Origin of the sequence: Tamlana sp. I1 (assembly GCF_015355625.1) — a bacterium.
Taxonomy (GTDB): domain Bacteria; phylum Bacteroidota; class Bacteroidia; order Flavobacteriales; family Flavobacteriaceae; genus Pseudotamlana.
Window position 1 is genome coordinate 1 of sequence record NZ_JACLAF010000004.1, and the last position, 115,343, is coordinate 115,343.

At 34.3% G+C, this 115,343-nt stretch carries 106 protein-coding genes, 2 tRNA genes, 2 other RNA genes and 1 pseudogene (1 of these 111 running past the window's edge); 78 read left to right on the forward strand and 33 right to left on the reverse strand.

Annotation, left to right across the window (positions count from 1 at the left end):
• The first annotated feature begins 461 nt into the window (after positions 1-461).
• Together H6X70_RS04175 and H6X70_RS04180 are read left to right on the forward strand one after the other, a co-directional pair.
• The gene (locus tag H6X70_RS04175) at positions 462-14,636 is read left to right on the forward strand and encodes a T9SS type B sorting domain-containing protein (RefSeq protein ID WP_194766423.1); all 14,175 of its coding nucleotides are present in this window, start codon (positions 462-464) and stop codon (positions 14,634-14,636) included.
• A 37-nt stretch (positions 14,637-14,673) separates the two neighbouring features.
• Positions 14,674-15,651, forward strand: a complete 978-nt coding sequence (locus tag H6X70_RS04180) for a type IX secretion system membrane protein PorP/SprF (RefSeq protein ID WP_194766424.1) — start codon at positions 14,674-14,676, stop codon at positions 15,649-15,651.
• A 1,684-nt stretch (positions 15,652-17,335) separates the two neighbouring features.
• Here the strand turns inward: H6X70_RS04180 and H6X70_RS04185 are convergent.
• From H6X70_RS04185 to H6X70_RS04195, 3 genes are all read right to left on the reverse strand, one after another.
• The gene (locus H6X70_RS04185) at positions 17,336-18,355 is read right to left on the reverse strand and encodes a cytochrome d ubiquinol oxidase subunit II (protein WP_194766425.1); all 1,020 of its coding nucleotides are present in this window, start codon (positions 18,353-18,355) and stop codon (positions 17,336-17,338) included.
• Between the two features lies 1 nt (position 18,356).
• Complete coding sequence (locus tag H6X70_RS04190; protein ID WP_194766426.1) at positions 18,357-19,661, reverse strand: cytochrome ubiquinol oxidase subunit I; 1,305 nt, start codon at positions 19,659-19,661, stop codon at positions 18,357-18,359.
• A 96-nt stretch (positions 19,662-19,757) separates the two neighbouring features.
• On the reverse strand, positions 19,758-20,792 hold the full coding sequence (locus H6X70_RS04195; protein ID WP_194766427.1) for a glutaminyl-peptide cyclotransferase: 1,035 nt from the start codon (positions 20,790-20,792) through the stop codon (positions 19,758-19,760).
• An 88-nt stretch (positions 20,793-20,880) separates the two neighbouring features.
• Here H6X70_RS04195 and ffs point away from each other — a divergent pair.
• Both ffs and H6X70_RS04205 read left to right on the forward strand, forming a co-directional pair.
• Positions 20,881-20,979, forward strand: an RNA gene (ffs, locus tag H6X70_RS04200) — signal recognition particle sRNA small type.
• A gap of 203 nt (positions 20,980-21,182) precedes the next feature.
• On the forward strand, positions 21,183-21,986 hold the full coding sequence (locus tag H6X70_RS04205) for an SDR family oxidoreductase (protein ID WP_194766428.1): 804 nt from the start codon (positions 21,183-21,185) through the stop codon (positions 21,984-21,986).
• A 1-nt stretch (position 21,987) separates the two neighbouring features.
• On the opposite strand, the gene H6X70_RS04210 is transcribed toward H6X70_RS04205, so the two are convergent.
• Positions 21,988-23,409: a TlpA family protein disulfide reductase gene (locus tag H6X70_RS04210; protein WP_194766429.1), complete on the reverse strand. Its 1,422-nt coding sequence runs from the start codon at positions 23,407-23,409 to the stop codon at positions 21,988-21,990.
• 194 nt (positions 23,410-23,603) lie between these two features.
• Here H6X70_RS04210 and H6X70_RS04215 point away from each other — a divergent pair, with 194 nt between their 5' ends.
• Positions 23,604-25,223 (forward strand): ABC-F family ATP-binding cassette domain-containing protein, encoded by a 1,620-nt coding sequence (locus H6X70_RS04215; RefSeq protein WP_194766430.1) that lies wholly within the window; start codon positions 23,604-23,606, stop codon positions 25,221-25,223.
• A gap of 368 nt (positions 25,224-25,591) precedes the next feature.
• Here H6X70_RS04215 and H6X70_RS04220 read toward each other — a convergent pair whose 3' ends face one another.
• From H6X70_RS04220 to rlmD, 4 genes are all read right to left on the reverse strand, one after another.
• Positions 25,592-25,828, reverse strand: a complete 237-nt coding sequence (locus tag H6X70_RS04220) for a DUF2007 domain-containing protein (RefSeq protein WP_194766431.1) — start codon at positions 25,826-25,828, stop codon at positions 25,592-25,594.
• An 840-nt stretch (positions 25,829-26,668) separates the two neighbouring features.
• Positions 26,669-27,394: a DUF6048 family protein gene (locus H6X70_RS04225; protein WP_194766432.1), complete on the reverse strand. Its 726-nt coding sequence runs from the start codon at positions 27,392-27,394 to the stop codon at positions 26,669-26,671.
• The gene (locus H6X70_RS04230) at positions 27,360-27,908 is read right to left on the reverse strand and encodes a DUF6452 family protein (protein ID WP_194766433.1); all 549 of its coding nucleotides are present in this window, start codon (positions 27,906-27,908) and stop codon (positions 27,360-27,362) included. The genes H6X70_RS04225 and H6X70_RS04230 overlap by 35 nt, the downstream gene beginning before the upstream one ends.
• Positions 27,909-27,934: 26 nt before the next feature.
• Positions 27,935-29,347 (reverse strand): 23S rRNA (uracil(1939)-C(5))-methyltransferase RlmD, encoded by a 1,413-nt coding sequence (gene rlmD / locus H6X70_RS04235; protein WP_194766434.1) that lies wholly within the window; start codon positions 29,345-29,347, stop codon positions 27,935-27,937.
• Between the two features lie 262 nt (positions 29,348-29,609).
• Between rlmD and rocD the strand changes: the two genes are divergently transcribed.
• Positions 29,610-30,854 (forward strand): ornithine--oxo-acid transaminase, encoded by a 1,245-nt coding sequence (rocD, locus tag H6X70_RS04240; protein WP_194766435.1) that lies wholly within the window; start codon positions 29,610-29,612, stop codon positions 30,852-30,854.
• A gap of 183 nt (positions 30,855-31,037) precedes the next feature.
• Here the strand turns inward: rocD and H6X70_RS04245 are convergent, their stop codons facing one another.
• Positions 31,038-31,370, reverse strand: a complete 333-nt coding sequence (locus H6X70_RS04245; protein ID WP_194766436.1) for a CCC motif membrane protein — start codon at positions 31,368-31,370, stop codon at positions 31,038-31,040.
• Between the two features lie 10 nt (positions 31,371-31,380).
• Positions 31,381-31,722, reverse strand: a complete 342-nt coding sequence (locus H6X70_RS04250) for a DUF2752 domain-containing protein (RefSeq protein ID WP_228530254.1) — start codon at positions 31,720-31,722, stop codon at positions 31,381-31,383.
• A gap of 102 nt (positions 31,723-31,824) precedes the next feature.
• Between H6X70_RS04250 and H6X70_RS04255 the strand changes: the two genes are divergently transcribed.
• A complete protein-coding gene (locus H6X70_RS04255; RefSeq protein WP_194766437.1) occupies positions 31,825-32,016 on the forward strand; it encodes a hypothetical protein in 192 nt (63 codons plus the stop codon).
• Complete coding sequence (locus H6X70_RS04260; RefSeq protein ID WP_194766438.1) at positions 32,016-32,579, forward strand: Smr/MutS family protein; 564 nt, start codon at positions 32,016-32,018, stop codon at positions 32,577-32,579. Before H6X70_RS04255 ends, H6X70_RS04260 begins: the two co-directional genes overlap by 1 nt.
• Here H6X70_RS04260 and H6X70_RS04265 read toward each other — a convergent pair.
• A complete protein-coding gene (locus H6X70_RS04265; RefSeq protein ID WP_194766439.1) occupies positions 32,576-33,493 on the reverse strand; it encodes a hypothetical protein in 918 nt (305 codons plus the stop codon). The two genes, H6X70_RS04260 and H6X70_RS04265, sit on opposite strands and share 4 nt — an antisense overlap.
• 108 nt (positions 33,494-33,601) lie before the next feature.
• On the opposite strand from H6X70_RS04265, the gene H6X70_RS04270 reads away from it, so the two are divergent.
• The 3 genes from H6X70_RS04270 (at position 33,602) to H6X70_RS04280 (ending at position 37,386) form a co-directional block, all read left to right on the forward strand.
• A complete protein-coding gene (locus H6X70_RS04270; protein WP_194766440.1) occupies positions 33,602-34,741 on the forward strand; it encodes a cysteine desulfurase family protein in 1,140 nt (379 codons plus the stop codon).
• Between the two features lie 336 nt (positions 34,742-35,077).
• Complete coding sequence (locus H6X70_RS04275; protein ID WP_194766441.1) at positions 35,078-36,232, forward strand: N(5)-(carboxyethyl)ornithine synthase; 1,155 nt, start codon at positions 35,078-35,080, stop codon at positions 36,230-36,232.
• A gap of 71 nt (positions 36,233-36,303) precedes the next feature.
• Positions 36,304-37,386: a methyltransferase gene (locus tag H6X70_RS04280; RefSeq protein WP_317171445.1), complete on the forward strand. Its 1,083-nt coding sequence runs from the start codon at positions 36,304-36,306 to the stop codon at positions 37,384-37,386.
• 16 nt (positions 37,387-37,402) lie between these two features.
• Here H6X70_RS04280 and H6X70_RS04285 read toward each other — a convergent pair whose 3' ends face one another.
• Complete coding sequence (locus H6X70_RS04285) at positions 37,403-39,922, reverse strand: TonB-dependent receptor plug domain-containing protein (RefSeq protein WP_194766442.1); 2,520 nt, start codon at positions 39,920-39,922, stop codon at positions 37,403-37,405.
• Positions 39,876-41,561: a M23 family metallopeptidase gene (locus tag H6X70_RS04290; RefSeq protein WP_194766443.1), complete on the reverse strand. Its 1,686-nt coding sequence runs from the start codon at positions 41,559-41,561 to the stop codon at positions 39,876-39,878. The genes H6X70_RS04285 and H6X70_RS04290 overlap by 47 nt, the downstream gene beginning before the upstream one ends.
• A 177-nt stretch (positions 41,562-41,738) precedes the next feature.
• Here H6X70_RS04290 and H6X70_RS04295 point away from each other — a divergent pair, with 177 nt between their 5' ends.
• The 4 genes from H6X70_RS04295 to rny all read left to right on the forward strand — a co-directional run bounded on the left by H6X70_RS04295 (position 41,739) and on the right by rny (position 44,158).
• Positions 41,739-42,029: a hypothetical protein gene (locus H6X70_RS04295; RefSeq protein WP_194766444.1), complete on the forward strand. Its 291-nt coding sequence runs from the start codon at positions 41,739-41,741 to the stop codon at positions 42,027-42,029.
• Between the two features lie 15 nt (positions 42,030-42,044).
• Positions 42,045-42,332 (forward strand): cell division protein ZapA, encoded by a 288-nt coding sequence (locus tag H6X70_RS04300; RefSeq protein ID WP_194766445.1) that lies wholly within the window; start codon positions 42,045-42,047, stop codon positions 42,330-42,332.
• A gap of 65 nt (positions 42,333-42,397) precedes the next feature.
• A non-coding RNA gene (gene ssrS / locus H6X70_RS04305) (6S RNA) lies at positions 42,398-42,524 on the forward strand.
• Between the two features lie 59 nt (positions 42,525-42,583).
• Positions 42,584-44,158: a ribonuclease Y gene (gene rny, locus H6X70_RS04310; RefSeq protein ID WP_194766446.1), complete on the forward strand. Its 1,575-nt coding sequence runs from the start codon at positions 42,584-42,586 to the stop codon at positions 44,156-44,158.
• Between the two features lie 76 nt (positions 44,159-44,234).
• On the opposite strand, the gene xerD is transcribed toward rny, so the two are convergent.
• Positions 44,235-45,131, reverse strand: a complete 897-nt coding sequence (gene xerD, locus H6X70_RS04315; RefSeq protein ID WP_194766447.1) for a site-specific tyrosine recombinase XerD — start codon at positions 45,129-45,131, stop codon at positions 44,235-44,237.
• Positions 45,132-45,324: 193 nt separating this feature from the next.
• Here xerD and H6X70_RS04320 point away from each other — a divergent pair, with 193 nt between their 5' ends.
• The 5 genes from H6X70_RS04320 to H6X70_RS04340 all read left to right on the forward strand — a co-directional run bounded on the left by H6X70_RS04320 (position 45,325) and on the right by H6X70_RS04340 (position 48,321).
• A complete protein-coding gene (locus H6X70_RS04320; RefSeq protein WP_194766448.1) occupies positions 45,325-45,819 on the forward strand; it encodes a hypothetical protein in 495 nt (164 codons plus the stop codon).
• A 250-nt stretch (positions 45,820-46,069) separates the two neighbouring features.
• Complete coding sequence (locus tag H6X70_RS04325) at positions 46,070-46,693, forward strand: porin family protein (RefSeq protein WP_194766449.1); 624 nt, start codon at positions 46,070-46,072, stop codon at positions 46,691-46,693.
• Positions 46,694-46,784: 91 nt separating this feature from the next.
• On the forward strand, positions 46,785-47,201 hold the full coding sequence (gene aroQ / locus H6X70_RS04330; protein ID WP_194766450.1) for a type II 3-dehydroquinate dehydratase: 417 nt from the start codon (positions 46,785-46,787) through the stop codon (positions 47,199-47,201).
• Between the two features lie 134 nt (positions 47,202-47,335).
• Complete coding sequence (locus H6X70_RS04335; protein ID WP_194766451.1) at positions 47,336-47,872, forward strand: hypothetical protein; 537 nt, start codon at positions 47,336-47,338, stop codon at positions 47,870-47,872.
• Complete coding sequence (locus H6X70_RS04340) at positions 47,869-48,321, forward strand: hypothetical protein (protein WP_194766452.1); 453 nt, start codon at positions 47,869-47,871, stop codon at positions 48,319-48,321. The genes H6X70_RS04335 and H6X70_RS04340 overlap by 4 nt, the downstream gene beginning before the upstream one ends.
• Before the next feature lie 208 nt (positions 48,322-48,529).
• Here the strand turns inward: H6X70_RS04340 and lpdA are convergent, their stop codons facing one another.
• A complete protein-coding gene (lpdA, locus tag H6X70_RS04345) occupies positions 48,530-49,921 on the reverse strand; it encodes a dihydrolipoyl dehydrogenase (RefSeq protein WP_194766453.1) in 1,392 nt (463 codons plus the stop codon).
• A gap of 106 nt (positions 49,922-50,027) precedes the next feature.
• On the opposite strand from lpdA, the gene H6X70_RS04350 reads away from it, so the two are divergent.
• Entirely contained in the window at positions 50,028-51,314 is a 1,287-nt protein-coding gene (locus H6X70_RS04350) for an NAD(P)/FAD-dependent oxidoreductase (protein ID WP_194766454.1), read from the forward strand.
• A 26-nt stretch (positions 51,315-51,340) separates the two neighbouring features.
• On the opposite strand, the gene H6X70_RS04355 is transcribed toward H6X70_RS04350, so the two are convergent.
• Positions 51,341-51,892 carry a DUF1572 family protein gene (locus tag H6X70_RS04355; RefSeq protein ID WP_194766455.1) on the reverse strand — a complete coding sequence of 184 codons (552 nt, stop codon included), beginning with the start codon at positions 51,890-51,892 and terminating at the stop codon, positions 51,341-51,343.
• 15 nt (positions 51,893-51,907) lie between these two features.
• Positions 51,908-52,387, reverse strand: coding sequence for a peptide-methionine (R)-S-oxide reductase MsrB (gene msrB / locus H6X70_RS04360; protein ID WP_194766456.1), 480 nt, complete (start codon positions 52,385-52,387; stop codon positions 51,908-51,910).
• Positions 52,388-52,570: 183 nt separating this feature from the next.
• On the opposite strand from msrB, the gene H6X70_RS04365 reads away from it, so the two are divergent.
• Together H6X70_RS04365 and H6X70_RS04370 are read left to right on the forward strand one after the other, a co-directional pair.
• Positions 52,571-53,392 carry a M48 family metallopeptidase gene (locus tag H6X70_RS04365; RefSeq protein ID WP_194766457.1) on the forward strand — a complete coding sequence of 274 codons (822 nt, stop codon included), beginning with the start codon at positions 52,571-52,573 and terminating at the stop codon, positions 53,390-53,392.
• A gap of 68 nt (positions 53,393-53,460) precedes the next feature.
• The gene (locus H6X70_RS04370) at positions 53,461-54,771 is read left to right on the forward strand and encodes an MFS transporter (RefSeq protein ID WP_194766458.1); all 1,311 of its coding nucleotides are present in this window, start codon (positions 53,461-53,463) and stop codon (positions 54,769-54,771) included.
• Positions 54,772-54,832: 61 nt separating this feature from the next.
• Here the strand turns inward: H6X70_RS04370 and metE are convergent, their stop codons facing one another.
• On the reverse strand, positions 54,833-57,136 hold the full coding sequence (gene metE / locus H6X70_RS04375) for a 5-methyltetrahydropteroyltriglutamate--homocysteine S-methyltransferase (RefSeq protein ID WP_194766459.1): 2,304 nt from the start codon (positions 57,134-57,136) through the stop codon (positions 54,833-54,835).
• 166 nt (positions 57,137-57,302) lie between these two features.
• Here metE and H6X70_RS04380 point away from each other — a divergent pair, with 166 nt between their 5' ends.
• Positions 57,303-57,758 carry an Lrp/AsnC family transcriptional regulator gene (locus H6X70_RS04380; protein ID WP_194766460.1) on the forward strand — a complete coding sequence of 152 codons (456 nt, stop codon included), beginning with the start codon at positions 57,303-57,305 and terminating at the stop codon, positions 57,756-57,758.
• 105 nt (positions 57,759-57,863) lie between these two features.
• Here H6X70_RS04380 and H6X70_RS04385 read toward each other — a convergent pair whose 3' ends face one another.
• The gene (locus H6X70_RS04385) at positions 57,864-60,413 is read right to left on the reverse strand and encodes an ATP-dependent Clp protease ATP-binding subunit (RefSeq protein ID WP_194766461.1); all 2,550 of its coding nucleotides are present in this window, start codon (positions 60,411-60,413) and stop codon (positions 57,864-57,866) included.
• Between the two features lie 258 nt (positions 60,414-60,671).
• Here H6X70_RS04385 and gyrA point away from each other — a divergent pair, with 258 nt between their 5' ends.
• The gene (gene gyrA / locus H6X70_RS04390) at positions 60,672-63,233 is read left to right on the forward strand and encodes a DNA gyrase subunit A (protein WP_194766462.1); all 2,562 of its coding nucleotides are present in this window, start codon (positions 60,672-60,674) and stop codon (positions 63,231-63,233) included.
• A gap of 38 nt (positions 63,234-63,271) precedes the next feature.
• The gene (locus H6X70_RS04395) at positions 63,272-64,519 is read left to right on the forward strand and encodes a tetratricopeptide repeat protein (protein ID WP_194766463.1); all 1,248 of its coding nucleotides are present in this window, start codon (positions 63,272-63,274) and stop codon (positions 64,517-64,519) included.
• Positions 64,520-64,571: 52 nt separating this feature from the next.
• Here H6X70_RS04395 and H6X70_RS04400 read toward each other — a convergent pair whose 3' ends face one another.
• A complete protein-coding gene (locus tag H6X70_RS04400) occupies positions 64,572-65,321 on the reverse strand; it encodes a C40 family peptidase (RefSeq protein ID WP_194766464.1) in 750 nt (249 codons plus the stop codon).
• A gap of 128 nt (positions 65,322-65,449) precedes the next feature.
• Positions 65,450-66,628: an acetyl-CoA C-acyltransferase gene (locus H6X70_RS04405; RefSeq protein WP_194766465.1), complete on the reverse strand. Its 1,179-nt coding sequence runs from the start codon at positions 66,626-66,628 to the stop codon at positions 65,450-65,452.
• Between the two features lie 270 nt (positions 66,629-66,898).
• On the opposite strand from H6X70_RS04405, the gene H6X70_RS04410 reads away from it, so the two are divergent.
• The 34 genes and pseudogenes from H6X70_RS04410 (at position 66,899) to H6X70_RS04575 (ending at position 87,748) form a co-directional block, all read left to right on the forward strand.
• Entirely contained in the window at positions 66,899-68,638 is a 1,740-nt protein-coding gene (locus H6X70_RS04410) for an HD family phosphohydrolase (RefSeq protein WP_194766466.1), read from the forward strand.
• Positions 68,635-69,243 (forward strand): annotated as a pseudogene (locus H6X70_RS04415) (HDIG domain-containing metalloprotein); the annotation flags it as partial. The gene H6X70_RS04410 and the pseudogene H6X70_RS04415, both read left to right, overlap by 4 nt.
• A gap of 89 nt (positions 69,244-69,332) precedes the next feature.
• Positions 69,333-69,421, forward strand: a tRNA-Ser gene (locus H6X70_RS04420).
• Between the two features lie 23 nt (positions 69,422-69,444).
• Positions 69,445-69,519, forward strand: a tRNA-Pro gene (locus H6X70_RS04425).
• A 215-nt stretch (positions 69,520-69,734) separates the two neighbouring features.
• A complete protein-coding gene (locus H6X70_RS04430) occupies positions 69,735-71,021 on the forward strand; it encodes a site-specific integrase (protein WP_194766467.1) in 1,287 nt (428 codons plus the stop codon).
• A gap of 73 nt (positions 71,022-71,094) precedes the next feature.
• Positions 71,095-71,271, forward strand: coding sequence for a histone H1 (locus H6X70_RS04435; RefSeq protein ID WP_067150168.1), 177 nt, complete (start codon positions 71,095-71,097; stop codon positions 71,269-71,271).
• 899 nt (positions 71,272-72,170) lie between these two features.
• The gene (locus tag H6X70_RS04440; RefSeq protein WP_067151944.1) at positions 72,171-72,503 is read left to right on the forward strand and encodes a single-stranded DNA-binding protein; all 333 of its coding nucleotides are present in this window, start codon (positions 72,171-72,173) and stop codon (positions 72,501-72,503) included.
• A 75-nt stretch (positions 72,504-72,578) separates the two neighbouring features.
• Positions 72,579-73,022, forward strand: coding sequence for a RadC family protein (locus tag H6X70_RS04445; protein WP_194766468.1), 444 nt, complete (start codon positions 72,579-72,581; stop codon positions 73,020-73,022).
• A gap of 10 nt (positions 73,023-73,032) precedes the next feature.
• Positions 73,033-73,230, forward strand: coding sequence for a hypothetical protein (locus tag H6X70_RS04450; protein ID WP_194766469.1), 198 nt, complete (start codon positions 73,033-73,035; stop codon positions 73,228-73,230).
• A 424-nt stretch (positions 73,231-73,654) separates the two neighbouring features.
• A complete protein-coding gene (locus H6X70_RS04455; protein ID WP_194766470.1) occupies positions 73,655-74,224 on the forward strand; it encodes a BfmA/BtgA family mobilization protein in 570 nt (189 codons plus the stop codon).
• Positions 74,193-75,227 (forward strand): MobB family relaxase, encoded by a 1,035-nt coding sequence (gene mobB / locus H6X70_RS04460; protein ID WP_194766471.1) that lies wholly within the window; start codon positions 74,193-74,195, stop codon positions 75,225-75,227. Before H6X70_RS04455 ends, mobB begins: the two co-directional genes overlap by 32 nt.
• Positions 75,224-76,681 carry a type IV secretory system conjugative DNA transfer family protein gene (locus H6X70_RS04465; protein ID WP_194766472.1) on the forward strand — a complete coding sequence of 486 codons (1,458 nt, stop codon included), beginning with the start codon at positions 75,224-75,226 and terminating at the stop codon, positions 76,679-76,681. Before mobB ends, H6X70_RS04465 begins: the two co-directional genes overlap by 4 nt.
• A 115-nt stretch (positions 76,682-76,796) precedes the next feature.
• Positions 76,797-77,129, forward strand: coding sequence for a metalloregulator ArsR/SmtB family transcription factor (locus H6X70_RS04470; RefSeq protein WP_194766473.1), 333 nt, complete (start codon positions 76,797-76,799; stop codon positions 77,127-77,129).
• The gene (locus H6X70_RS04475) at positions 77,119-77,628 is read left to right on the forward strand and encodes an SRPBCC domain-containing protein (RefSeq protein ID WP_194766474.1); all 510 of its coding nucleotides are present in this window, start codon (positions 77,119-77,121) and stop codon (positions 77,626-77,628) included. Before H6X70_RS04470 ends, H6X70_RS04475 begins: the two co-directional genes overlap by 11 nt.
• Positions 77,625-78,125, forward strand: coding sequence for an SRPBCC domain-containing protein (locus tag H6X70_RS04480; RefSeq protein ID WP_194766475.1), 501 nt, complete (start codon positions 77,625-77,627; stop codon positions 78,123-78,125). Before H6X70_RS04475 ends, H6X70_RS04480 begins: the two co-directional genes overlap by 4 nt.
• Entirely contained in the window at positions 78,122-78,505 is a 384-nt protein-coding gene (locus tag H6X70_RS04485; RefSeq protein ID WP_067151411.1) for a DoxX family protein, read from the forward strand. Before H6X70_RS04480 ends, H6X70_RS04485 begins: the two co-directional genes overlap by 4 nt.
• A 2-nt stretch (positions 78,506-78,507) precedes the next feature.
• A complete protein-coding gene (locus H6X70_RS04490; protein WP_194766476.1) occupies positions 78,508-78,720 on the forward strand; it encodes a DUF4287 domain-containing protein in 213 nt (70 codons plus the stop codon).
• Between the two features lie 26 nt (positions 78,721-78,746).
• Positions 78,747-79,382 carry a DUF998 domain-containing protein gene (locus tag H6X70_RS04495; protein ID WP_194766477.1) on the forward strand — a complete coding sequence of 212 codons (636 nt, stop codon included), beginning with the start codon at positions 78,747-78,749 and terminating at the stop codon, positions 79,380-79,382.
• Positions 79,383-79,387: 5 nt separating this feature from the next.
• Positions 79,388-79,750 carry a DUF1801 domain-containing protein gene (locus H6X70_RS04500; protein ID WP_194766478.1) on the forward strand — a complete coding sequence of 121 codons (363 nt, stop codon included), beginning with the start codon at positions 79,388-79,390 and terminating at the stop codon, positions 79,748-79,750.
• Between the two features lie 25 nt (positions 79,751-79,775).
• Entirely contained in the window at positions 79,776-80,369 is a 594-nt protein-coding gene (locus tag H6X70_RS04505) for a Crp/Fnr family transcriptional regulator (protein WP_194766479.1), read from the forward strand.
• Positions 80,370-80,433: 64 nt separating this feature from the next.
• Positions 80,434-80,817 carry a VOC family protein gene (locus H6X70_RS04510; protein ID WP_194766480.1) on the forward strand — a complete coding sequence of 128 codons (384 nt, stop codon included), beginning with the start codon at positions 80,434-80,436 and terminating at the stop codon, positions 80,815-80,817.
• A 13-nt stretch (positions 80,818-80,830) separates the two neighbouring features.
• Positions 80,831-81,226 (forward strand): SRPBCC family protein, encoded by a 396-nt coding sequence (locus H6X70_RS04515; RefSeq protein WP_194766481.1) that lies wholly within the window; start codon positions 80,831-80,833, stop codon positions 81,224-81,226.
• 10 nt (positions 81,227-81,236) lie between these two features.
• Positions 81,237-81,653: a VOC family protein gene (locus H6X70_RS04520; RefSeq protein WP_194766482.1), complete on the forward strand. Its 417-nt coding sequence runs from the start codon at positions 81,237-81,239 to the stop codon at positions 81,651-81,653.
• A gap of 17 nt (positions 81,654-81,670) precedes the next feature.
• Positions 81,671-82,048, forward strand: coding sequence for a nuclear transport factor 2 family protein (locus tag H6X70_RS04525; protein ID WP_194766483.1), 378 nt, complete (start codon positions 81,671-81,673; stop codon positions 82,046-82,048).
• 2 nt (positions 82,049-82,050) lie between these two features.
• Positions 82,051-82,506, forward strand: a complete 456-nt coding sequence (locus tag H6X70_RS04530) for a DUF1569 domain-containing protein (RefSeq protein ID WP_194766484.1) — start codon at positions 82,051-82,053, stop codon at positions 82,504-82,506.
• 40 nt (positions 82,507-82,546) lie between these two features.
• Positions 82,547-82,795 (forward strand): hypothetical protein, encoded by a 249-nt coding sequence (locus tag H6X70_RS04535; RefSeq protein WP_194766485.1) that lies wholly within the window; start codon positions 82,547-82,549, stop codon positions 82,793-82,795.
• A 142-nt stretch (positions 82,796-82,937) separates the two neighbouring features.
• Positions 82,938-83,264: an ArsR/SmtB family transcription factor gene (locus H6X70_RS04540; protein ID WP_067151495.1), complete on the forward strand. Its 327-nt coding sequence runs from the start codon at positions 82,938-82,940 to the stop codon at positions 83,262-83,264.
• A 4-nt stretch (positions 83,265-83,268) separates the two neighbouring features.
• Positions 83,269-83,733, forward strand: a complete 465-nt coding sequence (locus H6X70_RS04545) for an SRPBCC domain-containing protein (protein WP_194766486.1) — start codon at positions 83,269-83,271, stop codon at positions 83,731-83,733.
• 4 nt (positions 83,734-83,737) lie between these two features.
• On the forward strand, positions 83,738-84,271 hold the full coding sequence (locus H6X70_RS04550; RefSeq protein ID WP_194766487.1) for a dihydrofolate reductase family protein: 534 nt from the start codon (positions 83,738-83,740) through the stop codon (positions 84,269-84,271).
• A 1-nt stretch (position 84,272) separates the two neighbouring features.
• Entirely contained in the window at positions 84,273-84,650 is a 378-nt protein-coding gene (locus H6X70_RS04555) for a DoxX family protein (protein ID WP_194766488.1), read from the forward strand.
• 2 nt (positions 84,651-84,652) lie between these two features.
• The gene (locus tag H6X70_RS04560; RefSeq protein ID WP_194766489.1) at positions 84,653-85,009 is read left to right on the forward strand and encodes an iron chaperone; all 357 of its coding nucleotides are present in this window, start codon (positions 84,653-84,655) and stop codon (positions 85,007-85,009) included.
• Complete coding sequence (locus H6X70_RS04565) at positions 85,010-85,588, forward strand: YdeI/OmpD-associated family protein (protein ID WP_194766490.1); 579 nt, start codon at positions 85,010-85,012, stop codon at positions 85,586-85,588. It abuts the gene before it with no gap.
• 341 nt (positions 85,589-85,929) lie between these two features.
• Positions 85,930-86,937, forward strand: a complete 1,008-nt coding sequence (locus H6X70_RS04570) for a type IV toxin-antitoxin system AbiEi family antitoxin (protein ID WP_194766491.1) — start codon at positions 85,930-85,932, stop codon at positions 86,935-86,937.
• A complete protein-coding gene (locus H6X70_RS04575) occupies positions 86,912-87,748 on the forward strand; it encodes a nucleotidyl transferase AbiEii/AbiGii toxin family protein (RefSeq protein WP_194766492.1) in 837 nt (278 codons plus the stop codon). Before H6X70_RS04570 ends, H6X70_RS04575 begins: the two co-directional genes overlap by 26 nt.
• Before the next feature lie 77 nt (positions 87,749-87,825).
• Here H6X70_RS04575 and H6X70_RS04580 read toward each other — a convergent pair whose 3' ends face one another.
• The 5 genes from H6X70_RS04580 to H6X70_RS04600 are packed head-to-tail and all read right to left on the reverse strand — an operon-like array spanning position 87,826 to position 90,566.
• Positions 87,826-88,488: a hypothetical protein gene (locus H6X70_RS04580; protein WP_194766493.1), complete on the reverse strand. Its 663-nt coding sequence runs from the start codon at positions 88,486-88,488 to the stop codon at positions 87,826-87,828.
• Complete coding sequence (locus H6X70_RS04585; protein ID WP_194766494.1) at positions 88,485-89,468, reverse strand: adenylate/guanylate cyclase domain-containing protein; 984 nt, start codon at positions 89,466-89,468, stop codon at positions 88,485-88,487. The genes H6X70_RS04580 and H6X70_RS04585 overlap by 4 nt, the downstream gene beginning before the upstream one ends.
• A gap of 13 nt (positions 89,469-89,481) precedes the next feature.
• Entirely contained in the window at positions 89,482-89,967 is a 486-nt protein-coding gene (locus H6X70_RS04590) for a Pycsar system effector family protein (protein WP_194766495.1), read from the reverse strand.
• Positions 89,954-90,442, reverse strand: coding sequence for a lecithin retinol acyltransferase family protein (locus tag H6X70_RS04595; RefSeq protein ID WP_194766496.1), 489 nt, complete (start codon positions 90,440-90,442; stop codon positions 89,954-89,956). Before H6X70_RS04595 ends, H6X70_RS04590 begins: the two co-directional genes overlap by 14 nt.
• Positions 90,390-90,566 (reverse strand): hypothetical protein, encoded by a 177-nt coding sequence (locus H6X70_RS04600; RefSeq protein WP_194766497.1) that lies wholly within the window; start codon positions 90,564-90,566, stop codon positions 90,390-90,392. Before H6X70_RS04600 ends, H6X70_RS04595 begins: the two co-directional genes overlap by 53 nt.
• A gap of 125 nt (positions 90,567-90,691) precedes the next feature.
• Here H6X70_RS04600 and H6X70_RS04605 point away from each other — a divergent pair, with 125 nt between their 5' ends.
• From H6X70_RS04605 to H6X70_RS04615, 3 genes are read left to right on the forward strand one after another with little or no spacing between them, the layout of a single operon-like run.
• Positions 90,692-91,333, forward strand: a complete 642-nt coding sequence (locus H6X70_RS04605) for an RNA polymerase sigma factor (protein WP_194766498.1) — start codon at positions 90,692-90,694, stop codon at positions 91,331-91,333.
• Positions 91,334-91,337: 4 nt separating this feature from the next.
• Positions 91,338-91,646 (forward strand): hypothetical protein, encoded by a 309-nt coding sequence (locus H6X70_RS04610; RefSeq protein WP_194766499.1) that lies wholly within the window; start codon positions 91,338-91,340, stop codon positions 91,644-91,646.
• The gene (locus tag H6X70_RS04615; protein WP_194766500.1) at positions 91,633-92,442 is read left to right on the forward strand and encodes an ImmA/IrrE family metallo-endopeptidase; all 810 of its coding nucleotides are present in this window, start codon (positions 91,633-91,635) and stop codon (positions 92,440-92,442) included. Before H6X70_RS04610 ends, H6X70_RS04615 begins: the two co-directional genes overlap by 14 nt.
• A 274-nt stretch (positions 92,443-92,716) precedes the next feature.
• On the opposite strand, the gene H6X70_RS04620 is transcribed toward H6X70_RS04615, so the two are convergent.
• On the reverse strand, positions 92,717-92,971 hold the full coding sequence (locus H6X70_RS04620; RefSeq protein WP_194766501.1) for a helix-turn-helix domain-containing protein: 255 nt from the start codon (positions 92,969-92,971) through the stop codon (positions 92,717-92,719).
• Between the two features lie 348 nt (positions 92,972-93,319).
• Here H6X70_RS04620 and H6X70_RS04625 point away from each other — a divergent pair, with 348 nt between their 5' ends.
• From H6X70_RS04625 to H6X70_RS04645, 5 genes are all read left to right on the forward strand, one after another.
• On the forward strand, positions 93,320-93,862 hold the full coding sequence (locus tag H6X70_RS04625) for an RNA polymerase sigma-70 factor (RefSeq protein WP_194766502.1): 543 nt from the start codon (positions 93,320-93,322) through the stop codon (positions 93,860-93,862).
• A 58-nt stretch (positions 93,863-93,920) separates the two neighbouring features.
• Positions 93,921-95,072, forward strand: a complete 1,152-nt coding sequence (locus tag H6X70_RS04630) for a FecR family protein (protein ID WP_194766503.1) — start codon at positions 93,921-93,923, stop codon at positions 95,070-95,072.
• Positions 95,073-95,161: 89 nt separating this feature from the next.
• Complete coding sequence (locus H6X70_RS04635) at positions 95,162-98,446, forward strand: SusC/RagA family TonB-linked outer membrane protein (protein ID WP_228530257.1); 3,285 nt, start codon at positions 95,162-95,164, stop codon at positions 98,444-98,446.
• Between the two features lie 11 nt (positions 98,447-98,457).
• On the forward strand, positions 98,458-99,858 hold the full coding sequence (locus H6X70_RS04640) for a RagB/SusD family nutrient uptake outer membrane protein (protein ID WP_228530258.1): 1,401 nt from the start codon (positions 98,458-98,460) through the stop codon (positions 99,856-99,858).
• 21 nt (positions 99,859-99,879) lie between these two features.
• On the forward strand, positions 99,880-101,292 hold the full coding sequence (locus H6X70_RS04645) for a TlpA family protein disulfide reductase (RefSeq protein WP_194766504.1): 1,413 nt from the start codon (positions 99,880-99,882) through the stop codon (positions 101,290-101,292).
• Between the two features lie 70 nt (positions 101,293-101,362).
• Here the strand turns inward: H6X70_RS04645 and H6X70_RS04650 are convergent, their stop codons facing one another.
• The 5 genes from H6X70_RS04650 to H6X70_RS04670 all read right to left on the reverse strand — a co-directional run bounded on the left by H6X70_RS04650 (position 101,363) and on the right by H6X70_RS04670 (position 104,689).
• Positions 101,363-101,614, reverse strand: a complete 252-nt coding sequence (locus H6X70_RS04650; protein WP_228530259.1) for a DUF6520 family protein — start codon at positions 101,612-101,614, stop codon at positions 101,363-101,365.
• A gap of 30 nt (positions 101,615-101,644) precedes the next feature.
• Positions 101,645-102,793, reverse strand: a complete 1,149-nt coding sequence (locus tag H6X70_RS04655; RefSeq protein ID WP_194766506.1) for a hypothetical protein — start codon at positions 102,791-102,793, stop codon at positions 101,645-101,647.
• Positions 102,790-103,221, reverse strand: a complete 432-nt coding sequence (locus H6X70_RS04660; RefSeq protein WP_194766507.1) for a MauE/DoxX family redox-associated membrane protein — start codon at positions 103,219-103,221, stop codon at positions 102,790-102,792. The genes H6X70_RS04655 and H6X70_RS04660 overlap by 4 nt, the downstream gene beginning before the upstream one ends.
• A 105-nt stretch (positions 103,222-103,326) precedes the next feature.
• The gene (locus H6X70_RS04665) at positions 103,327-104,307 is read right to left on the reverse strand and encodes a helix-turn-helix transcriptional regulator (RefSeq protein WP_194766508.1); all 981 of its coding nucleotides are present in this window, start codon (positions 104,305-104,307) and stop codon (positions 103,327-103,329) included.
• A gap of 4 nt (positions 104,308-104,311) precedes the next feature.
• Entirely contained in the window at positions 104,312-104,689 is a 378-nt protein-coding gene (locus tag H6X70_RS04670; RefSeq protein ID WP_194766509.1) for a hypothetical protein, read from the reverse strand.
• 201 nt (positions 104,690-104,890) lie between these two features.
• Here H6X70_RS04670 and H6X70_RS04675 point away from each other — a divergent pair, with 201 nt between their 5' ends.
• The 5 genes from H6X70_RS04675 to H6X70_RS04695 all read left to right on the forward strand — a co-directional run bounded on the left by H6X70_RS04675 (position 104,891) and on the right by H6X70_RS04695 (position 109,922).
• Complete coding sequence (locus H6X70_RS04675; RefSeq protein ID WP_194766510.1) at positions 104,891-107,293, forward strand: aminotransferase class I/II-fold pyridoxal phosphate-dependent enzyme; 2,403 nt, start codon at positions 104,891-104,893, stop codon at positions 107,291-107,293.
• 80 nt (positions 107,294-107,373) lie between these two features.
• Positions 107,374-108,165: an RteC domain-containing protein gene (locus H6X70_RS04680; RefSeq protein ID WP_228530260.1), complete on the forward strand. Its 792-nt coding sequence runs from the start codon at positions 107,374-107,376 to the stop codon at positions 108,163-108,165.
• Positions 108,166-108,438: 273 nt separating this feature from the next.
• Positions 108,439-108,717 (forward strand): helix-turn-helix domain-containing protein, encoded by a 279-nt coding sequence (locus H6X70_RS04685; protein ID WP_194766512.1) that lies wholly within the window; start codon positions 108,439-108,441, stop codon positions 108,715-108,717.
• A 48-nt stretch (positions 108,718-108,765) separates the two neighbouring features.
• Complete coding sequence (locus H6X70_RS04690) at positions 108,766-109,263, forward strand: hypothetical protein (RefSeq protein WP_228530261.1); 498 nt, start codon at positions 108,766-108,768, stop codon at positions 109,261-109,263.
• The gene (locus H6X70_RS04695) at positions 109,260-109,922 is read left to right on the forward strand and encodes an ATPase (protein ID WP_194766514.1); all 663 of its coding nucleotides are present in this window, start codon (positions 109,260-109,262) and stop codon (positions 109,920-109,922) included. Before H6X70_RS04690 ends, H6X70_RS04695 begins: the two co-directional genes overlap by 4 nt.
• Positions 109,923-109,965: 43 nt before the next feature.
• On the opposite strand, the gene H6X70_RS04700 is transcribed toward H6X70_RS04695, so the two are convergent.
• Complete coding sequence (locus H6X70_RS04700; RefSeq protein ID WP_194766515.1) at positions 109,966-110,610, reverse strand: N-acetylmuramoyl-L-alanine amidase; 645 nt, start codon at positions 110,608-110,610, stop codon at positions 109,966-109,968.
• A 177-nt stretch (positions 110,611-110,787) separates the two neighbouring features.
• Between H6X70_RS04700 and H6X70_RS04705 the strand changes: the two genes are divergently transcribed.
• The 5 genes from H6X70_RS04705 to H6X70_RS04725 form a co-directional block, all read left to right on the forward strand.
• Positions 110,788-111,075 (forward strand): hypothetical protein, encoded by a 288-nt coding sequence (locus H6X70_RS04705; protein ID WP_194766516.1) that lies wholly within the window; start codon positions 110,788-110,790, stop codon positions 111,073-111,075.
• Positions 111,076-111,398: 323 nt separating this feature from the next.
• Positions 111,399-113,798 (forward strand): TraG family conjugative transposon ATPase, encoded by a 2,400-nt coding sequence (locus tag H6X70_RS04710; protein ID WP_194766517.1) that lies wholly within the window; start codon positions 111,399-111,401, stop codon positions 113,796-113,798.
• Positions 113,799-113,809: 11 nt separating this feature from the next.
• The gene (locus H6X70_RS04715; RefSeq protein WP_194766518.1) at positions 113,810-114,391 is read left to right on the forward strand and encodes a conjugal transfer protein; all 582 of its coding nucleotides are present in this window, start codon (positions 113,810-113,812) and stop codon (positions 114,389-114,391) included.
• On the forward strand, positions 114,391-115,233 hold the full coding sequence (locus H6X70_RS04720) for a hypothetical protein (protein WP_194766519.1): 843 nt from the start codon (positions 114,391-114,393) through the stop codon (positions 115,231-115,233). The genes H6X70_RS04715 and H6X70_RS04720 overlap by 1 nt, the downstream gene beginning before the upstream one ends.
• A 30-nt stretch (positions 115,234-115,263) precedes the next feature.
• Positions 115,264-115,343: the start of a conjugal transfer protein TraK gene (locus tag H6X70_RS04725; protein WP_194766520.1), read on the forward strand. The gene runs 535 nt beyond the window's last position; 80 of the gene's 615 nt are visible here — the first part of the coding sequence; it begins with the start codon at positions 115,264-115,266; its stop codon lies beyond the right edge, outside the window.

Sequence of the window (115,343 nt, forward strand, 5' to 3'; positions counted from 1 at the left end):
AAAATACTTAATAAGTATTTCTGGAAGTAATAAATTGGCTATGGCTAATAATGAATCTGATGGCATTAAAAATTTTTATTCAAAGGTCTTGCTTTTTTAGATGCTCCACAACTTTTGAGATTGACCCCTATTAACCCTTCACTTCATTTTGGAGAACCAAAATCAGTCAAAATATTTTAAAATGTAATCTAAAAACTACATTTTAAAATCATGCAAATCAAAAAAACGTATTAAATGTATCAATTCATCGATAAAATGCGTAAAATTTATGTACTCTGTGTTCTGTTACAAATAATTTTACGATATTTATAACGTTAAAAAAAGTTAAAAAAACCAAAAAGACAGTTTAACTGTGGGTATTGAAGTACGATACTTACAAGTGAATTGTGTATAGACCAATTGTTGCTGGGCCTTTTCTGCAAAGGAAAGTACAGGTAATAATAACCCCAAATATAACCAACATGAATAAAACTACTTGTTTAACATTTAAGAATTTTCTTTCTAGAAAATTTTTAAAGGCAAACACGCTACTTTTTGCCTTTAAAAGAAAAAATCTAGCATTTATAATTTTACTATTGTTTGCTTTTGCAGGGCATAATGTTTTTGCACAGGATGACAGAGAAGATTTTACTCCAAGATTAGATGGTGGTAATATTAAAGTTAAGGGTGATATTGTTTTAATTGGTAATGGTATTATTGAAGCAGAAGGTTTACCGCTTCCTTATAATGGCGATGCTAAAAATAACGACTATGCCGGAGAATATATTAATGTAGCAAATGGTGGCGATTCTAGCATTTTCAGTTCTAGTTCGGCAGATTTAGCTATTAATAACGAATGTAAAAATATTGTGTATGCTGGTTTGTATTGGTCAGCTGTATACCCAAATGAGGAGGGTGATGATGCTGGAAAACCATTCAGCGGAACTCCAAGAATTGAAGATTGGAATAATATTAAATTTAGACTACCAACAGGTGGTTTTATTGATTTAACGGCCGATAATGATCCCGATCCTGTTGGGGAAGAAGATGAAATTATTTTTGATGGCTATGATTATAATAATATAAATAATTCTGTAAAGGACTCACCATATGTGTGTTATAAAAATGTTACTAATTTATTAAAAGGATTAGTCGAAGCTGATGGTACTTATACCGTAGCAAATGTAAGAGCGACTCGTGGTTGGAGAAATGGTGGTTGTTCTGCTGGTTGGACTTTAGTTGTTATTTATGAAAGCCCATCATTACCAAGTAAATTTATTTCAACATTTGATGGATATGTAGGAGTTGGCGGTTCTTCATTTGCAGAATTTGATGTTAGTGGTTTTCAAACATTACCTTACCCTTTACCTGTTAAACCTAGATTAGGAGTAGCAGCTTTAGAAGGAGATCTTGATATAAGTGGAGATTCTTTTCAATTTAAGGCGAGTACCTCTACTAATTTCACTAAAATTTTTGATGATTTAAATCAAGCCAATAATTTTTTCAATGCCAAAATAACAGATAATGGGGTTTATATGAATAATAGAAATCCCAATAGTCAAAATACACTAGGGTTTGATATTAATCATGTTACTGTGCGTAACGAGGATAACTTATTGTTGCCTAATGATGCCACGGCAGGAACTTTAAAACTAACAACTACAGGCGATGGCTATGGTGCTTTTTTTACCTCTTTTGCAGTTGATATTATTGAGCCTAAAATTGTATTGACTAAAGAAGTACATGATGAGAATGGTAATCGTATTAATGGGGATGTGGTTCAATTAGATCAGTATTTAAGATATGTTATTGGGTTTGAAAACATAGGTAATGATGATGCTAGAAACATGACCATTAGGGATGTATTACCTGCAAACATCAAATTTGATGAGGCTAATATGACGGTTCCTGCTGGTGTTACTTATACTTATGATTCTACTGCACGTGAAATAGTTTTTACAGTTGTTGATGAATCTTTGATAGAATATATTCCAGACACCAAAACAGAAATATTTATTCCTGTTAGGGTTGTTGAATCTTGTGAGGAATTAACAGATGCTTGTTCTAATGTTATTCAAAACCAAGCGTTTACTACTTATGAAGGCGTTACAAATGCAGGGTTTGTTATTTCAGACGACCCAAGTTATGATGCTAATATTAGCGACAGTTGTTTACTAGGGCCTCAAGCCACAAATTATTTAGGTGATATTTCTAATTGTACCTTTAAGGAAGATGTTATTTTGTGTGGGGATTCAATAGAATTAGTAGCTCCAGGTGGCTATGACTCATACCAATGGTCTAACACCAATTCATTTAACCCAGGTGATATTATTGGAACTTCCCAACGATTAGAGGTGACTACTACGGGCTCTTATTTTGTAAGAAATATAGCTGCAGATTGTGATGACATCGATAAAGAATTTGAAGTTTCTCGTTTCGGAGCAAATGTAACCAATCCTGCTGCAGAGTCAGGGGTTTATGATAAACTGGTTCAATGTGCTGATAGTGGTGATTTTATACCGTACATCTTTTTGTGTGGTGTTAATAATGGTGGACGAACAATTAACACTAATTTACCAGCTAGTAGTACTGGTGTAGTATGGGAGAAATTTGATGCTTCAAGTAGTGGTAGTAAATGTTTTGAAAATAGAGATGATACTTGTCCGTATGAAAACTCAGAATGTAATTATACCCAAGTTGCAACCACACCTAATTTTACAGTAACCGATGCTGGTGAATACCGTATTACTATCAATTATCCAGGGGGGTGTTTTAACCGTTTTTTCTTTAACGTTTATACCAATTTATTAGATCCTCGTTTTTCTAAAAAAGATATCATTTGTAATCAGCAAGGTGAAATTACAGTAGAAAATGTGCCTTCTGGTTATGAGTACAGTTTAGATAATAGCAGCTGGCAGCCTGGCAATACAATTTCAGTTCCAACTGCAGGACTTTACGATGTTTATATAAGACAAATAGATGTAGATACGAATCCATGTTTATTTTTAATAGAAGATATTGAAATTTTAGAATACACACCAGAATTAGCGGTTAGTGTAACTAATCCACTTTGTCATGGTGGAGATAAAGGTTCCATTGTGGCATCTGTAAACTTTGGTTTAGGGCAGTATAAATATCGAATTTTGCAAGGCGGAGTAGAGGTGAATAGTACAGCACCAATAGATAATGTGTTTTATACTTTCAATAACTTAAATGCGGGCGATTACACAATCGAGGTTACCTTAGATAGTGGTTGTGTTTTAACTAGAGATGTTACCCTTACCGAACCAGATCCTATTGTTATTAGTGTTGATAAAACCAATATTACCTGTAACGATGGTGAAATTAGTATTACAGCTACAGGAGGTACAGGAACATATAGTTATTCTATAGATAACGGTGTAAATTTCGATTTAAGTAACACGTTTCCTATAGACACTGCGGGCACTTATGATATTATTGTTATAGATGATAACAACTGTTCGGAAACTACAAGTGTAACCGTAGATCTATTGCTTCAGCCAGTCTTCACAATGGAAAATACAGGTATCTCCTGCTACGGCGATAATTCAGGATCCATAACATTTAATGTAACGAACGCGAATGGCTACACCCTTGAATACAGTATAGATAATGGGGCGAATTACCTTCCTAATAATACCTTTTCAAATTTAACACCAGGGACGTACCAAACTATTTTAAAATATTCTTTACTCGGTGAAGATTGTTATAGTCCTGTAGAAGCAATTATTATAGACCAACCCGACGATGCTTTAACCGCTTCGGCAGGGGTTTCACACCTAGCAGGTTGTGGTATGAATGGCGAAGGTACTTTACGTATTACAAACCCGCAAGGTGGTATACCGCCATATGAGTATAGTTTTGATGATCAATCTACTTGGATATCAGATAATTTCGCAGAAGTTATGCCGGGAACTTACACGGTATATATTCGAGATTCGAGTGGCTGTATTTATGCGATGCCAGGTATAGTACTAGATCCAGAGCCTGTTCCTCCAACAATTGATGATAATGTAGACCCAGAATATAATTGTGATGGTACAGCAAATGCATCTGTAAATGTGACAAATAATGGAGGAGCTAATTTTGAATACACCTATTTATTAAATGGTGTAGAAAACACAAATACAGCCGATCCTACTACATTTTTAAATGTGCCTAGCGGTTCACACACCATTACAGTAACGTATAAGTTATTGGATGCACCAACCTATAGTAATTTACTATATGAAACTTTTGGTTATGGTGATGATGTGCGTTCACCAGGAATTAATACCAGTTTCTATTGTTGGGAACGCCAAGTTGCTGCAACCCAATGTGGAAATGATTATACTATTAATGATGGTCAATATTCAGTTACTGAAAATATTGAAAAACCATTTGGTACTTGGTTAAACCCAGATGATCATACAACCCCAAGTAGAGCAGATGGACGTATTTTGGTTGTAAATATTGGCGACCAAATTCCAGAACAAGACGTTTTGTATAAAAAGACTATTAATGATATTATTCCTAATCAGCCTATTAATGCTGAGTTATTTGCGATTAACTTAATTAAAACAGGTGTTGCAAATCACTTTGACCCTAATTTAACGATAGCTTTAGTGGATGCTGGAGGTAATGAAATATCATCGTTCCAAACAGGAGATATTCCAAAATCGGAACAATGGGAAAATTATCCTAAAACCCCCGTATTCTTAAATCCAGGAAATAATACGACTTTAGATTTTATTGTTCGTTCTAGTGTGCAGCAAGTTACTGGTAACGATGTTGCTATAGACGATATTAGAGTGTACCAATTACCAATAAGCTGTATTGATGAAGTTAGTTTCCCAATTATCATAGAATCTGGCAAAGCATTTACAGCCGATGTAGTTAGCGCGAACGATGTGGATTGTTTTGGTGCTAACAATGGTGAAATTCAAATTTCTGCAACCAATTTCAATACCACTAATGGATACCAATATTCTATAGATGGTAGTACTTGGAATACAGTAACCACTTCACCACATACTATTACAGGATTAGGTCCAGATACTTACGATGTTCAAATTCGTTATGATGCGACTTCAACGGGTTGTGAATTTAAAATTGAACAAGAAATTACCGAACCAACCGAAATAGACCTAACCCTAGATACCACACAAGCTACCTGTACTACCGATGCTAGTATAGAAGCTACGGTTACAGGAGGTACGCCACCATATACTATAGAATTATTAGATACAGCTGGAACAGTGGTAGATACTTTCCCTAATAGCGGTACGTTAACAGGTGTTGCTTCAGGCGATTACCAAGTGCGTGTTACCGATGCCAATAGTTGTTCGCCATCAGGAACCGTTAACGTTACTATTGATGCGGTTACCATGCCAACAGCTACGGTAACCATAGCTAGAGACTGTGTAAACCATGCTGGTGGTGCAAAAATTAGTATGCTTCCAGATAATACTACGGGTAAAGCACCATTTTCTTTCCGCTATGACCGTTACGATATTACTGGTACTAATCTTTTGGAAAGTACAACTTACAACGCTTCTAAAGAGTTTAACAATGTTCCAGTAGGTGTATATCATATTTATATGATTGACAAAAATGGATGCGAAGTGCTACTGCCAATAACTACCGTAGAAGAGCCTGTAACCATTAGTGCTGCACTAGTAAAAGATATAGATTGCAGTAATACACCCGATGCGCAAATTGAAGTAACTATAGCCGATGGGTATCCAGATTATGACTACGAAGTATCTTTTAATGGCGGGAATTTTACTTCACTTGGTACTTTAACTACCGCTGGTGGAGGTATTTTTACCTATACGGCCACAGCAGCAGGAACGTACCAGTTTAGAGTATTCGATGCGATTACAGGAAAAAACTGTAATAATGTTTCTGCTATAATCACCGTTAGTGCACCAGAAACACCCGATTTTACAACTAATAAAGTCGATATTACTTGTGCAGGGGCAGATGATGGCCAAATAACTATTTCACCAACTGCCGGAGCATACGATTTTGAATATAGTATAGATGGCGGGACTAACTACCAAACTTCGGCCACTTTTAATAATTTAGCAGCAGGAATCTACGATGTTATTATTATAGACGGAAAAGAATGTGTTTCTGTCATCAAAAAGGTCGAAATTCTAGAACCAGATGCATTATCCGTAAGCGCATCCGCTACAACACTTAAGTGTGATACCAATAACGTGGAGCAAGCAGCTGTAGTTACTATTGATGTACCAACCACAGGTACGTCGCCTTACCAATACAGTTTTAATGGTTCAGGATTTAGTAATACTAGAACTTTAAGTGTTTACGATAACGGTTCTGTACAATCAATTACTTACTCGGTTAGGGATGCTAATGGTTGTACGGCAGGTGGAACATTAGATATTCAACCACTAGATTCTCCAACCGATTTAACGTTTACAAATACAGAGATCACTTGTGAAACAGGAAAAGATAAATCTACAGTTGAAGTAACTTCAACAGGAGGTGTGGGTCCATTAGTATATGAAATTTCAAATCCAGCATCTGCGACTTCAAATACTACAGGAAGGGATTCAGGAATTTTCACAGGTTTAGATGCCGGTACCTACGTATTTAAAGTAACCGATGCCAATGGTTGTTTTTATACAAAATCTTATACGGTTGCTGCTTTATCGCCAATTGCTCTTATTGCTAGAAAACTTAGCGATGTAAATTGTTTTGGTGGTGATAATGGTGCTATAGAATTAGAAGTTTCTGGAGGATCTGGAACCTATTCTTATCAAGTATCAACAACTGATGGTACAGCAGTGCCTGGACAAACAGATCAAACAGTTCCAAATATTACTTTACCTAATTTAGAAGCTGGAACGTACACCATTTTAGTAACTGATAAAACTACAAAATGTCCAGCAACATCATCTGTAACAATTAACCAACCAACAGCGGCCTTAAGTTTAACTGCAACAGCAACAAACATATACTGTTCAAATGATGAGTCTCAAATTACAGTAGTTGCCGCAGACGGTACACCAAATTATAAATATGCTGCCGTAGTAACAGGAGCAACTGCACCAACAACGTTTGAGGCTAGTAATGTGATAATTGTAGACACCAATTCAGGAACCAATTTAGATTGGGATGTGTATGTACAAGATGCAAACGATTGTATTGAAAAGACTACAGTTAAGATTGCTACTGATGCTGCTCCAACGGTAAGTGTAACCACAACACCTAATTCTTGTGATGCGGTAGCACCTTATACCTTTACAGCTACTCCAGGAACAGGAAGTGTTGCGCCATTAGAATACAGTATTAACGGTGGGGCTTCATACCAAACTAGTGCAACATTCACTATTAATACCGCTGGTGATTACAAAGTTACAATTAAAGATGGTAATGGTTGTACAGCAGAAACTGATATCAAAATATTTTCACCGCTTACAGCAAGTGCTATTTTAACTAAAGATATTACGTGTTCAGCAACACCAACAACAGATGCAGTTATTGAAATACCAGTTTCAGGCGGAAATAGTCCTTATTTTTATGAGGTGTCTACAGATGGAGGTAGTAATTATTCTGGAATAGCAGCACCTTCACCTAATTTTACTGTAGCAACAGTTGTTTCAGCAACAACTTATCAGTTTAGAATTACAGATGATAATGGATGTATTGTAGAAACAGGAGGCGTTACAGTTAATCCTGCTGAACCAGTTACAGTAGCAACTACAAACGTAGACCCAACTTGTAACGGAAGTACAGATGGTTCTATTCAATTAGAAGCCACAACGGGAGAAGCTCCGTTTGAATATAGTATGGATAACGGCGTAACTTTTGTTTCAACTAATGTATTTGGTGGTTTAGCAGCTGGAACGTATAGTTATGTGGTTAGAGATAGTAAAGGTTGTACGTTTGGTGATGATATTACTTTAACCGAGCCACCTGTAATTGACGTAACCATTGCTATTACGGATATTCAATGTGATGTAGCTATGCAAATTCCTGGTGAATTAGAAGTGACTATAAACAGTGGAGGTGTTGCAGATTTTGATTATATCTTATATGACCATAGTTATACCGAATTAACTAGAAGTACACCAACAAGTGCTACCACACATATTTTTAATAATTTAGGTTTTGGCGATTACTATGTAGTAATTATTGATGCTACAGGTTGTGAATATAGAAGTGCGGTACAGCGTATTGATACCCCTCCGGCATTACTGCTGAACAGTAATATTTCCACTGGTACCTGTGCAACAGGTGCAGAGGTTGAAATTTCAATTACAAACACGACTAATCCAGATTATACCTATCAAATTTTTGGAGACCCATCTACCGCTATTGGTCCAATTGCAGCAACTTCGCATACTTTTACAGGGCTAGATCATGGTGTAACGTTTTTCTTCCAAGTAACCGATGCTAGAGGTTGTTATTCTGTTATAGAAGTAACAACACCGCCGTCTCCTTCAGGGATTGCAATTTCTAATGTAACACCACAAGACGCGAATTGTTTTGGTAATGCAGATGGCAGTTTAATGTTTGATGTTTCTGGTTATGATGGTTCTGTTACAGCATTAGACTACGAGGTGCGAGATGCTTTTAGTAATTTACCAGTTTCACCAGCAATCGATGGTTCAAATATTGCTATCTCAGCAACAGGTACTACAAGTATAGGAGTTACAGGTATTCCTGCTGGAAATTATTTGCTATGGGTTAAAGAAACAGATGGAACCGAGTGTACAGCTACAGCAATGTTTCAAATATCACAACCAACACAAGCTTTAACATCGAGTGTTACTAATAATATAAATGCAAACTGTAATTCAGATGCTTTAATAACCTTGACTACAACAGGAGGGACTGGACCTTACCAATATGCGGCAGGAGCATCTGGTTTCACTCCTATTGCATCAGATTTTGATTCAAACAATGTATTAAGTTTAGATCCTAATACCAATACAACTTGGGATATTGTTGTTCGAGATGCCAATGGATGTGAATTTGTGGTTACCGAGTCTATTTCGGTAGATCCTTTACCAACTGTTAAGCCAGTAGATCCATACTGTTTTGATGGGACACCATTTACAATTACTATTGAAGAGAATAGTAGTTCTCCGATAAGTCCTTTTAAATATAGTATTAGTACAACAACAACACCAGGTGGTTTTTCAGATAATCAAGACTTTTTGATAACAGCAGCTGGCACTTATCATTTATTTGTAAAAGATAATAATGGTTGTATTGCTAGATTAGAATATATAGTTAATCCACCTTTAATTTTAGATGCTGAAATTACTAAGGAAATAGATTGTACAGGAACTCCAAATGCTGAAATTACATTAACAGCAACTGGTGGAGACACTTCAAGTGCTTATGTATATGCAGTAAGTACGGATGGTGGTTTAAGTTATATGCCAGCAAGCAACCCATACTCGGCAGTGGCAGGCTCTTATATTTTTAGAGTAACCGATGCGCAAGCACCGCCAAATGCGTGTCAAGCGACATCGCAAACAGTTGTTGTCGTTGATGCAGATGTACCAACACTATCTGCAACCCATACCGATGTAAGCTGTAACGGAGGGTCTGATGGCAGTATTATAGTTACAGCAACAGCAGGAGTAGCACCATTTGAATATAGTATTGATAATGGAGCAACGTTCCAAGCTTCAAATGTATTTAATGGTTCGGTAATTTCAATGCCTGCAGGAACTTACCAAGTGGTTGTTAAAGACGCTAAGGATTGTGAATCTGCTCCAGTGCCAGTAATTATTGATGAGCCATCTATTGTAGTTGCTTCAGTAGATAACTTTAAGGGGCTAAATTGTGGTACAGGTAACGCAACCGAGGGTGCTGAAATAGTTATCTCAGGTTCAGGAGGAACAGCACCGTATACCTTTAGTTTTAACGGTTCAAATTTTACCACAGAAGATACTTATCAAACTAATTTTGATGGAACTGTATCAGTTATAGTAAAAGATGCCAATGATTGTATTTCAGCATTATTAAATGTTGTTATAGACCCAATTTCTCCACCAACAGATTTAGATTTCGTAGCAACTACTGTTACATGTAACACAGGAGAATTAACTTCAAATGTGACTTTAACACCCAATTCAGGTGCTGTTGGTCCTTTCGATTATAACATTATTTACCCAACTGCAGCAGCTGGTGGTGTAGATGAAGTAGCGGATTATACGTTTACAGGATTAGCTCCAGATACCTATACATTTGAAGTTATTGATGCCAACGGTTGTAATTACACCGAATCGTTTACGGTTGACCCAGCGGTTAATATTTTTGTAGCTGGTATCGTAGATAATGATGTGTCTTGTTTTGGAATTCCTAATGGTAAAGCAACCTTTACAGCAACTAATGTTCAATCAACCTTTACAGCAAGGCTAACAACAGGAACAGGAACAGTAGGTACGCCTTCAGGAAATACCGTTGAAGTTACAGATTTAGCGGCAGGTACATATACTTTAGAAATAGAAGATACAAATACAGGATGTACTGCTACTGCCGATGTTACCATCACGCAACCTACAGCAGCTTTAGCTTTAACAGCTAGCGCAACCAACGTACACTGTAACAATTACTTCTCGCAAATTACGGTTACCGCAACAGGTGGTACACCAAGCTACAGCTATGCAGCGGTAACAAATGGTAGTCCTGCACCAGCAGCTACAGACTATGCGCTAAACGCTAGTGTACTAACCGTAGATACCAATAATGGTACGCAATTAGATTGGGATGTTTATGTACAGGATGCTAATGGTTGTACAGAAGACACAACCGTGTCTATTACATTAGAAACCATGCCAACCGTAACTGCGCCTGCTATAGCAACTTGTGCGACACCAGGAGGTGGCTATGAGTTTACCGTATCAGGAGCAGGAGGCGTATTACCATATGAATACTCGGTAGGAAACGGTTTCCAATCCAGTCCAACATTTACAGGGCTAACCCCTGGCACCTATACCGTAACCATTAAAGATGCTAATGGCTGCGAAGGTACTAGTGCAGCTGTTACGGTGTACGACAATTTAGAAGTATACACTAGTATAAGTGCGCAACCAAGCTGTGCCGGTAACGATGGAGAAATTAATGTAACTGCTACTGGTGGTTCTGGAAATTATAGCTATGCTATTAATCCGAATACAGGAATTACCGCTACTGCAACAGGATTTACAGGGTTAACCCATTCTACAGCATATATGGTTACTGTTACCGATACAGACACAAACTGTACTAGCGATGCTTCTGTTACCTTAGAAGCACCAATCCCAGTAACCTTTACCACCGATGTTACCAATGTAACTTGTAATGGAGGGAACGATGGCGTTATTGAAGTGCTGCTAGATGCTAATCAAGACAATCCTATTTATAGTTTCGAAATTATAGGTTCGCTTAATAATGGTACAACTGTTCCTGCTCAAGCTTCTAATGTGTTTAGTGGTTTAGCTGCAGATACTTATACCGTACAAGTAACCTCTGGTAGAGGTTGCATGGATACGCAGGATGTAACCGTAGGGGAGTCGGCCGCCATTGCAGTACCAGCACCTACCGTAGTACAGTATGCTTGTTTAGCGGATACTAATTCATCCGATTTTGCTACCATCACCGTAGATGCCACTGCAATAATTGGAGGTTCAGGGAATTATGTGTTTTACGAGTTTGTTCGTGGTACAACTACTGTACAAGATTCTACCAACCCTGTTTACACCGAAACCGATTTAGCTGGCGGAAGCTACACCATTAATGTGTACGACAATAATGGTTGTGTAGGTTCAACTACTACAACAATAGATCCGTTTGTTGCGATAGACGATTTAGATATTGCAGTTAGCAATGCCATAACCTGTATTTCTGATGAAGAAATTACGATAAGTGTTACGGCTTCTGGAACAGCAACTTTAGAATATAGAGTTCAAGAAGTTCAAAGTATAGACGTAAATGGTAATCCTGTATTTGGTGGTTATGACAGAACTCAAACAACTTCAGGTACATTTACAGATTTAGCTATAGGTAACTATTTAATTACGGTTCAAAACACAGACACCGGATGTTTCTTAAGAGACTACCATTATGTAAGCGATCCTAACACCTTCGACGTGACTATTGATAATGTGGTAGATGTAACTTGTTTAGATGATGCCGATGGTAGTGTAGATGTTACTTTTATAGACCGTGCGCCATTACCAACTAATGAAGCTGGTGCGTTTACTTATAATGTTGTAGATGTTTTAGGATCCCCAGTGACTTCTGGAAATGTAGCAGATGCTGGACCAACAACCATTACAGGTTTAGCTTCTGGAACCTATACCATAACAGCTACATTAGATAATACGCCATTCTGTGAGGTCGTTAAAAACTTTACCATTTCAGGGCCTACAGCCGCATTAGCCATTCAAGAAACCCATACAGAAATAACTTGTATTGGTAACGATGGTACAATTTCGGTAACAGCTACAGGTGGTTGGCCAGGTGGTTACGAGTATCAGTTAGAATTGGGAGCTACAGTTATAGCGCCTTTCAGTGCTACCTCAAGTTTCACTGGTTTAGATGCTGGTGATTATACGGTAAGCGTTAGAGATTCTGGAGGTTGTGAGGTTTCAACACCAGTTCAATTAGTAGATCCAACGCCAATTTCAGCGACAGCAACAGTAGATATTAATCCGTTATCATGTTTTGGAGATACCAATGCAACAATTACAGTAAGTACTCCAACAGGCGGACAAGGTAGTAACTACACCTATACGATTAATAGAGTATTGCCTTCTGGAACTTCTTCTGGACCGCAATTATCAAATGTATTTAGTGGTTTAGGTGCAGGAACATATAATGTAACGGTTAACGATGGTTGGAACTGTAGTTTCACAACTGCCGATGTGGTAATTACCGAACCAACAAGCATTCAGGCTGATTTAGCATTAACCAGATCGCAAACATGTTTAACTTCATCAGAATTAACATTAACTGTAAGTGGCGGAACAGCACCATATCAGTATAGTGCAGATCCTACTTTTATGACAAGTGTTTCGACAATTTTCGATCCAAATGTTGTTATTCCAGTTGGTCCAGGAACTTACCAATACTATGTAAGGGATGCTAATGGATGTGCGACAGGAATTTCAAATGAAATAAAAATAGATCCGTTACCACCATTAACTGTAGATGCTCAGGCTACAAATACAAGAATTAATTGTTATGGTGATAATACAGGTTCTATTATTGCTGAAGCTAAAGGTGGTTTAGGGAACTATGTATATACCTTACGAGATGGAGCAGGATTGGATATTACCCCAGCACCAACACAAAATACACCTGGAGAGTTTACAGAGCTTGTGGCTGGCGATTACCAAGTGTTTGTAACAAGTGGTGACTGTGATGTTATGTCTAGTTTAATTACGATTTCGCAACCAGATATGCCTTTAGAATACACATTTGCAGTTACGGATGTTATGTGTAGTGGTGGCGACGATGGAATATTAGAGATTACTGCAACAGGTGGTACTGGTATTATTAAATACGCGATTTCACCACAGTTAAATCAATTCTTTGAAACATCAACTTTTGAAGATCTACCAGTAGGTAACTACCAAGCGATTGTTCAAGATGAATTAGGTTGTTTTGAAGTATTCGACTTTACTATTGGCGAACCAACCCCAGTAATATTAAACATTGTACCTAACTCTATTGTTCCAGAAATTTGTGCTGGCGATTTAGATGGCGCATTTAGTGTAGATATTACAGGTGGTACACCGCCTTACAGTGTAACTTTAGATGATATTAACGGAAACTATGTAACAGGTACAGCTACACAAACCCAATTTGATTTTACGGGTCTTGCTGGCGGCGATCATATTGTATATGTGATGGATGCTCAAGGTTGTGAATCGGAATGGAATGTGAGTTTCCCAGAGTCGGTGAATTTAGATCCTCAAGTGAGTGTGACTTACGATTGTGTGAGTAACTTATCTACAAACACCGTTACGGTTACTATCGATTCGAGTATTCAAGACCCAACACAAGTAGAATATGCTTTAAATGGTGGCGCTTTCCAAACAAGTAACATTTTTGTTGATGTGCCTTCTGGAGTAGATCAATATATTGATGTAAGACACAGTAATGGATGTATTAAACAAACTCCGTTATTCGATATCGACCATATTGATCCTTTAGAACTTGTTCTTGAAGATGGCGAATTAAACCAAATCGTAGCAGTGGCTACAGGAGGTGTTGCTCCTTTTGAATATGCCCTTAACGGCGGATCTTTTGGAAGCAGCGAGAAGTTCCTTATTTATGCTTCAGGAGATTATACCGTAACTGTTAGAGATAGCAACGGTTGTGAAGCTTCTGCAACAAGATACTTCGAGTTTATCGATGTGTGTATTCCAAACTATTTTACACCTAATGCCGATGGTAATCAAGATGGATGGGGCCCTGGTTGTACAACACAATACAAAGACTTAATCGTTCATGTATTTGATCGTTATGGCCGTAAGCTGGCAGATTTAAAAGTAGATGAAAAGTGGGATGGAAATTATAATGGCAAAGAACTTCCTACTGGTGATTACTGGTATATTGTTAAACTGAATGATCCTTATTATGATAAAGAATTTGTAGGGCACTTTACACTTTACAGATAAATGCTATTAGAAAGGATTAACCTCTGAACATAAAATTATGCAAATAAGAAAATTTATTATATCTCTAGTTCTTTTGGTCGTAGTAAAAAGCTACGGCCAAGAGCTAAACTTACCCGTGTTTACACAATATTTGGCAGATAATAATTTTGTGTTGTCACCAACATTTGCGGGTATTGGAGATAATGTCAAGCTTAGGGTTAACGGATTTACCCAGTGGGTGGGTATTAATGATGCGCCAGACAACCAATCGTTTTATGGCGATGTTAGAATTGGCGATAGAACCGGAACCGGACTTTCTGTATATAATGATAGAAACGGGAATACCTTACAAGCAGGTTTTAAAATATCTTTTGCGCACCATATTATCTTAGATTATTATTCTAAACAGTATTTGTCATTCGGACTTTCATATAACTTAAACAGCTTTAAAATAAACATCCATAATTTTGAAGGCGGTTACGAAAACCCAGCTTTAGACCCTTTTGTTACCGATGATAGACGTACCACAAACCATAACTTCGATGTTGGTTTACTATACCGAAACAAAGGCTTTTTCTTAAGTTTTAACGCGAATAATATACTACCTAAAGATATTGATGAAGCTATTCGTACTTTAGAACCTAATTTGTTACTTAATTACCAAATCTATTCCGGGATTACCTTTGGTAAAAAATACGGAAAAGTAGAATTTGAACCTTCTGTGTATTACCAAATGTTTAGTAGTGACAGACGTTCTAGTACCGATTTAAATTTTAAGGTTAGAAAATACAGTCGAGGCGAAGATTATATCTGGGGAGGCGTATCGTACCGTTTCTTAAACGATCAGCTTTTAAAACCCTTAGGTATTGGTCCAATGGTTGGATTCCAAAAGAAGATGTTTTATTTCGGCTATGCCTACCAAATCACAACAAACGAATTAGCGGCGTATAACTCAGGAACACACTCCATAACCCTTGGAATTAACTTCTTACAAGGTATTAGTAACTGTCCGTGTACACAGAGTCCGATTCATTAATTTTTGGTTGTTGGTTATTGGTTGCTGGTTTTTAGCTATTAGCCTTTAGCTGTTTGCTTTTGGCAGATTTACAACTGCGAATATATTACCCGGTTATTGCAAAACACATTTAAGTTCCAATATGTCAGGCAGAGCGTGTCGAAGCCTATTTTAGAGGAATTGGTTTTTGGTTTTTTTGCTATTATCCTTTAGCTGTTTGCTTTTGGCCCTTAGTCAATAGAAATTTACAACTGAATAGTTCATTATTCAGTTATTGCAAAACACATTTAATCTCCAAAATGTCAGGCAGAGCTTGTCGAAGCCTTTTTTCGATGGGTTTGGTTATTGGTTGTTGGTTTTTTGCCTTTAGCCTTTAGCTTTTTGCTTTTAACCATTAGAGATTTACAACTACGAGTTTATTATTTGGTTGTTAGTAATTGGTTTTTAACTTTTAACTCATAACTCTTATCTCATAACTCATAACTGAAAATTGTTAGCCATTAGAAATTTACAACTATGAGTTTATTATTTGGTTGTTAGTAATTGGTTTTTTAGTTTTTAACTCATAACTCATAACTGAAAATTATTAGCCTTTAGCTGTTTGCTTTTGACCCTTAGCCATTAGAAATTTACAACTGAAAAGTTTATTATTCGGTTATTGCAAAATACATTTAAGTTCCGAAAATGTCAGGCAGAACTTGTCGAAGCCTTTTTTCGATGGGTTTGGTTATTAGTTTTTGGTTGTTGGTTTTTAGCCTTTAGCTGTTTGCTTTTGGCTCTTAGCCTTTAGAAATTTACAACTACGAGTTTATTATTTGGTTGTTAGATATTGGTTTTTTAGTTTTTAATTTTTAACTCTTAACTCTTAACTCTTAACTCTTAACTCTTAACTCTTAACTCTTAACTGTTAATTGTTAGCCTTTAAAAATTTATAACTGAAAAGTTTATTACCCGATTATTGCAAAACACATTTAAACTCCGATATGTCAGGCAGAGCTTGTCGAAGCTTTTTTAGAGGAATTGGTTATTGGTTTTTAGCCTTTAGCCTTTAGCTGTTTGCCATTAGAAATTTACAACTACGAGTTTATTATTTGGTTGTTAGATATTGGTTTTTAACTTTTAACTCTTAACTGTTAATTGTTAGCCATTAGAAATTTACAACTGAAAAGTTCATTATTCGGTTATAGCAAAACACATTTAATCTCCAAAATGTCAGGCAGAGCTTGTCGAAGCCTTTTTTTAGATGAATTGGTTTTTAGCTATTAACCCTTAACTTTTTGCTATTAGAAATTTATAACTGAAAAGAGTTATTATTCGTTTTTTAGTTTTTAACTATTAACTCTTAACTCATAACTGAAAATTGTTAGCCATTAGAAATTTACAGCTGAAAAGTTTATTATTCGGTCATCTACAAAACACATTTAATCTCCGATATGTCAGGCAGAGCTTGTCGAAGCCTTTTTCGATGGGTTTGGTTATTAGTTTTTGGTTGTTGGTTTTTAGCTGTTTGCTTTTGACCCTTAGCCATTAGAAATTTACAACTGAAAAGTTTATTATTCGGTTATTGCAAAATACATTTAAGTTCCGAAAATGTCAGGCAGAGCTTGTCGAAGCCTCTTTTAGAGGAATTGGTTGTTAGTTATTGGTTTTTTAGTTTTAAACCACAAACCACAAACCACAAACCACAAACCATCAACCAAAAAAACTACCCTTCAAAAACCTTAATCATTTTAAAAGATTTCATTAAGTGAAATAATCCAGGAAGAATAACAGCCCCACCAATAATTAAAGAAATTCCTAAAACTTGAATCACCTTATCTGGGGATGCAGAAGCTAAAAGGTCTACTTGTGTATTTGAAGCCATTATTAAAACCGGAAAATGCGTTACAAAGGCAGCCACTAAAATTAAAACTACTTGCAGACCAGCAAGGAATCTGGTGCGTACTTTTTTAGCTTTTTTGATGCTTTTTAAAAGCGGAAAAATTAGAATCGCCGATAAAACAACCAAGCCTAATGTGATTGGGTTTTTAATAAAATCGGTAACAAAAGCGACTTCATGATAGAAGCCATAGCAGATAAGAATAAAACCTATAAAGACAACGGCAACGGTTGCTTTTTCAGATTTCACCACATAAACCGATCGGTTTGTTGCTGTAGATTCTCCAATTAATAAAATGGAGGTTAAAAAAGTACATAATGCAGCAAAAAAGACCCCTACTAAGATTGAAAATCCGTTAAACCAAGGATTAATAAAAAGTTCTACAAACGAATAGTTTTCGTAATCTTCAGTAATAATAAGTTCACCTGAAAACATCGCGCCAGCCGTCATTCCTAAAAAAATGGGGGTTATTAAGCTAGAAATTCTAAACATCCAATCGTATAGAATTTGAGATCGGTCTTTAAACGCATCATAATGTCTAAAAACAAAGGCAACCCCACGCATGGTAATACCTAGTAAAACTAGTGTTAACGGAATGTGTAAATACACAACCAGTACATTATAAAATTTAGGAAATCCTACCCAGAGAATCACCACTAAAATAATAATCCAAATATGATTGGCTTCCCAAACAGGTCCCATTACACGGTAAATGGTCTTTTTGGTAAGCTGTTGGTTCTTTTTAGTAGAAAATAGCTCAACAATACCAGCGCCAAAATCAGCTCCAGCTAAAATGACATAAAGTAACAAAGACACCATTAAAAAAAATAAAACAACGTATAGCATGTTAACTTAGGTTTGGATGATTAAGTGATTTAATTTGACGTCCCATTAACCAGGTTACGGCAATGGTTAAAATAGTATAGAGACCCACATACAAATGGAAACTGTAAATCATTCCAGGCATCGGGGTTACAGCATCTTTAGTTTTCATAATCTTATGTATAATCCATGGTTGTCTACCTACTTCGGTAACAATCCATCCGGCTTCTAAAGCAACAAAGCCTAAAGGAGCTAGTAGTGCAAAAAGCAACCAAAATTTTCGACTTTTCCACCATGATTTTTTAAAAAGACTCGTAAAAAACAATAAACCAGCAAGTAGGAGTAGGGTACCAATACCAACCATAATTTGAAAGGCATAATGAACAATAGCGACATTAGGGTGTTCATCTTCAGGAAAATCGTTAAGTCCTTTTACTTCAGCATCAAAATCGCCAAAGGCTAGAAAGGATAAAGCTTTTGGGATTTCAATTTTATGAGTTACTTCTTGTTTTTCATTATTTACAATACCACCAATATACAGCGGGGCTCCTTTTTGGGTGTGGTAGTGGGCTTCCATAGCCGCCAATTTTACAGGCTGTCTTTCTGCGATATCTTTAGCCGATAAATCGCCGCTTATAGGTTGTAATATAGCTGCAACAGCACCAAAAGTAATGGCGATTTTAAACGCTTTTTTGTGAAGTACGATATGGCGTCTTCTAAATATTTGATAGGCATGAATTCCAGCAACAGCAAATCCTGTAGCAGTAAAGGCTGCTAAAGTCATATGTAAGGCTTGCGTAAACCAAGCAGGGTTAAGAAAGGCTTTTACAGGATCGATATTAAAAAATTCACCATTAATATAATCAAAACCAGTAGGGGCATTCATCCAGGCATTAGCCGAAACGACTAGAATTCCCGAAGCAACTCCCGAAACGCCAACGATAATCCCTGTAAACCAATGGAATTTCTCAGGGATTTTATCCCAACCATATAAATAAAAACCAAGGGCAATAGCTTCAACAAAAAACGCAGCACCTTCTAAAGAAAAGGGCATGCCAATAATTGGGCCGGCATGTTCCATAAATTCAGGCCAGAGTAGACCCAATTCAAATGATAGAGCAGTTCCAGAAACAGCACCAACCACAAAAAAGATAGCGACTCCTTTTTGCCATGATTTAGTAAGTTTTAGATAAACTAAATCACGTGTGTTTAACCATTTTTTGTGGGCAACAATCATGAAAAAAGGCATAACCATGCCAATACATGCAAATACAATGTGAAAAATAAGCGTAAATGCCATTTGCAGTCTTGCGGCATCTAAATTATCCATAAATGAGGGTTTAAAGTGGGAAAACAAATATACTTGATATCGTTTTGTAAACCCTAATTATTTCGCTTAAAAAGATAGAAAAACCTTAGGCGGCAATTAATCTTTTACAATTTCAATTTCAAATAATTTATCCCAATGTTTACCTGTAACAAAAATAGTTTTGGTTTTTGGGTTGTAAGCAATCCCGTTTAGCACATCAAGATCTTTGTGTTGAGTTACCAAATTTTTAAGCGGCGTAAAGTCTACCACAGCAATAACAGCCCCGTTTTTAGGATTTATAATCGCTACACCATCTTTTTGGTAACGGTTGGCGTAAATGTTTCCTTCAATCCATTCCATTTCGTTAATGCCAACTATTTTGCCTCGGTTGGTATACACTTGAATGTGTTCTTCTTCAGAAAGTGTATCTGGATTTAACAACCAAATATTTTCCGTACCATCACTTTTATAAATGGTGTTATCGACATGGCATAAACCCCAACCTTCTTTACTGTTTCCGTATTTAAAGCTGCTAATTTTTTCAAATGTATCCACATCGTACACGAAACCTGTACCTTTTTGCCATGTTAATTGGTAAATTTTATCATTTAAAATGGTTAAACCTTCACCAAAATACTCATCCGATAAATTGATGTTTTTTAAAACACCTCCTGTTTTGTAATCTACTTTTCTAAGTTTAGAGGCTTTGTATTGGCCTGTACTTTCGTATAAAGTATCATTATAAAATTCTAAACCTTGGGTGTATGAAGTAATGTCATGAGGGTATTCGTTAATAATTTTATAGGTGTATACTTTAGGCAAATCACTGTTTAAAATGGTAATTGCAGAAGCAGTTGTTTGTTTTTCATTATTAAAATAAACGGTAGCTTCAAGAGTATGTTTGCCTAGTTTTTCATCTTTTAAACTATAACTTTCGGCTATAGGTTTTCCATTTAAACTATACGTAATAGAATCTATAACGTGATCTTTTTTGTTCTTTACGGAAAGATTTAAGGTTTTATGATTGGAAATATTACCCTTTGTTGCATTCGTTTCAATAGAAAAATCACTTTTTTTATGCGCTCCGTTTGAACCGCATGAAATTATAGTAACACTTAAAAATATGATTGTGAGCTGTTTGAATAAAGTCATTTTAAAAATTTAATTTAAGGCAAGATATTTATTTAAAATCAGTTTAAAAAATCATTGTGATAATTTTAAAAGGTTGTATATTTGCACCCGGCAAGTCCTACACAACCAGCTCCTGTTGAATCCTCCAGGTCGGGAACGAAGCAAAGGTAAATGGTCGTAGCGGTGTGATGTAGGTAGCTTGCCTTTTTTTGTACCCAAAACTGAAATCTTGAAAGCCAAACTGCTTCAAGATTTTTTAGTTTTAGGAAGAAAAGTTGAAGGTTTGAAACTTTTAATTTTTTTAATGTTACCCTTCAGCCTAGTCTTTTTAAACAATATGAAAAGCTTCAATTTACTTACAAGCTTTCTTCAATATTATTGTATTTTTACCGCCTTAAATCTTAGAAATAAATGTCGAAAGTTGTTTTAATTACAGGTGGTTCATCTGGTATTGGTAAGTCTATAGGAGCATTTTTAACCCAAAAAGGTTTTGTTGTTTACGGCACAAGTAGAAACCCTGAAAATTATAAGGAAAGTCTTTTTCCTATTTTAGAACTGGATGTTAAGAATGAAAAAACCATTAAAGACACGGTTGCGACCATTATAGAAAAAGAAGGTAAACTGGATGTTGTTATTAATAACGCCGGTGCTGGTATAACAGGGCCTATTGAAGAAATTCCTGAAGCAGAAATAAAAAACAATTTTGAAACCAATTTTTTCGGACCAATAAAAGTAATTAAAGCGGTATTACCGCAAATGCGTAAACAGCATTCGGGCTTAATTATTAATATTACCTCTATTGCCGGATATATGGGCTTGCCATATCGCGGGGTTTATAGTGCTAGCAAAGGCGCTTTAGAGTTAATAACCGAGGCCTTTAGAATGGAACTAAAGGATTTTAATATTAAAATGACTAACGTGGCTCCTGGCGATTTTGCTACCAATATTGCAGCCGGACGATACCATGCACCATTATTAAAAGATTCGCCGTACCACAAGCCTTATGGTGATACTTTAGCGTTAATGAATGCTCATGTAGACCATGGGAGTAATCCCGATATGATGGCCGAAGCAGTGTTTAAAGTGATTGAAACATCAAATCCTAAAGTACATTATAAAGTAGGGGCGTTTATGCAAAAGTTTTCAATTGTGCTGAAACGTATTTTGCCTGATAAGATGTATGAAAAACTTTTAATGAATCACTATAAGTTGTAGTTTATCTGTTGATAAGACCTAGCAATTCATCTTCAAATCGTAAGGAGAAAATATTGGCATTGCTATCTACTATTTTTTTGTCTTCATCAACAATAATAACTTTAGTAATCGGGTAAATAATCAATTTTTCTGAAGCTACTTTAGAGTTTTGAAACTGATATTCTTTAGAATCATCAAAATGAAGGGTTTCAAGTAGTTTTTTTGACTTCTGGATCCCGTAATCATCAACATTTATAGATATAAATTCAACTTCAGGATATTTCACTTTAAGTTCCTTTAGTTTGTAATGACTTTCTTTAAAATGTTGGTAGTACACGTTAGACCAAAAAGTAATTACCGTTGGCTTATTAATTAAAGTATTAAGTTCTATGTTGTGGTTTTTATAATCTACAAGATTAACTAAGGGCAAATTAGAACCATCTTTAAGTCGATGAATGGATTGCGCGTATTTCGTCATGCGACCTTTTTCATCTTCATTAGCACTTTTGCTTAAAAAATAGTTTAAAATGGTGGTGTTGTTTTCTTCGTTATCATTTTTCGATAGATATTTTAAAGTAAAATGATAAAGTAAATCATCTTTAATGGTGCCATTATCAACCAAACTATCAACCAATTTTAAGCGATCTAAATTATAACAGAAGGCGTTTTCCTTATGGGTTTTACACAAATCATGATTTGTATGCGTTTTAAGCGCAAGATTACTTATGTTATGTCTTAAAAATGAGCGGTAATTGTGGTAATCGCTAAAAAAAGTATCATTGTAGTTAATATGCTTTCTGTAGTTGTAAAAATTACTAGGTAAGCTTTCTAAATTTTCAACTTTATTTTTGCCATGATGCGCAAACGGATAAACTTCTTTGTAGGAATAATAGCTGTAGTTAATATTAGCTTCTGCTATTTTTATAAAAAGCGGCGAAGGGTTGTATCTTGAAATAAACTTACTTAATGCAATTTCTTTGCTCGTTTTTATTGAATCGATATGTTTTTCGTAATCGGTTGAGGAAAGCTGGCAAAGTCTGTAAATATGCTTTTCTTCCTTTTCATGATCAAGAAAATCATTAATTAAATAATTGTTTTTTTTATCGCCTTTTCCTGTGAACACTAAGGATTCGTCGAAGTCTAATGTATTCAATCTAAAAAAAACACTGTCTTTTGGTTCAAGAAGAATAAGCTGATTTTCAATGCCGTGTTTAAAAGTATAAATACCGCCATTTAAATTTTTAACCTTATAAATAAAGCGATTGGCACCGTTTAATTTTACGGTGTCTAGTAGTGTTTGTCCTTTCGAGAGTACGACATAGTTTGTATTTGGGTTGATAATTTCACCACCAATATAAGCGTAAGTAACATCAGAATTATGATGATCTTTTTTACAACTAAAAAAGGCGGTAAGCACAACTATAAGAGACAAATAATACTTCATAAGCAATGTTAGGGTATCTTTGGTCGTACAAAAATATATGATGTAAAGATATTCTGCTGTTAAGACGCTGTTAAAAGATGTTTTTCCTACAATATATTGCGATCTATAGACGTTGCGGACTACACAAAATTGCCTGCTTTAAGTTTCGTCTTACCAATTCATTTCTCTACTTTTGCAAAAATTTAATTTGAATTATGTTATCAGTATCGAACCTATCTGTCCAATTTGGAAAACGTATACTTTTTGATGAAGTAAACACGACTTTTAACAATGGTAATTGCTACGGCATTATTGGAGCCAATGGTTCTGGAAAATCTACCTTTTTAAAGATTATTTCAGGAAAAATTGAGCCAACATCAGGACATGTGTCTTTAGAATCTGGTAAACGCATGTCGGTACTAGAGCAGGATCATAATTTATATGATGAGCACACGGTTTTAGAAACCATTTTAATGGGAAACAAACCTTTATTCGAAATTAAATCTGAAATCGATGCGCTTTATGCCGATTACTCGGATGAAAATGCAGAGCGTATTGGTGAATTACAAGTTAAATTTGAAGAAATGGATGGCTGGAATGCCGATAGTAATGCGGCTTCTATGTTGTCTAACTTAGGGATTAAAGAAGAGTTTCACTATACTTTAATGGCCGATTTAGATGGAAAACAAAAAGTACGTGTGTTATTAGCACAGGCACTTTTTGGAAATCCTGATGTTCTAATTATGGATGAGCCAACCAACGACTTGGATTATGAAACCATTTCGTGGTTAGAAAATTTCTTAGCAAATTATGATAACTGTGTAATTGTAGTATCTCACGACAGACACTTTTTAGATGCAGTTTGTACGCATATTTCTGATATTGACTTCGGAAAAATAAACCACTATTCAGGAAACTATACGTTTTGGTATGAATCTTCGCAATTAGCAGCAAGACAACATGCACAGCAAAACAAAAAAGCTGAAGAAAAGAAAAAGGAATTAGAAGAATTTATTCGTCGTTTTTCTGCTAACGTAGCAAAAAGTAAACAGGCTACCAGTAGAAAAAAGATGATTGATAAACTGAATATTGGTGATATCAGACGTACAAGTAGAAGGTACCCAGCTATTATTTTTGAACGTGAACGTGAAGCAGGCGATCAAATTTTAAATATTGAAGGTTTAGCGGCTTCTATTGATGGCGAAATTTTATTTAAAAACATCGATTTAAACTTAGCGAAAGGTGACAAAGCTGTTGTTTTTTCTAGAGATTCTAGAGCAACCACTGCCTTTTATGAAATCTTAAATAATAAAGAACAAGCCGATGCCGGTAAATTCATGTGGGGTGTAACTACAACACAATCTTATTTACCATTAGATAACAGTGAGTTTTTTGATAACGATTTAACGCTTATCGATTGGTTACGCCAATGGGCAACTACTGAAGAAGAACGTGAGGAAGTAAATATTCGCGGATTTTTAGGGAAAATGATTTTTAGTGGAGAAGAAGCCTTTAAGAAGTCTTCGGTATTATCTGGAGGAGAAAAAGTACGTTGTATGCTATCTAGAATGATGATGATGCGTGCTAACGTTTTACAACTTGATGAACCTACAAACCACTTAGATTTAGAGAGTATTACAGCTTTTAATAATTCATTAAAAAACTTTAAAGGTAGTATCTTGTTTACAACGCACGATCATGAATTTGCACAAACTGTTGCAAACCGTGTGGTAGAATTAACGCCTAATGGAGTTATTGACCGTTACACGACTTTCGATGATTATATGCAAGATCCTAAAATTAAGGAGCTACGTAATAAAATGTACGAAGTATAAACTTAGAACTTGTTAATTCGAGTGAATTTACGATTGATAATGAGTGAAATTAGTATCGAGAATCATTCACATCGTCACTTAAAAAGTTACACCCACTAAACACTCTTGGTAAGTAATATCCCCTAGAGGACTATCGAGATGAAAACATTGTTTTTATCGAAGATACATGGCGAAGCCAATAGGGGTGTTTTATTGCAGTTATTATTTTTATATAAAAAAAGGCTGTCTAAAAAGTAAGTTAAATTTGATTTGTCAGGTTGAGCTTGTCGAAACCGATATTGATTAGCAATCAGTTAAAAATATTTCGACAAGCTCAATATAACATCAAGTATACTTTTTAGACAGCCACTTTTTTTTAATCTATTTTTTTACTCTTGTAATTCAGAAGTAATCGTGTTAATGACTTCCGTTGCTTTTTCAAGTTCATCTTTATGAACAAAAACTTGTTGAATGGGCGCGTTAGATAAACCAAAGATAGGCGATAAACCTGCGTTGGTTTGCTCTTTAAGGACTGGAATGATATCTATTTTTTCAAGTTCAACAACCATGCGTTGTACGACAATGGAATCACCAGAATATACTTTTATATAATTTGAATCGGACATATCTTTAAATGTTTAAGGTCTTTTTTAAAGATACAATTTTTTTAAATACAGAACTTCATTTGTTCAGGAATTACAAAAAAACCAACAATGAACAATTAACAAATAACAATTCTCAGTTAACAGTTAACAGTTAACAGTTAAGAGTTTAAAACTAAAAAACGAATAATAACTCTTTTCAGTTATAAATTTCTAATAGCAAAAAGCTAAGGGCTAATAGCTAAAAACCAACAACCAAAAACTAATAACCAAATAATAAACTCAATCGAAAAAGGCTTCGACAAGCTCTGCCTGACATATCCGAGCTCAAATGTATTTTATAAATGACTGAACAATAACTCTTTTCAGTTGTATATTTCTAAAAGCTAACAGCCAAAAGCAAACAGCTAAAGGCAAAAACCAAAAACTAGTAACCAATACCCAACCCCATTGAAAGCGGCTTCGACAAGCTCTGCCTGACATATCGGAACTCAAATGTATTTTGTAAATGACTGAATAATAAACTTTTCGGTTGTAAATTTCTAAAAGCTAACAATTCTCAGCTAATAGTTAAAAGTTAAGAGTTAAAAACTAAAAACCGAATAATAACTCTTTTCAGTTGTATATTTCTAAAAGCTAAAAGCTAACAGCCAAAGGCTAAAGGCAAAAGGCTACCAATACCCAAACCCATTGAAAGCGGCTTCGACAAGCTCTGCCTGACATATCGGAACTCAAATATATTTTATAAATGACTGAATAATAAACTTTTCAGTTGTATATTTCTAAAAGCTAACAGCCAAAGGCTAAAGGCAAACAGCTAAAAACCAAAAACCAAAAACCAGTAACCAAAATAAACCAATAAAATCACTTCTTAAAAAATGGAACTCTATAAGAAACTATAAAACCGTATCCAGCACCAATACGGCTACTATCGTAGGTTTTTCCAAAGCCAGGGATATAAACGTTTTCAAAATTATCAACAGCAGTTTCAGAGGCTAAAAAGCGTAATTGTAGATTAACTCCTATGTAAAGGTTTGTTAGGACTTCAGCCTTTAATCCTAGTTGTATTTCTCCCCAAAAGGCTAATAAACCGTTAAATTCTTTTGTTTCTTGTAAGGTTAATTGGGGTGCCCAATATTGATTAGTAGCATAAACAGTGGCACTATTTAAATCGTGACTAAAAGTACTTGCACCAGCTCTAAAGCCAAAATAAATCATGTTATCCATGTCCAACCAGTTTTCATACATATTGTAATCAACACCAGCTTTTAAATAACTTCCTTGGCTGGAAATATTCATATAATCGGTAATGGTATTTTTTTCTTCAGTACCTATTTCACCAGCTATATAAAGACGTTTTTTAATTCGGAAATCGGCAACAATTTCAAAACCTTTATAATCATCATCTATTGCAGTGCGTACTAACTTACTAATATCAGCACCAACTCGAAGGCCGTATTTTAACTTTACGCTTGTAGAATCTTTTGTTTTCTTATCAGCAGTTTCACCCTGAGCTTGAACATTTATAGTACAAACAAAAAAGAAAACAATAAGATTAATGCCATATAATAAACTGTGCTTCATTTTCATTTTCTACAGATTGGTTGTCGTTTACAGGTTGCCTAGAAACCATCCAATTATCAGTGTCTGGCTCGATAGTAAGCGTTACGTTTTTATAAATGGTTTTATAGCCACAAGCACGAGATACATAAACCTCTTCTCGGCTGTAACTTATGGTTATTGTGTCTGGGTTGCCTTCAATAAAATCATCGGAAGTATCATCGGGAGTACCATTATCATTAACTTTAGCATCACTTACAAGAACATATTGTGTGGTGTTTACATCGGTTTTCAACGGAAGTAAAACGTCATCAGTGGTTGTGAAATAATAGTCGGATAATACCGCATCATTTCCAACGCCTTGAGCAATCATAGTAAATACATTTTTCTTAGCTGTAGGATTTGAAGCGTCGTAAAAATCGATAACAAGTCGTGGAGTGGTATCTAGTTCTCCAGGGCAAATATCATCAGGTTCGCATGCTATTGCTATTGAAATCCCTAAAATCAATAGTAATGAGATGCCAATTATTTTTAAATGTTTCATTCTTTATTTTTAAAACTATGTTTTGTCTAGCGGTGTTCCAAAAGTACAACATTTTCAACATGGAACGTTTGTGGGAACATGTCTACTGCTTGGGTTTTAACAACCTTGTATTGTGCATCCATAAGTTCTAAATCGCGCGCCTGTGTGGCGCTATTACAACTTACATAAACTACTTTTTTAGGCGCTATGTTTAATATTTGCTGCACCACATCTTTATGCATCCCGTCACGTGGTGGATCGGTAATAATCACATCTGGTTCGCCGTGTGTTTTAATAAATGCATCATTAAACACATTTTTCATATCACCTACAAAGAACTCAACGTTATTAATGCCGTTTAATTGTGCATTTTCTTTAGCAGCAGTAATGGCATCTGGAACCGATTCTACACCAATAACTTTGCTGGCTTTTTTTGCAACAAACTGTGCAATGGTTCCTGTGCCTGTATATAAATCGTAAACCAATTCTTCGCCTGATAAACCGGCAAAATCTCTAGTGATTTTATACAGTTCGAAAGCCTGTTCGGAATTTGTTTGATAGAAGGATTTCGCATTTATTTTGAATTTTAAACCTTCCATTTCTTCAAAAATATGGTCGGCACCTTTGTAGCAAATCACTTCTTGATCGTAAATAGTATCGTTTGCTTTACCGTTAATCACATATTGTAAAGAGGTAATTTGTGGAAAAGTTTCAGCAATATAATCTAATAATAATTCGCGTTTTGCTTGATCATCTTTAAAAAACTGAATCATCACCATAATATCACCTGTAGACGAGGTACGAATCATCATGGTGCGTAGTAATCCGGTTTGGTTTCTGGTATTGAAAAATTCCAAATCGTTTTCAATAGCAAATTGTTTAACCGAATTTCTAATCACGTTTGAAGGATCGGCTTGTAAGTGGCACATGTTTAAATCTAGAATTTTGTCCCACATGCCTGGAATATGAAAACCAAGGGCATTTTTATCACCCAAATCTTTATCCGATTGAATTTCTTCAAGGGTTAACCAACGGGCATCACTAAAAGAAAATTCCATTTTATTTCTGTAGAAATACTGTTTTTCAGCACCTAATATAGGAGTCACTTCAGGGAGTTCGATATGCCCAATGCGAACCAAGTTATTGGTAACTTCTTTTTGTTTGTAAAACAATTGGTGCTCGTAGCCCATATCTTGCCATTTACAGCCGCCACAAGTCCCAAAATGCTCGCAAGCAGGTTCAACACGTTTATCGGAAAGTTTATGAAAAATAGTTGCTTTTCCTTCGTAATAAGCTTTACGCTTTTTAAAAGTTTGCACATCTACCACATCGCCAGGAACGGCGTTTGGTAGTAAAATAATTTTGCCATCTGGGGCTTTTGCAATGGTTTTACCTTTTGCGCCAGCATCGATAACTTCAACGTTTTCAAAAACTTGTTTTCTTGATTTTTTTCTAGACATGCTGCAAAAATAATGAACTCCGGTATACTTTTTTGATTGAACTGAAAAATAGTTGTTTTCTTTTTAATTTTTTGGTTTTTGAAACTTAATAATAGCTGAAATACATTTTTTGAAGCCATTAATAATTAGTAATTTGCAGGCTCTAGGGATGATTTCTTTCCCACGCTGAATTTTCGAAACTTTCGAAAGGATAAAGGTAGATAAGGAATGGTTATTTTAAGTGTCTATATGATTATAGATACAAACTTTAAACTTATTTAAAATGGCTGTTTTAGACCAATTAACTTCGCAACAAGCGATCGATTTAGAAAACAAATATGGTGCACACAATTACCATCCGTTACCTGTAGTATTAAACAGGGGAGAAGGTGTGTATGTATGGGATGTAGAGGGTAAAAAATATTACGATTTTTTATCGGCATATTCGGCAGTAAACCAAGGCCATTGCCACCCAAAAATAATTAGTGCCATGGTGCAGCAAGCCCAGACATTAACTTTAACTTCAAGGGCGTTTTATAATGATATGCTTGGTAAGTTTGAGAAATTTGCCTGCGAATTTTTCAACTTTGATAAATTATTGCCTATGAATACAGGTGCTGAAGCGGTAGAAACAGCTTTAAAACTTTGTAGAAAATGGGCGTATGAAGTGAAAGGTATTGATGAAAATCAAGCAGAGATTATTGTTTGTGAAAATAATTTCCACGGAAGAACCACAACGATAATTTCCTTTTCTAATGATCCTGTGGCACGAAAAAATTTTGGCCCCTACACCAAAGGATTTATAAAAATTGCCTACAATAGTATTGAAGCTTTAGAGGAAGCTTTAAAGAATAATCCGAATGTTTCAGGTTTTTTAGTAGAACCGATTCAAGGCGAAGCTGGCGTTTATGTGCCGGATGAAGGTTATTTAACCCAAGCAAAAGCGCTATGCGAAAAATATAATGTGTTATTTATTGCCGATGAGGTTCAAACGGGTATTGCACGAACGGGTGAATTATTAGCGGTAGATCATGAACAAGTGAAGCCAGATATTTTAATTCTAGGAAAAGCCATTAGTGGTGGTGTTTATCCTGTTTCGGCCGTATTGGCAAATAATGCGGTGATGAATGTGATTAAACCAGGAAACCATGGTAGTACTTTTGGTGGTAACCCTGTAGCAGCTGCAGTAGCTATGGCTGCTTTAGAAGTGATTCGAGATGAAAATTTAGCAGAGAATGCTTCAGAATTAGGTGTTTTGTTTCGTAGTGAATTAAATAAATATATTGAAACCAGTCAGATTGTTAAGCTAGTTCGTGGAAAAGGCTTGCTTAATGCCATTGTTATAAACGACGATGAAGAAAGTGAAACTGCTTGGAATATTTGTATGGCTTTAAAGGAAAACGGCTTGCTTGCAAAACCAACTCACGGGAATATTATTCGTTTTGCCCCACCTTTGGTAATGACTAAAGCACAACTGTTAGACTGTGTACAAATCATAACAAATACATTGAAACAATTTGAAGTTTAGGGAATGGACTGAAATTTTGTTAACATAAAAAAGCGGCTGTCTAAAAAGTAGATTTTACGTTAATCTGAATTATTTCAGAATCTCATAATCATTGAAATTCAATATCATGAGATTCTGTGTCGAGCACAGAATGACGATTGTTTTAACTTTTAAGACAGCCGCTTTCATTTTTCAGAATTAGGCTTATTGGCCCATCATCTCTTGTATTTTTTCGTTTAGTAATTCTTGATCTTGTAAGGTGTCCCAACCAAATACAGATACCATACCTACAATTAAAAGAATGTAAAGAACAGATAATACAATACCAATAATAGCTAATATTTTTCCTGCTTTTACATTTTGATAGCCTGTGTAGATTTCAGGGTTTTCGGCATACAATTTCGCAGCTTTATTGGCTAGAATAATCGCGGTAACGCCTAAGATAATACCACCTATACCATAGCAGCAACAAAGTGGTATGGATAGGATTCCGAAAACTAATATTAGGGTTGAATTTGGTAATTTTTGTTCTTCCATTGTTTGATTTTTAGTGAATTATAAAGGTTTTTATTATAAAGTTTGTAACTATAATTAAGCCATTTACTATGGCAAATACAGTGATTATTTTGTTACCGTATTTTAAATTTTTAAACGCATGAATACTAATGATGCCAAAAAGAATAATAAGCGTGTAAATAGCAGGATACATTTTAAATGCCGATATAAAATCACCTTCTAAAATTAGGGCTAAGGCACGTTGTATACCGCAGCCAAAACACTCAAATCCTAAATATTTTTTATTTAAACAGGGGAGCATGTATTCTTCCATGACACGTGGTAAACCGAATTTCTTTGAAGCTAAAATACTAAAAGTAAATAAATATATCATGTTTTTAGAGAGGCTTCCATACTGTTGTTTTTATTTGAAAAAATATAAATAAACCCAAATTTTACCGTAATTTGCTTACAGATTTAATCTTCATTAAAAATCATGAAATATTTTAATTATTTTCTAATCATTTTTGGTGCATTTGTGGCCATGTATGGTAAAACAAATTCAAATTCCGACCAAAGTCAATACCTTTTAATTGGTGGCATTGTTATGTTAATGATTGGTGTTTACCGTGTAGCAAAAACAGTTCCTAGTAAACACGAGCACGAAGACGCTGAAGACGACGTATAATGAAATTTAAAACAGGCGATAAGGTGTTGGTTCTAGATGAAGATTTGTCTGGAAAAATTACCCAAATAAAAGGGACTACAATTTCTATTGAAACCGAAGATGGTTTTTTGCTGGATTTTCAGGCTTCAGAACTGGTTAAAAAACAAAAAGACCAAGATTTAAAAACGGCTTTGTTTTCAAAATCGAGTATAAATTCGGTAATTTCTGAAAAGGAACAACCCAAACGCAAGCAACAAACAAAAAAACGGGCTAAAGATCGCTATGAGCCAACCATGGAAGTGGATTTACACATCCATCAATTGGTAAAGTCTTATCGAGGCATGTCTAATCACGATATGTTAACACTGCAACTGGATACAGCAAGACATAAATTAGAGTTTGCCATTTCTAACCGCATTCAAAAAATAGTATTTATTCATGGCGTTGGTGAAGGTGTTCTTAAAACCGAACTCGAATATTTATTTGGACGCTACAACAACGTAAAATATTACGATGCCAATTACCAAAAATATGGTTTAGGTGCCACCGAAGTTTACATTCTTCAAAGTGTAAAACCCGATTAATTAAATGCTGGGGTCTTTTTTACGGTTTTAGTTAAAGCACTATTTTCTAATTTACCAAAATCAAGTTCATCAGCCGATAAAACCTGAATATCAATATCTCTTAAAGTCATATTGACTTTATAGGTTTGAATGTAACTATGTTCTCTGTATTTTGTAGCGGGAACTTTAGAAAATACTGCTGGGTTTAAATAATCTGGGCCAATATCACTATTTGTAATGTCGTTGGCGGGGTTTTGGTCTTGCGATTCGTTTTCTTCATCACGGGTTAAAGTGCCATCGCCATCATCATCAGGATCTAAATAATCAGGAATACCATCACCGTCGGTATCTTGAGCATCGCTGTAATCACCGTCGCCGTTAGGGTCTGGATTTTCAAGAGCTGTTAAAATATTATCCCCATCATCATCACTATCAATATAATCAGGGATTCCGTCACCGTCTGTATCATCGTCGGTAGGGTCGCCATTACCGTCTCTGTCTTCTGCTAAAGCTGAAACACCATCATTGTCATCTTCAGTTAAAACCGTTTTAATATCTGCAAATCCGCTGGTACTTTCAATGTCGTTTGTAATCGTAACCGAAGAATCTGGTATATCGCTACAAAACAAATCGCTAGGTAGTTTTTCGTTACTATAAGTTCTATAATTAAATGGGTTCGAGGTACTAATAGTATAGGTTTTTTCAAAAACACCACCGGCATCAACTGCAAGAATATCACTTAATTTAACACCTGTTAGTTTTAAGGAAAGCGATTCTGAAGGATCTTCTTTCGTTTTATATAGCACTAAATTGTTTACGCCACAGCTGTAAAAAGTATCATCAAAATCAAGCTCAACAATAATAATATCTCCGTCATCACAAGAAATATATAAGAAAAAACTTAAAGAAAGTAGGACAAAAAATAATTTGCGCATGGTACACGATTTTAGGCAAAAATAATGGAATTGTTATTTATAACGCATGATATTGATAATAATTTTATTTCAAGTATTTTTGAACTTTAATAGAATTAATACATCGCTATGCCACAGGTTTATTTTGATAATGCTGCAACAACGCCTTTGCGCACCGAAGTTATTGAGAGCATCACTGAAGTTTTAAAAAACAACTTTGGTAATCCTTCATCTTCACACAGTTTTGGACGTGCATCAAAAACGCTGGTTGAAAAATCAAGGAAAACCATTGCCAAGCAATTAAATGTAGAGGCAAGCGAAATTATATTTACTTCAGGAGGTACCGAAGCCGATAATTTGGTTTTAAAAAGTGCTGTTAAAGATTTGGGGGTTACTCATATTATTACTTCTAAAATCGAGCATCATGCCGTTTTACATACGGTTTTGCATCTTCAAAAAGATTATAATATTGAGGTTAGTTATGTGGATTTAGATGAAAACGGCATGGTTAACTTCAAACATTTAGAAAGCTTACTACATACTGAAGCTAAAACGTTGGTGAGCTTAATGCACATTAATAATGAAATAGGCAGCATTTTAGATTTAAAGCAGGTGGCTACTTTATGCCAAGAAAACAAGGCCTTGTTTCATACAGATGCTGTGCAATCTGTAGGGCATTATAAATTAGATTTACAAGATATACCTGTTGATTTTTTAGCAGCTTCGGCACATAAATTTCATGGACCAAAAGGTGTTGGCTTTACTTTTATAAGAAAAAATTCAGGCTTACAACCAATTATTGTTGGCGGCGAGCAGGAGCGTGGTTTACGTGCAGGAACCGAAAATGTTCACAATATAGTAGGTATGGAGCGGGCTTTAAATGAAGCTTATAATAATTTCGACAAAGATTTTGAAGATTTAAAAGGCTTAAAATTTTACTTCATAGAAAAAATAAAAGCCGAAATTCCAGAGGTTGCTTTTAATGGAGATTCTTCAAATATAGAGGGAAGTGCATGTGCCATAGTTAATGTGCGTTTGCCTTTACCTGCTGAAAAAGCGTCAATGATTTTATTTCAGCTCGATTTAAAAGGTATCGCCTGCTCGCGAGGCAGTGCTTGCCAAAGCGGAAGTGCTCAAAAATCACATGTACTAACTGAAATTTTAAACGAAACCGATTTACAAAAACCTTCCATTCGTTTCTCTTTTAGTGTTTTTAATACTCAAGCTGAAATCGATTATGTTATTGGTGTTTTAAAGAGTTTGTGTTAATCGAAAAATCGGTAGAGTAGGTTTACTTTTCTAGAGGGTAGATGAAGAATTAGTTCGTTGTTTTATCAATGGAAAAAGGAACAACACTATTATTTAGCACGGTATTGGTTCTAAATCAATTACCTTTACCAAAGTATTATTTATCTGTAGATATTAATTATCACTTCGCAAGACATTTAGCGAGATGCTAAGGCTTTATTTAAAGTCCTTATTTTGATTCATGAAACGCTAGTGGCCAACTTGATGCCTGATTACTAGTAAGTAACTATTTTATAGTATTTTAATCTTACGCTTTGCTCAAGTCATTACTCTGCAAGTCGTTTCAACTTAGAACAAATGGCTTTAATAAAAATGGGAGTTATCGGAACTTCCAAAAAGGAAGATGAAAGGCGTGTGCCTATTCATCCAGAGCACTTAAACAGACTCCCAGAACACATTCGTAAACAACTTATTTTTGAAAAAGGCTATGGGAAACCTTTTAATATTGAAGATGAAGTTATTGCAGAATTAACAGGAGGCCTTGCTTCACGACAAGAAATCTTATCTGATATTGGCTCAGTCATTATCGCCAAACCAATTTTGTCAGATTTACAAGCTTTAAAACCCGGCGGTATTGTTTGGGGGTATCCGCATTGTGCACAGCAAAACGAAATTACTCAAGTTGCCATCGATAAAAAATTAACTTTAATCGCTTTTGAAGACATGTATGTTTGGACGCCTAACGGGCAAATAGGAAGACATACTTTTTATAAAAACAACGAAATGGCGGGTTATTGCGCCGTTATTCATGCGTTACAGTTAAAAGGGATTGATGGGCATTATGGGAACCAAAGAAAAGTTATCATTTTTAGTTTTGGAGCTGTAAGTAGAGGGGCAATTTATGCATTAAAAGCACATGGTTTTAGAGATATTACCATTTGTATTCAACGTCCAGATCATGAGGTTAGAGAGGAGGTTCTAGATGTACACTATGCCAGAATTAGAAAAGGAAAAGCGAACGAGCCACGTTTAATTGTTGTTGAGCATGATGGCTCTGAACGTCCGCTACTAGAGCTTATAAACGAATCTGAAATCATAATCAACGGAACCTATCAAGATACTGATGATCCCATTGATTATGTGAAAGCAGATGAAAAATCGATGTTAAAACCAGGCACGCTTATTATTGATGTAAGTTGTGATGAAGGCATGGGCTTTTATTTTGCAAAACCAACAACATTTAAAAAGCCACTTATAGCCATTGATGGTATCGATTATTATGCGGTAGACCATACACCAAGCTATTTTTGGGAAAGTGCGTCTAGGTCAATTTCTGCGGCATTAATTACCTATGTGCCTGCTGTAATTGCAGGGCGAGACGGCTGGAATAAAAATATGACCATTAAAAAGGCTATAAACATAGACGAAGGCAGCATTGTAAAAGATACTATTTTAAGATTTCAAAACCGTCAAGCGGAATATCCTCACCTAGTAAACAACCGTGTTTATTAAGAAACACTTGCAATTCAATTTATCACAACTACATAAGGCTAAGTAATCATTCTAACCGGTTTCTTCTTTTTATGAAAAAGCAAACCATGATTAAAGCTATAAAAGTAAACAAGCCAGAGCCTATTAGCTCTAAAAAATCGTCGTTATTATTTGATGATTCTTCAGATGTGAAACTCACCATTAAAGCGTTAGAGCAGGGGAAATCTATATTAATTACAGGTTTTTTTAGTAACGGATTATTGCTATTAAATGCTTTAAAAAAGCATTTGAATAAAAAATATCCCAATAGCACTTTTCAAGAGCAGCGTAACTATCGTGCCGCCTACTTTAAGTTATCTAACCTTATTTTAATTGCTATCGTAGATTATAAATTAACGGTGAAAAAAGCCCCAGTTATTGGTTGGTTAGAGCAATTATATTCGGAAAATAGCGATTTTTTATTGTCTTTTCCTCAAATACAAGGTTTAAACAGTGCTTGGCAATGGTATAAAAACGGAATTTTAACCCCTGTTTTACGTAATAAATTGCAACCTTATTACGGCACTTATTTTCCAACGCGTTTCGATCATTTAATATTTTTTGATAATTGGTTGAAACGTTATAAAGGCCCTAAAAAATCGGTTATTGATGTAGGGATAGGAAGTGGTGTTTTGTCTTTTCAAATGCTAAAATATGGTTTTCAAAAGGTTTTTGGAACAGATACCAACCCGAATGCGATTGTTGGTTTAACCGAATTTATGGGAAGCACCAAATTAGCAAGAAAGATAGAATTAGATTTTGATTCGCTTTTCGGAAAATTTAACTTCCCTGTGGAATTAATTGTTTTTAATCCGCCTTGGTTACCACAATCTCATGCTTTAGATTGTATTGATGAAGCAATTTATTATAACGAAAATTTATTTCCAGATTTTTTTGAAGCAGCAAAACAACACTTACTTCCAGAAGGAAAATTGGTGATTATCTTCTCGAATTTGGCGCAAATAACAGACGTTACAAAAGAACATCCTATAGAAAAGGAACTCGCTGAAGGTGGCCGTTTTCAATTGGAAAAATGCTATAGGAAAACAGTAAAAAAAGCTTCAGATAAAACAAAACGCGATCAACACTGGCGTGCTTTAGAAGAAGTTGAACTTTGGGTTTTAACTCATAATTAGGCTAAAACATTCCTTATTAAAACTTCATCGTAGTTCTAACATTAAACACACGAGGTGTTAAATAGTTAGGAATTGCTATTGCTCTCTTGCTGTTTACATCGCGTACCCAAGTATTTGTAATGGAGTTTTGAACATCGAAAATATTGTAGATTTCAACTCCGAAAGTCAGTTCTTTAAAGCGTTTTTTCCAACCGTTAGTAAATTGTTTATTAGCATCAACTAAAACGTATTGTACGCCTAAATCGGCACGTTTATAATCAGGTAACCTTGTTTGATAATTGTATGGATCGGCATAACTTGGCGAACCTCCTGGCAATCCCGTGTTGTAAACCAAGTTAAGATACATTTTTAAACTGGGTACATTAGGTACATAATCTTGAAATAAAGCTGCAAATTTTAAACGCTGATCGGTTGGTCTGGCAATATAGCCACGGTTGTTAATGTTTTCTTCGGTTTTTAAAAATCCGAAACTAAACCAGGATTCTGTGCCTGGCACAAACTCACCATTTAAGCGCATGTCTAAACCATAAGCGTAGGCTACAGCTATATTTTCAGCACGATATCTAATTCGAACATTTTCTAAAGTATAGGGGTTTACATCAGTTAAATCTTTGTAATACACCTCGGAAGTGAGTTTAAAAGGTCTGTTCCACATTTTAAAACTATAATCATTTCCTAAAACAAAATGAACGGATTTTTGAGCCTTAACATCAGGTTGAACAACCCCGTTTGGATCTCGAAGTTCTCTGTAAAAAGGTGGTTGGTAATAATACCCTGCAGCCACTCTAAAAAGCATGTCTTTTTCCCAATCGGGTTTTATGCTAAATTGCCCTCTGGGGCTAAATACCGTTTGATTCGATTTTGAAATACCATGGCCACTAACCGTCCAGTTTTGAACACGAATTCCGGCATTGTACCAAACTTCGCTAGACCCAATGTCACTTCGTTTACTCCATTGGCCATACGCTTGTATTCTGTTAATTATGGTATGATTTGTTGCTCTAACATTTTGATAAGGTTCAAGAGGTTCTGTATAGGGCACATAAGGTTGTTCGTTTGGAGCCGAATTTGGAGGTCTCACCGAAAAGCCTATCGAGTCTACAACTTCCCATTCTACTAAACGGTCTCTAATATCTTCATTAGTGTATTTTAAAGACCATTCAATACGGTGGTCATCCAGTTTAAAATTACCTTTATGCTCTATGTTTGTAATAAGTGCATCTAAATCATTTCTACCATGGTTTAGTTGGCCACCAATGCCTTCGCTATATTCAACTTCACCTAAATTTTCATCACCAATATTAGCATTTACTTCACCTAATCGATATTGTGCTAAAATATCAAAATGTTCTTGTTCTTGTGTGTTGTAGGTTGATGCAATTAGGTCTAAAGTTAAATCATCGTTTACAAAATACGTCCCTTTAAATGCCCCAAATAATGTGTGGTATTGGTCTTTTTCTTGTCCTTCATAATACACTAAAAGCGCAACAGGGTCGGCAAGGGTTCCAAAGTTAGTTTGGCGTGTTTGTGGTTGGTAGTTGTATTTGTTTAAAGAAGCATTTCCTAAAAAACTTAAATGAAATTTGTTCGAAAAGCGATACGTAAAGTAGCCTTGTATATCACCAAAAGCAGGACGGTAATTGGTTTCGGTTTCTTTGGCGTTAACAAGTAATGCGTTGTCGCGGTAACGTGCACCAACAATGGCCGAAAACTTAGAATCTTTGCTCATGTTTTCTACAGAAACACTAGCGCCAAGTAGGCTAAAATCGGCATTAACTTCAAATTGATACGGGTTTTTATAAGTAATATCTAAAACCGAAGATAGTTTGTCACCATATTTGGCTTGAAAACCACCAGCCGAAAAATCGACATTTTGCACCATATTTGTATTTACAAAACTCAACCCTTCTTGCTGTCCTGAACGAACTAAAAACGGACGATAAACTTCAATATCGTTAACATAAACAAGATTTTCATCAAAGTTACCACCTCGAACCGAATATTGGGTGCTTAACTCATTGTTATTGCTCACTCCAGGTAGGGTTAAAAGTAAATTTTCAACACCAGCATTTGCCCCTGGAATTTTTCGAATGGCTTCAGGATCCAGAGTGGTTATGCCTTCTATTTCTTTGCGTTGCCCACTTTTAATGGTAACCGTTGCAATTTGCTCTACCACAGTGCTCATAACAGGATTAAACTCGAAAATTTCACCATTTTTTAAATTGAAAGTACTTTCAATTCTTTGGTTAGAAATATGAGTAAAAACCAGCGAAACATCTTGGTTTGATGGAATATCAAGCGTATAAAAACCGTTGGAGTTGGTTTTAGTACCTCCAGAATTGAATTTAATATTTACGTTTTCAACAGGGGTTTTGTTCTCATCAAGAATAACACCCTTAACAGTTGCGGTTTGTGCAAAACTGAGATTAAAAAGCGTAAAAAGTAGGGTAGTGGTTAGTAATAGTTTTGCTTTCAATAGAGTAATTGGTTTATTTTCGGTAAAATAACGCTTCAAAAGTAGAATTATTTCCCACATTATCGGTTACAATTACTTTTAAATTATTCTTTGTATCGGTTACAACACCATCACTAAAATCGTGAGTAAGTGTTTTAGTTTTATAATCATACTCCATTAAAATCCATTTTCCGTTTACCGTAGCTCTGTAATTTGAAATGCCAGATCCTACATCGTCAATTTTAAGTTTAAGGTATTTGTAATCGCTAATCCATTGCTCATTTTTAAAATTTGAAGCTTTAATGGTTGGTTTTACGGTATCTGTCGCGATGGTATATAAGCCTAATTTATTAGTGCTTCCTATTAGTAAATGACCCTTTCTTTTAGTTGATGTGTAACTAGGGTATTTATTACGCCCAACAAGTCGTACAATATAAAGTTTACTCTGGTCTTCATCAGAATAATGACTCATATCAAAAGTTATTGTAAAATTCTTTTTAGTGGCTCGTGCATCTTCATCAAGCTTAAGTATGTCGTTTTTAACTTCGAAATCAATATAGAAATCTTCGTAAAACGTATCTTTATAAAAATCAACAGAAACACGACCTTCCTTTAAATTCGTGGTTTGGTTTTTATTAATAAAATAAGGTGTGGTTTTTGGTGATTCTGCAATCAACGTGCTGTCTGCTTTACCTGTTATATGAATGGTAACCCAAGCTGAATTGTTTTTGAAATCTGAAACACGAATTTTATAAACCACATGAGTACTATCTTTTATTTGTAAAACCCCGTTATTAACAATGGGTTTGATAATACTTAGCGGGTTGTTTATTTTGAATAATTTTTGAATACGTTTATTCGATTCAATATACGTTTGGTAGTCAATTAGGCGGTTGATGTATCTGGTTTCAGCAAAAGAAAAACGTTTAAAATCGAGTTCGAAATTTTCATTGCCATTTACAAACGATTGAATGTTATAAACTCCATTTGAGTTTGGCGCTAAATCTTGACGATCAATCGTTTCAACGCCAAAGCCAATATTTCCGATAGCTTCAATGTTTTCGGTAGTATAATCGCCGTTACCAAGCGGTGCTAAAGTGAGTTTTCGTTTAGAATTGCTTTTATTTATAAACGAGTTATTATCTATAGGATAAGCGTAAATGGATTTAATTATAGGAATTGTGGTATCCTTAGTATCAATGCCAAAAAGCATTGGGTTCATGGGGCGTTCCTCTTTATCTCGAATTTCAAAATGTAAATGAGGACCACCTGAGCCACCTGTGTTTCCGCTGTAAGCGATAAGACTATCTTTTAAAACGGGCAAAGATTCTGCATTCGGGAAAAGTTCAACTTCATAAGATTCCTTTTCATGCTGATGTTTTTTTACAAAAGCTTCAATTTCAGGAGAAAACTTAAGTAAATGCCCATAAACAGTGGTGTACCCATTAGGATGTGTAATGTACAAGGCTTTTCCGTAACCATAATGTGAAATTTTAATGCGGCTTATATAACCATTTGCCGACGCTTTAACCCGCAAACCTGTACGGAATTGCGTTTTTATATCCATTCCAGAATGAAAATGGTTGGTGCGTAATTCGGCAAAGGTGCCTGCTAAAACAATAGGTATTTCTAAGGGATTACAAAAATAATCTTGTGGATAATTATTTTGCGCATTAGAAATTAATGAAAAAACAAAAATTAAAGAAGTTATAAATCGCATAAAAAAGTATAATGGCTAAAGTATTAATCATCGCTTTAATAAGCAAAGAATAAAACAAAAATCAAACGGCTGTTTCTTTAGTAAACGCTTACTGAGGCTTTTAAAATTTTATGAAAAAACAATTGTTATTTATACTTAGGAACATTAACTTTGTGAGATAAGTATTGAAAATTATAAATGAGTAATATTGAAGATATTGTAGTTTCGTTAGAAGGCAAGATTGGTAAATTATTACACAAGATGGCTGTTTTAAAGCAGGAAAATTTGAAATTAACTGAAGAATTAAAGGTTTCTAAAGAAGAAATTTCAACTCAAAAACAGCAAAATGCTGGTTGGGAAGAAAAATATGAAGCTTTAAAAATGGCAAATTCAATACTTGGTAGTGACGATAATAAAAGAGAAACGAAGCTTAAAATAAATGCATTAATTCGGGATATTGACCATTGTATTACGCAACTTTCCGATTAATGTTAGAAAAATTCAATGTCAGACAAGCTTAAAATAAAGCTATCAATAGCCAATCGTGTATATCCTTTAACAATTGATTCTAGTCAAGAGGAAGGTTTGCGAAAGGCAGCTAAAAACATTGAAGTAATGATTAAACAGTTTGAGCAAAGTTATTCTGTTCGAGATAAACAAGATGTTTTGGCCATGTGCGCTTTACAGTTTGCATCTCAAGTAGAGCAGAAATCTATTGATAAAGCAAATGTGTCAGAACATGTTGAAGAAAAGCTAAAAGCTTTAAATGATTTGTTGCAATCGCATATTTAGTCTCTTAAAACGTTCTTTAAAATAAACTAAAAGTTACTGCCTACATTGGTTATTTTTTTTGATAAACTCAACGTTAATTCTTTAAAAAGGGTGAGTTTAAGTTGTAAAAGCATGCTGCATTTTTTGATGTATTTCAAATTTTAGCAGACCCTTGATCAGCTTGTTAGCCCTAAACTTGTTTTTAAGGAGTTTATACAAAATTTTATGCTGGTGTAGGCTTTTTTTATATATGAAAATCAACTAAATCAACGATGGATAACTCAATTATATTTGCAGTAGGTGGTGTCATATTAGGGCTTGTAATAGGCTTTATTATAGCAAAGACACTGGAGAAAAATAATGCTTCTAAATTAGTACAAGAAGCTAAGAAAAATGCAGCTTCAATACTTAAAGAAGCTAATAGTGAAGGTGAAAACCTTAAAAAAGATAAAATACTTCAGGCTAAAGAAAAATTTATAGAACTTAAATCTGAACACGAAAAAGTTATTTTATCTCGTGACAAAAAGATGGCTGAAGCCGAAAAACGCACACGTGATAAGGAATCTCAGGTTTCAAGTGAAGTTTCAAAAAACAAAAAACTTAATGAAAGCCTTGAAAATAAAATCAAGGATTACAACCACAGACTCGATGTTGTTGAAAAACGTCAGGAGGAAGTAGACAAACTTCATAAAAGCCAGATTCAACAATTAGAAGTTATTTCTAGTCTTTCTGCTGAAGAAGCTAAAGAACGCTTGATAGAATCCTTAAAAGGTGAGGCTAAAAATGATGCGATGGCGTTTATTCAAAACGCATTAGAAGAAGCTAAATTAACAGCAGAGCAAGATGCCAAGAAAATTATAATTAATACCATACAACGTATTGGAACCGAGGAGGCTGTAGATAACTGTGTGTCTGTATTTAATATAGAATCCGACGATGTTAAAGGTCGTATTATTGGTCGTGAAGGTAGAAACATTAGAGCTATTGAAGCGGCTACAGGTGTTGAAATTATTGTAGATGATACGCCAGAAGCGATTATTTTATCTTGTTTCGATTCGGTTAGAAGAGAAGTAGCGCGTTTGTCTTTACATAAATTGGTTACCGATGGAAGAATTCACCCAGCGCGAATTGAAGAAGTTGTTAAGAAAACGCAGAAACAAATCGAGCAAGAAATTATTGAAGTTGGTAAACGTACTGTAATAGACTTAGGGATTCACAATCTACACCCAGAACTTATTAAAATGGTAGGTAGAATGAAATACCGTTCTTCTTACGGTCAAAACCTACTACAACACTCGCGTGAAGTTGCTAAACTTTGTGGTGTTATGGCTGCCGAATTAGGCTTAAACCCAAAACTAGCAAAACGTGCAGGTTTATTACACGATATAGGAAAAGTGCCAGATGCAGAAGCAGATATGGAAACACCTCACGCTATTTTGGGAATGCAATGGGCAGAGAAATATAACGAGAAAGATGAAGTGTGTAACGCCATTGGAGCGCACCACGACGAAATAGAAATGAAATCGTTATTAGCACCAATTATTCAAGTTTGTGATGCCATTTCAGGAGCAAGACCAGGAGCTAGACGTCAGGTTTTAGATAGTTATATTCAACGTTTAAAAGATTTGGAAGATATCGCTTTCGGGTTTACAGGTGTTAAAAAGGCTTATGCTATTCAAGCGGGAAGAGAGTTAAGAGTTATTGTTGAAAGCGAAAAAGTAGACGACCAAAAAGCTGCTGAATTATCTTTTAGCATTTCTCAAAAAGTTCAAACCGATATGACTTACCCAGGACAAGTTAAGGTCACCGTAATAAGAGAAACAAGAGCGGTTAATATTGCGAAGTAATTTGCAACAGATATAAAATAAAAAATCCAGCTATATGCTGGATTTTTTATTTCAACCATCAACCATCAACCATTAACTACTTCCGCGGATGATACTTCTCAACAACCTCTGCTAAATGGCTTTTATCAAGATGTACATAAATTTCGGTAGTGGTAATGCTTTCATGTCCTAGCATGAGTTGAATGGATCTTAAATCGGCATTATTTTGTAAAAGGTGCGTAGCAAAGGAGTGTCTGAAGGTATGTGGCGATACATTTTTTTTCATGCCAACTTTTTCAACCAATTGTTTGATAATGGTAAAAACCATGGCTCTAGTGAGCTGTTTACCACGTCGATTTAAAAAAAGCGTGTCTTCAAATCCAGCTTGAATATTCATGTGGTTTCTAATCTGCTTTCGGTAAATGTTAATGTATTTCTGAGTAATATCAACTATGGGGACAAAACGTTGTTTATCACCTTTTCCTGTGACTTTTATAAAGCCTTCTTCGAAGAATAAATCGGATAGTTTTAAATTAATAAGTTCAGATACGCGTAAACCGCAACCATATAAAGTTTCAAGCATTGCACGGTTACGTTCGCCTTCAGTTTTACTTAAATCTATGGCTCTTATTAGGCTGTCTATTTCTTCTTCAGATAAAACGTCAGGAAGTTTTCTGCCAATTTTCGGACTTTCAATAAGTTCCAAAGGATTCATAGTGATGTAATCTTCAAAAATTAAATAACTAAAAAAACTGCGAAGTCCAGATATTATTCGCGATTGGGAACGGGCATTAACATGTTTAGCTGCTTCATAAATAAATTGCTGAATAATATCTGAAGTGATATTTAATGGCGATGCAGTAATCGCATTTTCTTCTAAAAAAGAAATCAATTTTTTTACATCTAAAATATAGTTATCAATAGAATTTGAAGATAATCCACGCTCTATTTTTAAATAAGATTGATAATCTTTTAAGGCTTGTTTCCAGGTCATAATTAGTAAAAATAAGTAAAAGTTGTGGTTTTATATAAATGCTTTTCTTTGAATTGTTTTTGTGTATGTATATTGTTGATTATCAATTAAATGGTGTTTGTTTATAACCCTGTTAATAAGTAGGATGCCACTGTTTTAATTCTAATGATGAATTGTATTACTTTGTAGTTAACAACTATTAAACATAATTAAAATGAAAAAATTATTATTTACTTCAATTATTGCATTGTTTGCCATGTGTAGCATGAATGCTCAAACTTTTAAAATAGGTGGATCAGTAGGTTTACCTATGGGAGATGCTTCCGATTTTTATTCTTTTACACTAGGAGCGGATGTGTATTATTATTTTACAGACATTGATGATTTAATCGAAATAGGTGGAACTGCTGGTTTTAGAAACTTTTTTGCTAAGGATTTCGAGGTGGCAGGACAAACTATTGAAGGTGAAGACGCACAGTTTTTACCAGTAGCCGCAGCAGCACGTATAAAATTATTTGGGCTATTTTCAGGTGGTATTGATTTAGGTTATGCCATAGGCCTTACAGATGGGCTTGATGGTGGCTTGTACTTTAGACCTGTGATTTCTTTTGATATTGCTGATACTATTGAACTTCTTGCTTCTTATGAAAATATTTCAGACGACGGAAGTATTGGAAATTTAAATGTTGGTGTTTTGTTCCAACTTTAGTTTCTAAAAATATCTATTCTAAAAACCGAAGCTTAGTCTTCGGTTTTTTTATTTTGGCAGATAGAAGTAGTTTGATTCGAGATTTTAGGTAATGCTATGCTAAAATTAAGTTCTAAACTTATAGGTATATGAACATCTATGAAATGCATATTTTTGGGTTGTAATACAAAAAAATATATAAAAACATTTTTTTAACAAGAAAAAACAACTTTATTTGCCACAAAATTAATCAACTATAACAAATAAAATTATGAAAAAATTAGTATTATGTGTTGCAATTGCTGCATTCTCAATGAGTTTTGTTAATGCTCAAGAAGTGAAATTTGGTGTTAAAGCTGGTGTTAACTTTGCGAGTTTCAGTGGAGATGACGTAGAAGATCTAGACGGACTTACAGGGTTCCATGTAGGCGGTGTTGCAGAAATTATGTTTTCTGATAAATTTTCGATACAACCAGAAATTATTTATTCTGCCCAAGGCGCTAAAAGTGAAGAGTCGGAGACATTTGAAGGGGAAACATTTGAATATAAATCTAAGGCAAAATTAGATTATATAAATATTCCTGTTATCGCTAAATATTATGTTACTGAAGGTTTAAGTCTTGAAGCTGGTCCACAAGTTGGTTTTTTAGCTTCAGCTAAAGGAAAAGATGAAGTAACTATAGATGGTGATACTGAATCTGATACTGAAGATTTAAAAGAGTATGTAAAAGGTGTAGATTTTGGTTTAGGTCTAGGTTTAGGGTATAAATTAGAAAATGGTTTAAATTTTTCTGCCCGTTATAACTTAGGTTTAGCAAATATTTCTGATGATGAAGATTCAGATGATAGTTTAAAAAATAACGTAATCCAACTTTCTGTAGGATTTATGTTCTAAATAAAACGATTAGATTTTATAAAAAACCGAAGCTTAGTCTTCGGTTTTTTTATACCATAACTTTTGTATTTTTACTTTTTAAAAAAGACGTATGAAAAAACTAATAATCATTAACGGGCCAAACCTAAATCTATTAGGAAAACGCGAGCCTGAAATTTATGGAAGTTTAACTTTTACCGAATATTATAACGAACTTGTTGCTAAATATTCCGAAGTTAAAATTGATTATTACCAATCTAATATAGAAGGTGAACTTATAGATAAATTACATGAAGTTGGTTTTAGTTACGATGGTATTATACTAAACGCGGCCGCTTATACACATACTTCTGTTGGGATCGGCGATGCTGTTAAAGGAATTGAAACCCCTGTTGTTGAAGTTCATATTTCAAATACCTTTAGTCGAGAAGAAATTCGTCATCAATCTTATATTTCGGCAAATGCTAGAGGTGTAATTCTAGGTTTTGGTTTGCAGAGTTACGATTTGGCTATTCAAAGTTTTTTGTAAATTTCTTAAGTTGAAACTAAGAATTTTCACATATAATTAACTTAGGCTTTTATTTTTATTATGATTGTGTTGTGAGAATTTTAAGATAGCGCCGTAGTAGATTTGTTTTTATTAATCAATAAAACATTTCTATTATGAAAAAAACATTATTCTTTTTTGCTCTTACCATTACAAGCTTAGGACAGCTAAATGCACAAGATTTTAAAATTGCTTTAAGTTCAACTTTACCCGTTTTTGACACGACAAGGCATGCTGCAGCGTTAGATGTTAGTTATGTATTTCCAATAACTGAGAAATTTGATGTTGGTTTAACCACAGGCTTTGCTATTTGGTTTAAAATGCCAACATATCAGTTGGGAGGTGGACTACAGATAGCTAAAGAAGATCAGGCTTCTATGGTGCCAGTTGCACTAACTACACGGTTTAATGTCGCTAAAAGATTAAGTTTAGGTCTCGATTTAGGTTATGCATTTGCAGTAAATACGGATATAGCGGTTAACGACGGACTTTATTTTGCACCAAAAATTCAATATCAAATTTTTGATTATGCCGATATTGTTTTAGGTTATAGGTTAGCCAATTTTAATGTTTTATTAAGTGAAGGAAACCAATTCTCTACAGTTGATAAAACTATGGACATGATTACTGTAGGATTAGAATTTAAGTTATGAAAACACCACTTATTTTAATAGTTGTTTTGTATTCCATTAACCTATTTGCACAAAGCGAGGAAGAGAAGGTGAGGTCGGAAGATTTTAAAATAGAAAAATCATCATATTTTAATGAATATCGAATAAATGACGATTGGACTTTTAAAGGAGAACGGGAAACACGGTTGGAAACTGATTATAGTGTTTATGAATTTCCTTTATTACTTAAATATAATATTTCAGATAAACTAAGTTTTTTAGTGGGGCCAAAAATTAATGTCTATAATGATATTAATGGGGCTGGAATACCAACAGCATCTGGTGTACTTGGTGTTCAATACGATGCCACCGAAAACTTATTAATTGAAGCTAAATTTAATCAGCGTTTTACAGGTGAAATACCTATGGAAAAAGATTATACTTTTGGTTCAAAACAATCTTTTACATTGGGTTCGAAATTAAGGTTTTAATGAAAATCCCGACCTAGCCTCCCCAAAGGGGAGGGATTCTTGCTTGGTTGAGAATAGTTCATTCTAAATATAATTATATAGCTAGTGTTTTTGTATTAAAATTACAGCATAAAAAAAGCGATTCTAAATCTAGAATCGCTTTTTTAGTATGTATTAACCCAACCGAGTAAAAGTTCCTCCCCTTTGGGGAGGCTAGGAGGGGCTCTTCTTATAAATGTATTACTTCATCATAAGCATCAGCAACAGCTTCCATAACCGCTTCACTCATAGTAGGGTGTGGGTGGATAGTTTTTAATACTTCGTGACCTGTAGTTTCTAATTTTCTACCTAAAACAGCTTCAGCAATCATATCGGTAACACCAGCACCAATCATATGGCAACCTAACCACTCACCATATTTAGCATCGAAAATTACTTTTACAAAACCTTCTTTAGTTCCAGCAGCTGTAGCTTTTCCAGAAGCAGAGAAAGGGAATTTTCCAACTTTAATATCGTAACCAGCTTCAATTGCTTTAGCTTCAGTTAAACCAACTGATGCAATTTCAGGAGAAGCATAAGTACATCCAGGAACATTACCGTAATCGATAGGTTCTGTATGTAATCCTGCTAATTTTTCAACACAAGTAATGCCTTCCGCGGAAGCGACGTGTGCTAAAGCTTGACCAGGAACCACATCACCAATTGCATAATAACCAGGGATGTTTGTTTGGTAGAAATCATTTACTAAAATTTTGTCTCTATCTACTACAATTCCAACATCTTCTAAACCAATGTTTTCAATGTTAGATTTGATGCCTACAGCAGATAATAAAATATCAGCTTCTAGAGTTTCTTCTCCTTTTTTAGTTTTTACTTTGGCAACAACACCTTCTCCAGAAGTATCAACAGATTCTACAGAAGAATTTGTCATTACATTAATTCCAGATTTTTTTAAGGCACTTGCAAATGCTTTAGAAACATCTGCATCTTCAACAGGAACTACATTTGGCATAAACTCTACAATAGTTACCTCTGTACCCATTGAGTTGTAAAAATGTGCGAACTCTACACCAATTGCCCCAGAACCAACAACAATCATTTTCTTAGGTTGTTTTGGTAAAGACATAGCTTGGCGGTAACCAATTACTTTTTTACCATCTTGAGGTAAGTTTGGTAATTCGCGAGAACGCGCCCCAGTTGCTATAATTATATTGTCTGCGCTATATTCTGTTACTGTTCCGTCTTCGGCAGTAACGTCTACTTTCTTTCCAGTTTTAATTTTTCCAAAACCTTTAATAATATCGATTTTGTTTTTCTTCATTAAAAACTGAACACCTTTACTCATGCCTTCGGCTACTCCGCGACTACGTTTAATAACGGCGTCAAAATCTTTATCGATCGCTTCTGCTTTCAATCCGTATTCATCAACGTGTTTTAAATAGTCATAAACTTGAGCACTTTTTAACAAAGCTTTCGTAGGAATACAGCCCCAATTTAAACAAATTCCTCCAAGACTTTCTTTTTCTACAATCGCTACTTTAAAGCCAAGTTGCGATGCTCTAATTCCTGTTACATAACCTCCAGGACCACTTCCAATAATGATGATGTCGTATTTACTCATGTGTTAAATTTTAGGATACGAATTTACGAAATCGAAATTGAATATAGAATATAGTCGCTTTAATTTTTACATCTTTATCTTACCTTTGTCAAGCAAGTTGTAATTTATGAATATACCAAAAACAAGTAACCCACGCATTGTCATTATTGGAGGTGGTTTTGCTGGCGTCGCTTTAGCTAAAAAATTATCGAAACAAGAGGTGCAAGTTGTGCTGTTAGATCGTAATAACTACCACACGTTTCAACCCTTATTATATCAAGTATCTACAGGTGGATTAGAGCCAGATTCCATAGCGTATCCGATTAGGAAAATACTAAAAGATTTCCCTAACTTTTATTTTAGATTAGCTAATGTTGAGGAAATTGATACCGTTAAAAACAAGGTAAGAACAGACATTGGTCATTTAAAATTTGATTATTTAATTGTCGCTTCGGGGTCTACAACCAATTATTTTGGGAATTCTGAAATTGAAAAACACAGTATGGCCATGAAAACCATACCTCAATCTTTAGATCTTAGGAGTTTAATTCTTGAAAATTTTGAAGAAGCGTTGCTGACATCAGATTTGAACGAACGCAATGCGCTCATGAATTTTGTAATTGTAGGCGGTGGCCCAACAGGAGTAGAACTTGCAGGTGCTTTAGCAGAAATAAAAAAGGGCATACTTCCTAAAGATTATCCTGATTTAGATACGCGAATGGCTCAGATAAATTTAATTCAGTCTAGCGATTGTTTGTTGAAGGGTATGAGTGCTAAAGCTTCTGAAAAAGCTGAAGATTTTCTAGAGAAGTTAGGCGTTATTGTATGGAAGAATTTAAGAGTAACCAATTATGATGGTAAAACGGCAACTACCAATACCGATTTAACTTTTAAAACCGAAACTTTAGTTTGGGCTGCAGGCGTTGAGGGTGCAGTAATAAAGGGCCTAGATAGCGAATATTTTGTAACTCGCGGCAATCGTATTTTGGTAAATGAATTTAATCAAATAAAAGGATTTGAAAATATTTTTGCAATTGGCGACATTGCTTGTTTATGCACAGAGGAGTTTCCTAATGGTTTTCCTATGATGGCACAGCCAGCCATTCAGCAAGGGAATCAGTTAGGCGATAATTTACTGCGCTTATTAGAAGAAAAGCCAATGAAGCCATTTGTTTACAAAGACAAAGGAACCATGGCTACTATAGGTAGAAATAAAGCAGTGGTCGATTTAAAAAACTTTAAGTTTCAAGGTGTTTTTGCTTGGTTTGTGTGGATGTTTGTGCATTTATTTTTCCTAATTGGTTTTAGAAACCGCATGGTTGTTTTTGTGAATTGGCTATATAATTACGTGCGATTTGATAGAGAAGCCCGATTAATTATTCGACCTTTTAAGAAACGGTTGAAGGAGAATTAAAGGCGTTGTTTATTTTTTATAAGCATTTACAAATCATCTGTAAAATGACGACGTCCTTTTTCTTTGCTGAATTTGTTTTCGTTATAAATTGAAGATGCGCCTTTGGGGATTGATAAAGATTGCCAATGTTCACCTTTTAATAATTTGCCTAAAAACACGATTTGCCCAATATGATAGGCGTAATGTGTCAATTGCCGGTTAATGGCTTCTAAAACGGTATGTCCTTGATTTCTAATATAAATAATACGTTCTAAATCTTCTGTCTTTAAGGGTTTTATTGCGTTGAATAAAGTGTGCCAGCCCGATTCCCAAGCTGCAATCAGTTCTTCCTTAGATTGAAAACCATCTACAAATTCTTGATCCCGATTTCTTGAATCTTTTTCGCCATCTTCGGTTAGAAAGTTTGTCCACCGACTTAGCATGTTGCCTGCTAAATGTTTTACGATAATAGAAATGCTATTCGAGTTTTCATCACTCTGCCATTGTAGGTTTTCAAAAGATAACTGACTAAAAGTTTTATCACCTAAGCTTTTGTAATATTCAAATTGTTTAGTAATGCTTTCTAAATAGCTTTCCATAGTCTGAATATGAATTTATTCTTTCGGAATAAAGGTTAAAGCGACTCCGTTTATACAGTGCCTTTTTCCTGTAGTTTTTTTAGGACCATCGTTAAAAACATGTCCTAAATGTCCGCCACAAGTTGCGCAATGTTCTTCGGTTCTGGTGTATCCCAAATCTTTGTCTGTAGAAAAGGCAACATTTCCTTTTATTTCGCGGTCGAAACTTGGCCATCCCGATCCCGAATCATATTTGTGTTCACTTTTAAATAGAGGGGTTTCGCAGGCTTTACAAACATATACGCCTTCAGCATAATTTTTATTTAATGGACTACTAAAAGCACGTTCTGTACCTGCTTGGCGTAGCACAATAAATTCCATGTCTGATAATTGCGCTTGCCATTGTGCTTCAGTTTTGTTAATTTTAAAATTACTTGAAGCTGCTGATTTAGGTTTCTGTGCTGAAGAATTACAGTTAAATAACAGCAATGCAAAAGCAATAAATAGTTTATTCATCGGTTTATTTTAGTGAATCGGTCGTAAAAACGAGGTGTTCATAACAGTATTTTTAATATTAAAATAAGAAGATTATTTGTAGCTCTTAAAAAAATCAATCTTTTCTAGTTTAAAAATAGCGATTCAATTAAATTGTACCTTTAAACCAAACGCATTTTTTCAACATAAATATAAAATTTCAGAATGATAAATATTAAAAACAGTGTCTTATTATTAGGTGTGTCTCTGCTTGTTTTAACTTGCGCAACTAATCCGTTTACGGGAAAAAAAACGATGGCATTGGTGCCTAATTCAGATTTATTTCCAACGTCGTTTGCTGAATATAATCAGTTTTTATCTGAACATAAAGTAGTAAGTGGTACAAAAGACGCCCAGATGATTACTCGTGTAGGCGAGCGTATTGCCATAGCTTCAAAACGTTGGTTAACCGCAAATGGGTATCATGGTTATTTAAAGGATTATAAATGGGAATACCATTTGGTTAATGATAAAACACAAAATGCTTGGTGTATGCCTGGCGGAAAAATTGTTTTTTATACAGGAATTTTGCCTGTTGCTAAAACAGAAACTGGCGTTGCTGTAATTATGGGGCATGAGGTTGCTCATGCTTTGGCCAATCACGGGCAGCAGCGTATGAGTGCTGGAATGTTACAGCAACTTGGTGCAGTTGCGGGAAATGTGGTGTTGCAAAATGAAAGTGATAGAAATTTGTTTAATCAATATTATGGTGTAGGCTCTCAGGTTGGTGTTATGCTGCCTTTTAGTAGAAGTCATGAAACGGAAGCTGATAAAATCGGATTGTATATTATGGCAATTGCTGGTTACAATCCTATGGAAGCTTCTAAATTATGGGAGCGCATGAAAGCCAATAGTGGTGGAGGAGCACCTTCGGAGATGTTAAGCACGCACCCTTCTAACGACTCGCGTATTGCAAACTTAAAAGCTTTAGCGCCAAAAGCAATTGAGGAAGCTAAGAAATTTGGAGTAACAAAATTCAGAGAATAGTATTAGGTTTATTATAATTAAAATATTTGTTTACTTTAGGGGCTGCTTAAATAAAAGCAGCTTTTTTTATGGAGATACTTAAAAAAGGAAGTAAAAAACTTCTTAACGCATGGGCGTTCTACGATTGGGCAAATTCAGTTTATACCTTAACTATAGCTTCATCCATTTTTCCTATTTTTTATTCTGCATTGTTTCTTTCAGAAATAAAGACTGTAACCGCTTTTGGGTTCGATTTTAAAAATACGGCGCTTATTACTTTTGTTACAGCTTTTACTTTTTTGGTAGTTGCGGTTATGTCGCCATTGTTATCTGGAATTGCCGATTATGTAGGGAATAAGAAAAATTTCATGAAGTTTTTTTGCTACCTAGGAAGTGCTGGCTGCATCGGTTTGTATTGGTTTAGCTTAGAAAATATTCATATTAGTTTGCTGTTTTATTTTATGGGACTTATTGGCTATTGGGGAAGTTTGGTGTTTTATAACTCGTATTTACCAGATATTGCTTTTAAGGAACAGCAAGACCATATTAGTGCTAAAGGATTTTCGTTAGGATATATTGGAAGTGTGGTTTTATTGGTTATTAATTTGGCTATGGTAATGAGCCAAGATTCTGGTGAGGCTAAAATGCAAATGATGCGATATGCGTTTGTTTCTGTGGGGCTTTGGTGGATATTATTTAGTCAATATTCATTTTATTATTTACCAAAAGGGACATCTTCTGGCGAAAAAGTAACCAAAGCTATAATTTTTAATGGGTTTAGAGCTTTACAATTAGTTTGGAAAGATTTAAAAAGTAATTTGCGTTTGAAGCGTTATTTATACGCCTTTTTCGTGTTTAGTATGGCGGTGCAAACCATCATGTTGGTTGCTGTTTATTTTGGTGAGGAAGAGATACAATGGGGGAGTGATGCTGAAAAAACAACCGGCTTAATTGTTAGTATTTTAGTAATTCAATTGGTGGCTATTTTAGGAGCGTTTTTAACTTCGAAGGCTTCAGCTAAGTTTGGAAATATTAAGACTTTAATTTACATCAACCTAATTTGGGGTGGAATTTGCTTTTATGCCTATTTTATGGAATCGCCTGTACAGTTTTACATAGCAGCTTCTGTAGTTGGTTTGGTTATGGGAGGTATACAGTCTTTAGCACGATCGACATATTCTAAATTTTTACCAGAAACTGATGATACCACATCATATTTTAGCTTTTTTGATGTTGCTGAAAAAATAGGAATTGTAATCGGTATGCTTATTTACGGAAGCATCGATCAAATAACAGGAAGTATGCGCCATGCTATTTTGTTTTTATTTGTATTCTTTTTAGGCGGTATTATTTTATTGTTACGTGTGCCCAAAGAAAACCAAAAGACTGTTTTAGAATAGACTCTTAGTCTTAAATATTAAGGATGTCGTTTTCTAAACAGTCTTTGGTAGAGGACTTTTGCTAAACTAATGTTAGCTCTTGCGCTCTTAGTTTTTTAGCAGCTTTCACTAAGTTTTTTAAGGCGCTTTTGGTCTCAGGCCAATCTCTCGTTTTCAATCCGCAATCTGGATTTACCCAAATGTGTGCTTTAGGTAAAACGTTTTTAGCTTTCAAGAGTAATTGCTCAATTTCTTCTAGTGAAGGTACTCGTGGCGAATGGATATCGTAAACCCCAGGACCAATTTCATTAGGGTATTTAAAGTTTACAAAGGCATCGAGTAATTCCATTTCAGAGCGCGATGTTTCAATAGTGATAACATCGGCATCCATATCGGCAATGTTTGAAATGATATCGTTAAATTCAGAGTAGCACATGTGGGTATGAATTTGAGTATCGTCTTGAACTCCACTTGCCGAAATCCGAAAGGCTTTTACGGCCCAATTTAAATATTCGTTCCAGTCTTCTTTTCGTAAAGGCAAACCTTCGCGAATGGCAGGTTCGTCAATTTGAATAACTTTTAAACCTTTATTTTCTAAATCAATCACTTCATCTCGAATAGCTAAAGCGATTTGGTTACATGTGGTTGCTCTGGGCTGATCGTTTCTTACAAACGACCATTGTAAAATGGTTACAGGTCCTGTTAGCATGCCTTTTACAGGAATATCGGTTAACGATTGTGCGTACTCCGACCATTTTACGGTCATAGGTTTATCGCGAGATACATCGCCAAATAAGATGGGCGGTTTCACACAGCGGCTGCCGTAGCTTTGTACCCAACCGAAATCACTAAAAGCAAAACCGTTTAGTTTTTCACCAAAGTATTCAACCATATCGTTACGCTCAAATTCCCCGTGTACTAATACATCTAAGCCAATTTCTTCTTGAAATCGTATAGAATCTTCAATTTCTTTAGCAATTAGGAAATCGTATGCCTCTTGTGATAAAAGACCTTTTTTATACTTTAAACGCCAGCTTCTAACTTCTTTTGTTTGCGGGAAGGAGCCAATTGTAGTCGTAGGGTAAAGTGGTAAATTAAGGGCATTCTTTTGTTTGGTTTGACGAACAGAAAACGCATTTTTACGCAGACTATCAGATTCCTTCAAGTTTGCAATGCGCTCTTTTACATTTTCATTATGGATTAATTTAGAACGTTGGCGATTAATATTGGCTAATTTGTTTTCTTCAAAAAGACTTAAATAGCTTTCGTTTTCAGGCGATGCTAAGTTTTTAAGCGTGGTTATTTCTTCTAGTTTTTGTTTTGCAAAGGCTAACCACTGCTTTATTTCGGGTTGCAGGTTGATTTCTAAATCTAAATCGTAAGGGGTGTGCAATAACGAGCATGAAGCTGAAATCCATAGATTTTCAAAAGACACCTTTTTTGATGCTTTTTCAATGATTTTCAGTGATGCTTCAAAATTATTTTTCCAAATATTTCTACCATCAACAAGTCCTAAAGCAAGTTTTGTATTCGGATTGAAGTTTTTAGATTCTAAAATATCATCCAATTGTAATGGGCATCTCACTAAATCTAAATGCAGCGTGTCTACAGGGAGTTGAAGCACGGTCTCAAGGTTTTCGCCGTAGCAATCAAAATAGTTTGCCAAATAGATTTTTAAATCTGGAAATTTGTGATGAATTTGATTGTAAGTCGATGTTATGTCTTGACGTTCTTTTTCTGAAAGATTTAAAGCTAAACATGGTTCATCAAATTGAATATATTCTGCGTCTAAACGAGTGAGTTCTGATAAAATTTCAAAATACACAGGTAATAAATTATCCAATAAATCCAATCTGTTAAAGCCAGATTCTTTTTCTTTTCCTAGCAATAGAAAAGTTACGGGACCAATAAGTACAGGTTTTGTTTTGATGCCAAGTTTTAATGCTTCTTTATATTCTTCAATAATTTTTTTTGAAAAAAATGTAAAACTTTGGTTTTTTTCAAATTCAGGAACGATATAATGGTAATTGGTATCGAACCATTTTGTCATTTCCATGGCGGTCACGTCAATATTGTCTTTTTGAAGTCCGCGTGCCATAGCAAAATACAATTCTAAAAAATTGTTTGAGTCAATAGTTTTGTAACGTTTTGGGATACATCCAAAAGTAAGGCAAGCATCTAAAATCTGATCGTAAAAAGAAAAATCGTTCGAAGGAATTAAATCAATTCCTAAGGCTTGCTGTTGCAGCCAGTTTTGGGTTTTGATGTCATTCGCAGTTTTTAGCAAAGTGGTTTCGTCTATTTTGTCAGACCAAAATGCTTCACAGGCCTTTTTTAGTTCGCGTTTGTTTCCAATCCTGGGGTATCCTAAAAGGGTAGTTTTCATAATTATTGTTAGTTTTTAATGCTGTTCAAAATTATGTTTAAAGAATATAATAAAATAATAAGGCTAATATTTTGGTTGTATTTTCTATTTTTGAATTAATTATAAGATTAATAATCTTTTTGATTAAACATGAAATAGGTTTAACAGAAAATAATTCTACAGGAATATGCTAGATGAAATCGATTTGCGAATTTTGAAACTACTACAAGCAAAATCAAACTTAACAACAAAAGAGTTAGCTGCTAAAGTTAATTTATCGACAACACCTGTTTTTGAACGGGTTAAGAAGTTAGAAAAGGGCGGTTATATTAAAAACTACATCGCTGTTTTAGATGCTGAAAAGTTGGATAAAGGTTTGATGGTTTTTTGTAATATCACTTTGAAAGAACATACGCGGGAGATTGGTAATCAATTTGTAAAAGATATTTTAACACTGGAAGAAGTGGTTGAATGTTATAACATTTCTGGTGATTATGATTTTTTGCTGAAGATTTTAGTGAAAGACATGAAGGCGTATCAAAATTTTGTACTCAATCATTTAGGGAGTATAAAAAACATAGGCAGTGCGCAGAGTACTTTTGTTATGGGAGAAATTAAAAACTCTCACGCTGTACCTATTTGATTATGTTTTTGAATTATAATCAGGAAGTATTTCAATCTGAAATTGGAGAATAAAAAAAGCTCGGAATTAATTTCCGAGCTTTTGTGTATTTGTATGTTTAAAAGATTATGATTCAGTAGGCTTTTCAGCTTTTTCAATAGAGATTTTCAATTCGTCTATATTTTCATCTAAATCGATTTTAATTTGATCGCCTTCTTGTAAATGTGAAGACACAATCTCTTCAGCTAAAGCATCTTCAATGTATTTTTGAATGGCTCTTTTTAGCGGTCTAGCACCATATTGTTTATCGAATCCTTTTTCAGCAATATAATCTTTGGCTTTTTCTGTAAGCGTTAAGTTATAGCCTAATCCTTTAATTCTAGATAATAATTTTTCTAATTCGATGTCGATAATCTTATTAATATCTTCTTTTTCTAAAGGGTTGAAAACAATAACATCATCAATTCTATTTAAAAATTCTGGTGCAAACGATTTTTTCAATGCATTTTCAATAACACTTCTTGCATTGGCATCTTCTTGAGCTTTTTGTGAAGCTGTACCAAAGCCAATACCTGTTCCAAAATCTTTAAGTTTACGAGCTCCAATATTTGAAGTCATAATGATAATAGTGTTTCTAAAATCAATTTTGCGTCCTAAACTATCTGTTAAATAACCGTCGTCAAGCACTTGTAAAAGCATGTTGAAAACATCAGGGTGTGCTTTTTCAATTTCATCTAAAAGAATAACGGCATAAGGCTTGCGTCTTACTTTTTCGGTTAATTGTCCGCCTTCTTCGTATCCAACGTATCCTGGAGGTGCTCCAATTAAACGTGAAATCGCAAATTTCTCCATGTATTCACTCATGTCGATTCGAACTAACGAGTCTTCACTATCAAACAATTCGCGAGATAACACTTTAGCCAATTGAGTTTTACCAACACCTGTCTGACCTAAAAATATAAATGAACCAATAGGTTTGTTAGGGTCTTTTAATCCAGCGCGATTACGTTGTATGGCTTTAACCACTTTAGAAACGGCGTCGTCTTGACCAATAACTTTACCTTTAATAAGGTTAGGTAATTCGGCAAGTTTGTTTATTTCTGTTTGCGCTATTCTATTAACGGGTACGCCAGTCATCATGGAAACGACGTCTGCAACATTATCTTCGGTTACAATTTCACGATGTTGTTTGGTGTCTTCTTCCCATTTTTCTTGAGCAATAGCTAACTCTTTTTCAATGCGTTTTTCATCATCTCTAAGTTTGGCAGCTTCCTCATATTTTTGTTTTCTAACAACCACATTTTTAGTTTCCTTAATGTCTTCTAGTTGTTTTTCTAACTCTAAAATTTGTTTCGGCACCTCAATATTAGTAATGTGAACGCGCGATCCAGCTTCATCTAAAGCATCGATAGCTTTGTCTGGTAAAAATCTTTCAGACATGTATCTGTTGGTTAATTTTACACAAGCTTCAATCGCTTCTGGTGTATAATCAACATTGTGATGCTCTTCGTATTTTGCTTTAATATTGTTTAGAATTTCAATAGTTTCATCAACGCTAGTTGGTTCAACAATAACCTTTTGGAAACGACGCTCTAAAGCACCATCTTTTTCAATGTATTGTCTGTACTCATCTAATGTTGTAGCACCTATACATTGAATTTCACCACGTGCTAAAGCAGGTTTAAACATGTTTGAAGCATCTAAACTTCCAGTAGCACCTCCAGCACCTACAATGGTGTGAATTTCATCAATAAATAAAATTACATCGTCGTTTTTTTCAAGCTCGTTCATAACGGCTTTCATACGCTCTTCAAACTGGCCACGGTATTTTGTTCCTGCAACTAAGCTTGCTAAATCAAGGGTTACAACACGTTTGTTGAAAAGTATTCTCGAAACTTTACGCTTTATAATTCTAAGCGCTAAACCTTCAGCAATGGCAGATTTACCAACTCCAGGTTCACCTATTAATAGTGGGTTGTTTTTCTTTCTTCTACTTAAAACTTGAGAAACACGTTGTATTTCTTTTTCTCTACCCACAACAGGGTCTAATTTACCTTCCTCGGCTAAAGCCGTTAAATCACGTCCAAAATTATCTAAAACAGGGGTTTTAGACTTCTTGTTTGCTTTGCCTCCAGTTGGCGTATTAAAAATGTTGTCTTTTGTAGCGTCGTCATCTGAATTTACATCATCATCTTGAAATTCAGCTTTTGGGTCTATATAATCGTTGTCGTTTGTAATCATAAGTTTAAATTGTTCTTTAACGTTGTCGTAGTCAACTTTCAGCTTATTTAAAAGCTTGGTAGTGGGGTCGTTCTCATTTCGTAAAATACAGAGCAACAAATGCGCTGTATTTATCGAAGTGCTTTGAAATAGTTTTGCTTCTAAAAACGTTGTTTTTAAAGCGCGCTCTGCTTGCCTTGTTAGGTGTAAGTTCTTTTTCTGATTGGAACCTAGAATTATATTAGGGTTTGCAGGACTAAGTATTTCAACTTTCCGTCTTAAATGGTTTAAGTCAATATCTAAAGCATTTAATATGTTAATTGCTTTTCCGTTGCCGTCTCGCAAAAGCCCAAGCATTAAGTGTTCGGTGCCAATAAAATCATGGCCCAAACGCAATGCTTCTTCTTTACTGTAAGCAATAACATCTTTTACTCTTGGTGAAAAATTATCATCCATATTCTTTGTCCTTTCTGCATTAAAAATAAGAAAACATTTTACTAAAGACAAAAACTGTACCTTTTTTATCTGTAAATTGCTAATTGACGAAAAAAACTTTATAAAATCAAAATTTTAGTTCGCATACTTATTAATAAATAAGTCGTGTAAATTGTTAATAAATTACATGAAAAAGTACTTGTGTTAGTCCTGCTGTGATTGATGAAATCCTTATATTAGCGTGTTTTGAAAAAGACATAAAATTAAATTAAAATATTTATGGCAGAAGGAGAGAAATTGATCCCTATTAATATTGAGGATGAGATGAAATCGGCATACATTGATTATTCAATGTCGGTCATTGTATCACGTGCCTTACCCGATGTAAGAGATGGTTTAAAACCTGTTCATAGACGCGTACTTTTTGGTATGCACGAACTGGGTGTTAGAGCAAATACAGCACATAAAAAATCCGCGAGAATAGTTGGAGAGGTTTTAGGAAAGTATCACCCACACGGTGATACGTCGGTTTACGACGCTATGGTACGTATGGCTCAAGAGTGGAGTTTACGTTATATGTTAATTGACGGACAAGGAAACTTTGGTTCTATTGATGGTGACAGTCCTGCAGCAATGCGTTATACAGAAGCACGTATGCGCAAAATTTCTGAAGACATGTTGGCAGATATTGACAAAGAAACTGTTGATCATATGCTGAATTTTGATGATACACTGCATGAACCAACCGTTTTACCAACACGAATCCCAGGACTTTTAGTAAATGGAGCTTCTGGTATTGCCGTTGGTATGGCCACTAATATGCCACCACATAACTTAACCGAAGTTGTAAGTGGTATTGTAGCGTACATTGAAAATAACGATATAGAAATTGATGAACTGATACAGCATGTAAAAGCTCCTGATTTTCCTACTGGAGGAATAATTTATGGCTACGATGGTGTAAAAGAAGCTTTTCATACAGGTCGCGGACGTATTGTAATGCGTGCTAAAACCAATATTGAAGAAGTTAACGGTAGAGAATGTATTATCGTTGAAGAGATTCCTTACCAAGTGAATAAAGCAGATATGATTAAGAAAACTGCAGACTTGGTAAACGAGAAAAAACTTGAAGGTATTGCTACCATTCGAGATGAATCGGATAGAAATGGTATGCGTATTGTTTACGTTTTAAAACGTGATGCTATACCAAACATTGTGTTGAATAAATTATTTAAGTATACGGCATTACAGTCCTCATTTAGTGTGAATAACATTGCATTAGTTAAAGGTCGTCCGCAGTTGTTAAACTTAAAAGAACTGATTCAATATTTCGTAGAGCACAGACATGAAGTTGTTGTAAGACGTACTACTTATGAGTTGCGTAAAGCGGAAGAAAGAGCTCATATTTTAGAAGGATTAATTATTGCTTCTGATAATATTGATGAAGTAATTGCAATAATAAGAGGGTCTTCAAATGCTGATGAAGCACGAGAAAGCTTAATTAAACGTTTCGAACTTTCAGAAATTCAAGCTAAGGCTATTGTTGAGATGCGTTTGCGTCAATTAACAGGTTTAGAGCAAGATAAATTACGCTCGGAATATGAGGAAATCATGAAAACCATTACCGATTTAAAAGATATTCTAGATAGCAAAGAGCGCCGTATGAATATTATTAAAGAGGAATTGCAAGTGGTTAGTGATAAGTATGGAGATGCACGTCGTTCTACTATTGAATATGCTGGTGGTGATTTAAGTATCGAGGATATGATTCCTAACGAGCAAGTTGTAATTACCATTTCTCATGCGGGTTATATTAAGCGTACTTCACTTAATGAATACAAAACACAAAATAGAGGTGGTGTTGGTCAAAAAGCATCAACAACAAGAAATGAAGATTTCTTAGAACATTTATTTGTAGGTACCAATCACCAATACATGTTGTTCTTCACTCAAAAAGGAAAATGTTTCTGGATGCGTGTTTACGAAATTCCAGAAGGTAGCAAAACCTCGAAAGGTCGCGCTATACAAAACCTTATAAATATAGAGCAGGACGATAAAGTTATGGCCTTTATTTGTACGCAAGATTTAAAGGATGAAGACTATATTAATAGCCATTATGTGATTATGGCAACTAAAAACGGTCAAGTTAAAAAGACATCTTTAGAGCAGTATTCACGTCCGCGTACCAATGGAATTAACGCCATTACCATTAAAGATAACGATGTTTTATTAGAAGCGAGATTAACAACTGGAAACAGTCAGGTGATGTTGGCACTTAAATCAGGTAAAGCCATTCGTTTTGAAGAAGCAAAAACACGACCTATGGGACGTGGGGCTTCAGGAGTTCGCGGTATTACCTTAGCCAATGATCAAGATGAAGTCATCGGAATGGTCACCATTGAAAACCCACAAGAAGAATCGGTATTGGTTGTTTCTGAAAATGGTTATGGTAAACGTACTTATATTGATGACCCAGAAGATGGAGAGCCAGTTTACAGAATTACTAACAGAGGTGGAAAGGGTGTTAAAACTATTTCGATTACTGAAAAAACAGGTAGTTTAGTAGCTATTAAAAGTGTTACAGATCTTGATGATTTAATGATTATTAATAAATCTGGAATTGCCATTAGAATGGTTGTTGCAAACCTAAGAGTTATGGGAAGAGCTACCCAAGGTGTGAAGTTGATAAACCTAAAAGGTAACGATTCAATCGCTGCAGTAGCAAAAGTAATGCATGATGAAGAAGAGGTAGTTATTGATGAAGATGATACAGAAATTGATGCTTCAGAGAACACAGAAAACACCAATTCTACTGAAGACGGTACGACTCTTGATGATTAATTAAAATGAAAATCAATATATAATTTAAATATCTTAAAATGAAGAAACAAGTTCTTGTAGCTTTGGCTATTTCAATTAGTGCACTTTCATTTGCACAAAAAAAGGAATTGAAACAAGCTGAAAAAGCTATTAAAGCAAATAATTTTGCAGCGGCTAAGGCGGCGTTAATGCGAGCAGAGTCGTATGATATGGATGGGGCTAATCAATCTAAATACTATTATTTAGAAGCTCAATCTTTATATGCAAATGGTAAAGGTTCGATGGAAGATTTCGATGCGGCTATTAAAAGCTTAAACAAAGTAAAAGATAGTTATACTTCTGAAGCTGAAACTTTAAAGCAAACGATGACAAATAATTTGTTAGCTATTGGAAATAAAGCTTATGAAGCTAAGAATTTTTCAAAGGCATCCGATTATTTTGAAAAAACCTATAGGTTAAGTACTAAAGACACGGTTTATCTTTATTATGCTGCTACAATGGCAGTTAATGTTCCTGAGTATGATAGAGCTTTGGTTTTGTATGAAGAGCTTAAGGAGTTAAACTATACAGGTATTCATAAAGAATATTTCGCTACAAATAAAGAAACGGGTAAAGAAGAAATCTTAGATAAAGGCACGCGTGATTTATATGTAACGTCTGGAAAATATTCTAATCCAGGTGAAAGAACATCAGATTCTAAAAAACCTGAAATTGTTAAGAATGTAGCGCTTATTTATTTAAGTAGAGGGGAAGATGAAAAAGCTTTAGCTGCTATGAGCGATGCTAGAAAAGCAAGCCCTAATGATGTTAATTTAATTTTATCTGAAGCAAACCTTCAGTATAAAATGGGGAATACAGCAGAATTTCAGAAGCTTTTACAAAAAGCTATTGAAATGGATCCTAAAAACCCAGAATTGCAGTATAATTTAGGTGTTATTGCAGCAGAAAGCAATCACCCTGTTGAAGCTAAAAAATATTACGAAAAAGCTTTAGAGTTAGATCCAAACTACATTAATGCTTATATTAATTTATCAGCATTAATTTTAGCAGAAGAAGAGCCAATCATTAAAGAAATGAATGGTTTAGGAAGTTCTAAAAAAGATGATTTACGTTATGATGAATTAAGAGAAAAGCGTCAAAGTTTATATAGAGAGGCTGTTCCTTATTTATCAAAAGCATTAGAGATTGATTCAACCAATTTAAATGCAGCTAAAACATTGATGAATATTTATAGTATTCTTGGTGAAACGGATAAATATAAAGTGATGAAAGAGAAAGTTGATGCTCTTGAATCTGCTGGTCAGTAAGAAATCATAACAAATTCATAAAAAAGCCGCTTTTTTGATAAAGCGGCTTTTTTTATATTATTTTTTTAATAACTCGTAACTTATGGGTGTGTTGGTTTTTATCTACATTATAGATGCCCGAATGGTCTAATCTATCAATTCTAACTTTGCCATGAGCGTGAATAATATAGTTGTCTTCCATAATGATTCCAACATGAATGATGACCCCTTCATTATTATCGAAAAAAGCCAAGTCTCCAGGCTCACTTTCTTCAATGAAACTAAGTGCTTCGCCTTGCGTAGCCTGTTGCGAAGCGTCTCGAAGCAATTTATAGCCATTAAGTTTATAAACCATTTGTGTAAACCCAGAACAATCAATACCAAAAGGGGTTTTTCCGCCCCATAAATAAGGGGAATTTAGGTAAGTAAATGCGGTTTGAATGATGTTGGATTTTTCAATTTTATTTTGAACCGAATGCCCATCATAAAAATGATTTAAAATAGAAAGTCCATTTAAAGTCGATCCAATAGGAATAGGGTAGAGTTGCTTGTTTGTATCTTCAATAAACTCCACTAAATCGGTTGAAAGCTTGATGGTTTCATTATTCAAGCTTTTGTAGTTGTCTTCAGAAATTTCTAGATATTGCTTATTGTCTATCCAGCCTTCATATTTATCAAAAGCAAGTCTAATTTTAATCCATTTTTTGCGTTGTTCTACTATTTTAAAAATTTCACCGTATAGCACTTGTGAAACAAGTTCACTTGTGTCTGCAGGTTCATCTCGTAGCGGGACAATGCTTAAATTACAAATACCGTATTGCATAAAGTTATTATCTAGTGGCTATTTCTATTAATTATTTATTCATTTTATGAATTAAAAATGGGTTGAAATAAATTAATATTAAGTGCGATAAATGTTTCATAGATAATAACAATAAAAAATATATAATATTACGAGCGTTCAATAATAATTGCCGATGCGCCGCCGCCGCCATTACAAATAGCTGCTGCGCCAATTTTAGCATTATTTTGTTCTAAAATATTGAGTAAGGTAATGATGATTCTAACTCCAGAACAACCCAGCGGATGCCCTAAAGATACAGCGCCACCATTTACGTTGACATTAGCATCTGTAAGACCTAAAATTTTCATGTTAGCTAAACCAACCACTGAAAAAGCCTCATTAAATTCAAAAAAATCAACATCATTAAGGGTAATTCCGGCCTTGTTTAAAGCCTTGGGTAAGGCTTTAGCAGGTGCTGTTGTAAACCATTCTGGTTCTTGAGCAGCATCGGCATAACTTTTTATATGCGCTAGTGGTGTTATGTTTAATTCGTTCGCTTTTTCTAGACTCATTAAAATAACAGCACCAGCACCATCATTTATGGTGGATGCATTTGCAGCGGTAACTGTACCTTCTTTGGTAAATGCTGGTCGTAATTGTGGGATTTTATCCATGCTTACATTCGTGAATTCCTCATCTTTGGAAATCACTAAAGGTTCGCCTCGACGTTGCGGAACTTCAACAGGAACGACTTCATTATCAAATTTCCCAGACTCCCAAGCCGCTTTCGAGCGCTTGTATGATTGAATAGCATAAGCATCTTGCGCTTCTCTACTAATATCATATTTAGTAGCACAAGCATCAGCAGATACTCCCATGGCATTTTGATGGTAAGCATCAACTAAACCATCCTTTTGCATGCCATCAACTAAAGTGGATGATCCAAATTTTGTGCCTGTTCTATGGTATAAATAATGCGGTATAAGACTCATGTTTTCCATGCCACCAGCAACCACAATGTCTGCATCCCCAAGTGCAATGGCCTGGGCAGCTTGCATAACGGCTTTCATTCCCGAAGCACAAACTTTATTTACGGTAGTACAAGGTACTGTATCTGGAATGCCAGCATAAATAGCTGCTTGCCTTGCAGGAGCTTGTCCTGTTCCAGCTTGTACAACGTTACCCATAATAACTTCATCTACTAATTCAGGCTTTAAGTTGATTTTTTTCAAAGCACCAGAAATAGCAACGGCACCTAATTTTGGTGCAGAAACGGTCGATAAGGCACCTAAAAAACTACCAATAGGTGTTCTTGCAGCAGAAACGATAACGACATCTTTAATCATTTGGGCGATTTTTAGTTTAGTACTTGCGAAAATAACGAATTTTTAGCAGAATTTTGAAGGATTAATTTATTGAGCGTCTCTTCATTTTTTCTGTACCTTAAAATATGTTCATAGTTTGTTGTTTTTATTAATCATAATAGTTCTTATTTTAGTTGAAATTCGCCTATCTGAACAGTAAATCATTAGTATATTACCCAAAAATAAAAACACAAGACGTGTTCATTATAAAAAGTGACAAACGCTTATAATTTTATTACTTTTGATAATTAGATGAAAGACTTTATAAATAGATTATATAGAAATCATTCCTTAATATATAAAGGATTGCTTTTTATTTGTACCACTTTGTTAATTGTGTATTTGTTTCCTAAAAGCGGAAAATTTAAATACAATTTTGAAAAAGGAAAACCTTGGCAATCAGAGAATTTATATGCGCCTTTTGATTTTGCAATCAAGAAAACAGATGCTGAAATTGTTGAAGAAAAGCGTACACTTGTTGAAAACTCAACCTTGTATTTCGATTTAGATAATACGATTGAGGCTAGTGTTAAAAAAGAATTTGAAATAGCTTTTAAAACGCAGTTTTCAGATTCATTAAAACGTTCGCTTTTTAATAAATTAGAACATTCAGGAGAAGAAATTATTTCTGAATTATATGAATTTGGTGTTTTAAGCGAAAATTACAACTACCCTGAAGAACGGTCAATAGCGATACTTGTTGGAAGAGAAAAAGTGAAAGATGGTTTTTTCTCAAATTTAGTAACCCAGGAACGGGTAACACCAATGATTTCAAAAGTTTTAAAAAAGGATGAGTTATTAGAGTTTAAAACCGAATTTGTTGCTTTGTTTTTTGATTTAATAAAGCCCAATTTAAGTTTTGATAAAGCGTTTACCGATCGTGTTTTACAGGGCGATTTGGATAAGATTGCATATACAAGAGGCAGTGTTGCTAGAGGAACACTTATTGTATCTAAAGGAGAGGTTGTTGAAGGGAATAAGTTTCAGGAACTAAAATCGTTACAATCGGAATACGAATCGCAGGTTTGGAATGAGGCTAATTATAATTGGGTCATTTTTGCGTACACCTTACTTGTGTCGTTGGCCTTACTTATGCTACTTTTATTTTTAAGAAAATATCGCGTTGAAGTTTTTGAAAATAATACCAAAGTCACTTTTATTTTCTTTAATATCTCGCTTATTATTTTGATATCTACTTTGGTTGTAAATTACAATTCACAGTACATATATATTGTTCCAATTTGTATTTTACCTTTAATATTTAAAGCCTTTTTCGATGCACGTTTAGGGTTGTTTTCTCATGTGCTTACCGTTCTGCTGCTTGGTTTTATTGTACCTAATAGTTACGAGTATATGTTTTTGCAAATTATAGCGGGTATTGTAACTATTTTAACGGTGTCAGAGCTTTATAAGCGCGCTAATTTATTTATTTCAGTTGGGCAAATTACACTGATTTATATTATAGCTTATTTCGCATTTTTTGTTATTCACGAAGGCAGTGTAGATACCTTAAAGTGGGAAACTTTTATTTGGTTTATTTTATGCGGATTGGCCACTTTGTTTGTGCAGCCTTTAATTTATGCTTACGAGAAATTATTTGGGTTAGTTTCCGACGTTTCACTTTTAGAATTATCGGATACTAACTCTAAATTACTAAAAGAGTTAGCGAATCGCGCACCAGGAACGTTTCATCATTCATTAAATGTAGCTAATCTGGCGGAATCTTCGGCTAACGAAATCGGGGCTAATGCCATGTTGGCTAGGGTAGGTGCGCTGTATCATGATATAGGGAAAATGAAACACCCTACGTATTACACCGAAAATCAATCTACAGGCATTAATCCACATGACGAATTATCATCAAAAGAAAGTGCTAGAATCATTACTAATCATGTTATTAAAGGAGTGGAGATTGCCAGAAAAAATAATTTACCCGATCGTGTTATCGATTTTATTCGTACGCATCACGGTACAAGTGTTGTGTATTATTAAATGTAGCTAATCTGGCGGAATCTTCGGCTAACGAAATCGGGGCTAATGCCATGTTGGCTAGGGTAGGTGCGCTGTATCATGATATAGGGAAAATGAAACACCCTACGTATTACACCGAAAATCAATCTACAGGCATTAATCCACATGACGAATTATCATCAAAAGAAAGTGCTAGAATCATTACTAATCATGTTATTAAAGGAGTGGAGATTGCCAGAAAAAATAATTTACCCGATCGTGTTATCGATTTTATTCGTACGCATCACGGTACAAGTGTTGTGTATTACTTTTACATGCAGGAGAAAAAAGCTTTTCCAGATGAAGAAATTAATAGACAGGATTTTAGTTATCCGGGGCCAAAACCATTTAGTAAAGAAACAGCAATTTTGATGATGTGTGATAGTGTTGAAGCGGCTTCTAAGAGTTTAAAAGACCCAACATCGGCAAAAATTGAAGCTTTTGTTGAAAATATTATAAATAAGCAAATTGAAGAGGGGCAATTTTTAAATGCAAACATAACTTTTAAAGAAATTGAATCGATAAAAAAAGTGCTAAAACACAAGCTTGCAAACATTTACCATTTGCGAATAGAATACCCTGAATAATTTTATAAAAAAAAGGAATAAAATAGTTGTTTGATAAGAGATGTTGTCTTAAATTTGCACCCGCAATTTATTGCTAAGTTCATTAAAACGGAGAGGTGCCTGAGTGGCCGAAAGGAGCGGTTTGCTAAATCGTCGTAGGTGGAAACACTTACCCAGGGTTCGAATCCCTGTCTCTCCGCAATTTTTTTAGATAACCATTATCGGGGTGTAGCGTAGCCCGGTTATCGCGCCGCGTTTGGGACGCGGAGGTCGCAGGTTCGAATCCTGCCACCCCGACAAAATTGACATATTGTAAACTAAATAAATATTAAATAAATGGTTTTCAGGAGTTTAATATTTTTTGGTTTCAGTTGTTTTCAAATGAAACTAATGGTTAATATGTCCTATAGCGTGTCCTGTTTTTAGGATCTACTTTCGTAAAATAGAGTCCTTTAGGGCTTTTCTAAGATTTGACTTTCACTTTAAATTATGTCTAATTAAAGTGAATTGTAATGAAAACTTCAAAATCATTCAGTGTAAATTTTTGGCTGAAAAAAAGGTCCATTAAAAGTAATGGTCAAATTCCTATTTATGCCCGTATTTTAGTAAATGGTATTGGTGCTGATATTAGTGTCCAACGTACTTCATTGGAATCCAATTGGTGTTCTAAGTCTTTTAGAGTACATACTAGACTGAAACATGCTAAAGCAATTAATGACTATTTGGATGAAATATATTCCGATTTATTGGAATGTCATAAACAACTTTGTTCAGAAGGAGTTCCAATAAGCTCTCAGAGAATCAAGAAGCGCTATCTTGGTACGGATAAGATAATGGAAACGTTGGGGGATATCCTAAAATATCATAAAACAGTAGAATCTCAAAAATTGGCTCCTGGGACTTTAAAAAACTACAAGGCAACAGAAAGATATTTAGTTCGCTTTATAAAGCAAAAGTACGGAAGCTCTGATATCCATTTGCCTTTCATTGATTACCAATTTATAATTGATTTTGAAAATTTTCTACGGACTTGTAAACCGCTAAGAGCGACACAGCCTCTAAATAACAATGGGGTGATGAAACATATGGAACGCTTTAAGAAGCTTGTTAATATTGCCATGAAATTTGGCTGTTTTAAGAGCAATCCCTTTAGTTTTTATGGGTTTAAATATGAGGATTACGATAGTGTGTTTTTAGAGACTAGAGAACTTGTAAGATTAAAAAGTGTAGCTCTTTCTTCTGTATTATTAAGACAGGTAAGGGACTTTTTTGTATTTGCCTGCTATACTGGATTATCTTATGCTGAGGTTAAGCAATTAAAAAATAGTGACATTGTGGAAGGTATTGATGGCAGCTTATGGATTAATGTAAAGCGACAAAAAACAAAGACACCCGTTCGGGTACCGCTTTTGTCACAGGCCTTGGAAATAATACAACGTTATAATCATCATAGTAATGCAGATAATAGCTTTAGTTTGTTTCCAATGATTTCTAATCAAAAAGTTAATGATAATATTAAAATTATAGCCAAGAAAGCAAATATCACAAAACACCTGACTTTTCATGTGGCAAGACATACGTTCGCAACAACCATAACTTTACTCAATGATGTGCCTTTGGAGACTGTTTCCAAATTATTGGGGCACACTAAGCTTTCTACAACACAAAATTACGCTAGGGTGGTGGAGAAAAAAATAAGTAAGGATATGTCTCGGCTTAAGCAGGTATTAAAAGAAAATGAGCATAAAAATAATGTAAGACCGCCTAAGTTCGGATCTGTTCCTTTACGGATTGTTTAGCATTGTTGTTGGTTTTTTTGAAAATAAAATTATTATGGTATTTTCGCCCAAAATAACTTTAAACTTCAAATTTATGAAAGAACTTGTAGAACAAATCAATGCACAATTCGAAGCATTCGCCAAAGATGCTAATGCTCAGTTAGATAGTGGAAATAAAGCCGCAGGAACCAGAGCTCGTAAAGCCACTTTAGAAATGACTAAGCTTATGAAAGAATTTCGTAAGGTATCTTTAGAGGAGTCCAAAAAATAAAAATTTTATTTTTTGGAATTATAGCATCCCTTCAAGTTATTGAGGGGATTTTTATTTGGGCATGACGCCACTTGCATTTTTAAATGTAAAATGTAAGTGGGTCGGGTTATCCGCTATATCTTTTGTGATTTTTAGGAATCACAAAAGGATGCCGCTGCTACCCCTCATGCAACGTATTTTTAATAGTTCATTTCAGTACATTCCCCTGCATTTCGACAAGCTCCATTTCGGAAAAAACACTTCAATACATCCTCTTGGACACAGACTTAAAATAAAAGGCGATAATAGTTCTAATTATTTTTGATTTTAAGCCAGAGTCCGCTGCCTCTACATCATCCACTTTAAAACTCACAAAAGAAGAAGATATTATATTTTGATTTTATCTAATATGAAAGCCAGAAATACCATTTTCTTAACGGTCATATCGGCAAAGTCTTCTCGTGACTTTGCACGCTCCGTCCTAAAAAGGCCATCTCTGTCAAGCATTTTAAGGGGTTTATAATGTTTGAGGCCTTTATTGGTTTTTGGTACAACAAAAACCAGGCATAGACTAAGGCGCTTCTAATATGAATTCCCATACCACCGCAGGTTTAACTTCCCGTACACCTACGCCGTTATGGTTTTCATAAGAAGGTCTAAGGCTATGGTGGAACTTGTAAAGACCAAGTGAATTTTATCAAAACTTAAGGTTTCTACTTCCTTGAAAACCTATCAGCCTCCCTGACGGCAGGTAGGTTTTACTACGTCGCAGACACTCCTGAACTTTTGATAAAAGTCTTTACAAAACCCACCTCAAACATGGAGCTCTTTTAGAGAGAAGTATACAAAGCACCCCTTAAAATTCGAATTGAATTAAAATCAAAACAAGGGGTATTTATTAATCTTTTAAATTTTTTATCATGAGTACAATTAAAAACAAAGTACAGTTAATTGGTAACGTAGGGCAAGAGCCAACGATGACCATTTTAGAAGACGGAAAAAAGTTAGCCCGTATTTCATTGGCTACGAATGAGTATTACAACAATGCCCAAGGCGAAAAGCAAACCAATACCAGTTGGCACAGTTTAGTAGCCTGGGGTAAAAAGGCGGACATTGTAGAAAAGTACGTGACTAAAGGCAAAGAAATTGCCATCGAAGGAAAACTAACCTCAAGAAGTTATGAGGATAAAGGCGGCGTTAAACGCTATATGACCGAAATTACAATTAGTGAAATTTTGCTACTTAGTAAATAGATGTAAAAAATAAGAGGGTGCTCCCTTTTAACTCAGCACCCTCTATTTATTTTAAAACTTCAAAAATTGAAGCTTATGAAAAGCAAAGTTAATGAAATACAAATATGTTATAAGGAGCAATTAAAAACTTCGGTAGTCATAACCAGTTCAAAAACGGCTAATGAGGTGATTTACGAACATTGGGATAAAAACACGATTGCCGTTTATGAGTCATTTAAAGTCGTGTTACTCAATAATGCTAATAAGGTTAAAGGTATTTATCAACTGTCTACAGGTGGTATGACTGGAACTTTAGTTGATATTCGATTGTTGTTCGCTATTGCATTAAAAACACTTGCAACCGGCTTGATTTTATGTCATAATCATCCAAGTTCAAAGCTTAAACCCAGTGAAATGGATAAGCAAATTACGGAGAAGATTATAAAAGCTTCAAAGTTATTAGATATTAAGGTACTGGATCACCTCATTATTACGCCAGACGGTGACTTTTTTAGTTTCGCGGACAATGGACTAATTTAAATTTAGAGTGATGATTTATTTGAATTATACGAACTTAAATGCTGAAACTCAAGAACGATTGATGCAAACCTCAAAAGCAGATGTTGAACGCCAATTTGGAAACTCCTTAAAAGCTTATGCTCTAAAACACCATTTGAATTATCAAACGGTTTTAGAAGAAGAAGCCATCCGACACCTTAATAGTTATACCTATGTGTTTAATATTTAAACATTAATTTTTAATACCATACTGAAAGACCTCAAATTTGGGGTCTTTTTTCTTTTCAATGGTTGAAGGTGGTTTTATGAAAAATGATATTCTAAAATGCGGTTTTTTTGAAATTCATACGTTTCAATGGCAAACCCAACCAATTGAAACTAAACCACGTTTTATGGTTTTATTGGAAACCCATAACTTTAATATAAACGAAAAGATTAAGAAAACTAATCGGATCGTTGGACTAATTTTTTGCCCCTCGCGGTGCAAAAAAGGAAGAGCAAGAGGGTAACACGCGCTGCGGTGTTTTGGTTTTATTAATACGTATAATTCGCTGATAATCAGTGGTTTGTATCAGTTTGAAATATTCTGATTTTCAGGGCATTGCAGCAAAACCTCTGAAAGCCCTAAAAAACCAGTTGTTTTTTGCAGCAAAATGAAGAAATTTTCAACATACGACTTTTCAGGAATCAATATCAAAAAGGATGTTGCAGAACGCTTTCGGACGTTTTCCAAAGGTGTTTCCAAATCCCATTCAGAGACTCTTGAATCTATGTTGAATTTTTTCAAATGGAATAATCTTCATCCTAATGATAATCTTGGTGTTAAAAAGGATGATACCAAAAAACGCATCAATGCTCTAATCGCCATTATTCGTAACATCGAAAAACAACAGACAAAACCCACTAAAGCCATGTTGGATGCCCTTTTTCAGGAAGTCACCCGAACAGAACATGAAGAGGTCGAAGAGGAGTCCTTTGATTTTGGAACACCAGAAACCTTAACAAGAGATGCCGAAATGGAACATTACAAAAGTCGATTTGAAGAGATGCAGCAACAACTTAGTGCTTATAAAAATGGATTAGAATTATTACTGGGCAGAATGCATCCTGTGAAAACAACCTTTGGTAAGGATTACCATAAGCTGGATATGAATAAGATTGAATTGGAAAACTTTAAAATGAACCTTCATCATGTACATCACCATCACCGCACAAAGCCTTAGTGGGAACTATGGGCAAAGTGCTTCCGCCTTTGTAGACTATCTCGAAAAAGAGAATGAAGGGAAACCCATGCCTGAAATAGAGTCTTTTTTTGATCAACATCACAATGAAATATCCCCAGAGAAAGTCATCAAGGAGATTGATGGTAATAAGGCTAAACTTAAAAAAACAGAGCCCAAATTTTACTCCATTACCCTCAATCCAAGTCAGAGGGAGCTTAAGGCAATTGGAGACTCTCCAGAAGCTTTAAAACAATACACCAGGGAAGTTATGAAATCTTACGCTAAAGCTTTTAACCGTGAAATTGATGGCAGACCTGTTCATGTAAATGATATTAAATATTACGCCAAAGTAGAACGACAACGCACTTTTAAAGGTTCAGATAAACAAATACAGGAAAACCAACCGTATGCCACTAAAATACTAGAATTGAAGCAGAAAATTAGAAGTATGCAACACGGAGAAACCATAGGGAATATCGATAAAATAAAAAAAGAAATAGAACGTTTGGAGCGGGAAGCGCCTCATCAAAGCAATGGCAAACGCATCGTTCGCGATATGTCTAAACCTGGACATCAAAGTCATATCCATATTATTGTGAGCCGTAAGGATGTGTCCAATCGTTATAGTCTGTCTCCAGGAAGCAAGTACAAAGCCTCTGTAGTAGAAATGAACGGCAAGCTGGTAAAACGAGGTTTTGATCGGGATCTGTTTTATACGAATGCCGAAAAAACATTTGATACGATGTTTAGCTACAAGCGTAATTATGTGGAATCCTACAAAGCACGAAAAACCTATTTAAAAGATCCTAAGCTTTATTTCTTAACGATAACAAGATTACCCTCTAGCGAAAAAGCCATAGCCTTTAATTTATTACAAAAAACAGGCGTGAATACCACCTTTTTAAGTATACCTACAAATAAGTTTCAGCTTACCTTAAAAGCTATCAACACCTTGAAAAAAGGGATTGGCAGAGCAATCGAATCGGGATCTATAGGTATATGAATTGGCAATTAGAGCATATCATTTTGTTTGTTGGTTGTCCAACCTTAATCATTGGAGCTTTGTTGTATGGATGGTTCTATGGTGAAAATAATGGATCAATTCATAAGAAATATAAGGTGCGATTCAAATTGAAAAACGGCAATTTTAAAATCGATAACATCCGAAGAGGGGCATCCGTTATTGGATCTGCAGGGAGTGGGAAAACCGAAAGTGTGGTCTATAATTTCCTGAAACATTTTAGTCAGAATGGCTTTTGTGGGGTGATTCATGATTATAAAGATTTTGAACTTACCGAAATGGCCTATCCGCTGTTTAGTGACATGAAAATGACTTTTTACACCATTGCCTTTGATCAAATCCATTATCGAGTGAATCCTATCGCACCACATTATCTACCCAACGAGGAAAGTGTTAATGAGGTGTCACGAGTCCTTATGGAAAACCTGATGGAACAAAACCTTTCTGAAAATAAGGGAAGCAACAAGTTTTTTTCAGATGCCGTGGAAGGCTTATTGAGTGGGATGATATGGAAAATGAAAACAGCATATCCTGAATTTTGTACGCTACCTCATGTCATTGCCTTGTTTCAAATTTTAAGTAATAAAAAATTGGTAGCCTTTTTGAAATCTGATTTTACTTCAAGAAGTATGGCTAGTGCTTTTATTAATGGCATAGATTCAGAGAAACAAACGGCAGGAGTTAAAAGTACCTTGGCGAATGCTTTCAAAAAGATAAGTTCCCAAAAACTGTTTTATGTGCTCTCTAAGGATGAGGTTCCGTTAGATATCAATAACCCTGAAACCCCAGCGATCATATCCTTGGTTAATAACCCGAAATACGACTCGGTGTATTCGCCAGTTATTGCCATGGTGATGCATACCATTATCAAACAGATGAGCTTAAGAGGTAAAGCCTCCTCTTTTTTACTAATGGAAGAGGCACCAACCTTAAAATTACCCAATATGCACCGAATTCCAGCGACACTGCGTAGTTATGATATTTGTACGGTCTATGTGATGCAGGATAAAGTGCAAAACGATTTACTATACGGAGAAAAAGCTAGTAAGGCTATTTTAAGTAATTTGTCCTATCAATTTTTTGGTAAAGTTAACGATCCCGATACAGCAAGGTATTACGAGAAGTTTTTTGAAATGATTAAGGTGCCCACAAAAAGTATTAGCAGTAGCAGTGGATTAAGTTTGGATAGTAGAATAACCAAAGGAGAGCGTGAGGTTTCTAAGCGTCGCGCTAGTATGTTTTTTAGTTTGAAACAAGGTGAATTTATTGCTTTTGCTGATGGGAAGGATAGGAGGCTGCGTTTTAGGTTGCAACTCATTTTAAAAGAGAAGCCTAAACAGGGATACCATTTATCTGCAGCCGACCTGGCAATACATTTTCAAAAAATTTATAGCGAGGTAAAGTTTATTTTTAAAGAAGAGGAGAGTTCGTTGTAATTAAGGTTTCAATATCAAATTTTTCATTGCTATAGAATAGCAATGAAAATTTTTATTTAATTATTATTGCGTAGTTAAGTGGCTTCATATATATTTGTAGTTAAATAACTTCATAATGAAATTAAGACGAGATATTTTTCAAGCAATTTCCGATCCAACAAGACGAGCAATATTGGTGCTACTTACTTCCCAATCCATGACAGCAGGAGCAATTGCTGAAAACTTTGATGCTGCAAGGCCTACTATTTCTAAACACATTCAAATTTTAAATGAATGCGACTTAGTTGATGCAAACCAACAAGGTCGAGAAATATACTACGAGTTAAAAGTTGAAAAAATGAAAGAAATCGATAAATGGTTAGAGCAATTTAGAGCCATTTGGGATAATAGATTTAACCAACTAGATAATTTATTAGAAACACTTAAAAACAAAAATAATGAAGAGTAATTTATTATTCAATTTTTCCGTGAATAAGGAAAATAAAACTATTAACATTCAGCGAGAGTTCAATGCTAATCTTGAATTGGTTTGGAAAGCTTGGACAGAACCAGAATTGTTAAACCAGTGGTGGGCACCAAAACCCTATCATATTGAAACTAAAACTTTAGATTTAGAAATTGGCGGAATGTGGCTTTATGCAATGGTAAGCCCTAATAACGAAAAGACCTGGTGCAAAGCTGATTATAAGGGGATTGAAATAAACAAGTTATTATCTTGGTTAGATGCTTTTTGTGACGAAAATGGGAATGAAAATACAATGAAACCACGCTCATTATGGACAAATATTTTTACAGAAAAAAATGACATTACATTAGTAGATGTTACCTTAAAACACGATAAACTAGAAGACATTGAAAAATTGATTGAAATGGGCTTTAAGGAAGGTTTCGGGATGGCACTTTTAAACTTAGACCAATTATTATTAACTAAAAATAAAAAACAATGAATAAACTACACTTTGACTTCTTGGTAAACAAGAAGGATAACACACTTACAATTGTGCGTGAATTTAACGCTGAAAGAGAACTTGTTTGGGATTGCTACACGAAAAGTGAATTATTAGAAAAGTGGTTTGCACCAAAACCATTGACGGCTAAAACAAAGACGATGGATTTTAAGGAAGGCGGCTATTGGTTATACGCTATGATAGAACCAAACGGAACTGAGCACTGGGGACGAACAGATTTCACAGAAATTAAACCTATTGATTATTATAAATCATTAGATGGGTTTTGTGATAAAAATGGAAATCTAAACCCAGCTTTGCCAAGAGCAAAATGGCATGTGAGTTTTTTAGATTTGAATGAAAAATCAAAAGTTGAGACCATTGTAACCTACAATTCTCTAAAAGATTTAGAAACTATAATAGAAATGGGAATGGAAGATGGACTTAAATCAACGTTAGTAAGATTGGATGAATTATTAATAAATCTAAAAAAATGAAAAAGAATAAAACCATATTTTGGATAGCAACTTCCATCATTTTTGCTTTAGAGGCCTTAATGCCATTGGCAACGCTTTTATTCGCACACGAATACTTTAACGCAGGAACCAAACCATTAGGATACCCTGATTATTTTGCTTATGCTTTAATTGTTTGTAAAGTGTTAGGAGCAACAGCAATAATGTTTCCAAAGCTTCCTGCAAAACTAAGGGAATGGGCTTATGCAGGTTTGACCTTCAATTTAATTTTTGCAGTCATAAGTCATGTAGTAGTAGACCAAGTTATTGCAAATATCATAATGCCTATTGTAGTAGGTGCAGTACTAGGAGTTTCTTACGTCTGTTCACAAAAAATCAAATTTAAAATGAAAACTCATTAATTATGGCATTCCAAACTTATATCAAGAACATCGAGGAGAAAACTGGCAAAACTGCTCAGGACTTCCAAAATTTTGCAGAAGAAAAAGCCTTTACTAAAAATGGAGAATTAGCTGTTAAGGCTACCGAAGTGACCAATTGGTTGAAAGAAGAGTTTGGGTTAGGCCATGGTCACGCCATGGCTATGTATGCCTATATAAAAGGGAAAAGAGAATAAACTACCATTCTAAAAATTATAATTAAATGAACAAGTTAACCGTCACCAAAACAGGTGCTATTGGATTTATTTTCCTGTTAATATTATTACATCTTATAAACACTTCAGTGAGTCCTGTATGGCAACCTATTAGCGAATATGCATTAGGAAATGCAGGTTGGTTAATGCAGATTGCATTCTTTTTACTTGGTATAAGTTTTTTAACCTTAGGCTTATACTTAATAAAATACGTATCCAAAATAGGTTCTAAAATTGGAGGAGCGTTGTTAGTAATAGCGTCTCTTGGTAATTTCTTAGCAGGCATTTTTAATACTGATCCTGTTGATACTTTACCTGAGCACATGACTATAAGTGGTCAAATTCATAACGCAGCAGCAGGATTATTAGGTTTTATGATTTTAGCTACGCTGTTTATTACTTATCAATTTAGAAAACAGGAACAGCTTATACCATTTAGAAAAAATATGTTTGTATTAACTATAATTCTTTGGGGTTTAGAGTTTGCTTTAATAATTGCTATGGGTGTTTATTTGAGTGAAACGAATGGTATAATTACACCAGAGACTCCAATTGGTTGGCTTGGTAGAATCGTTATCGTATTTTGTGCTATTTGGGTTTGGAGTTGTGCTCATTATCTCCAAAAATCTAATTTCAAAAATTAGCTCATATGAATACCATCAATCAATTCATGAAAGATAAAATTAAGGAAGAGTATCAACCTATTTTTACAAAGTTTAGGAGCTTGATTAAAGTAAAATTCCCAACACTAAAAGAAGAAATGCGAGGAGGAACCGAAAAATATTATGGTGTCCCAGTTTATAGACACAATAGAATTATCATCTCTGTGAGTCCTACCCTAAAAGGAATTACCTTTTCATTTACGGATGGTAAACAGTTTGAAGACAAGTATAAACTACTGGAAGGAGTCGGAAAAAAATCATTAAATTTAAGATTGAGTGACCCCAAAGATTATAAAGACGACATACTTGAGTATTACATTTTACAAGCTATGGAGTTGGATGAAAAATAATTCATATTTTTAAACAAAAAAAATAATGTCAGATTCCTTTTTTGAAAGTATTTATAACTATCCAAGTATTAAAAAAGAGGACTATGAAGTTATTATGGCCGCCCATACCAAAGTTGAGTTTTCAAAAAATGAAATCATACTTAATGAAGGTAAGATTAGCAACGAATATTTCCTAATTAAAAAAGGTTTGTTTCGTTCATTTGTTATCGGCTATAAAGGCAATGAGATTACCACCGATTTTTTTAGTCCTAATGATATTTTAATTGAAGTAGCTTCTTTATTTCTTCGTACACCTTCTAATGAATCTATACAAGCATTAACAGACTGTGAAGTTTATAAAATTAATTTCAGTGATTTTCAAAAGTTGTATAGTACTATAGAAGGATTTACAGAATGGGGTCGCAGCTGGATGTCTCAGCAGCTTTTTATGGCCAAACATCGCGCTGTTAATATGCATACGCAAAGTGCATCTGAAAGATATTTGGAGTTAATGACTCAGAAACCACAAATAATCAAAGAAGTTCCCTTAAAATACATTGCTACTTATTTAGGGATTACTGATACTTCTTTAAGTAGAATTAGGAAAGAAATATTATCACAAACGGAGAACTTGCCATAAGACAAGAATTTATAACTTTCCTTTTTTCACCTTTGTAAGACTAACATTTTTAATTAGATAAAAGATGAAAAAATTTAATCCTGTAGTGTGGTTCGAAATTTATGTAAATGACTTAGATAGAGCTGCAAAGTTTTACGAAAATATACTTCAAGTAACATTGGAAAATATGAGTGATCCAGCCAATGGGACTGTACAAATGAAATGTTTCCCTAGTGATATGGAAAATTATGGTGCAGCTGGTGCTTTGGTAAAAATGGAAGGGATAACTCCTTCTGTAAACGGAAGTCTCGTTTATTTTGGATGTGAGGATTGCCAAGTGTTGGAAGATAGAGCTATGGAAAATGGAGCTGAAATTATTCAAGCGAAAATGGGTATTGGAGAACATGGCTTTGTATCTATTGTTAAAGATACTGAAGGGAATTCTATTGGATTTCATTCCTTAAAATAAGGATGAATATATTATGGAAAGTATTGAACATATTAACTACATAAAAGCCCCTATTTCTAAAGTATATAATACACTTATTTCTGAAGACGGGTTAGGAAATATTTGGACCAAAAAACTCCAAGTAAAACCAGAAATTGGTTTTGTGAATGAGTTTGATTTTGGTGAGGGATATATTACGAAATTTAAGATTCTTGTACTTGTAAAAAACAGTAAAATAGTCTGGGAATGTATCGAATCTGATGAAGAATGGGTAGGGACTAAAGTATCATTTGAACTTACTGAAAAAGACAACAAAACAAAGGTTATCCTAAAGCACTTTAACTGGAGCGAACGAACCGACTTTTATCGTTGGTGTAACTACAACTGGGCAATGTTCTTATTTCGTTTAAAGAACTATTGCGAGTCTTAAAAGTCTAATTATGAATACAAAACAAATTTGGGCAAATCTAGGTGTAGAAAACATCGAGCGAACCAAAATTTTTTATCAATCATTGGGCTTTCAGTTAAATGGAAGTCCATCAAATGAGTTGGTCAGTTTCTTTTTTGGACCTGATAATTTTGTGATTCATTTCTTCAAAAAAGAAAAGCTGGAATCGAGTTTGGAAGGTAAAACATCAGACCTGAGCAAAGGCAATGAAGTGATGTTTTCTTTATCAGTTGAAAACAAGGAAGAATACAACCATTGGGTAACTGAAATAAAGAATGCTGGTGGTAAAATATTATTCGACTCGAACAAGGATAGAAAAGCTTTTTATGACAATAATGGCTTTTATGTTTGTGTTTTTACCGACCCAGATGGGCATAAGTTTAACCTATTGTATAATGAGAAAATGTAATATTAAAAACGATAAAAATGACTAGAATTATAGCTAGTCCCAATTGTGGGAATTCACCCAAAATGGAATTTTTAAAACAATTTAATATTGCTTTTGCCAAAGGAAATGTTGCCTTTTTAATTAAAAATGTAACAGAAGACATCGTTTGGAATATTATTGGCGACAAGAAAATTGAAGGAATAGAAGCATTTACGGAAGAATTAGAGAAAATACAATCTGTAAAAACTACTGAATTGATATTAGACCAAATCCTATCCCACGGCAAAGAAGGAGCGGCAAATGGTGTAATGACAATGGAAAACGGAAAGCAATATGCATTTTCTGATTTTTATCTGTTTCAGAGTGCTAAAGGAGAGAAATTAAAAGAAATAACATCATACTGCATAAAATTATAAAGATGAAAACTGTTTTTGACCCGAACATCAGACTACAGCTAATCAAACGAATTGAACAAATCAATGCAGACAATAAAGCTCAATGGGGTAAAATGAATGTTTACCAAATGATAAAACATTTGAATAAATGGAATCAATGGGTGTTAGGTATTGATAACAATATACCTTATAAACAAGACTTTCTTGGTAAACTTATTGGAAAAATGGTCTTAAAGGCCAACACCAAAAACGACAAACCAATGGGTAAAGGTGCACCAGCAGGTTCAAGCTTTACCATCAAAGAGAAAAGTGGAGATTTTGAGAAGCAAAAACAAAAATTGTTTGATTTAACTGAGCATTACGGGCGCTTTAACAACTCAGATTTTATTCACGGTTTTTTCGGTAAAATGACCAAAGAACAAATTGGAATTTTCGCTTTTAAGCATTATGATCATCATTTAAGACAGTTTGGAGTTTGACTTACATTCATTGTTTAGAAGTATAAATCGATTGAAGAAAATGAAAGTGAATCCCCAGATTAATACTACCTCTACCGCTGTTGAGATTTTCAAAACCAATGTCACGCATAATCAGTTAGCTAATAAAATAGTAGCTGACCTCAAGCAATTATATCCTGAGTATCGCATCAATTTTGATTTGGAAGATTGTGATAAGGTATTAAGGATTGTAAGCGATAATTCTATTCACATATCAAGAATCATAGATTATGGAAATAGCAATAATATTCAAATAGAACTTATCGATTAGTAACATAATATTAGGTCTACTAATATGTGTCTTTTTTTTGTTTAGCCTTTCTCAATTTCCTCACCTGCTTTTAGTAATTTAACCTAGAATTATTTGCGCAACTAAATAACTGCATTTATATTTGCAGTCAAATAACTGCGTAATGAAATTAAGAAGAGATGTTTTTCAAGCCATAGCCGACCCAACTAGACGAACAATCATCACATTGGTCGCGGCTAGTGCTATGACACCAAGTGCTATTGCCGAAAACTTTGACTATTCGAGACAAACAATTTCCAAACACATTCAAATTCTTACCGAATGTGAGTTGTTGAAACAGGAACAAAAGGGAAGAGAAATATACTATGAGCTTAACCCTAACGGAATGAAACAAATAGCTGATTTTATAGAGCCTTTTAGAAAAATGTGGGACGACCGATTTAATTCATTGGAAGCAATTATGAAGCAGCATCAATCAAATAATACATAAACTTATGGACCAAAAAACAAAAATCAATGCCCTAGAAGGTAAGCAAGAACTAACTATCACGAGAGAATTTGACCTTCCAGTTGAACTTGTTTACAAAGCCTATACCGAAGCAGAATTTGTAGCACAATGGATGGGAACAAAAGTGATAAAGCTTGAAAATAGAAATCACGGGGGCTACCAATTCGAGACTTCACACGAAGGCAATGTAATGTTTAAGGCAAACGGAACAATTCACAAAATCGTACCAAATCAAGAGATAGTAAGAACTTTTGAAATGGAAAATATGCCGATAGGTGTACAATTGGAGTTCTTGAATTTTGAAAAAGTTACAGAAAACAAAAGCAAGTTAACCATTCAGGTTATTTATAAATCTGAAGCACATCGTGCTGAGCAGTTAAAACTACCTTTTGCTTATGGCTTAAATATGGCTCACGATAAACTACAGGAAATTTTCAATAATCTAAAATAAAAAAATGCGAAAGATATCACTTTTTATAGCCTCCAGTTTAGACGGCTATATCGCAAAACCTAATGACGACCTTAGTTTTTTAAAACTTGTTGAAAAGGAAAGTGAAGACTATGGTTATGAAGAATTTATAGAAACCATTGATACTTTGATTATTGGTAGAAAAACCTATGATTATGTGCTTAAAGAAATTGGTTCATCTCATTATGACAATGGACAAAGAGATGTTTATGTCATTACAAGAACTCCAAGACCCAAGGTTGGGAGAACAACTTTTTACACGGGTAACTTGACTGATTTAGTCAAACGATTAAAATCTGAAAACGGAAAAAATATTTATTGTGATGGTGGTGCAGAAGTAATTAATGAACTACTAAAAAGCGACTTGATTGATGAGTTTATTATTTCGGTCGTTCCTGTTTTATTAGGAAATGGAACAAGATTATTTAAAGATGGACGTCCTGAGCAACTACTAGAATTTGTGAAAGTAAAAGTATTTGAAACTGGTTTAACTCAACTGAATTATAAAAGAAAAGAATAATATGAAAAAAAGAGATAAAATCATTTATTGGATAGCCACAGTTTGGCTTTCCTTAGGAATGTTATCAACAGGAATTGTACAATTGTTACAATTAGAAGAAAACATTCAAAGTATGGAACTACTAGGATATCCTATGTATTTGTTAAGTATTCTAGGTGTATGGAAAATTCTAGGAGTTATAGCAATACTCCTTCCGAAATTTTCACTATTAAAGGAATGGGCTTATGCAGGATTTTTCTTTGTAATGTCAGGAGCTATTGTTTCACATTTAGCAGTTGGAGATGAAACGGTAACACTTTTTGGGCCTACCTTACTTTTGGTTCTTACAATTGTATCTTGGTATTTTAGACCAGCAAGTAGAAAATTAGAAAAACTATAAATATGGCAGATTTAAAACCTAAAACAGTTGATGAGTTTATTGATATTTCACCACAAGAATCTCAAGAAGTAATGATTAAGCTGAAAAAGCTAATTGAAGCTACTGAACCAAATGCAGAAAGTGGTATTAGTTGGAATGTGCCCATCTATAAATACAACGGAATTCTTGCTGGATTTTCCTTGGCTAAAAAACACGTCAGTTTTGGCATAGATTCATTAACCGAAGAGATGCGTAAAATATTGGAAGAAAAGGGATATAAAACAGGAAAGAAAACCATTCAAATAAAGTTTGACCAAATTATTCCTTCAGAAGAACTGATAAGCTTGGTAAAAGAGCAAGCTAAATTAAACGAAATTTAAATGGAAAAAGTTGACCAATATATCGAAAAGATAAAAAATTGGAAAGAAGAAACCATTCTCCTGAGAGAAATCTGTTTAGAATGTGGCCTCGAAGAAGATTTTAAATGGATGCATCCATGCTATACATTTCAAGGTAAAAACATTGTACTTATTCACGGATTTAAAGAGTATTGTGCCTTGTTATTTCATAAAGGAGCATTACTGAACGATACTAACAACCTTTTAATTCAACAAACCGAAAACGTCCAGTCAGCACGTCAAATTCGATTCATAAACGAACAGGAGATTATTGACTTAAAAGCAGTTATCAAAGCTTATGTTTTTGAAGCCATAGAGGTCGAAAAGGCAGGATTGGAAGTAAAAATGAAAAAGACTTCTGAGTATGAAATTCCTCATGAACTTGAAGAAACATTTAAAAACAATCCCGAATTAGAGATAGCATTTTTTAACTTAACCGCAGGGAGACAAAAAGGGTATTTACTCTATTTCTCACAAGCCAAGCAATCTAAAACACGAATATTAAGAATTGATAAAGCAAAACCGAAAATTTTTGAGGGAAAAGGACATAACGAAATATAAAATGCTAATTCTCATGCACATGCACATTGGTTGTTAGAAAAAAAACAGCCACTATCTGCTTCGGAAATTTAACAATACTATGGAAACCGTATAAGAAGTAGAATGCGAAAACTATTTAATTTAATCCCTTTATAACAATACTTCAAAAGACAAACGCAGGTAATTTAATCCTATAAATTAATGTATTTTTTCTATCAATAAGTACACATCACCTTATTTTAACCATCATAACTTTTAGGTGTTAGGACTTTATTTAAATAATTAACATATATTTGTTCATGTTAAATAAGTGTTCACGAATAATGAACATTTTTAAATAATGAACATAGAAAGGAAATACAATGAAAGAAATAGAGATACTAAATAAAGCAATTCATAATTTAGAAAAGGATATTCCAATAACATGGAATTGGGAGCCTGTGAATGATAATAAAGACATAGGCGTTGATGGAAAATTAAACCTCACAATTAACAATCAAAAAATCACAATGCTGGTTGAAGTTAAAAAAGATGTTAAAAACCATCAATTGTTTAATATCATAGATTATAATAATAGATTCAAAAACTTCTTATTAGTAGCAGAAAAACTATATCCGAAAGTAAAGAAAGAACTTCGAGAAAATCAAGTAAATTATTTAGAAGAAAATGGAAATGTGTACATCAATAAAGACGGTTTTTTTATTTTTATAGATACTCATAAAACAACAAAAACTCAAAAAGAAAAAGGAAATAGAGCATTTACCAAAACAGGGCTAAAAGTAATATTTCATTTCATATTAGATCCTCAATTAATCAACCAAACACAACGAGAGATAGTAGAAATAACCAAGGTAGCATTAGGTAATATTCCTTTAATCATAAATGGGTTATTGGAAACCAACCTCATCTTAAAATTAAACAAAAAAGAATATATAATAAATGATAATGAAGAGCTGATGCATAAGTGGATGACAGATTTTGAGCAAACGTTAAAACCTACGCTTTTTAAACAACGCTTTAGATTTCAAAACAAGAACCAAGATTGGAGAACGTTACAATTCAAAACCGATAAAACAGTTTGGGGTGGCGAACCAGCTGGAGATATCATAACTGATCATCTAAGACCAGAAAAATTCACCATTTACACAAAAGAAACTACAAAAGATTTGATGTTGCAATACAAATTATTACCTGACGATAATGGAGATATCTGGGCCTATGATATGTTTTGGGCTGCAAATTTTAATAAAAATAATAACAACACAGCACCAAAACAATTGGTTTATATAGATTTAATGAATACTGATGATAAAAGGTGTAAAGAAACTGCAAAACTAATTTTTGATGAACACATCCAACCAAACATATAAAGAACTCGCTATCCCTTACTTCAAAGAAGTTTTTGATTGTATTGATGAGGTCATGATAAAACTAAAAGTGCCTTATTATCTCATTGGAGCAAGTGCCATAGCCTTAGAATTATTAAAAGACGGAATTAAACCTAGCAGAGGTACAAAAGATATTGACTTTGCAATTATGATTTCTTCTATTCAAGAATTTGAAACCATAGTTGAAGAGCTTAGCAATTACGGATTTAATAAAGTAGAGGCTCCATGGACAATGTATCACGATAAATTTAATATTGTTATAGATCTATTACCATTTGGAGAAATTGAAGAAAAATTCACAGTAAACTTCAATGAGCGCTATACCGATTTGCATGTTTTAGGTTTTAGCGAAGTATTACAACTTCCGGAAACTGTTCAAATAGAAGAAAAATCAATACAAATTCCTTCCTTACCAGGAATGGTCATTTTAAAGCTAATCGCTTGGAGCGATAGGCCTGAAGAACGTGATAGTAATTTGTATGATATTTTAAGAATTATAGAACACTATTTCAATTTGAATTTTAATGAAATAGTAGAGCATCATAACGATACTTTTCCAGAAGAAGGAGATTTAGACCAACTCAAAATTGCAGCAAGGGTATTAGGTAGAAACGCAAGTACGTTTTTAAATGTTTCTGAAGCAATCAATGAAAGAATTCTAACAACGATAAATGCCAATGTTGCTAATGTTGAAAATTCAGCAATAGCTAAACAATGGATTCGAAATAAAGATTGGGATTTAGAATATGCTGTTGAGATTTTGGAAGAGTTAAAAAAAGGGTTGTTGGAATAAATAAAGATAATATCGATGCCTTTTGTGTAGATATTTTCTAAAAACATTGATTTAATTAGATGGCTGTTTCTGGGCAATTATGATTCTTTTGTTAATTCAATATTCACTATTTCTAAATCATCTCTTAAGCGTTTTAATCCATATCTTAATATTTTATTAGCTTTTGGTTTGCAACATTTTTTAAATTTATTAGCGTTACAAATAGGACATTTATCATTATTCCCTATTTTAAGCTTACCAATTGCTGCTTGAATTATTTTTTGAGTGAATGTTAAATCTTTTGTTTTTAGTTCCTCTGAATAGAATTGTAATATTCCTTTTTCGTGATGCTCAAATTCGCCATTTGCGTATTTACCAGTTCTTAATTTATGCTGATGATTTGTGAAAAAGGGATAAATGAATTCTTGATAAAATTGGGTAAAATTAATACCTCTTCGTTCTGCCACTAGTAATTTATGTGGAATTGCCAAACAACAAATCCCTTCTTCAGAAATGTGATAATCCCAATTACGTTCAATTTTTGTGCTAATTTCTTTAACTGCAGGAGTAACGTTAGGGTAATTACTAACAGGAATTGCAATTTGAACTTTATAGTTAGCGCTCCAAATGTCTCCATTAACATCGACTATGCTGATATATCCTTCTATAAGAACACATCCATTTCTATTATAGTCGATAACCCTAAACTTATAATATCTATTAATAAATTCATTAACATCTTTTTTTAATATCGAATTCATCTAAAATTAAGATAAGGCTTGTTAATTTTTGCAATTGGCACTAGGTTAATTGGGTCATTAGATATAGAATAATCTCCAATGTTTAATAAAATATCTCCATTTAAATTTTGTGCAGCAAAATCATTATCAACAAGATATCTTTCCCAATTAAAATCATAATGATTATAAAATCTACCATCCTCATAATCCCATATTGGTTTAGATTTTTGATTAAAATACTTATCGGAAGATGATAGTTGATTTAAAATGTGCTGTCCTACAACAATACCATTACTAGTAGCTGTAGCTTGCATTTTGGGAGCAAGACTAGTATGCAAACTACAAGTAGTAACTTCTCCTGAATCTCCTAACCCAGAATACATCCATAACACTTGGTTATTATGTCCTAAATCTATACCGGTTCTAGTATAAATATCTCTGATGCTGTTTAATTCAAAGTATTCCTTAAGGTCATTTTTAACAAAATAAGAAATCATTGAAAAGGCTTTTAATGCATCTTTAGTGGCTTGGCCTTTTTCAATATTTTTTCCACCAAAATAAACCATTAAACCATCGCCTTGTATTCTGTGAACATAACCCCCGCACAAATTGACGGCAAATATGGATGCTTTAACTATGCCTTCAGTAATTAAGGCAACTGTTGCTAATGTAAATCGATTATGTAGTTGTGTACTTTTTTGTACATCTACAAAAGCCGAAATAATCCAATGCTTTTCTGTATTTCTAGAGCTTTTTAAATGTGCAAAATCTGGATGGTTTCCAAGTCTGGGAAGACTAGTAATTGAAGGTGTTCCAAGCCCTTTGGCTAATTGGACTGATTCATTTAGTTTTTCTAGATTAGGAAGCTCACTTCTGAGTTTTTGAATGTAACTTAGGTCGTAGTCTTCATCTGGCATATTGCTAAAAAATCTATTAGTATACTTTGGGTCTCTATCGACCGCTTTTTTTATGACTTCTAAATAAGGGTTGAAAATATTCATGATAATGAGGGAGTTATAAATTAATTAATATGATTATTAGTATTATAAATAATAAAAGAAATTGAGCTACAAGAAATATTCCTGTTAACTTTAGCCATGTAAATTTCTTGGTTAATCCATCTGCAAGAATATAAGTTTGAGACCTTAAGTCTTGTAATTCATCTTTATCTGTATAATTTTTTGATGTTTTGTTGAATTCAGATTGTTTCATCCTTGAAATTGCTCCAAAATAATAGAGTGAATCTGGCTTTTTTGAAAAAAGAGGAATACTGGCTATAGACAATAGAATCAAACTAGAAATTCCAATAAATAATAAAAGTGCAATACTAAATTTTCCAAGTCTTGACATTTCACAAACAATATCTGTTTGAGTTAATAAAACAATAATACCTCCAGTTATAAAAGTGTTTATAGCAATATAAACAGCAGATTTATTATTAACGCTATCAAAATAATGGTCAAATCTATCTATGGTATATTTTAGTCTATCTTTTTCCATTGTTACTTGAAATTAGTTTTAATCTCACTAGACCAGAAGCTATCAAAAAACCATTTGTAACTTGATTACTAGATTCTTTTCCAAATTGAACCCAATTAGCAAAATGTTCACAATTAAATCCAAGAAAACTGTATTTATACCCAAGTTTTTGCTTTGCTCTTATAATTGCCTTCTGTATTTCAAAATGACTACCAGTAAATCTTCTTATATTGATTGGTTTATATTTTTTGAGTAGCTCCATCAATTCAAAATTAGACACTTGTTTTACACATCCTTTCATATTTCCAATAAAAACACCACTGCCTAAATAAACAATGTAATGGATTAAAAAGCGTTCTAATCCACTTCTCATTTTGGCTACGATTACATCTACTGGATGTAAGTCATTAATAAGCATTAAATAATTTGTCATACTTAAATATTTATTTCTCTTTTCTAACACCTTTAAACGGTGTTTTGCTAGAGGTTTTGCCATCCATAAATTGTCCTGTTTCAGTATCACGTTTTACCCAAATATCTGTTTTAGGGTTTCTTACTTGTGAGCGTCCCTTAACTGCTCCGTGTCTGCGGTTATCTCCGCTTTTTCCATTTGTTGCCATTTTTTAATAATTTTTTATTTAATTTAACTTCTTTTAATAGTATACATTTTTGCATACTACAACTATATGAGTTAAGTGTGACAAAGAATATTTTGTCACTAATAATACATATAATAACATACTATATGGATATCGAATTTCATTTACTAACAATATCAGAAAAAGAAGCGCATCCTAATGAAGCCAAAGTCTCTTTTGAGAAAATTTATAATACCTATAGGGTATTTCTTTATAATGTTATAATCAAAACTGTTGAATATAAATCTCATAAAGTAGAATTTTCAAAAACTATTCTTAATGAAGTGTTTCAACATATATGGATTAATTCATTGGATTGGACATTTGACCCCAAAAAGCATAAATCGATGGATTCTGCTTTTAAGGCCTATATAAGCACTATAGCATATTACAAGAAGCTAGAATTTTTAAGAAAGAATAAACTATATCTACATAATGAAACTAATATAATAGATGATGAAAATAATGATTGGCTTTTTGATTTAACAAATGAAGAATATGAAGTTTTGGATAATGACTTATCCAACAGAAATAATATAATAGAAAAAGTACTACTTACCCTAGATGAAAAGAAAAGAGACATAGTACGTGTGTACTTTCAACAGTATATAGAAGGCAAAAAGATGCGTCCAGAAAACATATTGTATATGACACAAATGTTTGACACTACTTGGGATAATATCCGTCAAATAATTTCAAGAGTTAAAAAAGAGATTAAGACGTTAATAGATAAGGAAGTTAAAATTTAAAAAAATGGCAATTAACGATAAAAAAGATATTGGTAAATTATTGAGTAAATATGGCTATTCAATTCCTATGTCAGAAGAAGAAGTTTTGTCTTTTGAAGAAAAATTTAAAAACGATTACGAATTGCCTCATAATTGGAGCTCTATTGATAAAATAATAACCAATAAGGCTTCTGATACAGAATTAGTGAATTTCAATGATGATAAAGAGAATAATTCTATATATCCACTCTCTATGGCAGCAAGAGAAGGAAAAAAAATAACTGAGGAAATAAGAAAAAAAATGAACAAGGATAAAAGGGATGCACAAAATTGATTTTCTATCGGATTATGACACTGTTGCACTTAATGAGTTGGCAAGTGATATTTCCGATTTTTACTTTCCAAATAGCCAAATAGACCCAATCCTAATTGCCCAAAAAAAATCTATTACATATAGTTTTGGAAATTATTCCGATGCTTTTGATGGATTATTAGAATGTGAAAATAAAAAGTTTCACATTTATATTAATATTGACCGTTTAGAGCATGCCTATTCTGAAAGGGCTCGTTTTACTTTTGGTCATGAATTAGGTCATTATTTCATTGATGACCATAGAAATTCTTTAGCTAAAGGTTTGTCTCCTAGTCATTGTTCCTTTACTGGTTTTCAAAGTAGAAATAGAGCAGAAAGGCAAGCGGATTTTTTTTCCTCATGTTTATTAATGCCAGAATCTAGGTTTCGCAAATATTGCTATAAGAAGAAGTTTGAATTTAGAATAATTCAAGAATTAGCTAAAAAATTTGGAACAAGTATTTCTGCTGCATCATTAAGATTTTGTTCTATTGGCTCGCATCCAATAATGGTAGTTTATGCTCACGATAACATAATAAAATGGTATTGGTCTTCAAATGATTTTCCTTTTAAATATTTAAAGTATGGAAAAGACAAATTACCAGAAGACACGGTCGCAGGAGAATATTTTAGCGTGGGTAAAAAATTTAATACCACACAACAAGTTTTCGCAATGGATTGGTTTAACATCTGGAAAGATAGTCAAGTAGAAAAGCCTTTTTATGAACATTGTCTAATGAATGGTAAACATACTTTAAGTATAATTTGGGAAGATTAATTCCCCACAAAGACCAAAACCCAGTTTTCTCGTTCCTCAAAATCCTCTGTATTTTGGTTTGTTGCCCGTGCCACACGTCTATAGCGTTTAAATTGCCATACTGTAGCACATTACAGCTTGTTTCATTAGTGCCTCATTGCACAACTTTAAAGAGCTGCCCCATGCAAAAAGCTAATAAATTAAACGCTATCCCAAAGCTAAATTACATAACGGGTACTTATTAGTGTAGTATATTTTTTGACATATTTCATCTTTAGGCATAAGACAAAGGAAATTATTCCTTAGTGAAGTGTTCGGAGTCAAAAAACTCTTTTAAGGTAATATTTATCATTTTACAGAAACGATTTATTGTATGAATCGAGACTCCTCTTTCGTCAGTAGTACTTTCCCATCGACTAACTATTTGTCTATCGATATCATGGCTTTCTGAAAATTTTTTTTGATTAGGGTTGACTTTTACCCTAAGATCCTTAATTCTTTGGGCTACTTTATCATTAAATGCAATTTCTTCTGGTCGTAATTTAGCCATATTGCAATTTTGATATTCTTTGAATAAATCATGTAATCCATTTGGCTGACAAAATATTATTTCTTTATATTTGTAATTGAATACATATATTTGCGATTCTTCTTAATAGAAAATATTTGAAGCTTTCGCTTTGAGTCTCAACTTGAAAACTGGTAATTTTTGCAACGAGATGATAAGTAGAATGGCTCACGTCTTAGGGCGTGGGCTCTCTTATCGTTGCAGGGTATACCAGTGCCTCAGGTTGGTAAGTTGAGTTCCACGCCTATTTTTTTGTATATATTTTGAATTAGGATCGGTGCTCATCATATTTACAAGGAATCCTTATTTCCTTTTAAAATCCAACGGAGCATGTTCAACTGCAAAGCATATCCCAACAGTTTGACAGGGTTCAAATCACTTTTTGAAACTCTTTACCCATCCTTGTGTTTATTTGCTAGTAAGTACCTTCAGGATATGGATGCATCTAAAGATATTGTACAAGAGGTGTTTGTGAAAGTTTGGGAAAAGCCACCGCAACTTAAAAATCAAAATGCCATAAAGGCTTATTTGTATACCATGGTGAAAAATCACTGTTTAAACTATTTGAAAAGTAACCATGTTAAACAGATAAATAAATCCAGTCCAATAACAGAGTTCAGTTTGAAAACCGAGGCCAATGTACTAGCTGAAATAACCACTGTAGAAATCTATTCTGAATTATACAGAGCCATCGAATGCTTACCTAAAAAAACAGCCAAGGTTATTCAATTAACCTTGAAGGACTACACCACCAAAGAAATAGCCGAAGAGTTGTCTATAACTCAAAGTACAGTGCGCACTCAAAAGAATAGAGCCTATATAAAGTTAAAAGGCATATTGAGTCACTTAAATCAAATTTTCTTAATTTTTTAATCCGTTTTGTAGACGCTTCACACATGTTGATTGTCATAGAGGTATAAGTATAATTTCTATGACGATTTACGATCACATATTTTCATTAGCTAAGAAAACAGCAAAAGCTTTATCAAAAGGAGAAGAACCAGTCGATCTTCACGCTTCTAATGTATTTGATGAAGAAAATAAAGAACATTTGCTCGAAGCTTTAAGAGAGGAAGCAGTTGAATATAACGTAAAGCAACTTCAATCCATAGATACTCAAAAGGACTGGGAAAAAGTTGCATTAAGGCTTAAACATAAAAGAAAACCACTATTAGCACCTTTTTACAAGGTAGCTGCTATTGTTTTTGTTTTAATTTCTGTTGGGTTTGTAGCACATATTATTTTAAATAAAAAAGAACACACGGAGTTAGAAAGTCCCCAAATTATTGCAGGTACCGATAAGGCTATATTGACTCTTGAGGATGGTTCTCAAGTTGCACTTCAAAAAGGAATTCCTTTCCAAAATGAGTTAGTCACCAGCAACGGAGAGCGTTTAGATTATGAAAGAGGACAAACCAAATTTAACACAGCATTTAATTATTTGACTGTGCCAAGAGGCGGTAAGTATCAAATAGCCTTATCAGATGGTACCGAGGTGTGGTTAAATGCAGCCACAAAACTTAAATACCCTGTAGCGTTTAAGCCGGGAGAGACTCGCGTGGTTGAACTTTTATATGGTGAAGCTTATTTTGATGTGTCGCCAAGTACAAAGCATCAAGGAAGCAGGTTTAAGGTGGCTACCAAAGGTCAGGAAGTAGTCGTGCTTGGAACGGAATTTAATATTAAAGCTTATGAAGGTGAAAATCAAGTCTTCACAACCTTAGTTGAAGGTAAGGTTGATGTCAAGGTCAATGAACATTCAGAATCATTAAGCCCAGGAGAACAAACTGTCATGCATGTTTTGTCTAGAGAGGTCATTAAAAAAACAGTAGATATAAAATACGATATAGCCTGGGTAAAAGGATATTTTAATTTTAAAGATAAACCACTAAAAGAGATTATGAAAGTGCTCTCAAGATGGTATGATGTTGAAATTTATTTTGAATCAAATGATTTAGAGCAAGTCAAATTTAGTGGGTTACTAAATAGAAATCAGCATATAGAAGATATTTTAAACGGAATACAAAACACAAACATTATTAATGCCTATGAGATAAAAAACAAGATGATAACAATTAAGTAAAAGAAAGGGAATAAAGCTGCTACCTGGACAGTACAAAGCTAAATTCCCTATACACTAATCGGTTTTTTAACCAACTAATACACAAATTTATGCAAATAAAATTAACCAACGGCATTTTCTTTAAAAGGAAAGTGCTTCCAAAGCTTATTGTGAAAACACTAATCTTATTATGTTGTACAACTGTTTTCGGCTTTTCATCAGAAATTCTTTTTTCACAAAATGAAAAAGTTTCTATAAAAGCAGACAAAACCATGACTATTTACGAGGTTTTAGAAATTATAGGAGAGCAAACAGAATGTACCTTCATTTACCAATCGGATATTTTTAAAGACGTCCCCGAAATAGCAATCAAAAAAGGCGTTGTAAAAGTTAATAGGTTATTAGAACAATGCCTTCCTCCAGCAAATTTTAAAATAACAGTAACAAATGGGAATTATTATACCATTACTCGTATAATTCCCAAGCCCATCAAACAAGGTATAATAAGGGTTAAAGGCATCATTACTGACTTGAATGATATGCCTTTAGTAGGAGTTCATGTAAAAGTAGAGGGGACTCCGAAAGGCACCATATCAAACTTTGATGGTTCATACAGTATTGAAGTAAGCAGTAGAGGAGTATTGCTCTTTTCGGCTTTAGGTTTTGAACAACAAGCGATACCTGTAAATAATCAAAGTCAAATTAATGTGAAACTTAAGGAAGACATTACCGAATTGGGTAAAGTGATGATTAATACAGGCTATTATAGTGTTAAGGAAAGAGAACGCACAGGAAGTATAAGTCGTGTTGGTTCAAAGGATATAGCTTTACAACCTGTGGTAAGCCCTTTACAAGCATTACAAGGTAGAATGCCAGGTGTAGAGATAAATCAAACTAACAATTTGCCAGGTGCTGCTACAACCATTCAAATACGAGGGCGAAATAGTCTTAGAGATGATGGTAATTCACCACTTTATGTTATAGATGGAATTCCAATAAGTTCGGAGGAGATCGATGCTTCTGGGTTATATGCGATATCTGGACTCGACCCTTTGAGTACCTTAAATGTTTCAAATATAGAAAGTATTGAGATTCTCAAAGATGCTGATGCCACATCAATTTATGGTTCAAGAGGGGCAAATGGGGTGGTTTTAATTACCACTAAAAAGGCTTCCTCTGGGAAATCCAGAGTTCATTTTAGTGCTTATACAGGTGTTGGTGAAATATCTCAGAAAATGAATGTTTTAAATACTTCTGAATATTTGGAAATGCGTAATGAAGCCTTTACCAATGATAATAAAATACCAACATTGAGTAATGCCCCAGATTTATTAGTTTGGAATCAAAATAGCTATACCGATTGGCAGGATTTATTATTAAGTAATAGCGCATTTATTTCGGATGTTCAGGCATCTATATCGAGTGGAACACCTCAAACATCATTTTTATTTGGAATGGGGTATCACAATGAAGATTTAGTTTTTCCTGGAGATTTTGGTTATAAAAAGCTGACAGGAAACTTGAATTTAAATCACCATTCTGTAGATAATAAACTAAATTTTACCTTATCTGTAAACTATGGCGTGGACAAACATAATAGTTTTGAAGCCTCCAGTTTTATAAATGAAGCTATAACGTTAGCCCCCAATGCGCCAGAACTGTATAATAATCAAGGTGATTTAAATTGGGAAAACTCCACATGGGTGAATCCATTAAGTTACCTAAGAAAAACACAGGATATAAACACAAATACTTTATTAAGTAGTATGATGGTGAGCTACCAGATTATGCCCAGTCTGCAAGCCAAAGTAAGTGTGGGTTACACTAATTTACTGAGTATAGCTTTAGATAAAAATCCAATAAGCAGTAATGATCCAGCTGTAATTTCTGAAAATACTGCGAGTCAACGTACAACCTCTAGGGACTCCTATATCGTAGAACCCCAATTGGTTTATAATAAAAGCTTAGGTCAAGGTGAATTGGATATTTTATTTGGAGCGACGTTTCAAAATAGTAAAAATGAGTCCTCTCTATTAGTAGGGAAGGGGTATACTGATGAAAGTTTACTAGATAATTTTGCAGCAGCCAATAGTGTAAGTGTTCTGACTCAGGACGATAGAGAGTATGCTTATAATGCTGTGTTTGGTAGGGTTGGTTACCAATGGGAATCCAAATATTTTATAAACCTAACAGGGCGTAGAGATGGTTCATCTCGATTTGGTCCGAATAATAAATTTGCCAACTTTGGAGCTGTAGGAGCCGCATGGATTTTTACACAGGAAGACTTTGTAAAAAGTGCATTACCTTTTTTAAGTTTTGGGAAGTTTAGAGGCAGCTACGGTACAACTGGTAGTGATCAAATTGCAGATTACGGTTATTATGATACGTATCAACCCACCAACGGAGTAGGTGGTTTATACCCTACACAGTTAGCAAATCCAAACTATTCATGGGAGGTTAATAAAAAAATGGAATTATCTACCGAATTAGGGTTTGTAGGCGACCGTATCATGATATCAGCAAACTGGTATAGAAATAGGTCGTCCAACCAACTGGTGGGTTATACACTTCCTGCGCTTACAGGTTTTACATCCATTCAAGCAAATTTACCAGCTACGGTAGAAAACCGTGGTTGGGAGTTACAGCTTACCACTCAAAATATTCAATCCGACACATTTAATTGGGAAACCTCTTTTAATATTACGATTCCTAAGAACGAGCTTATAGAGTTTCCTGATATTGAGAATACAGCATATAATAACAAATATAAGGTTGGATCATCTTTAAACAGTGCACTTTTATACCGTTCCTTAGGTGTAGATTCAACAACGGGTCTCTACGAGATGGAAGACATGGATGGCGATGGACGTTTTGATTTTAATGACCGCTTAATAATCCAGGACATGGGACGAAAATACTACGGAGGATTAACGAATAGGCTTAGTTACAAAAATATTTCATTAGACTTCTTTTTTCAATTTGTAAATCAAAAAGGACGAAACCATTTGGCTATGTTCGAAGCCCCAGGGCGTTCTTTAGGAAATCAACAGACTGCCGTTCTTAATCGTTGGCAAATGCCAGGGGATGTAGCAACAACACAGCAGTTCTCAACAAGTTCAACAGCATATAGAACTTACACTAGAGCAAGAACTAGTGATTTAGTAATCACTGATGCGTCATTTATACGGTTAAAAACATTGTCTCTTTCATATAGTTTTCCTCCAGATCTAATGGAAAAAGTAGCCTTGCAATCGGGTAGGATCTTTTTACATGGTCAAAACCTATTTACACTTACAGATTATGAAGGTTTAGATCCAGAGTCAGCTCTATATGGTAGTATTTCAAACTTACCGCCTTTACGAATGTTCACTTTTGGAGTGCAATTAACTTTTTAACCCTTAGAACAATGAAAACACAAATACAATATAAAATATACCTAATTGCCTTTTTACTTAGTATAGTCTTTGTAGCTTGCGAAGATTATGTAACCATTGCTCCTCCAAACTCAAAGGTAGTAAGTCAAGTAGTTTTTGAGAGTGATGAATTAGCTACTGCAGCCGTTAATGGCATTTATCATGAGCTCTTTAACTTCAATGGTTTTGCTAGTGGAAGTGTAAACTCTATTACGGTAGTAACAGGGGTTTCAGCAGATGAATTGGATTTATACAATCCCATTGCGTACCCGGAGTTCGAAGAATATTACGAGCATAACATTAACCCAGATAGTTCTACAAGTTTAAAGTTTTGGTCAACGGCCTATAACATTATTTACATGTGCAACGCAGCGCTAGAAGGGTTGAATCGATCCAATAAGATTACTGAAGCAACTAAGCAACAGTTAGTAGGAGAAGTTCATTTTATAAGAGCCTTTGCTTATTTCAATTTAGCAAATTTGTATGGCGGAGTTCCTTTAATTAATACTACGGACTACAGTAAAAATGCATTGGAACCAAGAGCATCAAAGGAAAACACCTATCAATTCATTATTGAGGATTTAAACAAATCCAAATCCATGTTATCCGTATCCTATAGAGATAATCAGCGAACACATGTAAATAGCTATTGTGCAACAGCTCTGTTGTCACGTGTATATCTATACCAAGAAGACTGGCTAAATGCTGAAAAAATGGCGTCAGAAATTATAAATGCTAGTCAACTATTTAAGCTTTCAGACGATTTAAATAAGGTGTTTTTAGCGAACAGTGAAGAAGCGATCTGGCAAATTTCCCCTGTGGGTACTACAGGAGAAACGAGGGAAGGCAATATATTTATAATTACCACACCGAACTATTTTTTAAGTCCAGTAGCACTAAGTGAGGATTTGTTAAATGCTTTTGAAAATGGTGATGATAGACTAAATCAATGGGTTTCATCTTTAGGAAGTGGTGTTGAAATTGATTATTTTCCATTTAAGTACAAGATAAAATCGACCATTGATCCGCCTTCAGAATACAGCACCGTACTAAGGTTAGCAGAACAATATCTTATTCGAGCAGAAGCGCGAACAAATCAAGGACTGATAATCGAAGCTCAACAAGATATTAATGCCATAAGGAATAGGGCAGGCTTATCAAATGTGAACACTAGCCTTACCGCAGATTTACTAGATATTATTTTAAAGGAACGCCGAATTGAATTGTTTTCAGAGAGGGGACATCGGTGGTTTGATTTAAAACGGACAGGCCAAGCTAATACAGTGCTTTCTGCTTTGAAACCCAATTGGAATAGCACAGCAGAGTTACGTTATCCCATTCCTGAAAGTGAATTAGCGAAAAATCCAAACCTATCTCAAAATTCAGAATATTAGACTCATAATTTTATGAAAACCATGAAGTATAAAATTAAAACTATGCTTGGGCTGCTTTTTATGGGATTAAGTGTTGGGTTAAGTCTTAATTCTCAAGAGTCTCCGAATCACTTTCCAGAAATAGGTAAGCCTATTCTAGATTTTGAAATAAAAAATATAATGGACTATACCCAGACACGAACGACCTATTCAGAATTGAAGGGTAAACCAACTATTCTTTATTTTTGGAGCCGTTATTGTCCAAGTGCTGTTCGAAACATTACCAAGGTAAATGGGTTAAAGCAACAATTTGGAGAAAAAATAAACATCTTTTTAGTTGGAGGAGAAGCAGCAGATGCAGGAGTTGGTAAACATGTTTTTCTAGGAATGGAACCTGGAATGGAGAATCTTAAGGAGTTATACTCAAACCTTAAGCAGGAACAAGGGCTGAAAATCCCTGTAGCCTTTGATCCGGTTTTGTTTCAGCGTTTTGTGCCTGAATCAAAAGTGCCTTGTATTATTTATATAGATTCAAAAGGCATTGTGAAGGCCATAACCAATGCAATCGATCAAGAAAAAGTCAAGCTGTTTTTAGCAGAAAAAGATTTCTTCTTTAGAGACCTTTCATATGAAGCTCGACAAAAAGCAATAACAGAAAAGGTAGATCAATTTATGCCCTTTGAATCCAATGGTCAAAGGGTTAAAAATCCTCCATTTTTGTACCGATCGTTATTTACTCATTATGAAAAGGAAGGGGTTAGAGTGCCTAGAATATCAAATACCATTGATGCAGTATGTCGTGACAATAGTTATAGAAAAAAGGGATGGCTTCAGGGAAGTGCGACTTTATCGGATTTATACAAACTAGCCTATTTTGGATATATTAATTCTAAAGGGGTATTGAATGACTATCTATATTTAAAAGAGCGAGATTATAATCAGTTGATATTGGAGTTAAAAGATAAGTCCTTATTTTCTGGTGTAAATTATGAGACTAGAAAAAACTTGTTCATCTATAGCCTTATTGTACCTCCTGAAAAGGCCATTTCAGAGAATCTCCAAGGCATGATGCAAGGAGACCTGAAAAACTATTTTGGATATCAAGTTAGAATAGAGAAACGGATGTTGCCTTATTGGCGCTTAACCGTCTTAGAAAAGGCAAAAAGAAAATTGAAAACAAAAGGAGGTGATTATAGGTTGAAATCTGATGGATTTACAAATTTTTCCTTTCAAAATGTTTCAGTGGATAATTACATAGATTCGATATTTTATATGGTGAAATCGAAATTAAATATGCCTATTATTAATGAAACAGGACTAGAATTTCACATAGATATACCTGAAACATCTGTGTTGCTATCGGACTTTGAAGCTATTAAAGGAGCATTAAAAAAACAAGGTTTTGAAATGGAAATTGCCCACAAGGAATTTAGAGTCCTTGTCATATCTGATTAAAGTAAAATTAGGAGTTGGTAGCAAGTCACTACCAACTCCTTTTTAAGACAAGGTTTTGTCTATTTTAAAATTAATCAGGATCTCTTTCTAATAAATTATTACAAGTAGTTCCGTTTTTAACAGCATAGACGTGTTGTCCAAGGAATGTACAGGTAATTCCTTCTCCTTCACAACCAGCATCTACAGGCTGACAAGCTTGCGGATTGCTAGAAATTACATACTCTCCCATTTGTGCGGGACTAGTTTCAGTTGCCGTGGCAAATGATAAAGCTACAGCAAACATGAATGCCATTACAGGCAAAATGATTTTTAAATTTTTCATCTTTTCTAAAATTAAATTAATAAGATACACTTATTTTTTATACAGGTGTTCAGTGTTTCTATTTCCTGATTCTATCGCGATATTATCTTTATTTTGTTTTGAAACAGGTTTCATTTCTGAAAACCAGTTCTGGTTTAATTCATAGATTACAAGGTAGTTGTGATGTATGGCTAGTAAATGATTATCTGTAATCATAAACCTTTTGAGCTTAAAACCTTTAAAGGAATCTATATAAAAACTAAAGTCGTAAGTGTTAGTATTTAAATTATAAACATCTATTACCGAAGAATTACCAAATTTATATTTGCTTTCATTTTTAGCCATTAAATTAGAATGAATCAAGAGGTAATCTTTATAGGTGTAACTATTTTTATTTACTAAGAAAGGAGGGGCTGCCATGGTTTTTGAATCATAGTGGTCTATTGCTTTTGATTTAATTTTAGCAATACTATTGGTGTCAATAGTTTTTCTTTTATCAACTAATTGCATGGTTGTGTCCATGATAAGATATTCATTACGGTAGTAGTATATATAGATTAATTTTGATCGTTTAGTATTATAGAGTAAAGATCCATCAGTGCAAAAAATACCATCCAATTGCTTTTCTAGTAAGTTGGGGGCTAATAGGACATTTGGCGGTTTGTTTGTCACCTTTCCTAAAATCAATTCATGATTTTCAGCATCAATGGAACGGATGGCCAATGATTTAGGGCCTATAGGAATGGCCTGATTAAAATAAGCGTTATCATAAATGAACTCATTGGCATTCCAAGATGAAATATTTCCTCTTAACAGTTTAGGAGTTACTCCATCTAAAAGATAGAAGTAAGGTGGGGTTACCGATATTCTACTTTTAGCATAGAACCTTTTTAATGAATTGGAATCGATTTTAACGCTTATATGGGAGGTGTCTTTGGATTGAGTATTAACTTTTAGTAAATGTAATGGTGCTGTAATATTTCCTAGATATATATTATTACTTACAGCATCGTATCCTGAAAAATAATAGGAATTGAATTTTATTTGCGTTACAGTATCTAATAAAATAGGGTGCGGAGGAAAATACCTATGGAAACTGTTTTGTCTATGGGTAAGTTTATCTGATACAGCATATAAACATACTACCGTAGTGATACTTAGAAAAGCACATGTTATTAATTTTACAATAGTTGTTTTCATGTTACTGATTTTTGTGTTAGAAGTAGAATTCCAATAGTTGCAATAGCCACAAAGAATAGGTTAAAAATAAGGTGTGCCGTCCATCCCATACTATCTAAAATTCCGCCACAGGCACAGGGTATAAAAGGGCTAAATTCGAGAATTATCAAGATATATGTTGAGAACATGACCATAAGACTATAACTGGCATATAAAGCAAGTAGCCTAAGTCGAGGTAATGCTAAAAGCATTGCAATAACAATTTCCATAGTTGGTATCAGAAATACAATCCAATGCCCTATTGATGTAAGTATTGGAGATTGACTCACTTGAATAGTGAATTTCTCATAATCAAGAAATTTGCTTACTGCGGCATAAACAAATAAAATAACGAAGACAATAGAAATTGTTTCCGTAAATAGAATTGTTTGTTTTTGAGACCATTTCATACCATTTGATATTTGATGGTATAAAATTATAGTTTAACATTATTCTTTAAAGGATAAGTTTTTGACTCTAAGGGATTTGTTTTTTAGGGTGCTAAAATGTCATCATTATTTAGCTTCGATAGGAGTTTTTCGAAGTTGGCTAGGAGGGTATCCATAATGCTTTTTAAAAGCTCTAGAAAAGTGAGCAATACTTTTAAAACCTGTCATTCTAGCAATAGAAATTAAAGCTTCGCTACTGTACTGAATCATCATTTTTGATTTTCTCAGGCGTTCCTGCATCAAAAACTTATGTACAGAGGTTCCATAAAGCTCTTTAAAACCATATTTTAATTTAAACTCATTAGTACCTAACTGTAGGGCAAACTCTTTAATAGTAGGTAATGGTTTTTCTAGGTTGTTAATGATGATGTCATGGCCTTCTCTTATTTTACGAATGTCTTCAAAAGTAAGACGAATTTTAGGTTTTAATTCAGGAGTTGGTAAACCATCGTTTTCTTGTTTGTTTTTATCAGAAAATTTTATGATTTGTTTTTTTAACTCATGGTCAAGTTTGTCTTGGTTTTTAACACGGTGGATGGCTGTAAGTAGTGTTTTTCTTTGATTTTTGTGCTTATCAATGAAGGTTGTGATATAGCAGGTTTTTGGAATGTATAAGCCGTCTTTCGTTTTAAAATTAAGTTCTAAAGTAGTATCGTAAATATCTTTTTGATTAATGTTATTCCAAATTTTATTCCAGTGGATCTGAGAGCTTTTCGTTATAAAATCACTTAAAGGTTTTCCTATAATGTCGATGTGTAAAGCCGAAAGTATCGTACTGGATTTCTGGGTTGCAAGTTCAATATATCCCTCATAATCAATGATAAAACTCATTTGAACTATATCAGTTATAGGGTCATTTGAGTTTACGTAACCTTCATGGAGCATGGCGTTTTGGATTTCTTCTGCCAGCATATTCAAGGATATAGTCACCGCTTCTAGATGATCGTTTTTATTAGTTCGCTTTAAACGGTAAAAGAAATTCCCAGAAGCCATTTCTAAGAGCATCTTATTAATATGAAGGATTCTATGCTTTTTACTATTCCCCATGTTTTTAGGTTTTGTATAAATCTAGAAAAGCCATAGCTTCTTCAGTATTTTCAAATGATTTGGTAGGGATAGGAGGATTACTTGTTCTGATATAGAATTCAGACATCATTTCAGAAACAGGCGGTTCTACGATAACAGCAACAGCTTTAATTAGTGTTGATCCTTCCCTGGCCAAATACGCTCTAGCTGATTTATTAATCTCTTTGATGCCTCTGATATCACATAGCACTGGTATGTATAGGCCTTGGTGTAACGATAATCGGTCTTTAACAATTTGGACAGCCGCATTTAGGTCGATGTAAACGCCATGATGATAAACGATATGCAATATATGATCATGAAATCTATACGAGGTATAGTCATTTTCAAAATAATTTCTCATGATTTAGAAAACTGGTAATTGAATATAAACTTACAAAATAATCAATGAAGTATTTTATGGTGTTCTAAAAAGTACCGCAATTGTTAAGTTTTATTTGACTATTTAGGATTAAAATTTGATTCTAAGGGATTTTGAAGGTGGTCTATTTTATAAATTCCTACAAATGATATTAAATTAAATGATGAAATAAAAAAATACATCATGGCAAAAATCAAACACAACAATTTTTTAGACACCGTAAATGAGGTGTTCACAGACGCAAAACAAAAAGGAATCATGCACTTATACGCAGAAGGTGATGATTTTTCAGGAAGAACAATCGGCGTAAATAATCGGAAACTCTTTCATTTTGGAACCACGGGTTATCTGGGTTTAGAGCAAGATGAACGCCTAAAGGCATCAGCTATAGAAGCCATTTCAAAATATGGCACCCAATTCCCTTTATCGAAATCTTATATTTCAAATCCATTATACAGAGCATTAGAGCAGCACATCACAGAAATGTATCAAGCTCCAATTATCATCACAAAGAACAGCACCTTGGGACATATGGGGGTGATACCAAATGCAGTAAGTGATGAAGATGCTATCATATTAGATCATCAAGTACATTGGAGTGTGCAAAGTGCAGCTAAAGTTTTAAAAAACAGAAGTGTTCCAATTGACATGATTCGACATAATGATTTGAATATGTTAGAAGACAAAATAAAAAGACTAACAGATAAAAAAAAGAAAATTTGGTATATGGCTGATGGCATCTATTCTATGTATGGTGATTTTGCTCCTTTAAAAGACTTGAAAGCCCTGAGTTTAAAATACCCACAATTACATTTATATATAGATGATGTTCATGGTATGAGTTGGACAGGCAAAAACGGTACAGGTTATGCCTTAGGAGAACTAGGAGAAGTAGCAGAAAACACTTTGTTATTTGGAACGTTGAGTAAGACTTTCGGAGCTAGTGGAGCCGTATTGGTATGTTCAAATAAGAAAATGTATCATGAAATAAAAACATTCGGTGGGCCATTAACCTTTTCGGCACAGTTAGAACCCGCTTCAGTTGCAGCGGCAACGGCATCAGCAAAAATTCATTTAAGTCCAGAAATTTATGAGTTACAAAAGGATTTGGGCGAACGTGTAGCCTACTTTAACGCACTTTTGGAAAAAACGGATTTACCCTTAATTGATAAAAACCATTCACCAGTATTCTTTATAGGGACAGGGATGCCAAAGACAGGCTATAACTTTGTAAATCGATTAATGCAAGAAGGATTCTATGTTAATCTTGGGATTTTTCCAGCAGTACCAGTAAAAAACACAGGGGTACGTTTAACTATATCCAGGCATAATGAAAAAGCTGAAATTAAAAGCTTAGTTGAAGCCATGGTATATCATTTTCCAAAATCTTTGGAAGAAACACAAACGAATAGAAGTCGTGTTTTTGGAGCCTTTAAATTAGAAGATCCCTCCAAAGAAATCGAAGCAGAACAACAAAATACTAACCTCACGATAACACAAGAGGATTCCATTTTAAAAATCAATAAAGATCAGTGGAATAGTTCAGTTGGGAAACAAGGTGTTTTTGATTGGCAGGGGCTTAGGTTTCTAGAAGAAGTCTTCCGTGACAATGAAGCTAAAGAACATAATTGGACATTTAAGTACCTCGTAATTTGTGATTCCCAACAGACTCCAGTTTTAGTCACTTTCTTTACAGTAGGATTATGGAAAGATGATATGTTAGCTAAAGTTAGCGCATCAAAAAAGATAGAAGACATCCGGAAAACGGATCCCTATTATTTGACTTCAAAAGTTTTAAGTATGGGGTGCCTGTTTACAGAAGGAAACCATATGTATTTAAATGAAGCCCACCCTGAAAAGAATCAAGCTTTAGGGATGCTTATGAAATCTATAGAAACTCTAGAGCAAGAATTTGAAGCTAAAATGGTTGTTCTTCGTGATTTTCCGAAGGGTAACTTTTTACACAACTATTTCCAAGGTCAAGGTTTTGTACGTGTTCAAATGCCTCATACTTGTATAATTGAATTGGATCAAGAAGAAACCGTAGAAACCTATGTAGCTAAACTATCTTCAAGAAACCGAAGACATTTTAGAAAAGAAATTTTAGAATTGGAACCCAAATTGTGTATTGATGTAGTACAAACTTGTACTTCAAATCAGCTCAAGAAAATTCAGGAATTGTATCAAAACGTCCATCAAAATAATTTAGGGTTAAACACATTTTCCTTTCCAGAAAAACTTTTTAAAAGCATGTCAACGCATAACAGTTGGGAATTTATCATAATCAGTTTGAAGGAAGTGCCAGAAAACATGATAGGTGTTATGCTGTGCTATAAAAATAGCAACAAGGTTTATGTGCCAGCCTTTGTAGGTATGGACTATAGTGCTTTATCAAAATATTATACCTACAGACAACTGTTGTATCAAACGATAAAGCGGTCTATTGAGCTTAAGTTTGAAATGATAGATTTGGGAATGACCGCATCTTTCGAAAAAAGAAAATTAGGAGCTACAATAGAGCATCAGTATGCATACATTCAATCCTTAGATAATTATACTTTGGAGCTTATGGGCACATTAGAATAAAATTTTTATTAAGCATAGGGGATTTTATTTAGATGGGGTATCAAGAACTGGTCAATGAATTTGAGACAAAATTAGATGTTTTGGAGTGTAGAAACGAGGATGTTTTATATACTGCTGAAACAGGGATAGCGCATACGGAGCGTTGTATCAAACAGCTTCGTAAGCGCGTGCTAAAACATGGATTTAGTTCCATGGAGGAGGAAATACATTTTTTTAAGCATATAAAGCCCCAAATACTTAGTAAGCTTATCTATTATGTCAAGTTATATCATATTGAAAGTAAACGCCCAAGAAGTAGTTCGAAATTTCAGGTGAAATATTTAAACGGTCAAATTAATAAATTACAAAATTATTTTAATGACAATTTGGAGTTTTACCATTATCACCGTCGGGGAGCAACAACTCTGGACGAGCAATATTTTATAAGAGGACAATCCGATTTACGTTCTCCAACGGAGTCCTTTCATTTTTTTATAGATGAAGAGTTTTCGACATGTCAAGATTATGCTGTAGCGACCATTATGGCTTTTGATATGCTTATTGTGTATTTGCAACAAGAAATCGAAAAATTAGAAAATAACACACAAGTTGCTAAAAAATCTCTCATGAAGCAAACACCTAAACTCTTCTGGACAGGAAGCAAAACAGAATTAATAGAATTGATTTATGCATTGCATAGCAGTGGAACCATAAACAGTGGAACAGCCGATATCAAAGAAATGGCCATTATGTTTGAACAAAGTTTTAATATAGATTTAGGTAATTACTATCATACTTTTATTGAAATACGAGCCAGGAAATGTAGCAAAACCAAGTTTTTAGACCGACTCATTGAAGTCTTAAACCAACGATTTGAAGATGCCGATGAATAATCCCAAGTTGTTCCCAAGTTGGGAGAAATAAAAACTTGCATAAATTCCTTATATGAAGCTCAAAACACATGGGCTTACCTATTAAAACCCTTTAAATGGATGCTTTTAGTATTAGAATACTGTCTTAAAAAAAACACCCACCTTGGGATGAACTATGGTTTAAAAAACGAATAATCAGTTCAATTTTGTTAAACGAAAGTCAAATCAATGCAAAGTCGTCATTTAAAAATGTAAACCCTTGGCGGCTTTGTTTTTTAACAAAAACACAAAAGTATGGGCGCAACGATTATTACTACAGAAGATCTTCGAGAATTTAAACTAGAATTACTCGAAGACATTAAACTTTTATTAGATAACAGTACTGGACAACCGGCAAAAAAATGGTTAAAGTCTCCAGAAGTCAGAACACTTCTAGGCATCTCTCCAGGAACCTTACAAAATTTAAGAATAAACGGTACTTTGCCGTATACTAAAATTGGTGGTGTTTTGTATTATGATTATGAAGACATCAGAAAGCTTTTTGAACAAAACAGAATTCACAATAAGTTTTAATCTGTTTTGGAGGATATCAATTATATTAAACATTTGAATGGTGTTTTTATGCAATTTTCTAAAGACACACGTTTAAATCCGACACACATTAGCCTGTATATTGCCTTATTTCAAGTTTGGAATAACAATTATTTTAAGGATGAGTTTTATATGAGTCGAGAGGAAGTTATGAGCTATGCCAAAATAGGTTCTAAAACGACGTATCACCGCTGTATTCGTGAGTTAAGCGATTGGAGTTATTTGCTATACATGCCAACTCACAATCCATTTAAAGGTAGTCGCGTTAAGATGTTCAATTTTGGGACAAGCAATGAACAAGTGCTGGACCCATGTTGTACCAAAATCGAGACAAGCAGTGGACAAGCGTTGGTATCTATAAACAAACAAATACAAACTATAGAAAACAAGAAAAACATAAACAAACCAGAAAATTTTAGAAATTTAAATACTAAAGATTTTAAAACAAAAGACAAACCTGCCGAAGTTGTCCCGTATCAGGACAACTTGAAGACCAGATCCGATAAAAATTACAATGAGCCTTTATGAGTAAATCTAAACCACATATCATCGTCGAAGGGAGTGAGTCGTTTGTTTTAGGTGAAATTAAAGGAAACCAAATCACTTATAATTTTGAGCAAATGTTGGTTTATTTGGAATCCAAAGGAAAGTCGGTATACGGACAGAAATTTAGGTTATTTGAAGAAGACCGAGATATTCTATTCAAATTATGCAATTATGTGATCAAAGATGAAGTCAACTGTAAAAAGTTGGGTTTGGATTTAAACAAGGGAATCCTTTTATCGGGACCGGTAGGCTGCGGCAAAACCAGTTTGATGCAATTGTTGAGATATGTGGTTCCGCATCAAAAAGCCTACAAGATAATTCCAGCTCGAAATATAGTTTTCGGATTCAATCATCTAGGCTATAAAACGATAGAAGACTATGGTAACGGAAATTATTTTTGTTTTGATGATTTGGGTGTAGAACCCATTGGGAGACACTATGGCAAAGACTGTAATGTTATGGGAGAAATCATTCTCTCGCGTTATGATCTGTTTATTTCAACCAAGTTAAAAACTCATGTAACCACAAATTTGAATGCTCAAGAGTTGGAAGAACGTTACGGCAAACGGGTGCGTTCGCGTATGCGCGAGGTTTTTAATTTAGTCGCTTTTGATAAGAATACTGGAGATAAACGGAAGTAAATCGAGGATCTTCCTTTAATAAACAATGCATTGATTTTTTAAATCAACTTTTTAATAACCCCATTAAAATAGCCAAAGCCATGGCCCTGGTATTTTTACTTCTAAGGAAATAAGCTGCTTCTTTATCATGGGTAATAAAACCAATCTCCAATAGTACAGAAGTGCAAAAAGGAGCAGTGTCTCGAAGCACTTGAAAATTACTGTATTTTACACCACGATTTTTAAAACCTAAGTTGTGATTAACTTCCTTTAATAGCGATGAAGCCAGGTTCAAGGAATAATTCCCATTCACAGAAGCCTTTTCCAAAACATAAGCTTCCATCCCGTAAGCAAAATTAAGAGCAGCATTGCAATGTAGGGATAAAAAGACATCAGCCTTTAATCTTTTGGAGAATTGACTTCTATCTTTTAATGCGATTAACGTGTCGTTGTGTCGTGTGAGGTGTATCTCAAACCGACTATCCAATACGCTTTTATTTAGCTGTACAATCTCTTTAGCCAAATTCAAAACCACATCTTTCTCTCTAACATTAAGAACACCAAGAGCACCAGGATCCATTCCACCATGACCAGGGTCAATTACAATGATTTTTTTAGGAGCTATGATTTGACTAAAACACAGACAAGATTTTAGTATCACTAGAAGAAAAATGACGTTTTGGAGCCTGTTTTTGAAAGTTACTTTCATGATTTTTTGATTTTTTAGAAGGAAAAGTCATAAGGATTGAGGCTATTTGTTTGCAATTAAAATCAAACAGGATTAAAAAATATTATTCACATAAAATACTGTAAATCAATATTTTAAAAACAAATATATTGTAATTTTCATAAAGAGAAATCAGTAATAATTTAAAACCTTTTTAACATGAAAAAATCAATGTATCTCACGTTTTTATTCGCTCTAATTTCCAAGGCATTATTTGCACAAATTGGAGGTATCGAAGATTCAGTAAATGATGTTTCGGATACCATTCGATCAATTTTCCCAATTATTTTAGGAGTCATTTTTCTTATAGGCTTCCTGTTTAATGCCGGACACTTCTTCGGAGAAAATGCCGATTTAAAAAAGGGGATTACTCGTGTGTTAGTCTTTGTCCTTATAGCAGGGGCAGTAGTGGGAATCTTTACTTACTTAATAGGGATTGTAGTTTAATCTATTACCACCATGCTTATGAAAACCTATGAGGTATATAAGAATATTAGAAAAAGTGCTGTTATAATGGGATTGCCCATAGCGATGTTCGCCCTGATGATGACCTTAGTTATTGTCTCCTTACTAGTCATCATTTTTTCTTTTAGTTTTTTCATAGTGGTTGGCGCCATTGTTCTAAATATCACAGTATACATCAGCCTCATCCAGTTAGTTAAGAACCCAGCCTTAATACATTTTAAAAAAGTTTTTCCTAGGACCATTAGTAATAAGAAAGTTACAGGATTAAACTATGAAAATGATTGTGTCATTGAAATCTTATCCAAATGAATAAACTCAACCTATCGTCATACCATCCCATTTTAGATGTTCAAGGACATGTACTTTTTGCGAGTAATGGTCATGTGGTACTGTGTTATAAGGCCAATCTTCCTGAAATATACAGTTTATCTGAAAAGGATTTTGAAGACCTTCATGGAACCTGGTTCCAGGCTTTTAAATCATTGCCTGTAAGCACGGTCATACATAAACAAGATATTTATGAGAAGGCTGAGTATGATGGTTCGGTACTACCAAATGAAAGCTTTTTAGAAAAAGCCACAGCAGATTATTTCAATGGCCGTCAATACCTCAAACATGCATCCTATTTGTTTTTTGTGTTGCCACTGGGAGGCTCACTCAACGCAGCTAAGTTTATCAATCCATTTCGGAAGATAGAAAAAGGCATCCATAAGCCTTTAGATCATACAATAAAAGCATTCATTAACGCGGTAAATGATGCTGTTTCCTATATAAATAACAGCCGTAAACTGACTTTAACGCCTTTAGATGAAAATGAAATTTTTTCACTTACGAACACGTATTTCAATGGCTTTAACACCGGTTTTGATACCGATATTCAGCTTAAAAAATCCGATATTTCTGTAGGGGAACATCATTTTGATGTACTGGCCGTAAACAGTGAGCGCTGTTTTGGAGATGTCGTACAAAGTAGTAAAACCAACGAAAAATTCACATCCGATGATTACACTTTTCATCAAGGATTTATAGACGGTCTAGGACTTAGTATCCATGAAAATCATATGGTTAATCAAATCATCTACTTAGATGATAAGCACAAATGGCAAAAGCATCTCGATAAAAAAATCGAAGAACTCAAGAAGAGTTCGAATTTTGGAACGCAGAATAAAGTCATTTTAAAAAAGATTGAAGCCATTACAGCAATTATTAATGAAGATGATAGTTCTCGAATAATTCGAGGGCATTTGAATATTATATTTTGGACGGAACAAGCCCAAGATTTAAATCGAATTGCTTCCAAAATAAAGGCCGAATTTAAAGAATTGGATATCTTGCCCTACTACCCTAAAGGTGAAGAGCGCAAGCATTATTTCTTGAACTCGTATTGTTGTTTTTCATCTAATTTTTCGAATGAAGATGTCTATGTAACCGATTTAAAACACGCTCTGTGTTTATATATCAATAACAGCAATTACAAAACAGATGCCACTGGTATTATTTTTAATGACAGGCAGCATAATATACCCGTTCTAAAAGATGTTTGGGATGAGGGTAAAAAACGCATTAAGGCCAGGAATTTTGCCATTTTTGCTCCCACAGGAGAAGGTAAGTCCTTTTTAGCCAATAATATTTTACGTCAGTATTTTGAATCTGGCGTCAGATTAGTGGTCATTGATTTAGGAGGTTCCTATTCCAAGTTTGCAAAACTTTACCCCGATGATCATATTATTTTACGCTATGAGCAAGGAAAGAATTTAGGGATTAATCCTTTCTATAGAGCTTCAGATAAAGCACTAACTCCCGAACATTTGGAGGATTTAGGTGTCTTTATTTTAGAACTACTGGCCTTAGGTAAAGACACCACAAAAGCAGAAGAAGTTGCTATAAAGAAAGTACTAAAATACTATTACCTGACGGTTCACTCTAACCATTCATTAGCCAGCTTATATCAGTTTGTAGATGATAAGAAAGATTCCCTCATAGAAGAACTAAAAATACAAGAAGCCTATTTCAATGTGTACAACTTTTTACATATTCTGTCTGAATATGTAGCAGATGGACTGTATAGTTTCTTATTTGATGTCACTGAAGCCCAGACCTATAAAATAGAAGATAAAAGGCTGATTGTTTTTGAGTTGGATGAAGTCAAGGACAATAAAGAAATACTTTCGGTGATGTTAAAACTCATTAAGTCAGCCATACAAAGTACCATTTGGCGGAATAAAGCAGAAAAAGGCATCATACTATTCGATGAATTCGCCAAACAGCTCAAATTTGAAAATGTACTAGAAAGTGTCGAATTCTATTATCAAGCCATTAGAAAGCAAAACGGTGCTATAGGTGTTATTTTGCAATCCATCAATCAACTCCCCAATAATTCTACATCGGCCAGTATTTTAGAAAACACCCAAGTTATTTACAGCCTCAATAACGAGAAAGGTTATGACGAATTAAAAAACCGATTGAACCTGTCAAGTCATGATATGAATCAATTAAGATCCATTCGTAATAATTTAACAGGAGCAAGGAAGTACACCGAAATGTTTATTAAAATAGGTAAAGAAAGTAACATTTTCAGGTTGGAAGTCCCTAGAGAAGTTTATGCAGCATACTTAACAGATGGAAAAGAAAGCGAGGCCATAATGACCTTATACGAACAAACCAACAGTATGGAAGAAGCCATTAAAATATTTATTAACTCTTAAAAACTAAAGTTATGAAATCAAACATTAGAATTTTACTGCTTACCTTATTAGTAAGTGTATTTACTTCCCAATCACTGACGGCACAAGGTATGCCTGTTTACGACAATACCAATTTTATCAGTTTTGCCAAGTCTTTAATTGAATCAGCCAAGCAGACCTCACAGCTCTTAAAAACGGTTCAGTTTCTAAAGACTCAAAAGGAGAATATAGAAAAAGTGAACAATGCCATTACACAGCTCAAAGCTGTTAAAGAACTCACTCAGAATAATAAACGTCTTTTTGATTTGGTACAAGACGATTTAAGAGAGATATTAAACTCACCCTATATCAAAGCGGATGAAGTCAATCGCATATCAGACTCATTTAATGCCATTATAGAAAACTCTATGGATAGCTTAGAATACATAGATAAAATTCTCTCTAGTGGCACCCTTAAAATGACAGATGCAGAACGCGCAGAAGTCCTCAAAGAAAAAGAAAGAGAGTCAAAAGATATGGTCGCAGAAATAGAAGCAAAGACTAGACGCTATCGCGAGATTATCGCTTTTAGAGAAATGCAAGATATCATCAATAACAGACAGACAAATTACTAATGGCTGGTATTTTATTGGGCATAGGTTTAGAATACGTGGATGCTGTTTTTACAAGTATCAAAAACAGTGATTTTTCGCAGTATACCATCACAGGAATGAAAACTCTAGCCATTCTTTTCTTTCTGATAAATATTCTAAAAAAATACAACGAAGGCATAGCCACCAACGCAGGTTTTACATGGGGGTTAACGCCATCAGAATTAGCAAAGAATTTTGCCGTAGTAATCTTAGTTATTTTTTCAACACAAGTATTAAATGTGTTCGATGCCCTTTTGGTTGCTATTGAAACACAATATCGTGATACAGCACCAGTCTTATTGCCTTTACAAATGCAGGAGTTAGATTTAGAGCAGGATGTAGGGCCATTGAAAGCAGCCCAAAAAGCATTTGCCTTATTGTATGAAGCTTTAGTAACACCATTATACGGTTTAAAGGCGATAGCCTTTATCATGGGAATATTTTTATGGTTACTCGACTTGTTCATTTATCCACTGTTTTTAGCAGAGCGTTATTTCTTGTTGGGTATCATGCAAGCCTTTTTTCCCTTGGTCATTAGTTTAGCAGTATTTGAAAAGTTTAGAACCTTAGCTTATAATTTCTTCAAACTCTATGCAGGTGTGTACATGCTAGTACCAGCCTTTTTTTTGGTGAATGTATTTGTTAATAACCTGTACACAGAAATCAATACGCACTTCTGGGTAGACTTGTTTGGAACCGATTGGGGCAGTGATTTTTTTGCGCCGCTCCTACAATTTGCCTCAGTTGGATTTATTGTGCTTTTAAAATTCAAACTCTATCGAAAGGCCAGCACTTTTGTCTTCAAATTGTTTATAGGAGGCTAGGGGGTAATCAGTTATAAAATATTTAAGAAAATGAAAACACCGTATAAAAACATTTTTAGTGTACTAAAGCTCAACCGTTTCATTGTGTTAGCCGTAATAATAGGAGCTGT

Excerpts from the sequence above, each read along its gene's own strand:
- H6X70_RS04175 (WP_194766423.1), top strand. The coding sequence starts at position 462 with ATGAATAAAACTACTTGTTTAACATTTAAGAATTTTCTTTCTAGAAAA.
- H6X70_RS04180 (WP_194766424.1), top strand. The coding sequence starts at position 14,674 with ATGCAAATAAGAAAATTTATTATATCTCTAGTTCTTTTGGTCGTAGTA.
- H6X70_RS04185 (WP_194766425.1), bottom strand. The coding sequence starts at position 18,355 with ATGCTATACGTTGTTTTATTTTTTTTAATGGTGTCTTTGTTACTTTAT.
- H6X70_RS04190 (WP_194766426.1), bottom strand. The coding sequence starts at position 19,661 with ATGGATAATTTAGATGCCGCAAGACTGCAAATGGCATTTACGCTTATT.
- H6X70_RS04195 (WP_194766427.1), bottom strand. The coding sequence starts at position 20,792 with ATGACTTTATTCAAACAGCTCACAATCATATTTTTAAGTGTTACTATA.
- H6X70_RS04205 (WP_194766428.1), top strand. The coding sequence starts at position 21,183 with ATGTCGAAAGTTGTTTTAATTACAGGTGGTTCATCTGGTATTGGTAAG.
- H6X70_RS04210 (WP_194766429.1), bottom strand. The coding sequence starts at position 23,409 with ATGAAGTATTATTTGTCTCTTATAGTTGTGCTTACCGCCTTTTTTAGT.
- H6X70_RS04215 (WP_194766430.1), top strand. The coding sequence starts at position 23,604 with ATGTTATCAGTATCGAACCTATCTGTCCAATTTGGAAAACGTATACTT.
- H6X70_RS04220 (WP_194766431.1), bottom strand. The coding sequence starts at position 25,828 with ATGTCCGATTCAAATTATATAAAAGTATATTCTGGTGATTCCATTGTC.
- H6X70_RS04225 (WP_194766432.1), bottom strand. The coding sequence starts at position 27,394 with ATGAAAATGAAGCACAGTTTATTATATGGCATTAATCTTATTGTTTTC.
- H6X70_RS04230 (WP_194766433.1), bottom strand. The coding sequence starts at position 27,908 with ATGAAACATTTAAAAATAATTGGCATCTCATTACTATTGATTTTAGGG.
- rlmD (WP_194766434.1), bottom strand. The coding sequence starts at position 29,347 with ATGTCTAGAAAAAAATCAAGAAAACAAGTTTTTGAAAACGTTGAAGTT.
- rocD (WP_194766435.1), top strand. The coding sequence starts at position 29,610 with ATGGCTGTTTTAGACCAATTAACTTCGCAACAAGCGATCGATTTAGAA.
- H6X70_RS04245 (WP_194766436.1), bottom strand. The coding sequence starts at position 31,370 with ATGGAAGAACAAAAATTACCAAATTCAACCCTAATATTAGTTTTCGGA.
- H6X70_RS04250 (WP_228530254.1), bottom strand. The coding sequence starts at position 31,722 with ATGATATATTTATTTACTTTTAGTATTTTAGCTTCAAAGAAATTCGGT.
- H6X70_RS04255 (WP_194766437.1), top strand. The coding sequence starts at position 31,825 with ATGAAATATTTTAATTATTTTCTAATCATTTTTGGTGCATTTGTGGCC.
- H6X70_RS04260 (WP_194766438.1), top strand. The coding sequence starts at position 32,016 with ATGAAATTTAAAACAGGCGATAAGGTGTTGGTTCTAGATGAAGATTTG.
- H6X70_RS04265 (WP_194766439.1), bottom strand. The coding sequence starts at position 33,493 with ATGCGCAAATTATTTTTTGTCCTACTTTCTTTAAGTTTTTTCTTATAT.
- H6X70_RS04270 (WP_194766440.1), top strand. The coding sequence starts at position 33,602 with ATGCCACAGGTTTATTTTGATAATGCTGCAACAACGCCTTTGCGCACC.
- H6X70_RS04275 (WP_194766441.1), top strand. The coding sequence starts at position 35,078 with ATGGCTTTAATAAAAATGGGAGTTATCGGAACTTCCAAAAAGGAAGAT.
- H6X70_RS04280 (WP_317171445.1), top strand. The coding sequence starts at position 36,304 with ATGAAAAAGCAAACCATGATTAAAGCTATAAAAGTAAACAAGCCAGAG.
- H6X70_RS04285 (WP_194766442.1), bottom strand. The coding sequence starts at position 39,922 with ATGTGGGAAATAATTCTACTTTTGAAGCGTTATTTTACCGAAAATAAA.
- H6X70_RS04290 (WP_194766443.1), bottom strand. The coding sequence starts at position 41,561 with ATGCGATTTATAACTTCTTTAATTTTTGTTTTTTCATTAATTTCTAAT.
- H6X70_RS04295 (WP_194766444.1), top strand. The coding sequence starts at position 41,739 with ATGAGTAATATTGAAGATATTGTAGTTTCGTTAGAAGGCAAGATTGGT.
- H6X70_RS04300 (WP_194766445.1), top strand. The coding sequence starts at position 42,045 with ATGTCAGACAAGCTTAAAATAAAGCTATCAATAGCCAATCGTGTATAT.
- rny (WP_194766446.1), top strand. The coding sequence starts at position 42,584 with ATGGATAACTCAATTATATTTGCAGTAGGTGGTGTCATATTAGGGCTT.
- xerD (WP_194766447.1), bottom strand. The coding sequence starts at position 45,131 with ATGACCTGGAAACAAGCCTTAAAAGATTATCAATCTTATTTAAAAATA.
- H6X70_RS04320 (WP_194766448.1), top strand. The coding sequence starts at position 45,325 with ATGAAAAAATTATTATTTACTTCAATTATTGCATTGTTTGCCATGTGT.
- H6X70_RS04325 (WP_194766449.1), top strand. The coding sequence starts at position 46,070 with ATGAAAAAATTAGTATTATGTGTTGCAATTGCTGCATTCTCAATGAGT.
- aroQ (WP_194766450.1), top strand. The coding sequence starts at position 46,785 with ATGAAAAAACTAATAATCATTAACGGGCCAAACCTAAATCTATTAGGA.
- H6X70_RS04335 (WP_194766451.1), top strand. The coding sequence starts at position 47,336 with ATGAAAAAAACATTATTCTTTTTTGCTCTTACCATTACAAGCTTAGGA.
- H6X70_RS04340 (WP_194766452.1), top strand. The coding sequence starts at position 47,869 with ATGAAAACACCACTTATTTTAATAGTTGTTTTGTATTCCATTAACCTA.
- lpdA (WP_194766453.1), bottom strand. The coding sequence starts at position 49,921 with ATGAGTAAATACGACATCATCATTATTGGAAGTGGTCCTGGAGGTTAT.
- H6X70_RS04350 (WP_194766454.1), top strand. The coding sequence starts at position 50,028 with ATGAATATACCAAAAACAAGTAACCCACGCATTGTCATTATTGGAGGT.
- H6X70_RS04355 (WP_194766455.1), bottom strand. The coding sequence starts at position 51,892 with ATGGAAAGCTATTTAGAAAGCATTACTAAACAATTTGAATATTACAAA.
- msrB (WP_194766456.1), bottom strand. The coding sequence starts at position 52,387 with ATGAATAAACTATTTATTGCTTTTGCATTGCTGTTATTTAACTGTAAT.
- H6X70_RS04365 (WP_194766457.1), top strand. The coding sequence starts at position 52,571 with ATGATAAATATTAAAAACAGTGTCTTATTATTAGGTGTGTCTCTGCTT.
- H6X70_RS04370 (WP_194766458.1), top strand. The coding sequence starts at position 53,461 with ATGGAGATACTTAAAAAAGGAAGTAAAAAACTTCTTAACGCATGGGCG.
- metE (WP_194766459.1), bottom strand. The coding sequence starts at position 57,136 with ATGAAAACTACCCTTTTAGGATACCCCAGGATTGGAAACAAACGCGAA.
- H6X70_RS04380 (WP_194766460.1), top strand. The coding sequence starts at position 57,303 with ATGCTAGATGAAATCGATTTGCGAATTTTGAAACTACTACAAGCAAAA.
- H6X70_RS04385 (WP_194766461.1), bottom strand. The coding sequence starts at position 60,413 with ATGGATGATAATTTTTCACCAAGAGTAAAAGATGTTATTGCTTACAGT.
- gyrA (WP_194766462.1), top strand. The coding sequence starts at position 60,672 with ATGGCAGAAGGAGAGAAATTGATCCCTATTAATATTGAGGATGAGATG.
- H6X70_RS04395 (WP_194766463.1), top strand. The coding sequence starts at position 63,272 with ATGAAGAAACAAGTTCTTGTAGCTTTGGCTATTTCAATTAGTGCACTT.
- H6X70_RS04400 (WP_194766464.1), bottom strand. The coding sequence starts at position 65,321 with ATGCAATACGGTATTTGTAATTTAAGCATTGTCCCGCTACGAGATGAA.
- H6X70_RS04405 (WP_194766465.1), bottom strand. The coding sequence starts at position 66,628 with ATGATTAAAGATGTCGTTATCGTTTCTGCTGCAAGAACACCTATTGGT.
- H6X70_RS04410 (WP_194766466.1), top strand. The coding sequence starts at position 66,899 with ATGAAAGACTTTATAAATAGATTATATAGAAATCATTCCTTAATATAT.
- H6X70_RS04430 (WP_194766467.1), top strand. The coding sequence starts at position 69,735 with ATGAAAACTTCAAAATCATTCAGTGTAAATTTTTGGCTGAAAAAAAGG.
- H6X70_RS04435 (WP_067150168.1), top strand. The coding sequence starts at position 71,095 with ATGAAAGAACTTGTAGAACAAATCAATGCACAATTCGAAGCATTCGCC.
- H6X70_RS04440 (WP_067151944.1), top strand. The coding sequence starts at position 72,171 with ATGAGTACAATTAAAAACAAAGTACAGTTAATTGGTAACGTAGGGCAA.
- H6X70_RS04445 (WP_194766468.1), top strand. The coding sequence starts at position 72,579 with ATGAAAAGCAAAGTTAATGAAATACAAATATGTTATAAGGAGCAATTA.
- H6X70_RS04450 (WP_194766469.1), top strand. The coding sequence starts at position 73,033 with ATGATTTATTTGAATTATACGAACTTAAATGCTGAAACTCAAGAACGA.
- H6X70_RS04455 (WP_194766470.1), top strand. The coding sequence starts at position 73,655 with ATGAAGAAATTTTCAACATACGACTTTTCAGGAATCAATATCAAAAAG.
- mobB (WP_194766471.1), top strand. The coding sequence starts at position 74,193 with ATGTACATCACCATCACCGCACAAAGCCTTAGTGGGAACTATGGGCAA.
- H6X70_RS04465 (WP_194766472.1), top strand. The coding sequence starts at position 75,224 with ATGAATTGGCAATTAGAGCATATCATTTTGTTTGTTGGTTGTCCAACC.
- H6X70_RS04470 (WP_194766473.1), top strand. The coding sequence starts at position 76,797 with ATGAAATTAAGACGAGATATTTTTCAAGCAATTTCCGATCCAACAAGA.
- H6X70_RS04475 (WP_194766474.1), top strand. The coding sequence starts at position 77,119 with ATGAAGAGTAATTTATTATTCAATTTTTCCGTGAATAAGGAAAATAAA.
- H6X70_RS04480 (WP_194766475.1), top strand. The coding sequence starts at position 77,625 with ATGAATAAACTACACTTTGACTTCTTGGTAAACAAGAAGGATAACACA.
- H6X70_RS04485 (WP_067151411.1), top strand. The coding sequence starts at position 78,122 with ATGAAAAAGAATAAAACCATATTTTGGATAGCAACTTCCATCATTTTT.
- H6X70_RS04490 (WP_194766476.1), top strand. The coding sequence starts at position 78,508 with ATGGCATTCCAAACTTATATCAAGAACATCGAGGAGAAAACTGGCAAA.
- H6X70_RS04495 (WP_194766477.1), top strand. The coding sequence starts at position 78,747 with ATGAACAAGTTAACCGTCACCAAAACAGGTGCTATTGGATTTATTTTC.
- H6X70_RS04500 (WP_194766478.1), top strand. The coding sequence starts at position 79,388 with ATGAATACCATCAATCAATTCATGAAAGATAAAATTAAGGAAGAGTAT.
- H6X70_RS04505 (WP_194766479.1), top strand. The coding sequence starts at position 79,776 with ATGTCAGATTCCTTTTTTGAAAGTATTTATAACTATCCAAGTATTAAA.
- H6X70_RS04510 (WP_194766480.1), top strand. The coding sequence starts at position 80,434 with ATGAAAAAATTTAATCCTGTAGTGTGGTTCGAAATTTATGTAAATGAC.
- H6X70_RS04515 (WP_194766481.1), top strand. The coding sequence starts at position 80,831 with ATGGAAAGTATTGAACATATTAACTACATAAAAGCCCCTATTTCTAAA.
- H6X70_RS04520 (WP_194766482.1), top strand. The coding sequence starts at position 81,237 with ATGAATACAAAACAAATTTGGGCAAATCTAGGTGTAGAAAACATCGAG.
- H6X70_RS04525 (WP_194766483.1), top strand. The coding sequence starts at position 81,671 with ATGACTAGAATTATAGCTAGTCCCAATTGTGGGAATTCACCCAAAATG.
- H6X70_RS04530 (WP_194766484.1), top strand. The coding sequence starts at position 82,051 with ATGAAAACTGTTTTTGACCCGAACATCAGACTACAGCTAATCAAACGA.
- H6X70_RS04535 (WP_194766485.1), top strand. The coding sequence starts at position 82,547 with ATGAAAGTGAATCCCCAGATTAATACTACCTCTACCGCTGTTGAGATT.
- H6X70_RS04540 (WP_067151495.1), top strand. The coding sequence starts at position 82,938 with ATGAAATTAAGAAGAGATGTTTTTCAAGCCATAGCCGACCCAACTAGA.
- H6X70_RS04545 (WP_194766486.1), top strand. The coding sequence starts at position 83,269 with ATGGACCAAAAAACAAAAATCAATGCCCTAGAAGGTAAGCAAGAACTA.
- H6X70_RS04550 (WP_194766487.1), top strand. The coding sequence starts at position 83,738 with ATGCGAAAGATATCACTTTTTATAGCCTCCAGTTTAGACGGCTATATC.
- H6X70_RS04555 (WP_194766488.1), top strand. The coding sequence starts at position 84,273 with ATGAAAAAAAGAGATAAAATCATTTATTGGATAGCCACAGTTTGGCTT.
- H6X70_RS04560 (WP_194766489.1), top strand. The coding sequence starts at position 84,653 with ATGGCAGATTTAAAACCTAAAACAGTTGATGAGTTTATTGATATTTCA.
- H6X70_RS04565 (WP_194766490.1), top strand. The coding sequence starts at position 85,010 with ATGGAAAAAGTTGACCAATATATCGAAAAGATAAAAAATTGGAAAGAA.
- H6X70_RS04570 (WP_194766491.1), top strand. The coding sequence starts at position 85,930 with ATGAAAGAAATAGAGATACTAAATAAAGCAATTCATAATTTAGAAAAG.
- H6X70_RS04575 (WP_194766492.1), top strand. The coding sequence starts at position 86,912 with ATGAACACATCCAACCAAACATATAAAGAACTCGCTATCCCTTACTTC.
- H6X70_RS04580 (WP_194766493.1), bottom strand. The coding sequence starts at position 88,488 with ATGAATTCGATATTAAAAAAAGATGTTAATGAATTTATTAATAGATAT.
- H6X70_RS04585 (WP_194766494.1), bottom strand. The coding sequence starts at position 89,468 with ATGAATATTTTCAACCCTTATTTAGAAGTCATAAAAAAAGCGGTCGAT.
- H6X70_RS04590 (WP_194766495.1), bottom strand. The coding sequence starts at position 89,967 with ATGGAAAAAGATAGACTAAAATATACCATAGATAGATTTGACCATTAT.
- H6X70_RS04595 (WP_194766496.1), bottom strand. The coding sequence starts at position 90,442 with ATGGCAAAACCTCTAGCAAAACACCGTTTAAAGGTGTTAGAAAAGAGA.
- H6X70_RS04600 (WP_194766497.1), bottom strand. The coding sequence starts at position 90,566 with ATGGCAACAAATGGAAAAAGCGGAGATAACCGCAGACACGGAGCAGTT.
- H6X70_RS04605 (WP_194766498.1), top strand. The coding sequence starts at position 90,692 with ATGGATATCGAATTTCATTTACTAACAATATCAGAAAAAGAAGCGCAT.
- H6X70_RS04610 (WP_194766499.1), top strand. The coding sequence starts at position 91,338 with ATGGCAATTAACGATAAAAAAGATATTGGTAAATTATTGAGTAAATAT.
- H6X70_RS04615 (WP_194766500.1), top strand. The coding sequence starts at position 91,633 with ATGCACAAAATTGATTTTCTATCGGATTATGACACTGTTGCACTTAAT.
- H6X70_RS04620 (WP_194766501.1), bottom strand. The coding sequence starts at position 92,971 with ATGGCTAAATTACGACCAGAAGAAATTGCATTTAATGATAAAGTAGCC.
- H6X70_RS04625 (WP_194766502.1), top strand. The coding sequence starts at position 93,320 with ATGTTCAACTGCAAAGCATATCCCAACAGTTTGACAGGGTTCAAATCA.
- H6X70_RS04630 (WP_194766503.1), top strand. The coding sequence starts at position 93,921 with ATGACGATTTACGATCACATATTTTCATTAGCTAAGAAAACAGCAAAA.
- H6X70_RS04635 (WP_228530257.1), top strand. The coding sequence starts at position 95,162 with ATGCAAATAAAATTAACCAACGGCATTTTCTTTAAAAGGAAAGTGCTT.
- H6X70_RS04640 (WP_228530258.1), top strand. The coding sequence starts at position 98,458 with ATGAAAACACAAATACAATATAAAATATACCTAATTGCCTTTTTACTT.
- H6X70_RS04645 (WP_194766504.1), top strand. The coding sequence starts at position 99,880 with ATGAAGTATAAAATTAAAACTATGCTTGGGCTGCTTTTTATGGGATTA.
- H6X70_RS04650 (WP_228530259.1), bottom strand. The coding sequence starts at position 101,614 with ATGAAAAATTTAAAAATCATTTTGCCTGTAATGGCATTCATGTTTGCT.
- H6X70_RS04655 (WP_194766506.1), bottom strand. The coding sequence starts at position 102,793 with ATGAAAACAACTATTGTAAAATTAATAACATGTGCTTTTCTAAGTATC.
- H6X70_RS04660 (WP_194766507.1), bottom strand. The coding sequence starts at position 103,221 with ATGAAATGGTCTCAAAAACAAACAATTCTATTTACGGAAACAATTTCT.
- H6X70_RS04665 (WP_194766508.1), bottom strand. The coding sequence starts at position 104,307 with ATGGGGAATAGTAAAAAGCATAGAATCCTTCATATTAATAAGATGCTC.
- H6X70_RS04670 (WP_194766509.1), bottom strand. The coding sequence starts at position 104,689 with ATGAGAAATTATTTTGAAAATGACTATACCTCGTATAGATTTCATGAT.
- H6X70_RS04675 (WP_194766510.1), top strand. The coding sequence starts at position 104,891 with ATGGCAAAAATCAAACACAACAATTTTTTAGACACCGTAAATGAGGTG.
- H6X70_RS04685 (WP_194766512.1), top strand. The coding sequence starts at position 108,439 with ATGGGCGCAACGATTATTACTACAGAAGATCTTCGAGAATTTAAACTA.
- H6X70_RS04690 (WP_228530261.1), top strand. The coding sequence starts at position 108,766 with ATGCAATTTTCTAAAGACACACGTTTAAATCCGACACACATTAGCCTG.
- H6X70_RS04695 (WP_194766514.1), top strand. The coding sequence starts at position 109,260 with ATGAGTAAATCTAAACCACATATCATCGTCGAAGGGAGTGAGTCGTTT.
- H6X70_RS04700 (WP_194766515.1), bottom strand. The coding sequence starts at position 110,610 with ATGAAAGTAACTTTCAAAAACAGGCTCCAAAACGTCATTTTTCTTCTA.
- H6X70_RS04705 (WP_194766516.1), top strand. The coding sequence starts at position 110,788 with ATGAAAAAATCAATGTATCTCACGTTTTTATTCGCTCTAATTTCCAAG.
- H6X70_RS04710 (WP_194766517.1), top strand. The coding sequence starts at position 111,399 with ATGAATAAACTCAACCTATCGTCATACCATCCCATTTTAGATGTTCAA.
- H6X70_RS04715 (WP_194766518.1), top strand. The coding sequence starts at position 113,810 with ATGAAATCAAACATTAGAATTTTACTGCTTACCTTATTAGTAAGTGTA.
- H6X70_RS04720 (WP_194766519.1), top strand. The coding sequence starts at position 114,391 with ATGGCTGGTATTTTATTGGGCATAGGTTTAGAATACGTGGATGCTGTT.